This is a genomic window from Serratia sp. LS-1, from assembly GCF_003719595.1.
GTDB lineage: Bacteria > Pseudomonadota > Gammaproteobacteria > Enterobacterales > Enterobacteriaceae > Serratia > Serratia ureilytica.
The window spans coordinates 1869694-1985036 of the sequence record NZ_CP033504.1 but is presented as its reverse complement, the minus strand read 5'-3'; the positions used below and the strand labels follow the sequence as shown (position 1 = coordinate 1985036).

General features: G+C 60.6%; 96 protein-coding genes and 1 riboswitch (2 of these 97 only partly in view). Of the genes, 47 read left to right on the top strand and 49 right to left on the bottom strand.

Annotated features, from left to right (window positions below):
* Together fusA and EDY99_RS09585 are read right to left on the bottom strand one after the other, a co-directional pair.
* Window positions 1-1526 carry the 5' portion of an elongation factor G gene (gene fusA, locus EDY99_RS09590; RefSeq protein ID WP_033643170.1) on the bottom strand. 580 nt of this gene lie to the left of the window's left edge, so the window shows 1526 of its 2106 coding nt (coding positions 1-1526); its start codon is at window positions 1524-1526; its stop codon lies beyond the left edge, outside the window.
* A 249-nt stretch (window positions 1527-1775) separates the two neighbouring features.
* Window positions 1776-2024, bottom strand: a complete 249-nt coding sequence (locus EDY99_RS09585) for a DUF883 family protein (RefSeq protein ID WP_004938127.1) — start codon at window positions 2022-2024, stop codon at window positions 1776-1778.
* 221 nt (window positions 2025-2245) lie between these two features.
* Between EDY99_RS09585 and EDY99_RS09580 the strand changes: the two genes are divergently transcribed.
* A complete protein-coding gene (locus EDY99_RS09580) occupies window positions 2246-3742 on the top strand; it encodes an alpha/beta hydrolase (RefSeq protein WP_046687097.1) in 1497 nt (498 codons plus the stop codon).
* A 45-nt stretch (window positions 3743-3787) separates the two neighbouring features.
* Here EDY99_RS09580 and EDY99_RS09575 read toward each other — a convergent pair whose 3' ends face one another.
* The 5 genes from EDY99_RS09575 to EDY99_RS09555 all read right to left on the bottom strand — a co-directional run bounded on the left by EDY99_RS09575 (window position 3788) and on the right by EDY99_RS09555 (window position 9066).
* Entirely contained in the window at window positions 3788-4333 is a 546-nt protein-coding gene (locus EDY99_RS09575; RefSeq protein ID WP_033643168.1) for a cysteine hydrolase family protein, read from the bottom strand.
* Between the two features lie 216 nt (window positions 4334-4549).
* Window positions 4550-5587, bottom strand: coding sequence for an ABC transporter ATP-binding protein (locus tag EDY99_RS09570; protein WP_089197090.1), 1038 nt, complete (start codon window positions 5585-5587; stop codon window positions 4550-4552).
* Window positions 5584-7167 carry an iron ABC transporter permease gene (locus tag EDY99_RS09565; RefSeq protein ID WP_123061718.1) on the bottom strand — a complete coding sequence of 528 codons (1584 nt, stop codon included), beginning with the start codon at window positions 7165-7167 and terminating at the stop codon, window positions 5584-5586. Before EDY99_RS09565 ends, EDY99_RS09570 begins: the two co-directional genes overlap by 4 nt.
* 33 nt (window positions 7168-7200) lie before the next feature.
* Window positions 7201-8217 (bottom strand): iron ABC transporter substrate-binding protein, encoded by a 1017-nt coding sequence (locus EDY99_RS09560; RefSeq protein ID WP_089197089.1) that lies wholly within the window; start codon window positions 8215-8217, stop codon window positions 7201-7203.
* A gap of 273 nt (window positions 8218-8490) precedes the next feature.
* Window positions 8491-9066, bottom strand: a complete 576-nt coding sequence (locus EDY99_RS09555; protein ID WP_033643163.1) for a hypothetical protein — start codon at window positions 9064-9066, stop codon at window positions 8491-8493.
* 708 nt (window positions 9067-9774) lie between these two features.
* Here EDY99_RS09555 and EDY99_RS09550 point away from each other — a divergent pair.
* From EDY99_RS09550 to EDY99_RS09530, 6 genes are all read left to right on the top strand, one after another.
* Complete coding sequence (locus EDY99_RS09550; protein ID WP_033643162.1) at window positions 9775-10044, top strand: hypothetical protein; 270 nt, start codon at window positions 9775-9777, stop codon at window positions 10042-10044.
* A 174-nt stretch (window positions 10045-10218) separates the two neighbouring features.
* Window positions 10219-11838, top strand: coding sequence for an ABC transporter substrate-binding protein (locus tag EDY99_RS09545; RefSeq protein WP_123061717.1), 1620 nt, complete (start codon window positions 10219-10221; stop codon window positions 11836-11838).
* Window positions 11839-11980: 142 nt separating this feature from the next.
* A riboswitch (M-box (ykoK) riboswitch) is annotated at window positions 11981-12154 on the top strand.
* Window positions 12155-12229: 75 nt separating this feature from the next.
* Window positions 12230-13252: a magnesium transporter gene (locus EDY99_RS09540; RefSeq protein ID WP_033643160.1), complete on the top strand. Its 1023-nt coding sequence runs from the start codon at window positions 12230-12232 to the stop codon at window positions 13250-13252.
* 132 nt (window positions 13253-13384) lie between these two features.
* A complete protein-coding gene (gene mgtS / locus EDY99_RS24585) occupies window positions 13385-13477 on the top strand; it encodes a protein MgtS (protein WP_004938109.1) in 93 nt (30 codons plus the stop codon).
* A gap of 107 nt (window positions 13478-13584) precedes the next feature.
* Window positions 13585-13764 carry a hypothetical protein gene (locus EDY99_RS09535; RefSeq protein WP_004938106.1) on the top strand — a complete coding sequence of 60 codons (180 nt, stop codon included), beginning with the start codon at window positions 13585-13587 and terminating at the stop codon, window positions 13762-13764.
* Window positions 13765-13790: 26 nt separating this feature from the next.
* Window positions 13791-15167, top strand: coding sequence for a cation diffusion facilitator family transporter (locus EDY99_RS09530; RefSeq protein WP_033643159.1), 1377 nt, complete (start codon window positions 13791-13793; stop codon window positions 15165-15167).
* On the opposite strand, the gene EDY99_RS09525 is transcribed toward EDY99_RS09530, so the two are convergent.
* The 3 genes from EDY99_RS09525 to EDY99_RS09515 all read right to left on the bottom strand — a co-directional run bounded on the left by EDY99_RS09525 (window position 15110) and on the right by EDY99_RS09515 (window position 18240).
* Entirely contained in the window at window positions 15110-15955 is an 846-nt protein-coding gene (locus tag EDY99_RS09525) for an inositol monophosphatase family protein (RefSeq protein ID WP_123061716.1), read from the bottom strand. The two genes, EDY99_RS09530 and EDY99_RS09525, sit on opposite strands and share 58 nt — an antisense overlap.
* Before the next feature lie 66 nt (window positions 15956-16021).
* Window positions 16022-16462: a GNAT family N-acetyltransferase gene (locus tag EDY99_RS09520; protein ID WP_047026074.1), complete on the bottom strand. Its 441-nt coding sequence runs from the start codon at window positions 16460-16462 to the stop codon at window positions 16022-16024.
* Between the two features lie 47 nt (window positions 16463-16509).
* Window positions 16510-18240 (bottom strand): ABC-F family ATP-binding cassette domain-containing protein, encoded by a 1731-nt coding sequence (locus tag EDY99_RS09515; RefSeq protein ID WP_123061715.1) that lies wholly within the window; start codon window positions 18238-18240, stop codon window positions 16510-16512.
* 450 nt (window positions 18241-18690) lie between these two features.
* Here EDY99_RS09515 and EDY99_RS09510 point away from each other — a divergent pair, with 450 nt between their 5' ends.
* Window positions 18691-21120 (top strand): DUF3772 domain-containing protein, encoded by a 2430-nt coding sequence (locus EDY99_RS09510; protein WP_169539598.1) that lies wholly within the window; start codon window positions 18691-18693, stop codon window positions 21118-21120.
* Window positions 21121-21168: 48 nt separating this feature from the next.
* Here EDY99_RS09510 and EDY99_RS09505 read toward each other — a convergent pair whose 3' ends face one another.
* A complete protein-coding gene (locus tag EDY99_RS09505; RefSeq protein ID WP_176445936.1) occupies window positions 21169-21333 on the bottom strand; it encodes a hypothetical protein in 165 nt (54 codons plus the stop codon).
* A gap of 129 nt (window positions 21334-21462) precedes the next feature.
* On the opposite strand from EDY99_RS09505, the gene EDY99_RS09500 reads away from it, so the two are divergent.
* Window positions 21463-22311, top strand: coding sequence for an alpha/beta fold hydrolase (locus tag EDY99_RS09500; protein ID WP_123062168.1), 849 nt, complete (start codon window positions 21463-21465; stop codon window positions 22309-22311).
* Window positions 22312-22315: 4 nt separating this feature from the next.
* Here the strand turns inward: EDY99_RS09500 and EDY99_RS09495 are convergent, their stop codons facing one another.
* A complete protein-coding gene (locus EDY99_RS09495) occupies window positions 22316-24454 on the bottom strand; it encodes a TonB-dependent siderophore receptor (protein WP_370453968.1) in 2139 nt (712 codons plus the stop codon).
* A 388-nt stretch (window positions 24455-24842) separates the two neighbouring features.
* Between EDY99_RS09495 and EDY99_RS09490 the strand changes: the two genes are divergently transcribed.
* The 7 genes from EDY99_RS09490 to EDY99_RS09460 all read left to right on the top strand — a co-directional run bounded on the left by EDY99_RS09490 (window position 24843) and on the right by EDY99_RS09460 (window position 32330).
* Window positions 24843-26285 (top strand): diguanylate cyclase, encoded by a 1443-nt coding sequence (locus EDY99_RS09490; protein WP_123061714.1) that lies wholly within the window; start codon window positions 24843-24845, stop codon window positions 26283-26285.
* A gap of 104 nt (window positions 26286-26389) precedes the next feature.
* Entirely contained in the window at window positions 26390-26740 is a 351-nt protein-coding gene (locus tag EDY99_RS09485; protein WP_025302905.1) for a DUF1428 domain-containing protein, read from the top strand.
* Window positions 26741-26751: 11 nt separating this feature from the next.
* Window positions 26752-27225 (top strand): VOC family protein, encoded by a 474-nt coding sequence (locus tag EDY99_RS09480; RefSeq protein ID WP_060439899.1) that lies wholly within the window; start codon window positions 26752-26754, stop codon window positions 27223-27225.
* A 26-nt stretch (window positions 27226-27251) separates the two neighbouring features.
* Window positions 27252-27941 carry a VIT family protein gene (locus EDY99_RS09475; RefSeq protein WP_046687088.1) on the top strand — a complete coding sequence of 230 codons (690 nt, stop codon included), beginning with the start codon at window positions 27252-27254 and terminating at the stop codon, window positions 27939-27941.
* Window positions 27942-28050: 109 nt separating this feature from the next.
* A complete protein-coding gene (locus tag EDY99_RS09470) occupies window positions 28051-29388 on the top strand; it encodes a D-serine ammonia-lyase (RefSeq protein ID WP_046687087.1) in 1338 nt (445 codons plus the stop codon).
* A gap of 395 nt (window positions 29389-29783) precedes the next feature.
* Window positions 29784-31139: an MFS transporter gene (locus EDY99_RS09465; protein WP_123061713.1), complete on the top strand. Its 1356-nt coding sequence runs from the start codon at window positions 29784-29786 to the stop codon at window positions 31137-31139.
* Between the two features lie 12 nt (window positions 31140-31151).
* A complete protein-coding gene (locus tag EDY99_RS09460; protein ID WP_103101490.1) occupies window positions 31152-32330 on the top strand; it encodes a 4-hydroxybenzoate 3-monooxygenase in 1179 nt (392 codons plus the stop codon).
* A 64-nt stretch (window positions 32331-32394) separates the two neighbouring features.
* Here the strand turns inward: EDY99_RS09460 and EDY99_RS09455 are convergent, their stop codons facing one another.
* The 4 genes from EDY99_RS09455 to tet(41) form a co-directional block, all read right to left on the bottom strand.
* Window positions 32395-33831: a 6-phospho-beta-glucosidase gene (locus EDY99_RS09455; protein ID WP_089194780.1), complete on the bottom strand. Its 1437-nt coding sequence runs from the start codon at window positions 33829-33831 to the stop codon at window positions 32395-32397.
* Between the two features lie 128 nt (window positions 33832-33959).
* Entirely contained in the window at window positions 33960-34694 is a 735-nt protein-coding gene (locus tag EDY99_RS09450; RefSeq protein ID WP_033643147.1) for a MurR/RpiR family transcriptional regulator, read from the bottom strand.
* A 258-nt stretch (window positions 34695-34952) separates the two neighbouring features.
* The gene (locus EDY99_RS09445; protein ID WP_033643146.1) at window positions 34953-35909 is read right to left on the bottom strand and encodes a sulfonate ABC transporter substrate-binding protein; all 957 of its coding nucleotides are present in this window, start codon (window positions 35907-35909) and stop codon (window positions 34953-34955) included.
* Window positions 35910-36107: 198 nt separating this feature from the next.
* Window positions 36108-37286 (bottom strand): tetracycline efflux MFS transporter Tet(41), encoded by a 1179-nt coding sequence (gene tet(41) / locus EDY99_RS09440; protein ID WP_072055821.1) that lies wholly within the window; start codon window positions 37284-37286, stop codon window positions 36108-36110.
* A 64-nt stretch (window positions 37287-37350) separates the two neighbouring features.
* Between tet(41) and tetR the strand changes: the two genes are divergently transcribed.
* The 5 genes from tetR to EDY99_RS09415 all read left to right on the top strand — a co-directional run bounded on the left by tetR (window position 37351) and on the right by EDY99_RS09415 (window position 42898).
* Window positions 37351-37992 carry a tetracycline resistance transcriptional repressor TetR gene (tetR, locus tag EDY99_RS09435; RefSeq protein WP_047575142.1) on the top strand — a complete coding sequence of 214 codons (642 nt, stop codon included), beginning with the start codon at window positions 37351-37353 and terminating at the stop codon, window positions 37990-37992.
* A gap of 175 nt (window positions 37993-38167) precedes the next feature.
* Complete coding sequence (locus EDY99_RS09430; protein WP_033643143.1) at window positions 38168-38641, top strand: (2Fe-2S)-binding protein; 474 nt, start codon at window positions 38168-38170, stop codon at window positions 38639-38641.
* Window positions 38638-40896 (top strand): molybdopterin cofactor-binding domain-containing protein, encoded by a 2259-nt coding sequence (locus EDY99_RS09425; RefSeq protein ID WP_123061712.1) that lies wholly within the window; start codon window positions 38638-38640, stop codon window positions 40894-40896. Before EDY99_RS09430 ends, EDY99_RS09425 begins: the two co-directional genes overlap by 4 nt.
* A 28-nt stretch (window positions 40897-40924) precedes the next feature.
* Entirely contained in the window at window positions 40925-42223 is a 1299-nt protein-coding gene (locus EDY99_RS09420; RefSeq protein WP_123061711.1) for a cytochrome c, read from the top strand.
* 69 nt (window positions 42224-42292) lie between these two features.
* Window positions 42293-42898, top strand: coding sequence for a nitroreductase family protein (locus EDY99_RS09415; RefSeq protein ID WP_033650353.1), 606 nt, complete (start codon window positions 42293-42295; stop codon window positions 42896-42898).
* A gap of 209 nt (window positions 42899-43107) precedes the next feature.
* On the opposite strand, the gene EDY99_RS09410 is transcribed toward EDY99_RS09415, so the two are convergent.
* Both EDY99_RS09410 and EDY99_RS09405 read right to left on the bottom strand, forming a co-directional pair.
* Complete coding sequence (locus EDY99_RS09410; RefSeq protein WP_060418809.1) at window positions 43108-43680, bottom strand: hypothetical protein; 573 nt, start codon at window positions 43678-43680, stop codon at window positions 43108-43110.
* Between the two features lie 133 nt (window positions 43681-43813).
* Entirely contained in the window at window positions 43814-44725 is a 912-nt protein-coding gene (locus tag EDY99_RS09405) for a DMT family transporter (protein ID WP_050594421.1), read from the bottom strand.
* Window positions 44726-44854: 129 nt separating this feature from the next.
* Here EDY99_RS09405 and EDY99_RS09400 point away from each other — a divergent pair, with 129 nt between their 5' ends.
* Window positions 44855-45424 carry a helix-turn-helix domain-containing protein gene (locus EDY99_RS09400; protein ID WP_241157695.1) on the top strand — a complete coding sequence of 190 codons (570 nt, stop codon included), beginning with the start codon at window positions 44855-44857 and terminating at the stop codon, window positions 45422-45424.
* Between the two features lie 122 nt (window positions 45425-45546).
* Window positions 45547-47472, top strand: a complete 1926-nt coding sequence (locus EDY99_RS09395; protein WP_123061709.1) for a DUF3857 domain-containing protein — start codon at window positions 45547-45549, stop codon at window positions 47470-47472.
* Window positions 47473-47510: 38 nt separating this feature from the next.
* Here the strand turns inward: EDY99_RS09395 and EDY99_RS09390 are convergent, their stop codons facing one another.
* The 3 genes from EDY99_RS09390 to EDY99_RS09380 all read right to left on the bottom strand — a co-directional run bounded on the left by EDY99_RS09390 (window position 47511) and on the right by EDY99_RS09380 (window position 50652).
* The gene (locus EDY99_RS09390) at window positions 47511-47867 is read right to left on the bottom strand and encodes a DUF1937 family protein (RefSeq protein WP_033650357.1); all 357 of its coding nucleotides are present in this window, start codon (window positions 47865-47867) and stop codon (window positions 47511-47513) included.
* Between the two features lie 99 nt (window positions 47868-47966).
* On the bottom strand, window positions 47967-49199 hold the full coding sequence (gene eutH, locus EDY99_RS09385) for an ethanolamine utilization protein EutH (protein WP_033643135.1): 1233 nt from the start codon (window positions 49197-49199) through the stop codon (window positions 47967-47969).
* Window positions 49192-50652, bottom strand: a complete 1461-nt coding sequence (locus tag EDY99_RS09380) for a glycerol kinase (RefSeq protein WP_123061708.1) — start codon at window positions 50650-50652, stop codon at window positions 49192-49194. The genes eutH and EDY99_RS09380 overlap by 8 nt, the downstream gene beginning before the upstream one ends.
* A 258-nt stretch (window positions 50653-50910) precedes the next feature.
* Between EDY99_RS09380 and EDY99_RS09375 the strand changes: the two genes are divergently transcribed.
* The 3 genes from EDY99_RS09375 (at window position 50911) to EDY99_RS09365 (ending at window position 54411) form a co-directional block, all read left to right on the top strand.
* Window positions 50911-52314: an NAD(P)/FAD-dependent oxidoreductase gene (locus EDY99_RS09375; RefSeq protein ID WP_123061707.1), complete on the top strand. Its 1404-nt coding sequence runs from the start codon at window positions 50911-50913 to the stop codon at window positions 52312-52314.
* A complete protein-coding gene (locus tag EDY99_RS09370; protein ID WP_123061706.1) occupies window positions 52304-53527 on the top strand; it encodes an FAD-dependent oxidoreductase in 1224 nt (407 codons plus the stop codon). The genes EDY99_RS09375 and EDY99_RS09370 overlap by 11 nt, the downstream gene beginning before the upstream one ends.
* Before the next feature lie 113 nt (window positions 53528-53640).
* Window positions 53641-54411, top strand: a complete 771-nt coding sequence (locus EDY99_RS09365) for a DeoR/GlpR family DNA-binding transcription regulator (protein WP_033643131.1) — start codon at window positions 53641-53643, stop codon at window positions 54409-54411.
* 48 nt (window positions 54412-54459) lie between these two features.
* On the opposite strand, the gene EDY99_RS09360 is transcribed toward EDY99_RS09365, so the two are convergent.
* The 3 genes from EDY99_RS09360 to EDY99_RS09350 all read right to left on the bottom strand — a co-directional run bounded on the left by EDY99_RS09360 (window position 54460) and on the right by EDY99_RS09350 (window position 59660).
* Window positions 54460-56757, bottom strand: coding sequence for an FdhF/YdeP family oxidoreductase (locus tag EDY99_RS09360; protein ID WP_103681816.1), 2298 nt, complete (start codon window positions 56755-56757; stop codon window positions 54460-54462).
* Window positions 56758-56960: 203 nt separating this feature from the next.
* Complete coding sequence (gene ggt, locus EDY99_RS09355) at window positions 56961-58634, bottom strand: gamma-glutamyltransferase (RefSeq protein ID WP_123061705.1); 1674 nt, start codon at window positions 58632-58634, stop codon at window positions 56961-56963.
* 162 nt (window positions 58635-58796) lie between these two features.
* A complete protein-coding gene (locus EDY99_RS09350) occupies window positions 58797-59660 on the bottom strand; it encodes a LysR substrate-binding domain-containing protein (RefSeq protein WP_060660698.1) in 864 nt (287 codons plus the stop codon).
* Window positions 59661-59803: 143 nt separating this feature from the next.
* On the opposite strand from EDY99_RS09350, the gene EDY99_RS09345 reads away from it, so the two are divergent.
* From EDY99_RS09345 to EDY99_RS09315, 7 genes are all read left to right on the top strand, one after another.
* The gene (locus EDY99_RS09345) at window positions 59804-60940 is read left to right on the top strand and encodes an agmatine/peptidylarginine deiminase (RefSeq protein WP_123061704.1); all 1137 of its coding nucleotides are present in this window, start codon (window positions 59804-59806) and stop codon (window positions 60938-60940) included.
* A gap of 79 nt (window positions 60941-61019) precedes the next feature.
* Window positions 61020-61700, top strand: a complete 681-nt coding sequence (locus EDY99_RS09340; RefSeq protein ID WP_123061703.1) for a bifunctional 2-polyprenyl-6-hydroxyphenol methylase/3-demethylubiquinol 3-O-methyltransferase UbiG — start codon at window positions 61020-61022, stop codon at window positions 61698-61700.
* 43 nt (window positions 61701-61743) lie between these two features.
* Window positions 61744-62406: a hypothetical protein gene (locus EDY99_RS09335; RefSeq protein ID WP_152682233.1), complete on the top strand. Its 663-nt coding sequence runs from the start codon at window positions 61744-61746 to the stop codon at window positions 62404-62406.
* A 124-nt stretch (window positions 62407-62530) separates the two neighbouring features.
* Window positions 62531-63673, top strand: coding sequence for an efflux RND transporter periplasmic adaptor subunit (locus EDY99_RS09330; RefSeq protein ID WP_042784536.1), 1143 nt, complete (start codon window positions 62531-62533; stop codon window positions 63671-63673).
* 1 nt (window position 63674) lies between these two features.
* Window positions 63675-66812, top strand: coding sequence for an efflux RND transporter permease subunit (locus EDY99_RS09325; protein ID WP_123061702.1), 3138 nt, complete (start codon window positions 63675-63677; stop codon window positions 66810-66812).
* Window position 66813: 1 nt separating this feature from the next.
* Window positions 66814-68256: an efflux transporter outer membrane subunit gene (locus tag EDY99_RS09320; RefSeq protein ID WP_033643123.1), complete on the top strand. Its 1443-nt coding sequence runs from the start codon at window positions 66814-66816 to the stop codon at window positions 68254-68256.
* A 157-nt stretch (window positions 68257-68413) separates the two neighbouring features.
* Window positions 68414-68767, top strand: coding sequence for a DUF1493 family protein (locus EDY99_RS09315; protein WP_033643122.1), 354 nt, complete (start codon window positions 68414-68416; stop codon window positions 68765-68767).
* A gap of 7 nt (window positions 68768-68774) precedes the next feature.
* Here the strand turns inward: EDY99_RS09315 and EDY99_RS09310 are convergent, their stop codons facing one another.
* Window positions 68775-69344 carry a DJ-1/PfpI family protein gene (locus EDY99_RS09310; RefSeq protein WP_123061701.1) on the bottom strand — a complete coding sequence of 190 codons (570 nt, stop codon included), beginning with the start codon at window positions 69342-69344 and terminating at the stop codon, window positions 68775-68777.
* A gap of 133 nt (window positions 69345-69477) precedes the next feature.
* Here EDY99_RS09310 and EDY99_RS09305 point away from each other — a divergent pair, with 133 nt between their 5' ends.
* Entirely contained in the window at window positions 69478-71016 is a 1539-nt protein-coding gene (locus tag EDY99_RS09305; RefSeq protein ID WP_123061700.1) for a long-chain fatty acid--CoA ligase, read from the top strand.
* Between the two features lie 39 nt (window positions 71017-71055).
* Here EDY99_RS09305 and EDY99_RS09300 read toward each other — a convergent pair whose 3' ends face one another.
* Together EDY99_RS09300 and EDY99_RS09295 are read right to left on the bottom strand one after the other, a co-directional pair.
* Window positions 71056-72330 carry a Glu/Leu/Phe/Val dehydrogenase gene (locus tag EDY99_RS09300; RefSeq protein ID WP_033643119.1) on the bottom strand — a complete coding sequence of 425 codons (1275 nt, stop codon included), beginning with the start codon at window positions 72328-72330 and terminating at the stop codon, window positions 71056-71058.
* A 542-nt stretch (window positions 72331-72872) separates the two neighbouring features.
* A complete protein-coding gene (locus tag EDY99_RS09295) occupies window positions 72873-73220 on the bottom strand; it encodes an antibiotic biosynthesis monooxygenase (RefSeq protein WP_047575172.1) in 348 nt (115 codons plus the stop codon).
* Window positions 73221-73732: 512 nt separating this feature from the next.
* Here EDY99_RS09295 and EDY99_RS09290 point away from each other — a divergent pair.
* The gene (locus tag EDY99_RS09290) at window positions 73733-74353 is read left to right on the top strand and encodes a transcriptional regulator (protein ID WP_033643117.1); all 621 of its coding nucleotides are present in this window, start codon (window positions 73733-73735) and stop codon (window positions 74351-74353) included.
* A gap of 50 nt (window positions 74354-74403) precedes the next feature.
* Here EDY99_RS09290 and EDY99_RS09285 read toward each other — a convergent pair whose 3' ends face one another.
* Window positions 74404-76593, bottom strand: a complete 2190-nt coding sequence (locus EDY99_RS09285) for a TonB-dependent siderophore receptor (protein WP_089197068.1) — start codon at window positions 76591-76593, stop codon at window positions 74404-74406.
* Window positions 76594-76795: 202 nt separating this feature from the next.
* On the opposite strand from EDY99_RS09285, the gene fes reads away from it, so the two are divergent.
* Genes fes through entS form a run of 4 tightly spaced genes read left to right on the top strand, consistent with a single transcriptional unit; the run spans window position 76796 to window position 88261 of the window.
* Window positions 76796-78103 (top strand): enterochelin esterase, encoded by a 1308-nt coding sequence (gene fes / locus EDY99_RS09280; RefSeq protein ID WP_232092963.1) that lies wholly within the window; start codon window positions 76796-76798, stop codon window positions 78101-78103.
* A 29-nt stretch (window positions 78104-78132) separates the two neighbouring features.
* Window positions 78133-78357 (top strand): MbtH family protein, encoded by a 225-nt coding sequence (locus tag EDY99_RS09275; RefSeq protein ID WP_033643114.1) that lies wholly within the window; start codon window positions 78133-78135, stop codon window positions 78355-78357.
* A gap of 51 nt (window positions 78358-78408) precedes the next feature.
* The gene (locus EDY99_RS09270) at window positions 78409-86919 is read left to right on the top strand and encodes a non-ribosomal peptide synthetase (RefSeq protein ID WP_123061699.1); all 8511 of its coding nucleotides are present in this window, start codon (window positions 78409-78411) and stop codon (window positions 86917-86919) included.
* A 58-nt stretch (window positions 86920-86977) separates the two neighbouring features.
* Window positions 86978-88261 carry an enterobactin transporter EntS gene (gene entS, locus EDY99_RS09265; protein WP_033650373.1) on the top strand — a complete coding sequence of 428 codons (1284 nt, stop codon included), beginning with the start codon at window positions 86978-86980 and terminating at the stop codon, window positions 88259-88261.
* Window positions 88262-88265: 4 nt separating this feature from the next.
* Here entS and EDY99_RS09260 read toward each other — a convergent pair whose 3' ends face one another.
* Complete coding sequence (locus EDY99_RS09260) at window positions 88266-88625, bottom strand: helix-turn-helix domain-containing protein (RefSeq protein ID WP_033643111.1); 360 nt, start codon at window positions 88623-88625, stop codon at window positions 88266-88268.
* Window positions 88626-88726: 101 nt separating this feature from the next.
* Here EDY99_RS09260 and EDY99_RS09255 point away from each other — a divergent pair, with 101 nt between their 5' ends.
* Window positions 88727-89281 (top strand): NAD(P)H-dependent oxidoreductase, encoded by a 555-nt coding sequence (locus EDY99_RS09255; protein ID WP_033643110.1) that lies wholly within the window; start codon window positions 88727-88729, stop codon window positions 89279-89281.
* Between the two features lie 37 nt (window positions 89282-89318).
* Here the strand turns inward: EDY99_RS09255 and EDY99_RS09250 are convergent, their stop codons facing one another.
* Entirely contained in the window at window positions 89319-90095 is a 777-nt protein-coding gene (locus tag EDY99_RS09250; protein WP_033643109.1) for an NAD(P)H-dependent oxidoreductase, read from the bottom strand.
* An 84-nt stretch (window positions 90096-90179) separates the two neighbouring features.
* On the opposite strand from EDY99_RS09250, the gene EDY99_RS09245 reads away from it, so the two are divergent.
* A complete protein-coding gene (locus EDY99_RS09245; RefSeq protein WP_033643108.1) occupies window positions 90180-91073 on the top strand; it encodes a LysR family transcriptional regulator in 894 nt (297 codons plus the stop codon).
* Window positions 91074-91086: 13 nt separating this feature from the next.
* Here EDY99_RS09245 and EDY99_RS09240 read toward each other — a convergent pair whose 3' ends face one another.
* The 6 genes from EDY99_RS09240 to EDY99_RS09220 form a co-directional block, all read right to left on the bottom strand.
* The gene (locus EDY99_RS09240) at window positions 91087-91566 is read right to left on the bottom strand and encodes a GNAT family N-acetyltransferase (protein WP_033643107.1); all 480 of its coding nucleotides are present in this window, start codon (window positions 91564-91566) and stop codon (window positions 91087-91089) included.
* 110 nt (window positions 91567-91676) lie between these two features.
* Entirely contained in the window at window positions 91677-91838 is a 162-nt protein-coding gene (locus EDY99_RS24580) for a hypothetical protein (RefSeq protein ID WP_162997437.1), read from the bottom strand.
* Between the two features lie 141 nt (window positions 91839-91979).
* The gene (locus EDY99_RS09235) at window positions 91980-94046 is read right to left on the bottom strand and encodes a TonB-dependent copper receptor (RefSeq protein WP_060660706.1); all 2067 of its coding nucleotides are present in this window, start codon (window positions 94044-94046) and stop codon (window positions 91980-91982) included.
* A 223-nt stretch (window positions 94047-94269) separates the two neighbouring features.
* The gene (locus EDY99_RS09230) at window positions 94270-94677 is read right to left on the bottom strand and encodes a DUF2946 domain-containing protein (RefSeq protein ID WP_071991645.1); all 408 of its coding nucleotides are present in this window, start codon (window positions 94675-94677) and stop codon (window positions 94270-94272) included.
* Window positions 94678-95014: 337 nt separating this feature from the next.
* Complete coding sequence (locus EDY99_RS09225) at window positions 95015-96316, bottom strand: sorbosone dehydrogenase family protein (protein ID WP_089194769.1); 1302 nt, start codon at window positions 96314-96316, stop codon at window positions 95015-95017.
* A gap of 10 nt (window positions 96317-96326) precedes the next feature.
* Window positions 96327-96752, bottom strand: coding sequence for a DUF2231 domain-containing protein (locus EDY99_RS09220; RefSeq protein WP_033650381.1), 426 nt, complete (start codon window positions 96750-96752; stop codon window positions 96327-96329).
* A gap of 168 nt (window positions 96753-96920) precedes the next feature.
* Between EDY99_RS09220 and EDY99_RS09215 the strand changes: the two genes are divergently transcribed.
* Window positions 96921-97379 carry a YbaK/EbsC family protein gene (locus EDY99_RS09215; RefSeq protein ID WP_042784516.1) on the top strand — a complete coding sequence of 153 codons (459 nt, stop codon included), beginning with the start codon at window positions 96921-96923 and terminating at the stop codon, window positions 97377-97379.
* Between the two features lie 79 nt (window positions 97380-97458).
* Here EDY99_RS09215 and EDY99_RS09210 read toward each other — a convergent pair whose 3' ends face one another.
* On the bottom strand, window positions 97459-97836 hold the full coding sequence (locus tag EDY99_RS09210; RefSeq protein WP_033643102.1) for a VOC family protein: 378 nt from the start codon (window positions 97834-97836) through the stop codon (window positions 97459-97461).
* Between the two features lie 24 nt (window positions 97837-97860).
* Between EDY99_RS09210 and EDY99_RS09205 the strand changes: the two genes are divergently transcribed.
* Window positions 97861-98076, top strand: coding sequence for a hypothetical protein (locus tag EDY99_RS09205; protein ID WP_123061698.1), 216 nt, complete (start codon window positions 97861-97863; stop codon window positions 98074-98076).
* 240 nt (window positions 98077-98316) lie between these two features.
* On the opposite strand, the gene EDY99_RS09200 is transcribed toward EDY99_RS09205, so the two are convergent.
* The 3 genes from EDY99_RS09200 to EDY99_RS09190 form a co-directional block, all read right to left on the bottom strand.
* Entirely contained in the window at window positions 98317-98706 is a 390-nt protein-coding gene (locus tag EDY99_RS09200) for a hypothetical protein (RefSeq protein WP_164489275.1), read from the bottom strand.
* A gap of 6 nt (window positions 98707-98712) precedes the next feature.
* Window positions 98713-99093, bottom strand: coding sequence for a DUF4440 domain-containing protein (locus tag EDY99_RS09195; protein ID WP_069100157.1), 381 nt, complete (start codon window positions 99091-99093; stop codon window positions 98713-98715).
* A 229-nt stretch (window positions 99094-99322) separates the two neighbouring features.
* Window positions 99323-100333, bottom strand: a complete 1011-nt coding sequence (locus tag EDY99_RS09190) for a LacI family DNA-binding transcriptional regulator (RefSeq protein WP_069100158.1) — start codon at window positions 100331-100333, stop codon at window positions 99323-99325.
* Between the two features lie 316 nt (window positions 100334-100649).
* On the opposite strand from EDY99_RS09190, the gene EDY99_RS09185 reads away from it, so the two are divergent.
* From EDY99_RS09185 to EDY99_RS09175, 3 genes are all read left to right on the top strand, one after another.
* Window positions 100650-101573 (top strand): substrate-binding domain-containing protein, encoded by a 924-nt coding sequence (locus EDY99_RS09185; RefSeq protein ID WP_033650386.1) that lies wholly within the window; start codon window positions 100650-100652, stop codon window positions 101571-101573.
* Window positions 101574-101640: 67 nt separating this feature from the next.
* A complete protein-coding gene (locus EDY99_RS09180) occupies window positions 101641-102816 on the top strand; it encodes a Gfo/Idh/MocA family protein (protein ID WP_089197060.1) in 1176 nt (391 codons plus the stop codon).
* A gap of 10 nt (window positions 102817-102826) precedes the next feature.
* Window positions 102827-103768 (top strand): sugar phosphate isomerase/epimerase, encoded by a 942-nt coding sequence (locus EDY99_RS09175; RefSeq protein WP_122016594.1) that lies wholly within the window; start codon window positions 102827-102829, stop codon window positions 103766-103768.
* A 53-nt stretch (window positions 103769-103821) separates the two neighbouring features.
* Here the strand turns inward: EDY99_RS09175 and EDY99_RS09170 are convergent, their stop codons facing one another.
* From EDY99_RS09170 to EDY99_RS09130, 9 genes are all read right to left on the bottom strand, one after another.
* Window positions 103822-104919, bottom strand: coding sequence for a hypothetical protein (locus tag EDY99_RS09170; RefSeq protein WP_060660711.1), 1098 nt, complete (start codon window positions 104917-104919; stop codon window positions 103822-103824).
* 61 nt (window positions 104920-104980) lie between these two features.
* Window positions 104981-106018, bottom strand: coding sequence for a Glu/Leu/Phe/Val dehydrogenase dimerization domain-containing protein (locus EDY99_RS09165; protein ID WP_033643093.1), 1038 nt, complete (start codon window positions 106016-106018; stop codon window positions 104981-104983).
* Window positions 106019-106034: 16 nt separating this feature from the next.
* Window positions 106035-108914 (bottom strand): type I polyketide synthase, encoded by a 2880-nt coding sequence (locus tag EDY99_RS09160; protein ID WP_123061696.1) that lies wholly within the window; start codon window positions 108912-108914, stop codon window positions 106035-106037.
* 13 nt (window positions 108915-108927) lie between these two features.
* A complete protein-coding gene (locus tag EDY99_RS09155; protein ID WP_033643091.1) occupies window positions 108928-110103 on the bottom strand; it encodes an FAD-binding oxidoreductase in 1176 nt (391 codons plus the stop codon).
* A 40-nt stretch (window positions 110104-110143) separates the two neighbouring features.
* Complete coding sequence (locus EDY99_RS09150) at window positions 110144-110701, bottom strand: hypothetical protein (RefSeq protein WP_050440105.1); 558 nt, start codon at window positions 110699-110701, stop codon at window positions 110144-110146.
* Between the two features lie 22 nt (window positions 110702-110723).
* Window positions 110724-111752, bottom strand: coding sequence for a PLP-dependent cysteine synthase family protein (locus EDY99_RS09145; protein ID WP_033643090.1), 1029 nt, complete (start codon window positions 111750-111752; stop codon window positions 110724-110726).
* A gap of 42 nt (window positions 111753-111794) precedes the next feature.
* On the bottom strand, window positions 111795-112523 hold the full coding sequence (locus tag EDY99_RS09140) for a thioesterase II family protein (protein ID WP_033643089.1): 729 nt from the start codon (window positions 112521-112523) through the stop codon (window positions 111795-111797).
* Window positions 112520-114124 (bottom strand): AMP-binding protein, encoded by a 1605-nt coding sequence (locus EDY99_RS09135; protein WP_123061695.1) that lies wholly within the window; start codon window positions 114122-114124, stop codon window positions 112520-112522. The genes EDY99_RS09140 and EDY99_RS09135 overlap by 4 nt, the downstream gene beginning before the upstream one ends.
* A 300-nt stretch (window positions 114125-114424) precedes the next feature.
* Window positions 114425-114649, bottom strand: a complete 225-nt coding sequence (locus tag EDY99_RS09130; RefSeq protein ID WP_033643087.1) for a hypothetical protein — start codon at window positions 114647-114649, stop codon at window positions 114425-114427.
* Window positions 114650-114786: 137 nt separating this feature from the next.
* On the opposite strand from EDY99_RS09130, the gene EDY99_RS09125 reads away from it, so the two are divergent.
* A protein-coding gene (locus tag EDY99_RS09125; protein WP_123061694.1) for a TonB-dependent siderophore receptor crosses the window boundary here: on the top strand, window positions 114787-115343 show its beginning. The gene runs 1585 nt beyond the window's last position; only the first 557 of its 2142 coding nucleotides appear in the window; it begins with the start codon at window positions 114787-114789; its stop codon lies off the right edge, out of view.

Below are 115343 nucleotides of genomic sequence, written 5' to 3'. Positions count from 1 at the left end.
CCGCCGGATTGGCGCACGAACTTGCCTTCCACGTCGGCCACCCGTTTGCGGATGGTTTCGCGGTAAGACACCTGCGGTTTGCCGGTGGTGGTCTCCACCCCGAACTCGCGGCGCATGCGATCGACGATAATCTCCAGGTGCAGCTCGCCCATGCCGTAGATAATGGTTTGGCCGGATTCTTCATCGGTGCGCACGCGGAACGACGGATCTTCCGAAGAGAGCCGCTGCAGCGCGATGCCCATTTTCTCCTGATCGCCCTTGGTCTTCGGCTCGATCGCCTGGGCGATCACCGGTTCGGGGAAGGTCATGCGCTCCAGCGTAATGATGGCGCCGGGATCGCACAGCGTATCGCCGGTGGTGACGTCCTTCAGGCCGACGCAGGCGGCAATGTCGCCGGCGTGCAGTTCGTCGATGTCCTTACGATCGTTGGCGTGCATCTGCACGATGCGGCCGATACGCTCCTTTTTGCCCTTGATTGGGTTATAAACGCTGCTGCCTTTGGCCAGCACCCCGGAATAGACGCGCACGAAGGTGAGTTGGCCGACGAACGGGTCGGTCATCAGCTTAAACGCCAGCGCCGAGAATTTTTCGTTGTCGTCGGCTTTGCGAGTGATGATTTCATCGTGTTCGCCGTGGCCCTCCATCGGCGGCACGTCGAGCGGCGAGGGCATCAGCTCGATCACCGCGTCCAGCATGCGCTGCACGCCTTTGTTGCGGAACGCCGATCCGCACAGCATCGGTTGGATTTCGCCGGCGACGGTGCGCACCCGCAGCCCGTGAACGATCTCCTCTTCGCTCAGCGGCACCTGATTGAGGTATTTCTCCATCAGTTCTTCCGACGCTTCGGCGGCCGCTTCAATCATGTTTTCACGCCACTCCTGCGCCGATTCGCGCAGGTCGGCCGGGATCTCTTCGAAGCTGAAGTTCATGCCCTGCGAGGCTTCGTCCCACAGAATGGCTTTCATCCGCACCAGATCCACCACGCCGCTGAAGCGGTCTTCGGCGCCGATAGGAATAACGATCGGCACCGGGTTGGCTTTGAGGCGTTCGATCATCATTTTGCGCACGCGGAAAAAGTCCGCGCCGATGCGGTCCATCTTGTTGACGAACGCCAGCCGCGGCACTTTGTATTTGTTGGCCTGGCGCCAGACGGTTTCCGACTGCGGCTGGACGCCGCCCACCGAGTCATAGACCATGACGGCGCCGTCCAGCACGCGCATTGAGCGCTCCACTTCAATGGTGAAATCGACGTGCCCGGGGGTGTCGATGATATTGATGCGGTGCTGCGGATAATTATGCTGCATGCCGTTCCAGAAGCAGGTAGTGGCCGCCGAGGTGATGGTGATGCCGCGCTCTTGTTCCTGCGCCATCCAGTCCATGGTCGCCGCGCCGTCATGCACTTCGCCCAGCTTGTGGCTGACCCCGGTGTAAAACAGAATCCGCTCGGTGGTGGTGGTTTTGCCGGCATCGATATGCGCGGAGATGCCGATATTGCGGTAACGTTCGATAGGGGTGGTGCGAGCCATAATCAACCTTTCTTAGCCGCGTGAAGGAGAGCGGCTTAAACAGCATGGATAATGATGATAATCCTCATAGGGTTATCCGCCGGATCGCAGAGCCTTGCTCTGGTCACAAACTAATCGTAGTTGAAGGCGTTGGTTTTTTTAAGCGATGGTTGTGATAGATGAAAGTTTGCACGCACAACGGCGCCGGCGCAGAAAAGGGCGAAAAAAAAGGCCCGTAACGGGCCTATTGTCGTAGGGCGCATTCGCCGCTTATTTGCGTCCCAGCAGGAAGCCGAAAACGATGCCGACTGCCGCCGCAACGGCCACGCCGGCCAGCGGGTTGGCTTCCACCTGCGTTCTTACGCTGTCCGCTGCGTCACGGGCGGCATAGCTGGCCTGGGAGGCGTACTTGCGCGCCGCGCCGCGCACCTGATGCTCCGGCGAATCGACGGCTTTACCGAACGCTTCTTCTACCGCGCCTGCGGCTTCATTGGCTTTGTCTTCCGCTTTACCAAACATGCTGCTCTCCTGTTCCTTGTGGGTTAACGAACTCTAAGCCTAGCAGGTGAACGGCGTTTTTTGCAGCATTCTGTGCGTTATAAGATCAATCCGAGCAAAGAAAAGTCTTTCCATACGCACGGCGTCGGCTTCACCCGCGCGTTTTTTTATGTTCTATTGGCTAGCGGTTTAACCGAGTATCGTTACCCTTTGACCGATTCGTTGAGTTGAAAGGACTCCCCATGTCAGTACTGCGTATTCTGGCGCTGCTCGCCGCGACCGCCGCCGCGTTGCCCGCCCAGGCCAAACCTGCGGCTCACGGCGCGGCGCCCGAGAACGGCGTTCGTTGGCAATCTTGTCTCAACAGCGGCTTTCAGCGTTGGTTCGATGAAGCGCCGCAGGCGGGGCTGCGCTGCGGCTACCTCGACGTGCCGTTGGTTTACGCTACGCCTCCCGCCCATTCGGCGCAGGCGGGGGAACCGACCGTGCGTCTGGCGCTGACCCTGCTGCCCGCCACCGGGCCGAAAAAGGGCAGCGTCGTGGTGATCAGCGGCGGGCCGGGCCTGCCGGGGATCAATCCTTATCTCGGCAACGACGCCCACGTCGCCAAACTGCGTAAATCCTACGACATCATCGGTTACGATCCGCGCGGCGTCGGTCAATCGACGCCAAAAATTTCCTGCCAGGTGGCCGAAGGTGACGAACTCCCTGAACCGGACGACAACGACGTGGCCGGCGCGGAGAACCAGACGCGCACCCTGATCGCCGCCTGCATCAAACAGACCGGCGCGGACGTGCTGCAACACATCGGCACTGACGAGGCGGTCAACGATCTGAACGCGATCCGCCATGCGCTGGGCGAACCGGGGCTGACGGCGGTGGCGTACTCTTACGGCACCAAGGTGGCGGCGCTGTATGCCGAACGTTTTCCGAAGAAAACGCGCGCGCTGGTGCTGGACGGGGTGGTGGATCTGGCGGAGGACGATTTCACCCAGCGCCTGAATCAGGAGCGAGGCTTCCAGCAAAGCTTCCTGCGTTTCGCCGCCTATTGCGGAAAAACCGACAGCTGCCAGCTTGGCGGCGGCGCCAATCAGGCGCTTCAGCGTTATCACGCTTTGCTGCGCAAGCTGCATGAGCAGCCGTTCGTCACTGCGGCGGGCTATGAGATCTCCGCCGACGATGTGCTGACGGTGACGCGTTCGCTGCTGTTGTGGCCGGAGCGCTGGCATGAACTGGCCACCGTACTGCGCCAGCTCGATGCCGGCATCGCCGGGCAACAGGTTTCCGATCTGATCGACGAAAGCTATTCTCCGGATGCCGATGATGCCCTGAACGTCATCACCTGCGCCGACGTCGCCAACCCAACGGCCGATCCGCAGCTGTTGCGCAGGCAGCGGCAGGAGATTAATACCGCCGCTTTATATGCCCACTATCTGCCGCTGCACGAGTATCCGCTGGAAATGTGCGATCTGTGGCCGTACCGCGGCAAAGATCGGCCGCACATGCCGGTGGCGTCCGCCGCGCTGCCGCCGCTGCTGTTCGTCGCCCAGCGCTACGATCCAACCACGCCGTACCGCAATGCCCAGGTGATGGCCTCGGCCTTTAAAAGCCCACTGATCACCCGCGAACGCGACGGACATACGTTGGCGCTGAACGGCATCGACAGCTGCGTCGACGAAAGCGTGGTGGAGTATCTGCTGGCGCCGAAAAAGCCGCGCCGCGACAAGGTTTGCCGCTGAGGAGGCCGGGCGTTGGCCCGGCCTGACAGGCAAATCGCGCGTGTTTTAGAATTTCACCTCTTCCGCCAGCGCCAGCGTCACGAACGGCCCCGACAGGGTCTGGTTATGGTGACGGATAATGGCGTCGGCGCCGAGCGCCGCCGTGTCCGAACAGCTATGGGCATCGGCGGCCAACACCAGGTCAAATCCCAACTCCGCGCCGCGCCGACACGCGGTGTCTACGCAGTATTGCGTTTTCATTCCCGAAATCACCAACCGACCGATGCCGGCTTGCTTAAGCCGCTCCGCCAGGCCAGTCCGGTAAAAACAGCTGGGATGGGTTTTATCGATGAACCAGTCGGCTTGCGCATCGGTGTCGAGATCGGGGTGAACTTGCCACAGTGGACTGTTTGCGGCGATAGGTGAACCTGCCGGGCCGGTGTGGCGAATAAACACCACGAGCGCATTCGCCACGCGTGCGGCGCGTATCAACGCATGGGTCTTCGCCAGAAGGGTTTCGGCGGCGAACGGGGGATGGTCCGGCGAGGCGAACAGGCCGACTTGCATGTCGATAACCAGCAGGGCGCTGCGCGGTGCGGGGATAGTTGGCATAGGTCTTCTCCGTAATGAAATTGCCGGCGGGCACGGAGAAATAAAAAACCCCGGCCATGGCTGGCGGGGCTTGGGGATACGTCGTTAGCTGTTGCGCACCCGTGCAGCCCACCATTGCGTGGCGGTTGCGGTGGTGGTGAGGGCGTGCGCGATGCGATTCATGCCATTGATAATGCGCGGTGGTGAGGGGAACGTCAAGGGTCGCTCCCCACACTTTCAGCCGGTGAAAATATGCGCTTGCCCCATCACGTTGAGACTGACCTGCGCCCCGGGCCGCAGGCCTTCGCGGCTGACGGTTTTGATCTCGAGCTGCGCGCCGTCGGCGGCCATTTGCAGATTGAGGGTGGAGACGAAGCCGGCGAAATCGATGCCGGTGATCACCGCCTGGCCGCGCTGCGCCGGATCGGACAAACCGATTTGAATCTGCTCCGGACGCAGCATGATGCGCGCCGAGCCGCTGCGTTGGCGATCGTCGACGGCGATGCGCCCCAATGCGCAGTCGGCCCAGCCGTGCGCCAGCTCGGCGGTCAGCACCAGCGTTTCGCCAAGGAAACTGGCGGTCGGTTCATCGACCGGGCGCAGATAAAGATCCTGCGGCGCGCCCACCTGCGCCAGCCGACCGTTGCGCATGACCGCCACCTGATCGGCGAACGACAGCGCCTCGCTCTGATCGTGGGTGACCAGGATCGACGCGACTTTGGCCTCCGTCAGCAGTTCGGCCACCGCTTTGCGGGTGGCGGCGCGCAGGCCGGTATCCAGTGCCGAGAACGGCTCATCCAGTAACATCAGCCGCGGTTGCTGCGACAAGGCGCGCGCCAATGCGACCCGCTGTTGCTGTCCGCCGGACAGCTCGTGCGGCCACAGGGCGGCCAGGCGACGATCCAGCGCCACCATCTCCATCAGCGCCTCGATGCGACGCTGTTTCTCGCGCTTGCTGCCTTTGAGGCCAAAACCGATGTTGCCGGCGACGGTAAAGTGCGGGAACAGCGCGCCATCCTGCGGGACGAAGCCGATGCCGCGCAGGTGCGCCGGCACCCAGCCGCCGCCGTTGCCCATCGCTTGCCCCTGCAGCAGAATTTGTCCGCCGTCGGGGATTTCAAAACCGGCGATGATGCGCAGCAGGGTGGTTTTGCCGGAGCCGGAAGGGCCGACGATCGCCGTGCGGCTGCCGGCGGCAACCTGCAGGTCGATGTGTTCCAGCACCCTGATGGCATTGTAAGATTTTTCGATACCGTGCAGTTCGAGCGTGCTCATAGTCCCGCCGTACGTTTAGATTGAGAGTAAAGAAGCCAGGTGAGCGGCAGCGACAGCGCCACCATAATCAGCGCATAAGGCGCGGCGGCGACATAGTCTATCTCGCTGGTCAGCGCCCAAAATCCGGTGGCCAGCGTGCGGGTGCCGTTCGGCGCCAGCAACAGCGTGGCGGTCAGTTCATTGGCGATCGCCAGGAACACCAGCGCCGCGCCCGCCGCGGCGCCCGGTGCCGCCAGCCGCAACGTGGTGCTCCACAGCGCCTGCGCCGGCGATTTGCCCAGGCTGCGCGCCACGTTTTCCAACTCCACCGGCGCCTGCGCGATGCCGGCGCGCAGGTTGATCAATGCTCGCGGCATAAACATCAGCAGATACGCCAGCAGCAGGGTGATCTCGGTTTGGTAAATCGGCCGGAAGCTGTGAATGGTGATGGTCACCAGCGCCAGCGCCACCACGATGCCGGGCAGCGAACTGGTCACGTAGTTGCAGCCTTCCAGCACCCGGTACAGGCGGGCCGGATAGCGCACCGACAGCCAGGCCATCGGAATGGCGCACAGCGTAATCAGCAGCGCGCCAGAGGCGGACAGCGACAGCGTTTGCCACAGCGCGGGCCACAGATCGGCGTTGCGCCATACGTCGAGGCCGCCCAGCCATAGCCAGCGGGCCAGGGTGATGAAAGGCACGCCCAGCGCCAGCGCGGTCAGCGCGATCGGCAGCAGCAGCGCCAGCGCGGCGAGCGGCGCTGACAGGCGACGCGGCGTTTGGCTGCGGGCGCTGCCGGAGCCGACGCGGGCATAGCGCGCGCGGCCGCGGCTGAGAGCCTCAAGCAGCAGTAACCCGAGGCAGCACAATACCAATACGCCGGCCAGCATGTTGGCCGCCGGGCCGTTGAAGGTCGACTGGAACTGATCGAAGATCGCGGTGGTGAAGGTATCGAAGCGGATCATGGCATACAGGCCATACTCCGCCAGCAGGTGCAGCGCGATCAGCAGCGAACCGCCCCAGACCGCCAGCTTCAGCTGCGGCAACACCACGCGGAAAAACACCGCCGGCGGCCGGGAGCCGAGCGAGGTGGCGACGTCTTCGATACCGGGATCCAGACGGCGCAAGACCGCGGCGGCCGGCAGGTAGATAAACGGAAAATAGGCGAGCACCGAGATGAAAACGCCGGCGCCCAGGCCGTGCATCGACGGCACCAGACTGATCCAGGCATAGCTTTGCACAAAGGCCGGCACCGCCAGCGGCGCGGTCGCCAATACCGCCCAGAGACGGCGGCCCGGCAGCGTGGTGCGTTCGGTCAACCAGGCCAGGGCCACCCCCAGCACGGCACAGATCGGCAGCGTCAGCACTACCAACAGCAGGGTATTCAACAGCAGCTCTGCCACGCGCGGGCGGAAAACCAGAGCTTTGACCGTTTGCCAGCCGGTTTCAAACGCCACGCCGATAACGAATCCCAGCGGCAGCAGCGCCAGCAACGACAGCAACACGGCGCAGGCCACCACGATCGGCCCCGGCCGCGGGTGACGAGGGATAGCGGAATAACGCCGCGCGGTCTGCGCGGCGTGGGTACTCAGGTTTGACATAACGATCAAAAACTCTCGGTTTGCCGGCGGGCCTTACAGCAGGCCGGCCTCGGTCATCAGTTCGACAACTTTCTTACTGTTCAACTGCGCGGCGTCTACCTTCGGCGCGTCCAGATCTTTCAGTGGCACCAGTTTCGGGTTGGAGGCCGCACCGACGCCGACGGCGTATTCGAAGGCATTGTTGGTGCGCAGGATCTCCTGGCCCTGTTTGCCGGTGATCCACTTGATGAACGCCTGCGCCTGCTGCTGATGCTTGCTGGAAGCCAGCACGCCGCCGCCGGAGATGCTGACGAATGCGCCCGGATCCTGATGTTTGAAGTAGTACAGCTTGATGTTTTTGCTGTTCTCGCCGGTTTTAGCGCCGTCGACGAACGGGTAGTAATGATAGATCACGCCGCTGTCGATCTGGCCGGCATTGACCGCTTTCATCACCGTGCTGTTGCCTTTATAGGCGGTAAAGTTGGTTTTCATCGCTTTCAGCCAGTCCAGCGTTGCTTTCTCGCCTTTCAGCGCCAGCAGCGCGCTGACGATCGCCTGGAAATCGGCGCCCGATGGCGAAGCGGCCCAGCGGCCTTTCCATTCCGGCTTGGCCAGATCCAGCAGCGACTTCGGCAGCTGCGCGTCGGTCAGCTTGGCCGGGTTATAGACGAATACGGTAGAGCGGGCGGCGATGCCGATCCAGCGGCCGTGGCTTGGGCGATATTGCGGCTCTACCTGGGCCAGCGTGGCGGCGTCGAGCGGGGCGAACAGCTTGGCGTTATCCACCAACACCATCGCCGGGGAGTTTTCCGTCAGGAACACGTCGGCAGGCGAGGCGCTGCCTTCCTGCACCAGCTGATTGCCCAGTTCGCTGTCGCCGCCGTTGCGCAGCGTGACCTTGATGCCGGTGTCTTTGGTAAACCCGTCGACCCAGGATTTGACCAGGTTTTCATGTTGGGCGTTGTAAATGACGATGCCCTGATCGGCCGAGGCCGCCTGAGCGCCGAAGGCCAGCATCATCGAGGAGGCGAGCAGGGCGACGGGGCCGAGAGATGAAATACGCAGCTTCATGCAGTTATCCTTTTAGCGTTCGAATGAGGAAAACGAATATCGCCTGGCAAGCGCAAGCAGGCCGATTTTAGCCAAGAACATCAATAATGATAGTGAAAACGATTCGTATTAAATTATTTTTGACGATCGCTCACAAAATGAATTGCCCTAAGGATAAGTTAAGTTTCGGCTGGAATAATCTGTTTTGATTGTCTGAATAGAATTGGGGCGCGTTACCTCACAGTGAGCGGCCACCTGCCATCGCAGGCAGCCGCCCGTCAGGCTTGCTTCTTGTCACGCCAGCACAAACTCACCGTTGCCAACGCCGAAGAACTGCCCGTTGATGCTGCTCGCCCACTGCGGCGGATGAACCAAAGAGGCCAGCACCCGGCCATTCTCCAGCAGCGTCAGGACGATCGAACCGGGGTTGATGGCCAATTGTAGGGTTAACGGAACGCCGATCAGATTTTCGGCATCGGGTACGGTGCCTTGCAAATAAATCGTCGGGATGTTGATGTTACCGTCTGAGCCAGTGCCGGTGGCCTGGCCGACAAAACGCACCGATGTACCGTTTGATGGGGCATTGGGACCAATATTGGCAGGCTGCGCGGAAATTTGCACGGTCTCCGCATGTGGCGCGCAGCCACACCCACAGCCACAGCCCTGGAAGCTGAAGTAGCCGCAGATATTTTGTTGGCACCCGCATCCACACAAGGATTGCGGATGCACTTGCTGGTTGAACGCCGGTTTCAATTGCGGATGTTGGTTGAGCAGCGCCTGACGGCTCTGCACTTCCGCGTTATAAGCGTCACGTGATTGTTTATTCAATGCGTTAGCCTGTTCAGGCGTAATATCTTGCAGTGAAGGCATATGTAAACCCCTATGATTTTTGCTGAGTTAGTCTGAAATGCATATCACGCTGAATCCGGTTAGCCACCAGACAGGTAATTGCATCTGAATGGAAATAGTTATTGCCGTCGGCAGAAGAACGGTATGGCAACCAAACCGTTACATCCTATCCTTTCGGCACGCGTTTATATATTTGGATTTGTCTTCTGGTAATTATCTCTTATTAAATCATTCGCCAGTTATTGGTTTGATAACCAACGGCGGCCTCGTGTTAGTCTCGAAGCCATTTAAAGGTAGTTAGGTGTCACGGAGATATCAAGTGGGTTTCCTACTGTTATTTTTACATTGAAAAGCAACTTATTTGGCATGTCCATTATTTTGATTTTAACCTTTTTCGTAACCGATTAATTAATATAGGGTAAGTGAGGGTGTTTTTTAATTAATTGATTTTTATGAAGTTAAACTGTAGTTATCTTTTTTTGTGAATATTCTTAATATATTCATTGAGGTAACGGGTAAACGCGGGTTTGCATTTGACTTATATCAGTTCTTTGTCGAATCTGTAATGGTTATTAACCTGTTTCAATATTGACGACTTGTTATCCACTGGCGATCTTTTTCTTCAGTCTTTTCATGTCGTTCTTCAGCGTTTCGCACAGGCATTAATAACACGGGCCGCCAACGCGAATTAAGAATTATATTCACCAAAAAATAGTGAGAGAGGTGTCTATGTCTAATGGACCGTTTTATACCAATCCGATCGTGGTTATCGATGTAGCTAATGATTGCGTGCATGTGGAGATGGCGATCGATGGAGGACTATACGAAAACGTATTTCCGTTATCGGTAGCGGCTAATGAACCCTATCCGAAATTGCTGGTGAATCTGGCGATCCAGGCGCAAGCGAGCGGTAAATCATTAATGGTGTGGGGGGAGCCCGGCCCAGAACCGGTTAAAGGCCTGCCGCTGTTTGGTATCACGACCGTGAACATCAAGTAGGGGACGGCAACGCGCATTGTGTTGAAAGCGGGAAGCGCGGTGAGGGATATTCCTTTGATAATGAAAGAAATTCAACACCGCTTTTGGTTATGACTCATAGCGATTAATGATTTAATTTATTCCACTGCCACATTGCATATTGAACGCGATAAAACACTAATCAGGGATATCGACGTGAAATATTCATTTAATGGCAAGAAATTGGCTGGTTTAATCCTCCTGGCTTTAAACGCAACGATCGCTCAGGCGGCGGAGGTGCCAACGGGCGCTAAACTGGCGCCGGTACAGGAATTGGTGCGCGCCAACGGGTATGAACCGGCGACGCTGGATCCGAACCTGGCCGAGAGCAATGTGGAGTTCTACATCTTCAACGATCTGTTCGAAGGTCTGCTGCGAGTTGGAAAAGAGGGCGAAGTGATCCCGGCGCTGGCGCAGAAATGGGAGCACCAGGGCAACGTCTGGACTTTCCATCTGCGGCCGCAGGCCAAATGGTCGAACGGCGATCCAGTGACCGCCGACGATTTCGTTTACAGCTGGCGGCGCCTCACCGATCCGAAAACCGCGTCGCCTTACGGCAGCTATCTGGCCTCGGCCTATGTGCTGAATGCGGCGGCGATCAACGCCGGCAGCAAACCGCCGAGCGAGCTGGGCGTTAAAGCGCTGGACGCGCACACCTTGCAGGTGACGCTGTCTGAGCCCAACGCCTACCTGCTCAAACAACTGGTGCATTTTCCGGTTCTGCCGGTCAACCGTAAGGTGGTTGAGCAATACGGCAAAAACTGGACTCAACCGGCGCATTTTGTCGGCAACGGCGCGTTTCGTCTCAGCGAGTGGGTGGTGAACGAAAAAGTGGTGGTGGAACGCAATCCGCTGTATTGGGATAACGCCAACACCGTGCTCAACAAGGTGACCTTCCTGCCGATCCAGGGGTTCCCGGAGGTGGCGCGTTTCCGCGCCGGCGAGGTGGAGTTGGGCTATACCACGCCGCCGGAACTGTATCAGCAGCTGAAAAAAACGCTCGGGGATCAACAGCTGGTGACCTATCCGCTGCTCTCCACCAGCTATTTCGCCTTCAACAACCGCCAGACGCCGTTTAACGACGTGCGGGTGCGCCAGGCGCTGAACCTGGCGCTGGACAAAGAGATCATCGCCGGCAAGGTGCTGGGATACGGCCAGCAGCCGGCCTGGACCTTTACCCCAACGGGGGCGGGCGGCTATCGCCTGCAGGCCGGCGCCGCGGCCGGTTTGACGCCGGAACAACGCCACGCCCAGGCGAAACAGTTGTTGGCGGAGGCCGGTTTCAACGCCGAGCATCCGCTGCGCTTTACCGTGTTGTACAGCAATGACGCCACCATCAAGAAGATCGTCATCGCCGCCGCCGCCATGTGGAAAAAGAACCTCGGGGTGGAGGCCGGCTTGCAAAGCCAGGAGCGCAAAGTGACGCTGGATAATATCAACCGCGGCCAGTACAGCGTAGCCTTTACCCGCTGGCTGGCGGATTACGACGATCCTTCTACCTTCCTGAATGTGTTCCGCGCCGACAGCAGCGAGAACAGCCCCAAATACCGTAACCCGGAATACGATCGCATTCTGCATCAGGCGACGGCGGCGCCGACACCGCAGCAGGTGCAGCAGTATTTTCAGCAGGCCGAGGCGGTGCTGGCCGTCGATACGCCGGTCGCGCCGGTGTACTACGAAGCCAACGCCACGCTCATCAAACCCTACGTCAAGGGGATCGACTTCACCCGACAGGGCGCCCTATACGATAAAAACGTCTACATTCTCACGCACTGATAAATAAAAAAACGGCTGATTTATATCAGCCGTTTTTATAGATTCGCGTTTAATAAAAATATCCTAAATACTCCATAAACGACGGGCAATCTTTTCTTCCCGCCGGATAAAACAACGCCTATACTGCGCCGGTAGTTTATATGCAGTATCTCGTTTGGCGAGGCTCCTATACAAACACAGGTTACTGATCTGACGACATCGAGAGATGCCCAAGGTTAAGACAGGCTTTATCGGATTAAGGTTCAGCCCAAAGTAACTTCCGAGCAACAATTCGGATACGTTGTATAGTGCTAAAACCTGGACGCGGAGATAGGCAGTCTGCACTCCCTCTGTGGTTACGCCCCTATGCGATTCGCTGTTGAAGTTCACAACAGAAATAGGGACTGACAAAATGATCAAGTCACATCAATACTCTTCTTCTCCGGCGCTGCGCGCGACTGAAACTCTCGATGAAACTTCGGTCGCCGGTTATATGAACGCCGATTTTATTACCGTTCCCGCGACGATGACGGTCACGCATGCCCGGGAATATTTACTTTCACAGCTAAAAACGGACGAAATTCCCACCCGGGTCTTTATTACCGCAGACGATTATCATTTGCGCGGCACGCTGTCGGTGAAAAAACTGCTGCAGTGCGAAGAACAGGATAAAGCGGTCGGCGTAATGATGGATTACAGCTATTTCCAGGTTTCACCCGACGACGATCGCAACGACGTGGCGCATTTGCTGGGCAAAGGCGGTTTGGACGTGGTGCCGGTCGTGGCGAACAACACGCTGGTCGGCGTGCTGGGCGAGCGCGAGATCGCTCGGCTGGTTGAAGATGAAAACACCGAAGACGCGCAGCGTCAGGGCGCGAGCCTGCCGCTGGACAAGCCTTATCTGGAGACCAGCCCGTGGGCGCTGTGGCGCAAACGCTCGGTGTGGCTGCTGATGCTGTTCGTGGCCGAAGCTTACACCGGCAACGTGCTGAAAGCGTTTGAAGATCAGCTCGAAGCGGCGATTGCGCTGGCGTTCTTCATCCCGCTGCTGATCGGCACCGGCGGCAACAGCGGTACCCAGATCACCTCGACGCTGGTGCGCGCCATGGCGCTGGGCGAGGTCAGCCTGCGCAATCTGGGCGCGGTGATCCGCAAAGAGGTCACGACCTCGCTGCTGATCGCCGTCACCATTGGTCTGGCGGCCTGGGTGCGCGCCTGGATCATGGGCGTCGGCATGGAGGTGACGCTGGTGGTCAGCCTGTCGCTGGTGGCGATCACCGTATGGAGCGCCATTGTTTCGTCGATCATCCCGATGCTGCTGAAACGGCTCGGTATCGATCCGGCGGTGGTGTCGGCGCCGTTTATCGCCACCTTTATCGACGGCACCGGCCTGATTATCTATTTCAAAATTGCCCAGCACGTCCTGGGAATTTAAACGGGTCCCGCGCTTGAAAGTGCGGGAATGTTGAAAAAAAGAGGAGGACGTTAAAAAACCATGGACACCGACCAACCCCGATATTTAACGCAAGGGGATTTTATCGATAACATTTAACCTGAGGACAAAACAATGGGAAACATGACTATTTTTATGGGATTCCTGGCAATGATCAGCTCACTGGGCCTGTTGGCGGCCTATATGAGCACCAAATGGGATGATTGATGAACGCTAAAGATCCGCCTAGATGCATCCTCCCCGTAACCGCTATTTATTATGGGGAGGATTTAGCGGCGCGCTGAACGCGCGGCCTGATACGGGAGTTGATAATAATGACGATTCTTATTCTGGGATTGCTCTATGCCATTTTAATGATTTCGGTGGGGGTGAATGAGATTTATTTTTATTCCACCGGAAAATCCAATTTTCTTACTAGCCTCATGCTGACTTTCTCTGGCAGTATGCTGCTGATCGCCTTTGTCTGGCAATTATCCTCTAAAGTAAAAAAATAAATCACCGTCCGAATGTGAGCAGCATAATGCAAAATGAAAAACAGGCCGTGGCCAGAAACTCGATGATCGCCAGCGGGTTGCTGGCCACGGGCAAATTCGTCGCCGGCATTTTTACCGGCAGTATTGGCCTGATATCCGAAGGGATCCACTCTTTCACCGATTTTATCGCCACCAGCATCACCTGGCTGGCGGTGCGCATCAGCGATAAACCCGCCGATGACGATCACCACTTCGGCCACGGCAAGGTGGAAAACCTGGCGGCGCTGTTCGAGGTGTTGCTGTTGCTCGGCGCCGCCGGTTGGATCGTCTACGAGGCGGGCGGCAGCCTGCTTGGACAACCGCATGAGATAGTCGCGGCGCCGGTGGTGATCGCGGTGCTGCTGATTTCCATCTGCGTCGATTTTTTCCGCGTGCGGGCGCTCAGCCGCGTCGCCAAGGCGACCGACAGCGCGGCGCTGGAGGCGGATGCGCTGCATTTCTTCTCCGACATGCTTTCGTCCGGCGTGGTGCTGCTGGGCATGGTGTTTGTGCTGCTGGGCTTTGGCCGTGCGGACGCCATCGCCGCGCTGATCGTCGCCGGTTTTATCTTTGTCGCGGCAATCAAACTGGGTAAACGTTCCTTCGACTCGCTGATGGATGCCGCGCCCGCCGGGGCCACCGAGGCGATTCGCGCCACGCTGGACAGCTTCCCGGCGGTGCTGGCCTGCGACAGCGTGCGTATTCGCAACGCCGGCGCCGTACTGTTTGTCGAGATCACGGTGGCGGTGTGCCGCACCTTGCCGCTGGAGCGCATCGATGCGTTGAAGCGAGAAATCGTCGAACGGCTGCGGCAGCAGTATGCCAAGGCGGAGTTTACCGTCATCGCGGTGCCGCAGACCCGCAGCGACGAAGACATGGCGACGCGCATTCGGGCGATCGCCGCCAATCACGGCGCGCAGGTGCAGAACGTCACCTTGCAGCAGTTGCCGACGCACATGGCGATCGGCATGGATCTGGCGGTGCCGGCCAACGCCAGCGTGGCGCAGGCGCATGATATTGCCACGGAGATAGAAGGGATCCTGCGTCAGGCGATCGGCGAGGACACCGAGATAGAGACCCATCTGGAGCCGCAGACGCCGCACTGGCTGGCCAGCGAGGATGTTTCCGCCGCCGAGCTGGCCGATATCCGGCTGATTTTGCAGTCGGCGCTGGAGCAGGGGGATAAGGTGCAAGACGTGCACAACATCCGGGCGCGCAGAACCGACGGTGGCATCATCGTCAACTTCCACTGCCGGGTGTCGCCGGCGGTAACCATCGCCGCCGCGCACGATGCGGTCGATCGGGTCGAGCGGCGGCTGCGCGCACTTTATCCGGCCATCTCACGCGCGATAGGGCACGTCGAGCCGATCAAGCCCGGCGTTTGAATCAGCTCGGCCAATTGCGGATAGAGCGCCGCGTTGGCCAGCAGCAGCGGGTTGCCGCGTCGCAGCCCGTTGTGGTGCATAAAGTCATTCGCCACGCCGCCGGCTTCGCGCGTCAGCACCAGCCCAGGCAGGCTGTCCCAGGCATTCATGTGCGGTTCGTAATAGCCCAGCAGCCGACCGGCGGCCACCTGGGCGGTCATCAACGCGCCGGAGCCGCTGCGCACGAACATGCCGCCCGCCTGCAGCAGGCGACAGAGAAAACCGCTGAATTCCGCCGCCGAGGCGCGAGGTGATATCCCGACGCCCATCACGCCATCCGCGACGCTGCGCCCGGCATGCACGCCGATCGGTTCCCCGTTGAGGAAAGCGCCTTGGCCGCGGCAGGCGCGGAACATCTCGCGGTGATTGGGATCGTAAACCACGCCGATCGTCGGCTCACCGTCGATCACCACGCTTATCGCGATACACCAGGTATGCAGCCCGTTCAGGAAGCAGGCGGTGCCGTCGATCGGATCGACGACCCAAAGGCAGGCCGCGCTATTGTTGGTGCCGCCGCTCTCTTCGCCGAGAAACCCATCCAGGGGAAACCGCCGGTTAATCATGCGGCGGATCAGCGCCTCGACGCGGCGGTCGGCCTCGCTGACCACGTCCTGCAGGCCCCGTTTAAACTCGACGGCCAGGCTTTGCCGGCGTTGGTAAAAGCTGAAGGCGAGATCGGCGGCGGCGCGGGCGATCTCACGCGCGAAGCGGTAGCGCGCCTCGATGTCCCGTGGGGAAAGTAACGTCATGGCAGGCTCGATAACAAAGAACGAATCGATTTACTCTGCCATAAAAGAATGAACGTAATATGTCGTTCAACGCGGCGGATAATAAAAACGTAGCAGTATCAGGGCGTCGTGGGCTGAAAGCGGTTCGGTCTTGGCCCCGGCCGGTATTACCGAGCGCCAAAACGCCAGCCCGCGCGGATTATCCTGGCTGACTGACAGCGACCAACCGCCGGGATGCCGCGCGAACAAGGCGCGGGCAGCCCGTTGCCCCATCCCGTTGCGTCGCCATTCGGGCTTGATGTAGAACTCCGCCATTTCGACGGTGGCGCTATCGAGACGCCTGACCAACGCGAACCCGGCCGTTTGCCGATCGCTCAACATCAAATAGGGGTAGCGGCCGGCCTCGCGCCAGTAGAGCGGCAAATAGGGGTAATCCCCATCGACGCCCAGCTCGCGAAGGCAATCGGACAGCATGGCCGCCAGCAGCGGCCGCTGCGCGAGTGAGGCTTGCTCAAGGGAAAATGCCATGTCGCACTCCGTCAAAAAACAGGCCGCCGGATGGCGGCCTGTCAAGGTTAGCCCAGATGCAACCGGGCGGTGATGTCGGCAATCTCGCGGCGCCAGCGCGCCTGAAGCTCCGGTTTTTGATGCTTCGGTTTACGCGCCAGGTCGGCCTCCAGTTTGCTTTCGAGGGCAAACAGGGCGGTCAGCAACGCCTCTTCGCCTTCCAACTGCGGGTTTGGCGTCGGGGCGTCTGCGTTGGCCTCGTGCGCCGTCGGCAGCGCCGGCGTTTCACCCGCCAGACGCTGGTACACCGGCGCCAGATCGTGCCACTCCTCCAGTTTTTGTTGGTCTATCAGCCAAAAGCGGTTGCAGCTCTGTTCGATCAGCATCCGATCGTGGGTGACCAGCATGACGGCGCCAGGGAACTGACGCAGCGTTTCCGCCAGCTCCTCTTTGCCCGCCATATCCAGGTGGTTGGTGGGCTCGTCCAGCAGCAGCAACGAATGGTTGGCCAGCGTCAGGCCGACAAACAGCAGCCGTGAACGCTCGCCGCCGCTCAACGAACGGATCTGCTGATGGTGGCGCAGGTAAGGGAACCCGGCGCCGATCAGCGCCATTTTCCGCTGTTCCTCGGTCAGCGGCGCAAACTGCGCCAGCGCTTCGCTCAACGTGTCTTCATCGCGCAGCTGTTGCAGGCTCTGATCGTAATAGCCGATACGCACGCGCGGATGGAACAGCGCCGGGCGCTGCGTTTGTTGCTGATACTCGCGCCACAGCAGGCGCAACAGCGACGATTTTCCGCAGCCGTTGCGCCCGACGATGGCGATGCGATCGCCGCTTTTCACGCGCAGATGTTCCAGGCTGAACAGCACCGGCGCATCCGGCGCCGGGCGCACCGCCCAGTGCGGCAGCGCCAGCAGGCGATCGGCGTCCAGCGCTTCTCCCTGCAGCCGCAGCCGCCATGGACTGCCGGCGGTCAGGGTGGTCTGTTCTTCCTTCAACCGATCGACGCGCTTCTCCATTTGCTTGGCCTTGCGCGCCAGATCTTCGTTGTCGTAGACCTTGCCCCAGGTCGCCAGGCGCTTGGCGCTTTTTTCCACCCGGTCGATTTCCTTTTGCTCGGCGTGGCGCCGCTGTTCGTCCGCGGCGTCCTGTTCCGCCAGCGCGGTGCGCGCCGCAGAGCAGGGCAAACGGAAGAACTGCAGCGTTTTGTCGCGCAGGATCCAGGTGCAGTTGGTTACCTGGTCGAGCAGGTAGCGATCGTGCGACACCAGCACGAAGCTGCCGGTCCAGTTACGCAAGAACTGCTCCAGCCACAGCAGCGTGGGCAGGTCCAGGTGGTTGCTGGGTTCGTCGAGCAGCAGCAGATCGGGCTGGCGGATCAGCGCGCGCGCCAACAGCAGCCGCGTATGCTGGCCGCCGCTGAGGGTGCCGGCGGTCAGCATCCAGCTCGCCGGTTCAAACCCCAGCTCGGCCAGTAGCGCTTCGCAGCGCCAGCGTTCGCTGAGGTGTTGGCCCGCAGGCAGCCGCGCCAGAACCGCATCCAGCAGGGTGCTGGCGTGCAGTTCCGGCGGCAGGTGCTGCTCGATGCGCGCCATCAGACATTGATGTGACAATGTCACCGTTCCGGTGTGCGCAGGCAGGTCGCCGCTGAGAATTTGCAGCAGGGTGCTTTTGCCGCAGCCGTTATCGCCGATCAAACCGATGCGGTCGCCTTTTTTCAGGCTGAAGGAAATCTCGCTCAGCAGGACGCCGAACGCGTTGTCGTAACCGACAGATTGTGCAGACAGTAATGTGCTCATTGCTTACTCAAGAGTTACAGGCATAACAATGCCTATCGTCAAACATTGCTGACGATAACCCGGTAAGCCGGAGGGAAGATCCTGGATTTTAGTAAGCTTCGCTCAAGCTGGGTTATCGCAGCGCGATACCGGTAATGCTTGAGCGGCGACGATTACCAAAGAAGTGTGAGTGAAAAACCAATTCACACGTCAGCATAGTAAGTCTCCTTTTATTGGTTGCAGGTTAATCGGTGGCTGGATTATAGAGCGCTTCATGCCGTATCGCCAGTGTAAAAGCGCCTGAGTAATCAGCAAGCTAAGGCGAGCGCGGGCGCGTGGCACACAATGGGAATAATTACTGTATTTCGGCCGACATTAAGCAGCTATTATAATTAGCGTTTATGGTTAAGCGACGGTTCATCCGCCGCCTGTTCGTCTGTCTATCAGATAATGATGCTGAGCACTGAATTTATGTTAAAGCCTCGCCCGTTCCTGCTGTTGTTATTATTGCTGTTGGGTATGCAACTGACGCCGTTCGCCGCCGTCGCCGCCACCCAGGATGATCCCGCCGCCGAAAGCGCGCCCGATCCCGCTACGCAGTTGAAAGCCGCGCAAAAGCAGTTGGACAGCATGAAGCAGCTGGTTTCCAAAGCGACGACCGACACCCAGCTCAGCAAGCTGCGGTTGGCGACGGACGATCTGGTCGCCAGCATGGATAAATTGTCCGCCGATCTGCAGCCGGTGCAGGAAAAACTGCAGGCGCAGCTGGACGTGCTGGGGCCGGCCCCGGCGGCCGGCGCGCTGCCGGAAACCCCGGCCGTCGCCCAGCAGCGCAATGCGCTGAACAGCAGCAAGAAGCAGTTGGACGATGCGGTAAAACGCGCGCAGGCCATCAAGACCAGCGCCTTCGACCTGGGCCAGCAGATCAGCGATCTGCGTCGGGTGGCGTTCAAAACCCAGCTGGCGCTGAACACCGGCAGCATTTTGGGCGTCAAATTCTGGACGCCGGTCGTGCAGCCGTCAGCGGATGACGTGCAGCGGCTGGACCAGTTCAACGCCGAGATGAAAGCGGCCTGGGACGCCAGTTGGCAGGACGAATGGCGGTACGGCACGCTGGCGTTGCTGGCGCTGGCGGTGATCGTCTGGTCCTGGGGGCGCTATTTGTCCGAGCGTTTCCTCGCCTGGGTCAGCATTCGCTTCCTGCCGGACGGGCGCCTGCGCCGCAGCTTTATGGCCATCATCACCGTGGCGGTGACGGTGATCACCACCTCGATTGCGCTGAACCTGCTGTATTACGTCTTTATCCGCGTGCAGCCGCTGCCGGTCATGCTGGAAGACTTCGCCGAAGGCTTTAACCGTCTGGGGATTTTCTGCGCGCTGATCGCCGGGCTGGGGCGTGCGGCGCTGTCGCTGAATCGCCCGTCCTGGCGTTTGGCTTCGCTGGACAATGAAGTGGCCGCCGGGCTGCGTTACTTCTCGCCGCTGCTGGCCGGTCTGGCGCTGGCGTTCGGCACCGTGGAGCTGATCAACAACGTCGTCAGCGCCTCATTGGCCACCACCATCTTCGGCAACGGCCTGGTGGCGGGGCTGATCGGCATGGTGCTGCTGGCGGCGCCGCTGCGCGGCCAGCGCATTCGTCGCCGTCTGGAGCAGCAGGGCGCGCACCTGGAAAAACGCACGCTGGTCGGCGGGCTGGTGCATATCGTCACCCTGGTGTGTTCGGTGGTGATCCTGCTTTCACTGCTCGTGGGCTATATCGCTTTCGCCCGCTTCCTGACCTACCAGCTCATCTGGGTGGTGCTGGTGCTGATGGCGTTCTACTTCATGGTGCTGTTCGCCACTGACCTGTGCGCCGCGCTGTTTTCGCCGCAGACCGTCAGCGGCAAGATGCTGAAGAAAACGCTCAGCTTCAAGGATCGCCATCTGGAGCAGGTGGCGATCATCACCACCGCGCTGGCCAAATGTTCACTGTTGCTGTTGATGATCGTCGCGTTGTTCAACGGTTCGTTCGGCAGCACCACGCCGGGCTCGCTGATGGAGAAAATCGTCTCGATCCTGACCGGCGAAGGGTTGCAGCGTTTCAACATCGTGCCAGGCAACCTGCTCAACGCCGTGATCTGCCTGGCGATCGGCATCTACATCCTGCGCGCGGTGCGGCGCTGGCTGGGCTCTGAGCTGCTGCCGAAGACCATTTCGGACGTCGGCATTCGCGCCTCGCTGGTGACGCTGTTCAGCAATATCGGCTATGTGCTGGTCATTCTGATCACCCTGGCGGCGCTGGGCATCCAGTGGAGCAACCTGGCGTGGATCGTCAGCGCCCTGTCGGTCGGTATCGGTTTCGGTTTGCAGGAGATTGTGAAGAACTTTATTTCCGGCCTGATCCTGCTGACCGAACGCCCGGTGAAGGTCGGGGATATGATAGGCATCGGCGGCGTGGAAGGCGACGTGCGGCGCATCAACGTACGCGCCACCGAAATTCAGCTCAGCGACCGCTCCACCATGATCGTACCGAACTCGCAGCTGATCTCACAGAACGTACGTAACGCCACCATGGGCAACGCGCAAGGCGTGGTGACCATTGCGCTGACGTTCCCGACCTCGATCGATCCGGAGCAGGTGCGCAATATCCTGCTGAGCGCTTACAACGAGTACGAAACCATTCTGGAGACGCCGGCACCTTACGTGCGCTTCAGCCAGTTGGGGCCGGACGGCATTATCCTGAGCGTGACTGGCTATGTGCCGAGCCCGCGCATGGTCGGCGCCACCAAGAGTGAACTGCTGTTTAACATCCTCAAGCTGTTGCGCGCTCAGGAAGTGAGCCTGTCCAGCCCGCAGGAGGTGGTGTTCATGAAGCAGCAGGCGACGCGATATCAGGCTAACGAAGAGGAACACTCTTCCTAGTTCTGCCATGAGGCGGCGGGTCGTTCATCAACGGCCCGCCGAACGCGGCTAGTACATCGACGGCTCCACGGACTGCGAACAGTCGCTGTTGGCGCCGGAGTTGCTGCAGGTGTAGGGCTCATTCGGCGACGCCGGCGGCGCATTCGACGGGCCGCCGCCGCCGATACAGCCGCTCAGCAACAACGTCAAAAGCACCAGCGTTATCTTTTTCATCTCTCCGTCCTCCATTGCGATTCCTCCTTTAAGTATATGTCGGGAAAGCGAACGCTACCGCCCGCCAGTGCGATCTATACTCCTTGGATGCCGTTTCGCCGCACCGCGCCGGCGAACGAGGGGGGAAAGATGCACATCGACGACGATTTGACGCGTTTTGCCGCGTTAGGGGCGCCGCCCTTACCGCCGGGAGCCCGGCAGGGTTATATTGACCACGACGGCGCGCGTATTTGGTATGCCGCCTATGGCGACGGACCGGCGGTGATCCTGTTGCACGGCGGCCTGGGCCACAGCGGCAACTGGGGGTATCAGCTGCCGGCATTGCGGGCCGCCGGGTACGGGGTGTTGCTCATCGATAGCCGCGGGCACGGGCGCAGCACGCGCGACGCCCGGCCGTATCGTTACGATCGGATGGCCGATGATCTGTTGGCGGTGATGGCGGCGCTGCAAATACCCCACGCCGCGCTGGCGGGCTGGAGCGACGGCGCTTGCGTCGCGCTCATCGCCGCCCATCAGGCGCCCGGGCAGGTGGACGGCGTTTTTTTCTTCGGCTGCAATATGGACGCCAGCGGCGTTAAACCGTTGGCGCCCAGCCCGATCGTCGAGCGCTGTTTTGTGCGCCATGCGCAGGACTATGCCGCCTTGTCGCCGACGCCGGACGATTTCGAGGCGTTCGTCGCCGCCGTGAGCCTGATGATGAGCAGCCAGCCGGACTACCGCGCACAGGATTTGGCGGCCATTCGCGTGCCGGTGACGATCGTTCACAGCGAACACGATGAATTTATCCGCGCCGAACATGCCGCCTATCTTAGCCGCAGCATTCCCGGCGCCCGTTTGACGACGCTGCCGGGCGTCAGCCATTTCGCGCCGCTGCAGCGGCCCGCGCTGTTCAACCGCGCGTTGCTGGATTTTCTCGCCGATGTGATGTGCCGCGGCCGGCGCAAAGAAAACGGGCGCCAAACGGCGCCCAAGGCATGACAGGTTAGAAATCGACCGTCGCCTGCAGGCTCAGGCTGCGCGGTTCACCCTCAATCACGCGTAAATTACCGGCGCTGGAGGCATAGTACTCGCGGTTGAACAGGTTTTTCACATTCAGTTTCAGCTGGGTATGTTTCCCAAGCAGCTTGCTGTCCCAGGCGACAAAGGCATCCGCCACGGTATAGGCCGGCATGGTGAAACTGTTCTCCGGATCGCCGGCTCGGCGGCCGACGTAGCGCGCGCCGCCGCCAATGCGCACCTCGCCGGGCACCACCGGCAATGTCATGCGGCGGCTGAGGTACAGGCCGCCCATGTTGGTTGGGGCGTTGACCAGCCGATTGCCGACGTTGTCCGGGTTGAGGTTGTCTTCGACAATTTCGGTCTTGTCGTAGCTGTAGTTGGCGGTGAGATCCCAGTTGCGCGCCACTTCCCCGTTCAACTCCAGTTCGACGCCGGTGGAGCGCGCTTTGGGGATACTGCGGGTCACGCCGTTGATAAAGATCGACATGTTGCTTTCATCAATGCGATAGAGCGCCAGCGTGGCGTCAAACGCCGGGGTGATCTGCCATTTTCCGCCCACCTCATAGGTGGTGCCGGTTTCCGGCGTGGCGACGTTGCCATTGTCGTCGATGGCGGTGGACGGCGTGAACGAACGGCTGTAATTGCCGTACAGCGACAGGCTCGGCGTCAGCTTATACACCAACCCCGCCTGCGGCAAAAACTGGTCGTCTTTGTCATTGAGCGTATTTTTTGGTTTCTGGAAACCGTTGCTGTTGTTCTGGTAATACGACTGATAGCGCGCGCCCAGCACCGCGATCCATTGATCGGTAAGATGAATGCTGTCCTTGGCGTACAGCGAACGGCTGAACAGCGTGGCGCGCAGGTTGCTTGACGCGTCGCTGTAGGTGGTGCTGTCGGTGATCGGCGTTTCGCCATACACCGGGTCGTACATGTTGAAGGTCTTCGAGACCTTGCCGCGGTAGGAATAGGCCTTGTAGGTCTGATTTTTCTCGTAGTCCACGCCCAGCAGCAGATCGTGCTGCATGCCGAACAGCTGGGGCGAACCGGTCAGATCCCAGGAGTAATAGTGGGTTTGATGATTGAAACCGCGGTTGGCGTCGGCGCGGCGCGAGACGATGCCGGTCGTGGTGTCGACCGCGGTGGCGCGCACTTCGTTGCTGTCGTAACGGCGTTGCAGCCAGGCGTAGTTGAACCGGGTCGTCCAGATCGGATCGAGCGCGTACTCATAATGGGCGTTCAGACGTTTGTTCTTGCCCCAGGCATGGTTCGCGTAGTCATCCAAGCGGCGGTTATAGGGCACATCGACCGGTTTGCCGTCGATAAATGCGGTGCCGCGATCGTAAGGAATGTCGTACTTGTATTCGCTGTAGGCGATGTTAAAGGAAGCCTGGTCGCCGAACCAACTGAGCGAGGGGGCGATCAGCGTGTGTTCGTCGCTGCCGAAATTGCGCCAGTAATCTGCGTGCTGGCGTTCGGCGATCAGGCGAAAGGCGAAGCCGCCGCCCAGCGGGCCGGTCACATCGACGCTGCCGCTGCCGCCGCCAAAACTGTTGGTGGCGCCGCTGATGCGGGTGTTCCAGTCATACTGCGGTTTTTTGCTGATCAGATTGATGACGCCGCCGGGGCTGAGGATGCCATACAGCAGCGACGCGGAACCTTTCAGGACCTCGACGCGATCGGTGGTGGCGTCCATGCTCAGCCCTTGGTTGCTGCGCACGCCGTCGATGAAGACCGAGCCGTCGGAGTTAACCCCGAACCCGCGTTTGACGAAGCCATCCTCGGTGCCGCCGAGCGTGTTGCCCTGGGTGACGCCGCTGACGAATTTCATCGCGTCATTGACGCTTTTGACCTGGAAGTCGTCAATCACCTGTGAGGTGACGACGCTGACCGATTGCGGCAGTTCACCGATTGGCGTGGCGGTTTTGCTGCCGGTTGAGGCGGTATCGGCGCTATAGCTGCCGGCAGGCAGGGCGGTGGCGGTCACCGTGATGGCGTCTTCCTTTTTTGCGTCGGGCGCGGCGGCGATCGTCAGGGCGGGAAACAGGCCGGCGATCAGGGGCAGCGTGCGGAAAACGTGATTTTTTTTGTTTTTGTTGGGGCGGCGAAGAACTGACTGGTGCATATAATTCCATGAAAAAATAATAAATAGTAACAATTATCATTATAATTATCATTTATAGGTTTTGAATAGAGAGGAATACCGGTATCCCTTCATTGCACGATTTAATTTTGTCATTAGGGAAAAAGACGGCGATTTTGCCGGTAAAAATTCGGATGGATGGCAATAACGATCGCAGTGACGGGAGGGACGCGGCAGTTTGTTCGTCGGAAGGGTGATTCCTGTCAATATATTGATACACAAATATATTTTCCCTTGATGAATAAACAGGTGTCCGGGCAGGAAAAACTGGCAATAATAGGCGGGTCGGCCGTTTATCTTCTCCTCATCGTCGACGGTTGTGACACGCAAAGACTGTCACCTTACGCTAGCGGAAGTCTCTGGATCCAAGATGCAAACCACCTCGTTGTCCGATACCCGGAAAATCTGGCCCGCGCTCAGCTTTTTTTTGCTGGTGTTCGCGCTGTGTCTGCTGGGCATCGTGAGCCGGCCCGGCAGTTTTCTGGCGATATTCTGGCCGGCTAACGCCGTGCTGCTGGCCGTTTTGGTGCGCCGCTCACGGTGGGCGACGCGCGCCGGCTGGGGGATGGCGGTGTTGGGGTATCTGGCGGCGGATCTGCTGACCGGCAGCTCGCTGGAAAAGGCGCTGTTGTTGAACGCCGCCAATCTGGCCGGCGTGGTGGTAGGGTATCTGTTGTTCATGCGCCTGCCGCCGCCGGCGCGCACGCTGCAGCGTGGCGCTTCCAGCATGTATTTGTTCGGTATCTGCCTGGCCGCTGCCGCCGTTACCGGCGTTGTGGGCGCGGCGGCCTCGCAGTGGCTGTTCGGCCGACCCTATCTGACCTCGCTGGTGCTATGGTTCTCGTCTGAATTCACCAACTACGTCACGCTGATGCCATTCATTCTGGCGTTTCCCGTCGATTGGCGGCATCGGCTGCGCGCGGCCTGCAGTATGCTCTCGCAGCGCAGCCAGTGGCCAATTGCGGGGCGAAAACTGGCCGTGTTGGCACTGCTGGTGTTGGCGGCGGTGTGCAGCGTGCTGATTGGCGGCCCCGGCGCGGTGATCTTCCCGATGCCGGTGCTGCTGTGGCTGGCGATGTCCTTCTCACTGTTCTGCACCATGATCGCGGTGCTGGTTTACGTGCTGTGGTGCCATCTGGCGATCGATTTCGGGTTGCTTAGCACCACGCTCGACATGAAGGTGCTGCAGAACGCGGTATCCATGCGCCTGGGCATCGCGCTGCTGGCGTTGGGGCCGATCGCCGTCGCCAGCATGAACTATGCGCGCAACGCGTTGTTACGCACGCTGGAGCACGTGGCGAATCACGATGCGTTGACCCACGTGCTGACGCGCAATGCGTTTATGCAGCGCGGCGAGCGGGTGATCGATCAGAAAGGCGAGCTGGTGTGCGTCATGATGCTCGACATCGACTATTTCAAATCGATCAATGACCGTTTCGGCCACGCCGGTGGCGATCAGGCGCTGATGGCGTTTACCCGTGCGATCGCCGCCGATCTGAGCGTCGGTGACCTGTTCGGCCGCATGGGGGGCGAAGAGTTCGCCATCGTTTCGACGCTCGGCCAGCCGCAGCAGGGATGGCAATTGGCCGAACGCCTGCGGCAACGCATCGAAACGGAGTCTATCCTCATGCCGGCCGGGCATCCGCTGCAGATCACCGTCAGCATCGGCATGGTGACCTGCCCGGGTGGTTCCGGCCAAAGCCTGGCGGATCTGCTGAAGCTGGCGGATCTGGCGGTGTACAAAGCGAAAAACGCCGGCCGCAACCGGGTCGCCACACCGGAATCGTCTCCGCCGGCCTGTCACGGCCGCTGAACTTCCGATCCGCGCTGCGTGCCTGCGGTCTAAACTGGTAAGGGACGCGGGCATTTCCGCCTGCGCCGAACCGACTGTCCTTAATCAGACAAGAGGATGCCAGAATGAAATACGTAGACGGGTTTGTGGTGGCGGTGCCGGCCGCCAATAAGGAGGCTTATCACCGGTTGGCGGCGGCGGCAGCGCCGCTGTTCAAAGAGTTTGGCGCCACGCGCATCGTGGAGTGCTGGGGCGATGACGTGCCCGATGGCAAGCTCACCGACTTTCGCGGCGCGGTGAAAGCCCAGGAAGACGAAGTGGTGGTGTTCAGCTGGATAGAGTACCCCTCCAAAGCGGTGCGCGACGCCGCCAATGAGAAAATGATGAACGATCCGCGCATGAAAGCGCTGGGCGAGATGCCGTTCGACGGCAAACGCATGATCTTCGGCGGTTTCGCGCCGATCCTCGATGCGTAAAGGAGGCGCAGATGGCCAGAATTACGCAACATCTGTGGTTTGAAAAAGACATGGAAGCGGCGCTGAATTGCTATGTCGCGCTGATCCCCGGATCATCCGTGAACTGGTTTTCCGACCTGCCGGCGGATACGCCGAGCGGCCCGGCCGGCAGCGTGAAGCTGGCCTCCTTCACTCTGGGTGACCAGCGCTATGCGGCGATCGAGGCCGGGCCGTTGGATCCGTTCAATCACAGCTTTTCCGTGATGGTGGAATGCGACGATCAGGCGGAGGTTGACCGGCTGTGGGATGCGTTGAGCGAGGGCGGCGAAGCGGAGCAGTGCGGCTGGCTGCGCGATCGCTGGGGGCTGTGCTGGCAGATCGTGCCGCGGCGCCTGACCGAGCTGATGAACGACCCCGACGCCGCGCGCGTGCGGCGGGTCACGGAAGCGATGCTGCTGATGGGCAAAATCGACATCGCCGGCCTGGAAGCGGCGGCGCGGGACTAGCGGAAAGAGAACGTGGGAGAGAAAGGATGCATCGAGAGCGGCACAGTATTGAACGCATCGGCTGGCTGCGGGCGGCGGTGCTCGGCGCCAACGACGGCATCGTCTCAACGGCCAGTCTGCTGCTGGGCGTCGCGGCGGCCAGCGCCTCGCATTCCACGCTGATGATCGCCGGCGTCGCCGGGTGGGTGGCGGGCGCGATGTCGATGGCCACCGGCGAGTATGTGTCGGTCTCGTCGCAGGCGGATACCGAAAAGGCCGCGCTGGCGGAAGAGCAGGCGGAGCTGCTTGAAGACTACCCGGGGGAGTTTCGCGAACTGACGTCAATCTACGTGCATCGCGGTCTGGATCCGGCGCTGGCCCGGCAGGTGGCGGAAAAGCTGATGGCGCATGATGCGCTGGAGGCGCACGCGCGCGACGAACTGGGTATTTCCTCCGCCACCCGCGCCCGGCCGCTGCAGGCTGCGTTGGCGTCGGCCCTGAGTTTCTCCCTCGGCGCGCTGTTGCCGCTGCTGGTGGCGATGTGGGTACCGGTCGCCTGGACGCGGCCGGCGCTGGTGGCGTCGGCGCTGATTTCCCTCGGCGTTCTCGGCGGCATCGCCGCGAAAACCGGCGGGGCGCCGATCTTGCCGGGCGTGGCGCGCATCCTCGTCTGGAGCGCACTGGCGATGGCGGTTTCTTCCGGCGTCGGCCTGCTGTTTGGCGTGACGGCCGGCTAACGTCGCGCTTGCATCAATCTAGTGCACCTCAAGCTCAGAATTTATCATTTGTCAGCCGCCGGCGTTCGCGGCAAGGTGACGGCAACGCCAACATCAGTCAGGGACACTTATGCAGAAATCACAGATCCTATCGTGGGTCGCCCAGCATCCGCTGTTGCAACGCATGGTTGCGCTAGAGCCGATCACCTGGTTCAATCCGCGCGCGACAACGCTGGCCGCAGGGTTGCCCCACGTCGGGTTGACCGCCGCCGACGTCGCCGACGCGGAGCAGCGCCTGGCGCGTTTCGCGCCTTATCTTGCCGCGGCCTTCCCGGAAACCCAACCGACAAAGGGGATCATCGAATCCGAGCTGGTGGCGATCCCGGCCATGCAGCTCGCGTTGGATCGGCGCTATGGGCAGACGTTGGGCGGGCGCCTGCTGTTGAAAAAGGACAGCCATCTGCCGATTTCCGGCTCAATCAAGGCGCGCGGCGGCATCTATGAGGTGCTGACGCATGCGGAGAAACTGGCGCTGGAGGCGGGGCTGCTGCAGATCGGCGACGACTACGCCCGGCTGTTTTCCGACGAGTTCCGTCAATTCTTCAGCCAGTACCGCATCGCCGTCGGATCGACCGGCAATCTGGGATTATCCATCGGCATCATCAGCGCCCGGCTGGGGTTTGACGTCAGCGTGCACATGTCGGCGGATGCGCGGGCGTGGAAAAAACAGAAGCTGCGCGACAATGGCGTGACGGTGGTGGAATACGCCGACGATTACGGCGTGGCGGTCGAACAAGGGCGCAAACAGGCGGCGGACGATCCGAGTTGCTTCTTTATCGATGATGAAAACTCGCAAACCCTGTTCCTCGGCTACGCGGTGGCTGGCGGCCGCCTGAAGCGGCAGTTTGCCGAACAGGGTATCGTGGTGGACGCGCAGCATCCGCTGTTCGTTTATCTGCCGTGCGGCGTCGGCGGCGGGCCGGGCGGAGTCGCCTTTGGCCTCAAGCTGGCGTTCGGCGATCATGTTCACTGCATTTTCGCCGAACCGACCCATTCCCCTTGCATGCTGCTCGGCGTCTACAGCGGGTTGCATGACGGCATTGCGGTGCAAGATCTCGGCATCGACAACCGCACGGCGGCGGACGGACTGGCGGTGGGGCGCGCCTCCGGTTTTGTCGGCCGGGCGATGGAGCGCCTGCTGAGCGCGTTTTACACCCTGAGCGACGAAGAGATGTTCGCGCTGCTCGGGCTGTTGGACAGGCACGAGCATATCCAGCTGGAACCCTCCGCCCTGGCCGGCATGCCCGGGCCGTGGCGCGTTGCCGCTCACGCGCGGCAGCTCAGCGAGCAGGGCGTGAGCGCGGAGAGCCTGGCCCAGGCGACGCATCTGGTATGGGCGACCGGCGGCGGCATGGTGCCGACGGCGGAAATGGCGAAATACCTCGCCGCCGCGCAAACGGCGCCGTGAGTCAATAGCGCCGAGGCTTGCGCTCGTTTCCTGTTTTTAGGCGGCGAGCGCGGTTTGACAGGCGCCGGTTCCCTCCGGCCCAGGGTCAACGTCAGACCGGGCGCTCATGATGTTTTTAAAATGTTAACAAAATCACAACTCCCCACGCCGCAGTCACAGCTTAAATCTCCATATCCAATTAATAGTAAATAAAATTATTTTATTTACCGCTTTCTGATGTTCGTTTATCGCACGCTTATTTTTTTAACAATATTGAAGCATTCGCCGTGGGGTGGTTTGATTTGATTGTCGATTAACGAACTATATTCCGATAATCGCACAAATTAACCCTCTCGCCGGCTCGCAGCCGGCTGTTCCGTGCGGCGAGGTTTGCCGCACTCTCTGAGGAGCAAGCCATGCCGCATGATAACAACGTAGAAATTCGAGGGTTTATCGATAACCAGCCATTTTCTCGCTACCAGTGGTTGATACTGGCTTTGTGTTTTTTGGCGGTCGCGCTGGACGGTTTCGATACCGCCATTATCGGCTTCATCGCCACGTCGCTGGTGCAGGAGTGGGGAATAGACAAAACCGCGCTGGGGCCGGTAATGAGCGCCGCGCTGGTCGGTCTGGCGGTAGGCGCGTTGGCCGCCGGCCCGTTGGCGGATCGCATCGGCCGTAAGAAAGTGCTGGTGATTTCGCTGCTGCTGTTCGGCGGCTTCAGCCTGCTGACCGCCTTCGCCGGCTCGCTTTCGACGCTGACGCTGCTGCGTTTTTTGACCGGGCTGGGACTGGGGGCGGCCATGCCGAACGCCGCCACGCTGATGTCGGAATATGCCCCTCAGCGCTGCCGAGCCCTGATGGTGAATCTGATGTTTTGCGGTTTCCCTCTCGGTTCGTCGCTGGGCGGTTTTTCTTCCGCCTGGCTGATCCCGCATTTCGGCTGGCAGAGCGTGCTGGTGCTGGGCGGCGTTATGCCGTTGCTGCTGGCGCTGGTCCTGATCGCCACCTTGCCTGAATCCGTGCGCTTCATGGTCGCGCGTGGCTATGCCGCAGAGCGCATCGCCAAGGTGCTGAAGCGCATTGCGCCGATCCGAATGACGCCGTCGCCGCACTTCATGTTGCAGGAAGAGGGGCTGGTAAAGGCAGCGTCGCCGCTGGGCATGATCTTTTCGCGTCGCTATCTGCTGGGCACGTTGATGCTGTGTCTGACTTACTTCATGGGATTGATGATCTTCTATCTGCTGACCAGTTGGCTGCCGCTGCTGATCCGTGAAACCGGCGCCTCCGTTACGCAGGCGTCGCTGATCACCGCGCTGTTTCCGCTCGGCGGGGGGCTCGGCGTATTGATTATCGGTTGGTTGATGGATCGCATGAACCCGCACAAGGTGGTGGCCGTCGGCTATTTGCTGACCGGTTTGTTCGTCGGCATCATCGGCTATGTCTATACCTCTCCGCTGCTGATGGCGCTCACGGTGTTCATCGCCGGCACCTGCATGAACGGCGCCCAGTCATCCATGCCGGCCCTGGCGGCCGGGTTCTATCCCACCCAGAGCCGGGCGACCGGCGTGGCCTGGATGCTCGGTCTCGGGCGTTTTGGCGGCATTCTGGGGGCGATGAGCGGTGGCGTGCTGATGCAGATGCAGCTGTCGTTCAGCACCATTTTCACGCTGTTGGCCATCCCGGCGCTGATCGCGGCGCTGGCGCTGCTCGCCAAACACCTTTCCGGCGGCTACCCGGCGCTGCCGGCGCCGCTCAACAAAATGCTATGAGGGAGTCATGCTATGCGCACACAGGTTGTGATCATCGGCGCCGGTCCGGCCGGTTTGATGTTGTCCCATCTGCTGCACCTGCAAGGTGTGGAATCGGTGGTGTTGGAAACGCGCAGCCGGGAGGCGGTGGAATCGACCATTCGCGCCGGGGTGCTCGAACAGGGGACCGTCGATCTGCTCGAGCAGACCGGATTGGGGGAGCGGATGCGGCGGGAAGGGGCGCGGCATCAGGGGATCCGCTTGGCGTTCGGCGGCCGGCAGCACCGCATCGATCTGGCCGGATTGACCGAGCGCGCCGTCACCGTTTATGCCCAGCATGAAGTCTTGAAAGACCTGATCGCCGCGCGTCTGGCGGCGCAGGGGCATCTGTTTTTCGAGGTGGAGCAGGTTGAATTGAAGGCGCTGGACAGTGCGCAGCCCGAGGTTCACTACCGTCATGGCGACCAGCCGCGCCGGCTGCGCTGCGACTTTGTCATCGGATGCGACGGATTCCACGGCATCAGCCGCGCGGCGATGCCCGGCGGGCTGCGGCAGGATTACACCCGCACCTATCCGTTCGGCTGGTTCGGCATTCTGGTCGAAGCGCCGCCGTCCAGCGAAGAGCTGATCTACGCCTGCCATCCGCGCGGTTTTGCGTTGATCAGCACCCGTTCGCCCGGCGTGCAGCGCATGTATTTTCAGTGCGATCCTGCGGAACAGGTCGATCAATGGTCGGACGATCGTATCTGGCGCGAGTTGGAGCAGCGGCTGGAAAACCATGAAGGCTGGACGCTGAAAAAGGGCCGCATATTTCAGAAAAACGTGGTGGGCATGCGCAGCTTCGTTACCGAACCGATGCGCTACCGGCGCCTGCTGTTGGCGGGCGACGCGGCGCATATCGTGCCGCCGACCGGCGCCAAAGGGTTGAATCTGGCCATGGCCGATGTTTGCCTGTTGTCCCAGGCGCTGGAGACGTTTTACCGGCGAGGCGACTGGCAACGGCTGGACGATTACAGCGACACCGCCTTGCAGCGGGTCTGGCGCGCCGAGCATTTTTCCTGGTGGATGACCCACATGCTGCACACCCGGCGGGAAGACACGCCTTTCGAACACCGGCTGCAACTCTCAGAGCTGCAGTACACGGTGAAATCGCGCAGCGCCATGACGATGCTGGCGGAAAATTATGTCGGGGCGCCATTCCCGTCGATATAAGCGAAAACGCCCATGCCGGACGGCATGGGCGAGAAGGGGCGTCACCGCCCCTGAGCTGCGGCGGTTACAGCTGTTCGCCGTTGCTGGCGATCACCCGACGATACCAGTCGAAGCTTTTCTTGCGCGACCGTTCCAGCGTGCCGGTGCCGTCGTCGTGTTTATCGACGTAGATGAAGCCGTAACGCTTGCTGTACTCGCCGGTAGTGAACGACACGCAGTCGATGCAGCCCCACGGCGTATAGCCGATCAGGTCTACGCCGTCTTCAATCACCGCTTTTTTCATCTCTTCGATATGGGCGCGCAGATAGTCGATGCGATAGTCATCGTTGATCTGGCCATCCGCTTCCACCTTGTCGAAGGCGCCGAAGCCGTTTTCCACGATAAACAGCGGCTTCTGGTAACGTTCATACAGCACGTTCAGCGAATAGCGCAGCCCGATCGGATCGATCTGCCAGCCCCAGTCGGAGGCTTTGACGTGCGGGTTCGGCACGTTGCCCGGGAAGCCGAACATGCCGTCGCTGCCGTCCACCGCGTTGGCCTGCAGCGCATTGCTCATGTAATAGCTGAAGCCGATGTAATCGGTGCAGCCCTCGCGCAGGATCTGCGCATCCTGCGGCTGCATCTCGATCTTCAGCCCTTTGCGTTCCCAGTCACGCAGCAGGTAGCTGGGGTAGTAGCCGCGCATCTGCACGTCGGTATACAGATAGCGCTGGTGCATCGCTTCCACGGCGTACATCACGTCGTCCGGCTTGCAGGAATAAGGGTAGAACGGCACGCAGGCCAGCATGCAGCCGATCTTGAATTCCGGGTTGATCTGATGGCCGAGTTTGACCACCTGCGCGCTGGCGACGAATTGGTGGTGCAACACCTGGTACAGCGTCTGCTCGGGGTTGTCTTCCTGGGTATAGTCCACGCCGGAACAGCAGTAGCCGAACAGCGGGTAGCGGTAGTTGCTCTGGTTGTTGATTTCGTTGAAGGTCATCCAGTACTTCACTTTTTCGCGGTAGCGGCGCATCACCACTTCGCTAAAGCGCACGAAGAACTCCACCACCCGGCGATTTTTCCAGCCGCCGTAGGCTTTTACCAAATGGTAAGGCATTTCGAAGTGGGACAGGGTGATCACCGGCTGGATGCCGTATTTCAGCAATTCGTCGAACAGGTCGTCGTAAAACTGCAGGCCGGCTTCGTTCGGCGTTGCTTCGTCGCCGTTCGGGAAAATGCGCGTCCAGGCGATCGAGGTACGAAAACACTTGAAGCCCATCTCGGCGAACAGCGCCACGTCCTGCTTGTAGCGGCCGTAGAAGTCCACCGCTTCGTGGTTGGGGTAGCGATAGCCGTCGAGCACGCCGTCGGTCATCACGCGATCCACGCCGTGCGAACCGCCGGACAGCACGTCGGCGATGCTTGGCCCTTTGCCGCCCTGATCCCAACCGCCTTCAACCTGGTGCGCGGCGACCGCGCCTCCCCACAGAAAATCTTTCGGCAACTGTTTCATCGTCAATGTCTCATCTTATTTAATGAAGGGTAATAACGTTCGCGTTGCCAATAGAGTAACAAGACCGAAAGAAATGTCACGATATAACAAATCGCCGTAAAACGTGATTTGTCACAATAAAAAAACAGCCTGTTTTATTTTATCGCGTTCATTCTTCCCAGGCGCTTGCCGATGGTTTCAATAATATAAAGCACGGGAATTTGCGTAGTAATATTATGATGATCGCCGATCAAGTGTTGCGGGACGTGATAAGACAGATTGAAGTCCGCCAGCCGCGCCAGCGAAGAGGTTTCGTTGTTGGTGATGCTGATGATTTTACAGTGGTGCAGGCTGAACTGGCTGGCCAGCCGCAGGATTTCTTCGGTTTCGCCGGAAACCGACAACATGATCGCCACCGCGCTTTTATACATATCGCTGTTGACGGGATAATAAGGATCGTCGATATGAGTGCTGAATTTTCCGACGTTGGAAAAGAAACGCGCGCCATATTTCCCCAGGGCGCCGGAGGTGCTGATGCCGACGAAAATAATTCGCTCGGCGGCGGCGATATGCCGCACCGCTTCATCGAGCAGCTGATTAAATTCATCGTTGCTGACGCTTTTAAAAAAACTGAGAATTTCGCCGATGCCGGAATCGACCGGCGGCGCATCGGTTTGCTCCAGGTACAGTTTGAAACGGATGCGAAATTCCGAATAGCCGTCACACCCCATTTTTTTGCAAAATCGCAGCACGGTGGTGGTGGACACGCCGGCGGCCTCGGCCAGTTCGCGGATGGTCATGTACATCACTTGATTCTTGTGTTTGCTGACGTAGTTATAAACCATCAGCTCCAGGGCGTTGAGCGCGGCGATTGCTTTGTGGGTAAACATGAGTCGATCCGGCGGCTGAAAACGGGAAGCGTATCTGCGGGTTAACATAGCAAAATTCCCCGCCGCTGGCACTGCCGAACAAAAAAGAAAAGCCGCACCAGTCAGGGGCGGCCCAGGGTTCACGACGAACAAATAAAGCAAAACGTTCCGGAAGACATGCCATGAAAACGCGTTTCATCACACAGGGTTAGCATAGGTCAGCTTACTCCGGCGGCAAAATGCCGGTTTCTGCTTTCTAAAGCCAAAGCGCGGCAAAGGCTACGGCGCCTCGGGCTTATCTTCGGACCAGCGGGCGGCGTTGACGTCCACCTTACCCGGCAGCAGTCCGATGGCGGTGAATTTATCCGCCAACTGCTGCTGCTGTCTGAACACCTCCGGCGACATGCGCTGGCTGCCGAACGGCATGCGGGCGATGGCTCTGGCCCAAATCGCCTGATCCAGGCCGGTGCTCTGAGCGAGGATCGCCGCCGCTTCCTGCGGATGGCCGTTGGCCCAGTCGCTCAGCGCGCCGAGCTGTTGAATCACCTGCTTGGCGCTGTCCGGGTAGGTTTCGGCAAAGCGGCGGCTGGCGAGATAGAAGGTGTAGTGCGGCACCAGGCCTTCCGCGTCTTTCAGCCGGCGGGCGTTGGCATGGGTTTCCACCTCGGCGTAGTAGGGATCCCAAATCACCCAGGCGTCGACGCTGCCGCGCTGGAAGGCGGCGCGGGCATCGCTCGGCGGCAGATAGACCGGCGTGATGTCCTTGTAGCTCAAGCCGGCCTGTTCCAGCGCGCTCACCAGCAGGTAATTGACGTCCGACCCTTTGTTCAACGCCACGCGTTTGCCTTTCAGATCTGCCACGGAGCGGATCGCCGAATCCTGCGGCACCACGATGGCTTCGGTTTTCGGGCTGGGCGGCGAATGCGCCAAATAAACCAGATCGGCCTTGGCGGCTTGCGCGAAGGCCGGCGGGGCGTCGCCGGTCGCCGCCAGATCGATGCTGCCGACGTTCAACCCTTCCAACATCTGCGGGCCGGCGGGGAATTCTATCCAGCGAACCTTGACGCCCTGCGGCTCCAGGGTTTTCTCCAGCGTGCCGCGGTATTTCAGCAGCGCAAAAATGTTGGCTTTCTGGTAACCGATGGTGATTTGTTGCGGTTTCTCCTGCGCGCCGGCCGGCAGGCTAAACAGGCCGAGCAGCAGGGCGGCGATCAGCGGCGTTGTGAGTTTTCTCATCCTGATTTTCCGATAGGCGAAGTGAACGGTAGCGATGACGCGCTGGGCGTAACGCCATGAAACGGCATTTAAATTTTCCTGCGGCGGGATAAGGGCGATGATAATGAGCGGCGCAGTGGCGTGTAAAGCGCCCGCTTATGCTGAATAATGCCTTGCTTAGCCATAAATCAGCTTAAGCGGGAGAGGGTGAGCTCGACGTTATGCCGCGTCACGCTCGCGCGAACGCGCCAGCAACAGCGGAACCAACAGATAGAGGGCGGCGGCCAACGCCCAGACCAGGCCCGGCCAGACATCGCGCGTGGCAGCGTACAGCGCCGTCGCCACCAGTGGCCCCGCGACGCCGATCAGGCTGCCCATGCTGGCCAGCGTCCCTTGCAGCTCGCCCTGATGATCGTCGTCCACCTTTTGCGCCATTAACGCCTGCAGCGCGGGCAGCGCCATACCGCCCGCCGCGAAGAACGGCAGCAAGGCGAAAGGTGCCCAGCCGCGCGTGGCGATCGACAGCAGCGCCAGGCCCATTGCGTCGGCGGCCAGGCCGATCAGCAGCGCCTTGCGTTCGCCGAGCCGCGCGACCAGCGGGCCGATGGCGAAGGCCTGCGACAGCGCATGGCAGGCGCCGTAACCGGCCAGCGACAGGCCCGCCACCATCATGCTCCAGCCGAAACGATCCTGACCGTATAAAATCCACAATGTGGCCGGCGCCTGCGAAACCAGCGCCATGATCAGGTAAATGCCGACCAGCGGCAGCAGGCCAGGCTTGCCGTGCAGCCGTCGCAATGACGAAAAGGGATTGAGGCGGATTTTCTCGGCGGCGCGGGCGCGCGGTTTACGCGATTCCGGCAGCAGGAAAAACGCCATCGCCAGGTTGACGGCGTTCATCGCCGCCGCCGCCAGGAAGGGCGCATGCAGATGCCACTCGCCCAGCGAACCGCCGAGCAGCGGGCCGACGATAAAACCGACGCCGAATACCGCGCCCACCAGGCCGAAACGCCGCGCGCGTTGACCGGCCGGCGTAATGTCGGTGACGTAAGCGGTGGCGACCGCCATGTTGGCGCCGGTGATGCCCGCCAGCAACCGGCCCAGATAGAGCCAGGCCAGCGTCGGCGCGAACGCCATCAGCAGATAGTCGGCCGCCGCGCCGGCGAGCGAGATGAGCAGCACCGGCCGCCGGCCGAAACGATCGCTCAGCGCGCCGAGGATCGGCGAGAACAGAAATTGCATTAACGCATAGGCTGCCAGCAGGGCGCCGTAGTGCAGGCTGCCGGCGTCAAGACCGCCCAGCGAACGTAACAACGCCGGCAGAATCGGCATGATCAGACCGATGCCCACCGCATCCAGCAACACCGTCAACAAAATAACCAGCATGGGTTTTTTCAAAATTGTGACTCTAACAGTGATAGAGTATTGAGTATTCCACAGTTACCCTATCAGTGATAGAGAGATGAGCGAAAAAAATACTGCGACACGTTTAACGCGAGAAACCGTCCTGCGCGGGGCGCTGGCGTTGCTGAATGACATCGGCATCGATGCCCTGAGCACCCGCCGCCTGGCGCAACATTTGGGCGTGCAATCTCCCACGCTCTATTGGCATTTCAAGAACAAGGCCGAGCTGCTGAAGGCGATGGCGGAAACCATCATGCTGGATCACCGTGAAGAGGTGCCCGCCGACATGCCCTGGCAGGATTGGGTTGTCACCAATGCCGGCAACTTCCGTCGGGCGCTGCTGGCTTACCGCGACGGCGCGCGTCTGCACGCCGGCACCCGGCCGCAGGAGCCGCAATTCGCCGTCATTGAGGCCAAGGTGGCGCTGCTGTGCCGGGCGGGGTTGACGCCGGAGCGCGCGGTAAACCTGCTGTTCGCCGTCGGGCGTTTCGTGGTGGGCTGGGTGCTGGAGGAACAGCAAATGCAGCCTGACGATCCGCTCAATGACGCCGACCGCCGCCGTTATCCGCTGCTGTGCCAAGGCTGGGAAACATTGCAGGAGAAGGGCGCGGATGCGCTGTTCGAAGCCGGCGTGCGGCTGTTGGTCGACGGCGCCGAGGCCGGACTGGCGATCGACAATAATCACGGGTGGCAATCATAAAAATACGCTTATCTATCGGAAATTTATAGAAAATACCCACTTTTCGTTAAAGCCATGGCGGCTACATTCCCTTAACATCGTCAAGTCTTTTGATGATAATTATTAGCACGCTGCGCAATTATTCACCGCAGTGATGTTACGGATTAAATCCGTTTGTTTAAGGGATAGTTTCACCATGGAAATCAACGTTAATGGCCGGGTGGTTCCACTCGGCAATCTCGCGCCCGACACGCCGCTGCTGTACGTTTTACGCAACGATCTGCACTTGAATGGCCCCAAATATGGCTGCGGCCTGGGGGAGTGCGGCGCCTGCACGGTGCTGATCGACGGCGTCGCCGCGCGTTCTTGCTCAATGCCGCTGGCCGCCGTAGGAAGCAAGTCCGTCACCACGCTGGAAGGCCTGGGCACGCCGGAGGCGCTGCATCCGGTTCAGCAGGGGTTTATCGATGAGCAGGCGGCGCAGTGCGGTTACTGCGCCAACGGCATGATCATGACGCTGGTCGCGTTGTTCGAACGCGAGCCGGATGCAGATGAACAAACCATCAAGAAAGAGCTGGCCTACAACCTGTGCCGCTGCGGCACCCACCTTGAGATCTTGCGCGCCGCCGAGCGCGCCCGCGATCTGCTGGCTGCGCGGAGGCAAGCATGAGCCGCCTCGAACTGACCCGCCGACAGTTGTTGCAAGCCGGCGGTGTGGTGATGGTCAGCAGTCTGCTGTCCGCGCCGTTTAACGCCTTCGCCGCCGAGACGGTTGCATCGCCTGCCGATCTGCCGCTGGATCGGGTGGACAGCTTTATCAGCCTCACCGCCGACGGCCGGGTGACGGCCTTCAATGGCCATGTCGATCTCGGCACCGGCATTCGCACCGCGCTGGCGCAGATCGTCGCCGACGAAATTTGCGTGCCGTTCGAGCACGTCACGATGATCCTCGGCGATACGCAACGCACGCCGGATCAGGGGCCGACCATCGCCAGCGCCACCATACAGGTCACGTCGGTGCCGCTGCGGCAGGCGGCGGCGCAGGTGCGACATATGCTGACGGCGCTGGCGGCCAAAGCCTTCGAACTGCCGGCCGACCAGCTGACGGCGGCGGCGGGACAGGTGTTTGTGACCAAGCACCCGGGGCGTTCCTTGAGCTATGCGCAACTGGCGAGCGGGCAAAATCTGCATGTGACGCTGGATAAAAACGTGCCGCTGAACGGTGAACAGCAGGGCCGCTATGTCGGCCGCGCCGTCGCCCGGGTCGATATTCCGGCCAAGGTCAGCGGGGGGCTAACCTACGTGCACGACCTGCGCTTGCCCGGCATGCTGCATGGCCGGGTGGTGCGCCCGCCTTACGCAGGCGCCGACAGCAGCGCGCCGCTGGGCGGTGGCCTGTTGTCGGTGGATGAAAGTTCGATCGCGCACCTGCCGGGCATCGTGAAACTGGTGGTGATCAATGATTTCATCGGCATTGTGGCCGAGCGCGAAGAGCAGGCGATCGCCGCCATGCGCCGGCTGAAAACCGAATGGAAACCCTGGGCCGGCCTGCCGGACCTGTCGCCGGAGGCGCTGCCCGCCGCGCTGGAAGCCAACCCGAAAACCGACCGCGTGCTGCGCGATGATGCGGGCACGGACGAGGCGTTGGCATTGCTGCATACCGAAGTGCAGGCGGACTATGTCTGGCCTTACCATCAGCACGCCTCAATCGGCCCCTCCTGCGCGGTAGCGGAGGTCAAAGACGGGCGGGCGCAGGTGTGGTCCGGCACGCAAAACCCGCACGATCTGCGCAAAGATATCGCCAGGCTGCTCGAGCTGCCGTCTGAGCAGGTGCACATCACCCGCATGGAAGCCTCCGGCTGCTATGGCCGCAACTGCGCCGACGACGTCTCGGCGGACGCGGCACTGTTGGCGCGGGCCACCGGCCGCCCGGTGCGGGTGCAGCTGATGCGTGAACAGGAATCCGGCTGGGAGCCTAAGGGCACCGGCCAACTGATCCGGGTGCGCGGCGGCCTCGACGCGCAAAATCGGGTGGCGGCTTACGAGTTGAAAACCAGCTATCCCTCCAACAATGCGGTGACCTTGCCGCTGGTGTTGACCGGCAAGGTGGCCAACCGGGCCGACGTGCAACAAATGGGCGATCGCACCGCCATTCCGCAATACGCGTATCCGCACATGCGGGTGATCTGTCAGGACGCCGCGCCGATCGTGCGGGCGTCGTGGATGCGCGGCGTTTCGGCGCTGCCCAACGTGTTCGCCCATGAATCCTGGATCGACGAGCTGGCCTGGCGCGCCGGCGAGGATCCGATCGCGTTTCGCCTGCGTTACCTGAACGATCCGCGCGCGGTGGCCTTGATTGAGGCCCTGAAGCGCCAGGCTAACTGGCAAGACGGCCCGGCGCACCGCTCGCGCGCCGCCGGGGCCGAAGTGGTGAGTGGCCGCGGCTTCGCCTATGCGCGCTATTTCCACAGCAAATTCCCCGGCTTCGGCGCCGCCTGGGCGGCCTGGGTGTGCGATCTCAGCGTCAATCGCCTTTCCGGGCAGATCACGCTCAATAAAATCTTCGTGGCGCATGACTGCGGTCGCATGATCAACCCGGCCGGGGTGCGCCATCAGGTGCACGGCAACATTATTCAGTCCGCCAGCCGGGTGCTGAAAGAGTTTGTGACCTTTAACGAGACGGGGGTGACGTCATTGGACTGGGGAGGCTATCCGATCCTGCGCTTCGACGAATTGCCGCAGATCGATATCCAGCTGATTGACCGCCCGGACGAAGCGCCGATGGGCGCCGGAGAGTCCGCCTCGGTGCCGAGTGCGGCGGCGATCGGCAACGCGCTGTTTGACGCGCTCGGCGTGCGTCTGCGCGAGGTGCCGTTTACGCCGGCGCGGGTGCTCGCCGCGCTGCGCGCTCAGGCCGGCCATTAACCCCCCGTAACGAACAAGGACAGCAAAGATGAGTAAGATGAAAAAAATCGTCGGGTGGGGCGGCGTCACGGTGATCGCCGTTGCGGTCGCCGGCGTGGTCGCCAGTTGGCAGCCGGAAATCGCGCCGCTCGCCGCCGATGCGACCCACCGTTTCAGCGAGGCGCAGATCGCGCGTGGCAAAACGTTGGCCGATCTCGGCGACTGCGCCGTGTGCCACACCCGTGCGAGCGGCGAGCGCAACACCGGCGGGTTGGCGATGGAGATCCCCTTCGGCACCATTTACACCACCAACATCACGCCGGACGTGGAAACCGGCATCGGCAGCTGGAGCTACGCGGCGTTTGAACGCGCCATGCGGCACGGCGTTGATCGGCAGGGGCGCTACCTTTATCCGGCGTTTCCTTATACCGCCTTTACCCGCACGAGTGACGACGATCTGCAGGCGCTGTACGCCTACCTGATGTCGCAGCCGCCGGTCAAGTACCGGCCGCCGGCCACCGATCTGCACTTTCCGTTCAACATTCGCCAGGGCATCTTTGCCTGGAACCTGCTGTTCCTGACGCAGGGCGCGATGCCGGAACAGGCGACCCAAAGCGCCGACTGGAACCGCGGCGCGTACCTGGTCGAAGGGCTGGGGCACTGCAGCGCCTGCCACTCGCCGCGCAACGTGTTGTTCGGCGAGAAAACCGGCGGCGAGCACCTGGCCGGCGGCGTGGCGGAGGGATGGACGGCGCCGGCGTTGACCGGCCGCTCGCCCGCGCCGCTCGCGTGGACGCAGCAGGATCTGGTCGATTTCATGCGCACCGGCTACTCGGCCAACCACGGCGTCGCCGCCGGCCCGATGGCGCCGGTGATCGAAGAAGGGCTGTCGCGCTTGCCGCAGGCCGATCTGCAGGCGATCGCCGTCTATCTGCGCAGCTATCATCCTGAAACGGCGGCGGGCGCTACGGCGACAACGTTAAACGCTCAGGCGGAGCGCCAGGTGGAGCCTCTGAGTTCGGCAGGGGCGCGGCTGTTTTCCGGCGCCTGCATGGCTTGCCATGCGCAGGAAAAAGGCGCGCAGATGGCGGGGGTGCGGCCGTCTCTGGCGCTGAACACCAACCTGTTCGCCGACGCGCCGGACAACGCCATTCGCGTGGTGCTGGACGGCATACAGCGGCCGGCGAACGCCGAGCTGGGCTATATGCCGGGCTTTCGCCATAACCTGAATGACGCGCAGATCGCCATCCTGCTCAACTACCTGCGGCAGCATTACGCCGGTCAGGCGCCGTGGCCGGAATTGGCGGCGCAGGTCAGCCGTTTGCGCGCCGAAACCGCGCAGAAATAGCCGCCTGGGGCTGGACAGCCGCGCCGCGTTGACGACAATAGACCTTTTCACATGGACAGAGGCAGTAAAATGAATACGTTAGACGCGATCCGCCAACGCCGCGCCACCAAGCAGTTCGATACGCAGCACGTGATGACGCTCGAAGAGAAAAAAGCGCTGTTGAACATTGCGCTGCAGGGCGCTCCTAGCGCGTTTAACCTGCAGCACTGGCGCCCGCTGCTGATCGAAGATCGCTCGCAGCGCGAGAAAATTCGCGAGGCGGCGTGGGGGCAGGCGCAGGTGACCGACGCGTCGATGCTGGTCGTGCTGTGCGGCGATCTGTCGAGTTGGGAATCGAAGGTAAAAACCGTTTGGGCCGACGCGGCGGAGCCGGTGCAGCAGTTCATGATTCCGGCCGTCGATCAGTATTATCGCGGTAAACCGCAGGTGCAGCGCGACGAAGTGATGCGCAGCAGCGGCATCTTCGCCCAGACGTTGATGCTGGCGGCCAAGGCGCAGGGCTACGACTCTTGCCCGATGGACGGTTTTGATTTCGACGCGGTGGGAGAGATTATCAATAAGCCGGCGCATTATCAGATCGCGCTGATGGTCGCTATCGGCAAGGCGGCGGGGCAACCTTACCCGCGCATCGGCAAGCTGCCGTTCGACGAGGTGGTGAAAACCGATCGCTTCTGAGCTGAACGGTGAATGACAAAAGGGAAGGCTTGCGCCTTCCCTTATTTTTTTATGACGCACAGTTCGTTCCAGTAACTGAAACGGATGCGCCGTTGCAGGCGGTGATGCCACATAGAACACTCCTTCTACCCTACACGGTTTAAATAAATAGCACCGCGCCGAACACAAGGCGAATGCCTTATTGTGCATAGCTTGCCCGCCGGATGGGATTAGCGGTATTTATTGACGTTGGCCACGGCGGAATCTAAAGACGTTACCTTATATTTCCAATAGGTTATTTTATTGGCCTGCGCTGCGCCCACCGCACCGAAATAGGTTTGCCACGCCGTGGCGCTGGTCAACAAATCGCTAAACATCTGCCCCAGGTCGGTCACGCTCCAGACGGTACGGTAGCCTTTCACCGCAGAAGGCGCCGGCGGCGTATGTTGAACATAGCCGCCAACCGAATACCGGTTCTCGTAGGCCATAAATACGGTGTAAACCCGTCCGTGCGGCGCCGTATGCTGGTACCAGGGGATCACCACAAAATGGTGGACGGGCGGGCCAATCATGAAATGCCAAACGGCGGTTTCCGAGTTCGCCCCAGAGAACCCCAGCGCGATATTGATATTCTTTTGCATGTCACGGTTATTTTCGATCGTGGTTCCGGCCCCGCTATCGTCCTGCGTTTTGCCATAAACGGCCCGGCTCATTTGGGCGGGAACGCCAGGGCAATTATTTATTGCCATCAGAGAATTATTGCTGACGATGGCATTGATTAATGTCTCACCGGTATTGCTCATATTGATATTTCTCCACACGCAAGGTAAATATTCTAATTATTTTCATGCTTAATAATTAGAATGGATTAAATAGGCTGAGTGGCGGCATCGATAATAAGGTTAGACATAAAACGCCTTCGGCATTCGTTTATGCTCATTTATTTTTCTGTCTCACGACGGCAGGCTCGGCTGCTGTTGAGATTGAATGGCGTTTATAAAACATCATGCCCGCCGCGGCGCCCAGGATCGCCAGCGTGCCCAGCAGCTGCAACAGGCTGAGACGGTGCCCGAACGCCGCCCAGTCCACCACGATCGCCACTGCCGGGTAGATAAACGACAGCGCGCCAACCAGAGCGGTGGGGATTTTCTGGATAGCGCCATAGAGCAACGTGGACATCACCCCGGTATGCACCAGGCCGAGGGTCGCCAGCAGCAGCCAGTCGAGCGGTTCTGCGGGAAGGTGGGCCAGACCGGCGAACGGCGCCATCGCCACCGCGCCAACGGTCAGTTGAATCAACACGATGAGCTGCGGCGGCAACGCGGCCAGCTGTTTGACGATCGCTGCCGCCAGGGCGTACATCAGGGCCGCACCGAGCGCCAGCGCCACGCCCAGCAGATAGTCGCCATCGCCGCCACCGCTCTGCCGGCCGGTGACGATCAACACCATCCCGGCGAACGCCAGCAGAAGCCAGCCCAGCCGATTAGCCGTCAGTTTTTCGCCGAACAGCAGCGCTCCCAGCGCCACCAACATAAACGGTTGAACATGGTAGGTCACGGTGGCGACAGCGATCGAGGCATGCGCATAGGCGGCAAACAATAGCGTCCAGTTGAGCACCAGCGCGAGGCCCCCCAGGACGGCGAAAGCCAGCTGCCGCCGGTTGATGGCGCCTGATTTCAGTTGCCCAAGCGCGGCGCAGGTGGCCAGCATCGCCAGCGCGCCGAACGCGCAGCGCCAAAACACCACCGTGGCGGGCGGCTGCCCTAACACGATCACCGGCCAACCGACGGTGCCGGAGATCGTCATGGCGAGGATCATTTGCACTGCGCCGCGCGTTTTCGTTTTCATGTCGTTTCCCTCGCGGCCTGACCGTGCTTGTGGTGAAGTCGCTTAATCATTAAAATGAACAATCGAACATTATGATGAACATGGTTGACGGTGTTCGTCAAGTCGAACAAATGAATGGTATAACGAACAATGAGCGAGAGCCTAATGCAGAACATCACGCCGATCGGCCTCTTGTCGGCGGCAATCCGCCGTGAGCGGGAGCGATTGAACCTGTCCGTCACCGAACTGGCGAAGCGCGCGGGTATCGCCAAGTCCACGTTGTCGCAGCTCGAAGCCGGCAGCGGTAATCCCAGTCTGGAAACGCTGTGGGCGTTGGCGATGGCGCTGGATGTGCCGGTCAGCCGACTGATTTCGCAACCCAGCAGGCAGGTGCAAGTGATCCGCGCTCATGAGGGGACCGCGGCGGTGTCAGAGCAGGGCAACTACGCCGCCACGTTGCTGGCCACTTGTCCACCGGGCGCGCAGCGCGACATTTACCGGCTGCGGGTGCAGCCCGGCGAAGTCAAACTTTCCCGGCCGCATCCGCCGGGCACCGTCGAGCATGTGATCATCAGCAGTGGACGGGCGTGCCTTGGCCCGGCGGATCAGCCGCAGGTGCTGAGCGCCGGGGATTACATCAGTTACTCCGCCGATCGCGAGCACGTTTTCGAGGCCCTGGAGCCGGAGACCACCGCTGTGATGCTGATCGAGCAGGGCTAGCACGGCGTTGACGGTTCGTTTATTGAAAATGATTCTCAATTATATTAGTGTGCCCGCCTGTTTTGACGCCGGGGCAGACGCGTAGCCCGGCGTCGCCGTTTGTTGCCCTTCAAGGACCGAAGATGAAAATCGCTATTCCTTCCATACTGTTACTCGCCGGTTTGACGGCGACGCACCCGGCCACCGTGTTGGCCGCTGCACCGCCCGCCGCGGCGGATCAGGGCCAGAACGACACGGCCAACAACGATTTCAGCTTCGTGCGCTATCGCGCGGATTACCGCGTTAACGCCAACGCCACCAACGTGAAGACGGAAAGCTACGAAGTGCTGCTGAAAACCAAGGCGGCGGTCGAAAAATTCAGCCAGATCCGCCTGAGCTACAGCGAGAAAATGGAAACGCTGGAGGTGGTCGCCGCCTATACGCTGACCGCCGACGGCCAGCGCCACGATGTGGCGCCCGATCGCATTTATACCCAGGAAAGCTATTCCAGCGCCACGGCGCCGCTGTATGCCGATCGCAAGGTGCGCGTCATCGTGTTCTCCAACCTGGCGCCGGGCTCGCGCGTGGTGTACGAACTGCGCCGCACGCAGAACACCCCGTATTTCCCTGACTATTTCGGCCTGTGGGAGACGTTCAGCGTTTTCGATCAGTTCGACGACGCCGAAGTGACCCTGCAGGCGCCGGCCAAGCTGCCGATGCATATCTTCACGCGCGGCGTCGAGGGCGGGTACCAACCGCAAATCCGCAACGGCCAGGCGCACTGGCGCTGGCATTATTCGCGCAGCGCCCCGATGAAGGCGCAAAACTGGGCGGCGGACAGCTGGACCTTCAGCCCGACCATCATGGCCAGTACCTACCGCGAGTGGCCGCAGTTGGCCAAGGCCTACCAGCTGAAGGCCGGCGCGGCGGCGAAGGTGACGCCGGGCATTCAGGCGCTGGCGGACAATATCACCGCCGGTATCAGCGATCGGCGCGAGCAGGCGGAGGCCCTCTATCGCTGGGTGGCGCAAAACATTCGCTACGTGGCGGTGTACCTGGGCAACGGCGGGCTGGAGCCGAATTCGGCGCAGAGCATTCTCGATAACCATTACGGCGACTGTAAGGATCACGTGGTGATCCTGGAGGCGCTGCTCGCCGCCAAAGGCATTGAAAGCTCGCCGGTGCTGATCGGCATGGATGAAGGCCCGATCCTGCCTAAAGTGCCGCTGCTTGGCCGCTTCAATCACGCCATCACCTACGTGCCGGAATTCAAACTGTACCTCGATTCCACCAATCCCTGGGCGCGTTTCGGGCAACTGCCGGAGGGCGATTTGGGCGCGCCGGTGCTGCTGACGCGCGACGCCAGGCTGGCGCGCACGCCGGGCAGCGATGAGCAGCCGGTCAAGAGCGCGCTGAACGTCGATTTCGTGTTCGACAAGGCGGGCAATCTGCGCGGACAGACCGAGCGCCGGCTGAGCGAAGTGGAAGAAATTGACCTGCGGGGCTACTTCTCGCAGATCAACCGTCAGAATCGGGCGCAGGCCGAAGCGACGATCATGTCCGCTTCCGGCATCGACGGCAACGGCGAAGTGGCGATGAACAGCGATCCGCTGGATCTCAAAAAGCAGTTCGGCTATCGCTTCCGCTTCAAGGCGGACGACTACGTCGATTTCGGCGTGGTGGGCGGCATGACGTTGCCCAACCCGCCCGGCGGCAAATCGTTCCGCACGCTGTATACCACCACGGCGGCGCCGGGCAACGAAACACCGTTCTACTGCACCGCACAGCGCTACGACGAAACCTACCGTCTGCAGCTGCCGGCCAACGTGCCGATCATCGCCATTCCGAAAGATCGGCAATTCCGCAATGCGGCGGGCGACTATCGCGTCGAGTGGCGGCGCGACGGGCAGCAGGTGACCGTCAATCACCGCCTGCAGGTGAACGCCATTCGCGGCAAGGAAGCGCTGTGCCAGGCGCAGGATTACCCGGCATTCCGCGAGCTGTTCCAGCAGGTGCGGCGCGGTTTCCGCGGCCAGGTGGTGTACGGTGAATTGGCCAACGGCAAATAGGCCGCTGCCCCGCTGCGTCAAGCGGCGGGGCGCACGCCTCAGTTGAACTCGCTCGCGACCTCGGACCACAGGCTGACGCGGCAGCCGCGCGCCGCGAAAGCGTCCATCTCGCGTTTGATGCCGCCGCTCTCTTGCCAACCCGGCAAGTCGAGCACGATCAACTCATCCATCGCCGCCATGAACAGGGCGTCGATCGGCGCCCACAGCTTGCCGATGGCGGTTTTGTCTAGCTCTTGCAAACACTGGTTGATCGGATGCGACATGCTGACCTGACTAAAAACGGCGTTGCCGGCTCGCACGATAGCGGCGGCGACGTCGTTGCAGGCGATAAAGCGTTGCTGCACGACGTTGGCGTCGGTGTGGCTGTAGGGGCAGGCTAAAAATATTTTTCTCATTAGCGTTTGTTCTCTCAATAATTGTTGTCAGGGACGAAAAAAGGGCGCAGCTTCCCCGTGAGGCGGCGCCCCGTTTATTTTTATGGCTTAGGGGTAAATTTAACGAGCGGCGGCGGCGATGGCCGTCGATTGCCTTTGCGTCTGTTCTTTTTCCAGCAATTCAGCCTCCGGCACCGAAATTTTTATGGCGATCAGCACGGCGATCATGCCACCGAGGAATTTGCCCATCATGATCGGCAACACCAGCGAAGGTTGGAAGTTGGCGGTAAACGCCAGGTGATCGCCCAACGTGGCCTGTGCGCAGATGCCGAAGGCCACGCACAGCACCTTATCGCGGGCGCGCATGCCTTTGAACAGGTGATAAACGGCGATGATATTGGCCAATACCATAATAAAGCCCAGCGCGCCAGTATCCGATAAACCGAGCTTTTTACCGATGAAATGCATCGGCTTGCGGCAATAGCGCTGGAATAAATAACAAATGGGGAATGTGCCCGCCAACATAATGCCGATATAACCGGCGATCTCGATAGCGCGGAATAATTCGTCTTTGTCGGCAAATAACGGATCGAATACCCAGCCGCCGAACACCTTTTTAAACACGCCGGTGAAATGCTCGATGATGCACAGCGCCAACACCAGCTTGATAAAGGCATCCGCCGCCTTGCCGAAGATCAGGAATCCTTTCACCATCGCCGCCGGCCGCAGCTTCAGCCCCAACGCCAGCAGGAAGCACAGGGCGAACAGCGGGGACAGCAGCCGCAGCGCCTGCAGCAAGTCCAGCTGCAGATAGTGCGCGGCAGGTGACGTGGTGGAGATAATCTCCCTGACCGGCAGGTTATTGAAGGTGATGGTCACCAGGGCGATCAGCACGGCGAACGGAATGCTGATCAGGCCTGCCATGGCACCCAGCGCCAGATATTTATGGTCGTCGCGGTTCAGCATGATAAGCCCGACCGGGATCAGGTACACGATGCTGGCACCCGAGGTGTAGCCCACCAACATGGCGACGATCCACATATCGCGGTTGGCGGCAATGGCGTCGGCCAGCTGATAGCCGCCCATGTCCACGGCGATCACCGCCAGCGCCGCGATCGAGGCGTCGGAGCCGAGCGCCGAGAAGAAGGGGCCGATGCTGTACATGATCAGGTAAGAGATGATCGGGATTGCGGCCATGATGCCAGCCTGGGCGAGAAACACTGGGCCGATGGCGTGAATGCCGTTGACGAATTCGCGTCCCAGCTCGCCTTCCGGTTTGACGATCGACGCCAGCGCACCGATCAGAGTGCCGGCCATGATGATATAGATGATGAAATTACCGAACTCAGCCATGGTGTTCCTCCTGCGATGAACGTAAGCCGCGCGAGCGCGCGATGATTTCCTGATAGCGGGCAAACCAGACCGCCATATCGACCTCGGCGGGTTCCGTCACTTCATAGCGGTTGAGCACCTTGAGCGGATGTTCCACCCCCAGTCCTTTACGCGCCAACAGCGCAACGCCTTGGGCGGTGATCTCCTTATTGGTGGGAGAGACGATGCGCTTTTGGATCAGGTTGGCGAGAAACTGCGTGAAATAGCGGTTGGCGGACAGGCCGCCGTCCACCGAAATGCTGTCGCCGATCGGTTTCAGTTTATCCATGGCGTTGATCACCTCGGCGGAACGCATGGCGATGCCTTCGAGGATCGACTGCAGCAGATCCTTGCGCTCGGTCTCCAGCGACAGCCCGGCCCACATCCCGGCAGCGGAGCGGTCCCAGTACGGGCAGGCCAGTCCGGAGAGCGCGGGCACAAAGGCCAGGCCGCGCGCGATGGCCGGCTGAGAGGGGAAGTCGCCGAATTCATCGAAATCGTTGAACAGGCCGATCTTTCTCGCCCAGTTAATGGCGGAGGCGGCGTTATAAACGCCGCCGTCCAGGCCATACACCGGCTCGCTGTCGGGCAGCTTCCAGCACAGCGTGGGCAACAGGCCGGACTCGCCGGCATCGATCGGGCGCGGCCCGGTTATCGCCTGTAAAAAGGCGCCGGTACCGAAGGTGATCTTCATCTGCCCCGGTTGATGGCAGCCGTGGCCGTATGTACCGGCAAACTGGTCGACGATGCAGGCCGTCAGCGGCACCGGTTTGCCGTTGAGCGCGACGTCGCCGAAGTGGCCGATGTTGTCTCTGACCTCGGGCAGGCTGTCGATCGGCACGCCGAACAAACGGCACAGCTCCTCATCCCACTGCAGGGTATGAATGTTGAACAACGAGGTGCGCGAGGCCGAGTTATAGTCGGTAAGATGCCGGCCGCACAGGTGGAACAGGAAGAAGGCGTCCATGGTGCCGAGCCGCAGGCGGCCGCGTTGCGCCAATTGCCTGGCGCCCGGGGCGTTGTTCATCAGCCAGCCCATCTTGCTGGCTGAGAAGTAGGTATCGAGCGGCAGACCGGTTTTCGCCGTCACCAGCGGCTCAACGCCTTCGCGTTTCAGCCGCTGGATCTCCGGCTCGGTGCGCTGATCTTGCCAAACGATGGCGTTGTACAGCGGCAGGCCGCTGTCGACGTCCCAGGCCAGCAGGCTTTCGCCCTGATGCCCTAAACCGATGGCATCCACCATGTCGCACTGGCTGAGACAGCGGCGGATATTCGCCAAAATCTCCAGGGCGTCGTGTTCCACCCAGCCCGGATTGGGGGTGATCTGCTTGTGCGGCATGCTGGCCGGTGAATGGTGCCTGCCGTCTTCGCCGAACACCACGACCCGGGTGCCGGTGGTCCCCTGATCAATCGCGGCATAACGTTGATTCATCATTGCTTCGCTCTCTTATAGGTTTTGTTTTTTTATTGTGCCTGGTGTTGGTTGTATGACTGTTTTAATAATCTATCTTCAATTTCACACACAAAAGCAACATAAATCACAAGATAAAATAACCCCGCGTGATCGACCTCATACTTTTTGCTTATCACCGCCTTTTGCGGCTTTTTTTTGGGAGTTATGTTGTTTTTGTCATTTCAAATGCGGTTATTGTGTGGTTTTATTGTGGTTATCACATCAAAACGGGACATCAGCATGATGGAAGAACAAACGGGTTGGGACATTGTCGTGATTGGCGGCGGTGTGGTCGGGTGTGCGGTATTCCGCAAATTCTGCCTGATGGGCGCCCGTACGCTGCTGTTGGAAAAAGGGGGCGATATCCTGTCCGGCGCCAGCAAAGCCAACAGCGCGCTGCTGCATACCGGCTTCGATGCGCCCAGCGGCAGCCTGGAACTGCATTGCATGCAGGCCGGGTACCGGGAATTTATCGCCATCCGTGAACGAATGAATCTGCCGCTGTTGCCCACCGGCGCGCTGGTCGTGGCCTGGGACGAGCAGCAGTTGGCGGCGCTGCCCGCGATTGTGCAACAGGCGCACGACAACGGCGTGCTGGACGTGGCGCAGATCGACGCCGCCGAGCTGTATCGCCGTGAGCCGCAGCTGGCGCCCGGCGCGTTGGCGGCGGTAGAGGTGCCGGGCGAGAGCGTGATCGATCCCTGGAGCACGCCGCTGGCTTACCTGACGCAGGGCGTTAAACACGGCGGCGACTATCGCTTCAATACCGAGGTGACCGGCGCCGAACACTTGCCGACCGGCTGGCGGCTAACCAGCAACCGGGGCGAGTTTCACGGCAAAATCGTCATCAACTGCGCCGGTAATCAGGGCGACCGGGTAGAAAGTTTCTGCCACCAGCCCGAGTTTGAAATTCGCCCGCGCAAAGGGCAGTTCCTGGTGTTCGACAAGGCCGCCGCCGGGCAGGTCAACGCCATTATCTTGCCGGTACCGACGGCGATCACCAAAGGGGTGCTGCTGTCGAAAACCATCTTCGGCAATTTGCTGCTCGGGCCGACCGCCGAAGAACAGCAGGATCGCGAGACGGCGACGGTGGACGAAACCAAAATGCGCGAGCTGATCGAACAGGGGACGCGATTGCTGCCCACGCTGGCGAATTACAGCGTCACCGCCAGCTATGCCGGATTACGCCCGGCGACTGAACAGAAACACTACCGCATTCAGCACTATCCCGACCGGCAGTGGATCTGCGTGGCGGGCATTCGCTCCACCGGCCTGACGGCGGCGCTGGGCATCGCGCAATATGTGGAACAGCTCTATCACGACCACTTTACACCGTGCTTCACGCCAAAAACGCCGCAGACCGTGTATTGGCCGCAAATGCCGATGCTTGCCGACTACGCGCTGCGCGATTACGCGCGCCCGGACAACGGCGGCATCGTTTGCCACTGCGAGCTGGTGACCCAGCGGGAGATCGAGGCGGCGTTCGATTCCGCCGTGCCGCCAGAGTGCATCGGCGGGCTGCGGCGCCGCACGCGCGTGATGATGGGGCGCTGCAACGGTTTTTATTGCAGCAGCCGGGTGGCGGAAATGGTAGGCGATCGTTTTGGCCAGACGCTGGCCGTAGGGAGCATTGATGAAAACTGAGTATCAGGTGGCGATTGTCGGTGCCGGGCCGGCCGGGATCGCAGCGGCGACCGCGTTGCGGCAGGCGGGGATCGAGAATGTGGTGCTCCTGGAACGGGAACGGCAGGCGGGCGGTGTGCCCAGACACTGTCGGCACCCCACCTTTGGGCTGCAAACGTTTTATAGGCCGATGCTGGGATCCACCTATGTCGATAAAATACTGGCGCGCGCCGGGCAGGTGGAGATCCGTACCGGCGTGACGGTGCTCGCCATCAAGCCGGACGGCGAGCTGACCATCACGGACTGCCGCGGCGTCAGCACCTTGAAAGCGCAGCGGGTGATCCTGGCGACCGGCGTGCGCGAGACGCCGCGCCATCCGCGTCTGGTGAGCGGGCTGCGGCCGCAGGGCGTACTCACCGCCGGTGCACTGCAGCAGTTCGTCTATCTGCGCGGGCTGCAGCCGGGCAAGGCGCCGGTGGTGATCGGCACCGAGCTGGTCAGTTTCTCCGCGCTGTGGACGCTGCGTAACGCCGGCGTGCGCGCCGTCGCCATGATTGAAAGCGGCGGCAGACCCGTCGCCTGGCGTCTGAGCGCGCTCTATGCGCGTCTGATGGGAGTGCCGATCCACTACTATTCGCGTGTGACCGATATTGCCGGCCGCGATCGGGTTGAATCTATAGAAGTGGAAAATCGCCAGGGGGAGAAACGGCGCATCGCCTGCGACAGCCTGATCTTCACCGGCCGCTTCACTGGGGAGTATACGCTGATCCGCCAGAGCCACCTGGCGCAGCGGCCGGACAGCGGCTGTCCGTTGACCGATCAGTTCGGCCGCTGTTCCGACGCCGCCTATTTCGCCGTCGGCAACATGTTGCACCCGGCGGACATGGGCGACCAGTGTTATCAGGAAGGGCTGCGCGTCGGCGAGGCCGTTGCCCATTCGCTGCAGCGCACGCTGCCGCCGGCGCGGCAAATCCTGCCGGTGCGGCACGACGAACGGATACGTCTGACTGCGCCCGCCCGTGTGGCGCTGATCGGCAATCCCGCCACGGTCACGATCAATATGCGCGTGGAACAGGCGGTGTCCGGTTCGGTGGTGGTGCGGTTGGGGGAGAAAGTGCTGTACCGCAAAACGCATCGTTGCCTGCCTGAACGGCGGATCCTGCTGCGCAATATCGTCTTGCCAGCCGAGGCTGAGCGTGATGCGCTGCACATCAGCATAGAATCCGCCGGGTGAACGACGGCAACGGCTTGCGTCTAACGCCCTGAAACCCGTAGTATTCCGTCAGTTAACGCCGCAAGTCTCGGCGGAGGCAGTCACTCTTACTAAAGGCAGCGAGTGTAATGTGAATGGATATCTCTAATTCCGTGGAAAGGCGCAATGAAATACTGGCGCTGATCCAGGCCAACGGCCGGGTTTACGTGAATGAGCTGGCGGATAAATTCCAGGTTTCGCAGGAAACCATTCGGCGCGACCTGAACAAGCTGGAAGACTATCGGCTGATCAAGAAGATCCACGGCGGCGCGGTGAGCAGCCAGTTTAAATTCGAGCATGAATTCAACGAGCGGGCCAAAATCGCCGAGGCCGAGAAGCGCGCCATCGCGGAGAAAGCGGCGACGCTGCTCCAACCGGGCGATACGGTGTTCGTGGATTTCGGCTCCACCACGCTGGAGTTTGCCCGGCAGTTGGCGACGATCGATCAACTGACGGTCATCACCAACTCGCCGCTTATCGCCAACGTCTGTCTGGAAAATGACTCCATTGACGTGGTGCTGATCGGCGGGCAGTTCATCGACTCCAAAATGGCGTGCCTGGGCGCGATCGCATTGAATAATATCGAGGCGTTTTTCGCCGACTACGCCATCATCGGCGCCGGCGCGGTCAATCTGCAGACCGGCGTGATGGATCAGAACGTCAATGAAGCGGCCATCGCGCGCAAAATGATTGCCCAGAGCCGCAAGTGCATCGTGCTGGCCGACGAAAATAAGCTGCGCGGGCATGCGATGACGCTGGTGGCCAAATGGCCCGAGGTCGATTATCTGGTGACCTCCGACAGCGGTAACGCATTAGAAGGCTTGGTTTTCCCCGCCAACGTTAATGTGTTGGTGGCGCAGGTCTAAAGGGGGAGAAGCCTTTCTCCATGCGGAGAAAGGCTCAAACCGCTTCCGTCAGGCGATATCGACCGCGCGCACCTCTTTGGATCTCAACTTCACGCGGATCGGCACCGATTTATACGAAGGCGTGCCGCTCTCCTCATCGATGTAATGCAGCGGCACCAGCACGTTGGCCTCCGGGTAGTAGGCGCCGACCGAACCGGCTGAGATGTTGTAGGCGATCACCGTGATGCCTTCCAGGCGCTGGGTGCTGCCGGGCAGCGCCGTTTCCAGATCGACCACGTCGCCATGTTCCAGCCCCAAACGTTGCAGATCGCTGTCATTCATGAACAGCACGTCGCGCCGGCCGAAGACCCCGCGGTAGCGATCGTCCAGAGCATAGATGGTGGTGTTGTACTGATCGTGGCTGCGCAGCGTGATCAGCCGCAGCGTGTCTTTGTCTGCTGTTGTCTCGTCCTCATGCAGCCCGCTGAATACGGAAAACATCGCCTTGCCCGTCGCCGTCGGCCACTGGCGCTCAGTCGGCGGCAGCGGCATGCGGAAACCGCCGGGTTGGCGAATGCGCGCGTTGTAATCGTCGAAGCCGGGGATGGTTTTTTCGATCAAATCGCGGATCACGTCGTAATCTTCGATCAGTTCATCCCAGGGCACCTTGCTGGCGGGCATCACCGCTTTGGCCATGCCGGCCACAATGGCGGGTTCCGAACGCAACAGCTCCGACGCCGGTTTTAATTTGCCGGACGAGGCGTGAACCATCGACATCGAATCCTCCACCGTCACCGATTGTCGCCCGCCGGCCTGCATGTCCAGTTCGGTACGGCCCAGGCAGGGCAGAATGAGGGTTTCTTTCGCCACCAACAAATGGCTGCGGTTGAGTTTGGTGCCGATATGCACGCTTAATTCCAGCGCTTTCATCGCCGGGAAACTCTGCTCGGGGTCCGGCAGCGCCACGGCGAAGTTGCCGCCCAGGCAGATCAACGCCTTCGAGGCGCCGTCGATCATCGCCTGCATGCATTTCACGGCATCGTGACCGTGGGCTTTGGGCGGCGTGAAGCCAAACACCGTTTCCAGCTTCGCCAAAAAATCGGCCGAGGGTTTTTCGGTGATGCCGACGGTGCGGTTGCCCTGCACGTTGGAGTGGCCGCGCAGCGGGCAGATGCCGGCGCCCGGTTTGCCGATGTTGCCGCGCAGCAACAACAGATCGGCAATCAGGCGTACGTTGGCGGTGCCTTTATTGTGCTGCGTAATGCCCATGCCGTAGGTCACGATGGTGGCGTTGGATTTCGCGTAAGCGGCGGCGACCTGTTCCAGATCCCGGCGCGCCAGGCCACTCTCCGCCTCAATCGCATCCCAACCGGTGGTCTTCAGATCGGCGGCAAAATCCGCAAAACCTTCCGTGTGCTCGGCAATAAAGGCGTGGTCCAGCGCATTGCCATGTTCGTCATCCAACTGCAGCAGCGCTTTGGCGATGCCTTTGAGCGCTGCGGCGTCGCCGCCGGCTTTGACCTGATAGTAGGTGGAGGCGATAGGGGTCGAACTGTAGGTCGCCATTTCGATGACGTTTTGCGGATCGGTGAAACGCTCGAGCGCCCGCTCGCGCAGCGGATTGAACACGATAATCGGCACTTTTTTGCGCGCCAGTTCATGCAGCGTGCCCATCATGCGCGGGTGATTGGTGCCCGGATTGTGCCCGATGGAGATAATCAGCTCCGCGCTGTCAAAGTCGTCCAGCGACACGGTGCCTTTGCCGATGCCGATCGACTGAGGCAGGCCAACGCTGGTCGGCTCATGGCACATATTGGAACAGTCGGGGAAGTTATTGCTGCCAAATTCCCGCGCAAACAGCTGGAACAGATAGGCAGCCTCATTGGACGCCCGGCCGGAGGTATAAAACTCCACCTGCTCCGGCGGCAGCGTCTGCAAAACGGCGGCAATGCGTTGAAACGCCTCATCCCAGGCCAGCGGGCGCAGCGTGTCGGTCCCGGCGTCATAGAACAGGGGCGTGGTCAGGCGACCATAGTCCTCCAGTTCATAGTCGGTTTTCCGCAGCAGTGAGGTCACGGTATTTTGCGCCAGGAATTCGGCCGTCACGCGTTTGCTGGTCGCTTCCCAGGTCACGGCTTTGGCGCCGTTTTCGCAAAACTGGAAGGTGGATCGATGTTCTTTATCCGGCCATGCGCATCCCGGGCAATCAAACCCGTCGGGCTGATTGGTGCGCATCAGCGTTACCGGCGCCTCCAGGGTATCCATCTGTGTGCGCACGGCGATGGCCGTCGCTTTCAGCGCGCCCCAACCGCCGGCGGGCCCATCGTAGGGATGAACACCGGGCACTGCTCGTCTTTTCGCCATTATTGATTGCCTCCGACACCCCTTACGATAAATACAGGTGATTGATTTACTATGAATATTATCCTTATCGTCCAAGGCGGGCCGCAGGCGTCGCCGTCGTTGAACGCAGGCCTGTCGATTCAGTATAGATGAGTGAAAAAGGAGACAGCGGTCATCTGTGCGGGGAGAGCGGCGGCCCGTCTAATCGGAGGCGGGCCGCCGGAGGGTTACTTTTTCACCACCAGCCCCACGCCGCGGCCGCGCGGATCGGACGCGGTTTCCGGCGTGCGGCCATCGATGCGGATAGCCTGAATATCCCCCATGTTCCAGCCCTGGTCTTCGAGGGTGTAGCCCATGGCTTTCAGCTCGTCCGCCGGTTTGCCGGTCAGCGGCGCGAAGCTGTCGTAATAAACGGTGTCCTTCGGCAACAGTTGGTGATGCACGCGCTGGGCGGCCACCGCCTGCGCCAGCGGCAGATGGTAATCGTAGAGATTGTTGATCACCTGAAAGATCGAGGTGAAGATGCGCGATCCGCCCGGCGTGCCGATCACCAGGGTGACGTCGCCGTCGCGGGTGATGATGGTCGGGCTCATCGAGGAGAGCATGCGTTTGCCCGGCTCGATGGCGTTGGCGTCGCTGCCCACCACGCCGAAGGCGTTGGCGACGCCGGGTTTGGCGCTGAAGTCGTCCATCTCGTCGTTGAGCAGGAAGCCGGCGCCTTTGACCACCACGCCGCTGCCGAAGTCCCAGTTGAGCGTATAGGTGTTGCTGACCGCGTTGCCGGCCGCATCGACGATCGAGAAGTGGGTGGTTTGGTGGCTTTCCAGCCCCGGCCGCACCTGCTCGGTCGGTGAGATCGCCGTCGGGTTGATCTCGGCGGCGCGTTTTTGCAGGTAGTCGGGGGCGATCAGCTGCGCTTCCGGCACGTTAGTGAAATCCGGGTCGCCGAGGTAGTCGGCGCGATCGGCGAACACGCGTTTTTCGATTTCCGCCAGCAGGTGGATATAGCGCGCCGAGTTCAGCGGCACGCCCTTGAAGTCGGCGGCGCGATCTTCTTTTATCCCCAGCAGCTGCGCCAGCGCGATGCCGCCGGAGCTGGGCAGCGGGGCGGTATACACGGTGTTGCCGCGCCAGCTGATGCGCATCGGTTCACGCCATTTCACCCGATAGTCGGCCAAATCCGCCGCGCCGATCAGCCCGTTATCGCGCTGCATTTGCGCCACCAGCAGGCGGGCGGTTTCGCCGTGATAAAAATCGTCGGCGCCCGATTTGGCGATGCGCTCAAGGGTGGCGGCCAGCTCCGGCTGTTTGAACACCGTGCCGGGCTTCATGGCGCCGAAATAGTCGCCGAAGTTGGTTTTACCGGCAAACAGCTTGTTGGCGTCTTCGCGGTACTGATACTGCTGATCCGCCACGGTGAAACCTTGCCGGGCGTAGCCGATCGCCGGCGTCAGCAGCTCGGCCCAGGGCAGCTTGCCGAAGCGTTTATGGGCTTCCCACAATCCCAGCACGGTGCCCGGCACGCCGGCGGCGCGACTGCCCACCAGGCTGAGATTTTCGATCACTTCGCCTTTCTCGTTCAGGTACATAGTTTTGCCGGCGGCCTTGGGCGCCACTTCGCGGTAGTCGAGGAAATAGGGTTTGCCGTCGACGTACAGCGTCATAAAGCCGCCGCCGCCGATATTGCCGGCTTCAGGGTAGGTGACCGCCAGGGTAAAGGCGGTGGCGACCGCCGCATCAACCGCGTTGCCGCCGGCCTGCAGAATGTGCGCGGCGACTTTTGCGCCATACTGATCCGGAGCGGCGGCCGCGCCGGCGGTCAGATCGGCGGCAAAGGCGGCGGGAACGGTGCAGGCCAGGGTCACGCTCAGAGCTATCGTTTTCAATAAACCGGCAGACATAGAAGATCCTTTTAGCGATGTTCAGTTATCAGGTGAATTCAACTAATTATTTTTGAAACAGCGGGTTAGCGCGTTTTATTCGGGCTGTTGCGGCGCTTTATTGAAAGTAGCAGCGGCCAGGCGGGGCCGCCTGACCAGAGTAGCAAATCGTGATGTGGCGCGTTATGCGTCGGCCGGCAGCGTCGATTGCAGCCATTGGCAGAAGTGCCGGGCGAGCGGATTGTGTTCGCTGTCGCGATGCAGCAGCCACGCCCAGTTGGCGCCGCGCACGCGTTGCTCGGTTAACGGATGCAGCAACCCGGCGTCACGCGCTTGCTGCGCCAACAGCTGACTGACCAACGCGATGCCCAGCCCCTGGCAGGCGGCATCCAGCAGCAGGCCGGGATCGGAGAAATTCAGCCCGCTGTCGCGCTGGCCGACGTGCGCGCCGCCCGCCACCGTCCAGTGGCTCCAGTCCATTTCGCGTTCGCCGTGCAGCGTGACGCGCTGCTCCGCCGCCAGCGCCAATAGGCTGGGGTGGCAGGCGGGATAAAGCCGGTCGGTGCAGAGAACCTTAAAGGTGCAGTCCGCCTGCGCGCTGAGATCGTCGCGGATCGCCAAGTCGATGCTGTCCGTCGTCATATCCGGCGGTTCAAAGCTGGTGAAGAGCCACAGATCTATCTGCGGATGCCGTTGGTTGAACTCGCCCAGCCGCGGCGTCAGCCAGTGGCGGGCAAAGGCCGGCGTCGTGTTGACGATCAACTGATTGGGTTTGCGGTACTGGTCCAGACGACGAATGCCGACGGCCAATTGTTGCAGCATCACCTGCGCGGTGCTGAACAGATCGTGGCCGGCGTCGGTCAGCGTTACGCTGCGGCCGGTGCGGAAAAACAGCGGCTGTTCCAGAAAAGCCTCGAGGCTGCGGATCTGCTGGCTGATTGCCGACTGGGTAAGGTGCAGCTCTTCGGCGGCCTGATGAAAACTGCCCAGACGCGCCGCCGCTTCAAAACCGCGCAATGCGCTTAACGGGGGCCAGTGTTTTAACATTATCAATAAGCCTGTCTAATCAGATATCCACTAAATATATCGTTTGTCGCAGCGGCAGGGGAAGACTAGCATGAGATTCAATTTCCGGAGAGCGAAAAAACCGGTTAACCAGTTGAATTTAAATTAATTAAAAGAGGGCGTTTATGTCAACGCGTCGCACCTTTATCAAGCAGCTTTCGGCGGTGGCCGGCGTCGGCTTGACGGCATCATTGGGTATTTCGTTACGCGGTCACGCAAAAGCTGTGCTTAATCCGGCCTGGCGCTTGCCGGATGAAGGGGAACTGCAACAGCGGGCGTTTATCGCGTTCGGCGCGCAGCGCGCGATTTGGGGCGACTTCACGGCGGACGTGCGGGCGGCACAGGGGCATATCGCCCGCGCCATCGCCGAATTTCAGCCGTTGACGGTTTTTTGCCGCGAGCGTGAACGGCAATTGGCCGAGGCCATCTGCGGCAGTCACAACGTCAGCTATGTCGTCACCGAGCTGGATGATATCTGGATGCGCGACATCGGCGCTAATTTCGTCGTCAATGATGCCGGCGAACTGGGCGCGGTGGATTTCAACTTCAACGGCTGGGGCGATAAGCAGCAGCATGCCAGGGATGCGCGTCTGGCAGGGTTTGCCGCCAGGCGATACGGCATCGCTCAACCGCGCCGCAGCGCACTGGTAGGCGAAGGCGGTGGCATTGAAGTGGATGGGCGCGGCACCGGCATCATGACCGAGAGCAGTTGGGTGAATGCGAACCGCAACCCGGGCTGGAGCAGGGATCGGGTTGAGCAGGAGCTGAAGGCGATGCTCGGCCTGCGTAAAATTATCTGGCTGCCGGGCATTAAAGGCCGGGACATCACCGATGCCCACGTCGATTTTTACGCCCGTTTCGTGCGGCCGGGCGTGGTGGTGGCCAATCTGGACACCGACCCGGCCTCTTACGATCATGCGGTCACCCAGACGCATCTGGCGATCCTCAAGACGGCGACCGACGCCGACGGCCGCACGCTGCAGGTGCATACGCTCTCGCCGCCGCGGGCACCGCGCGACAGCCGTTTCAGCCGCCGCAATCCCGATTTCGCGGCGGGCTACATCAACTATTTCGTTATCAACGGCGCGGTGATCGCCCCGGAGTTTGGCGACCCGCAGGCGGACAAGGCGGCGTTTGAACTGCTGTCGGCGCTCTATCCGCAGCGCAAGGTGGTGCAGTTGGAGATCGACGCGATCGCCGCCGGCGGCGGCGGCATTCACTGCGTGACCAGCCAACTGCCGGCGCCTGGCAAACCAGACTAGTGAATGTTCAAAAAATGCGCACGCGGTTGTTTGTCGCCATAGGCTGTGGTTGGCTGAGTGGAAACAGAAGGAGGCCATAATGAACGACTCATCCTTGAGCATTCCCACCTGGTATCGCGATCCGCACGCAGAGCAGGCCATGGCCGAAGGCCATGCGCCCATCTGGCGGCATCTGCTGAGCCTGGTGCCGGAACGCGAACTGTCCGGCGTCAGGGTGCTGGACTTCGGCTGCAATCAGGGCGGTTTTTTGCGCCTGTTGCATCAAATTCGGCCATTTAGTGAGGGGATCGGCGTTGATATCGCCCGCCAATCCGTCGAACAAGCCAACCGCCTGAAAGGAAACCTGCCGATCGTTTATCAGACCGAAACGCGGTTGACGGGTTATGAGAACCACTTCGATATCGCCTTCAGTCATGAAGTCATCTACCTGATTGAAGATATCGCGCAGCATGCCGCCGATATGCTGCGGGTGCTGAAGCCGGGCGGCGTTTATTATGCGGTGACCGGTTGCCACACCGACAACCCGCTGTGGCCGCAATGGCGCGAAAGGGTGGCTGAACAGACGCATACCGTGGTGCAGGATCGTTCTCTGGAGGATTATGCGCGTATTTTCTCCGCCGCGGGGTTCCAGGTCTCTGCCCGCAGGCTGGGTTTTTCCGGCTTCGTTCCCTATGAGCCGGACGGCTGGATGCCGACTGTTTCGGCAGCGATCGACTACTATTGGCACACCAAAACGGTGTTTAGACTGGTTAAACCCTAAAAATCCCACGCGGCGCTCGGTACGCCGCCGCTGACGAGATAAGATGACGAAATTTATGATGGACCAAGACGCTAAAACAATGGACTTTCGTTTAATCAAACGGTTGTCCCTGCTTATGGGGGCGCTCTTGACGCCTGTTGGAGGGGCCACTGCGGCCATGCTTACGCTCGAGAATCAGGATCCGGCGGCGGTGTACCTTATTCAGGATGCGAAGCTGATTCAGGAGCGTGAGGGGGTGAAGATCGCCGAGCGCTCATACCGTTATTTCGAACTTAAGCTCGCCGACAATCTCCAGTATGAAGGTTATATCACCCGCTGCGCCGACGACTATGCCGATAAATTGAATGAACAAGATCGGCGTGAATTAAACCGCTGCACTGAGCAGGTGATCGACGACCTGGATCGGTTGATGGAAAAGACCGCCAACGTGACGTTCTACGATGGCGGCACGCAAAACGTTTATCGGGGCGAAGAACATTCAACGCCTTATTATTACTATTCGTTCGCCCGCGTGGCCAATTATTATCAAACCGACGATGGGCGCCATCCCCTGTATGGCCTGGTTTATCGCTGCAAGCAGCCGGCGAGCGATGCTCATCGGGAGCAAGAGCCTGATACAACTGAAGCGGCGCCGCCCCCGGCTGAAGTGGAACGCTTTATTGCATTGGCTAAAAACCGCTGCGGCAATGTGCTGAAACCGCGCTGAACGAGATTGCGCCACCGTTTTCCGCTTCGAAAAGATTTTACGCAATCCTTACGCAACCCTTTCAGAAGCGCATTCCGGCATTCGATATATTGAGAATAGTCATTCTCAATAGGATCGTATTGCAATGCAGAGGAAAACGCTTTTGGCGCTGGGGCTTTCGCTGTCGCTGGCCGCCTGCGATGGGCAAAACGCCGGCGCGCCGACGGGCGCAGGCGGTGAACGGGAGGTCGGCGTCGTCACGTTGCGCGGCCAGTCTGTAACCCTGAGCAGCGAGTTGACCGGTCGGGTTAACGCCACCATGACCTCCGACGTGCGGCCGCAGGTCGACGGCATCATCAAGCAGCGGCTGTTTACCGAAGGGGCCGAGGTGAAAGCCGGGCAGGTCTTGTATCAAATTGACCCCGCCAGCTATCAGGCCAGCTACGATCAGGCCGCCGCCCAGCTGAAAAACGCTCAGGCCACGGTGCAATCCACCCGGCTCAAATCGCAGCGCTATGCGGCGCTGGTGAAAGAGAACGGCGTTTCCAAACAGGACGCAGACGACGCCAAAGCCGCGTATCTGCAGGCCGTGGCGTCGGTGGCGCAGTATCAGGCGGCGCTGGAAACGGCGCGCATCAATCTCGCCTATACCCAGGTGCGGGCGCCGATCGCCGGCCGCATCGGCATTTCGTCGGTGACGCCGGGCGCGCTGGTCACCGCCGGCCAGACTGATGCGTTGGCCACCATCCGCGCGTTGGATCCGATCTATGTCGATCTGACCCAGTCCAGCGCCCAGTTGCTTAAACTGCGCCGTCAGCAGGCCGCTTTGCAGCGCGGTGCGGTCACGCCGGTCGCCATCAAGCTGGAGGACGGCACGCCTTATGCCCACGCCGGCAAGCTGGAGTTGACCGAGGTGGCGGTGGATGAGGCCACCGGTTCGGTCACGCTGCGCGCGGTGTTCCCCAACCCCGAACATGAGCTGTTGCCCGGCATGTACGTCCATGCCACGGTGGATAACGGCGTCGATCCTAAAGCCATCCTGGCGCCGCAGCAGGGCATCACCCGCAACGCCAAAGGGGAAGCCACCGCGTTGGTGGTAAACGCGCAAAACAAAGTGGCGCAACGCACCGTCAGCGCCGAACGGGTGGTGGGCAGCAACTGGCTGATCGACAGCGGGCTGAACGACGGCGATCGCCTGATCGTCGAAGGCACCAGCAAGGTGACGATCGGCGCCGCGGTGAAGCCGGTAGACGTCTCGGTCGACAAAACCCAACGCGGGGAGCAATGATATGGCGCAGTTCTTTATCCGGCGTCCGGTATTCGCCTGGGTGATCGCCATCATCATCATGCTGTGCGGTCTGATGTCGATCAATTCATTGCCCGTCTCGCAGTACCCGGACGTCTCACCGCCGCAGATCGCCATCTCCGCCACCTACCCGGGCGCGGACGCGGAAACGCTGGAAAACAGCGTCACCCAGGTGATTGAGCAGCAGCTCACCGGCCTGGACGGCCTGCTGTATTTCTCGTCGACCAGCAGCGCCAGCGGCTCGGTCAGCATCAACGTCACCTTTGAGCAGGGCACCGATCCGGATATCGCTCAGGTGCAGGTGCAAAACAAGGTGCAGCAGGCGGAAAGTCGTCTGCCGAGCGCCGTCACCGCGCAGGGCGTGACGGTCAAAAAATCCCAGAGCAGCTTTCTGCTGATCGTCGGGCTGTATGACGAAAGCGACAAGGCGACGATGGCCGATATCTCCGACTATCTGGTCAGCAACCTGCAGGATCCGCTGTCGCGCATCGAGGGCGTCGGGGACGTACAGGTGTTCGGCTCGGAATACGCGATGCGCATCTGGCTGGATCCGACCAAACTGGCGAGCTTTTCGCTGATGCCTTCCGACGTGCAGACGGCGATCGAGGCGCAAAACACCCAGGTGTCCGCCGGCAAGATAGGCGATCTGCCGGCCGCCGCCGACCAGCAGCTGACCGCCACGGTGAAGGCGCAGTCGCGGCTGCAAACGCCGGAACAGTTCCGCAATATCATCCTGAAAAGCGACAGCAGCGGGGCGCTGGTGCGGCTGGGCGACGTGGCGCGGGTTGAGCTGGGCAACGAAGACTACTCCGCCAGCGCGCACCTCAACGGCCACCCGGCGGCGGGGATCGCGGTCAAGCTGGCGGCGGGCGCCAACGCCCTGAGCACCGCCAAGCTGGTGAAGGCCAAGGTGGCGGAATACCAAAGCGCTATGCCGCAGGGCTACAAGGTGGCCTACCCGAAAGACAGCACCGACTTCATCAACATCTCGATCGAAGAGGTGGTGAAAACGCTGTTTGAAGCGGTGGCGTTAGTGGTGGTGGTGATGTTCGTGTTCCTGCAAAACCTGCGCACCACGCTGATCCCGACCATTACCGTGCCGGTGGTGTTGCTGGGCACCTTCGGCGTGCTGGCGGCGTTCGGCTATTCGATCAATACCCTGACGCTGTTCGGCATGGTGTTGGCGATCGGGCTATTGGTGGATGACGCCATTGTGGTGGTGGAAAACGTCGAACGGGTGATGCGCGAGGATAAGCTGCCGCCGCGCGAGGCGACGGAGAAATCGATGCGCGAAATCACCGGCGCGCTGGTCGGCATCGCGCTGGTGCTGTCGGCGGTGTTTCTGCCGATGGCGTTCTTCGGCGGCTCCACCGGGGTGATCTACCGCCAGTTTTCGATCACCGTCGTCTCCTCGATGGTGTTGTCGGTGGTGCTGGCGTTGACGCTGGCGCCGGCCTTGTGCGCCACGTTGCTGAAACCCGCGCACGACGCGCAGACTGACACCGGGCTGCTGGGCAAATTCAACCGCGGTTATGACCGGTTGCAGGCGAAGTACGCCGACAAGGTCGGCGCAGTGATCCACCGGCCAACGCGCTATCTGCTGCTGTACGGCCTGCTGTTGATCGCCGCCGCCGTAATGTATCTGCGTTTGCCGACCGGCTTCCTGCCCAACGAGGATCAGGGCTCGGTGATGGTGCAGTACACCTTGCCGGCCGGCGCTACCAACGCGCGCACCTCGGCGGTGAGCGAGGCGGTGACCGCCTATTTTCTCGACCAGGAAAAGGCCAACGTCAGCACCATTTTCACCATCAACGGTTTCGGCTTCAGCGGCAGCGGTCAAAACGCCGGCATGGCGTTCGTCAGCCTCAAAGACTGGAGCCAACGCCGCGGCAGCGAAAACACCGCCGACGCCATCGCCAAACGCGCCATGGCGCACTTCGCCTCGCTGCGCGACGCCCAGGTGTTCTCCATGAGCCCGCCGGCGATCGACGGCTTTGGTCAGTCCGACGGCTTCACCTTCGAGCTGCAGGCCAAAGGGGCGACCACACGCGCCGAGCTGCAGGCGATGCGCGACCAGATCGTCGCCGCCGCCGGCAACAATCCGGCATTGCTGGCGGTGCGCGCCAACACCTTGCCGGACACCCCGCAGCTGCAGGTGGCGATCGACAACGGCAAACTGCAGGCACTCGGCCTGAGCGCCGCGGACGTCAACAGCACCCTCAGCAGCGCGTTCGGCAGCACCTACATCAACGACTTTATCGATCGCAACCGGGTAAAAAAAGTCTATATGCAGGGCGACGTGCAGTACCGCGCCAAGCCGGAAGACCTCGACCGCTGGTTTGTGCGCGGCACCAATGCATCGGGCGCCAGCAGCATGACGCCGTTCTCCGCCTTTGCGTCTTCGCACTGGATCTACGGGCCGGAGAACCTGTCGCGCTATAACGGGCTGTCGTCGTTCGAGATCACCGGGCAGGGCGCCGCCGGTGTCAGTTCCGGTACGGCAATGAGCGAGATGGAGAAACTGGCGGCGAAATACTCCGCCGGCAGCAGCTACTCCTGGAGCGGGCTGTCCTATCAGGAACGGCTGACCAGCGGCCAGGCGTCGTCGCTGTACGCCATTTCGCTCATCGTGGTGTTCCTGTGCCTGGCGGCGCTGTATGAGAGCTGGTCGATTCCGTTCGCGGTGATGTTGGTGGTGCCGATGGGCGTGGTGGGCTCACTGCTGGCGATCACGCTGCGCGGGCTGGAAAACGACATCTACTTCCAGGTGGCGCTGCTCACCATCATCGGGCTGTCGGCAAAGAATGCCATTTTGATCGTCGAGTTCGCCGAGGAGATGCACCAGCGGGGGGAAACGCTGATTGGCGCGGCGGTCCACGCGGCGCGCATGCGCCTGCGGCCGATCCTGATGACCTCGCTGGCGTTCACCGCCGGGGTGCTGCCTCTGGCGGTATCCAGCGGCGCCGGCGCCAACAGCCGAATCGCCATCGGCACCGGCATTATCGGCGGCACGATCACCGCTACCGCCTTGGCGATCTTTTTCGTACCGCTGTTTTATGTGTTGGTGCGCCGCATGTTTACCCGTCGGCCCACCAACTCGCCGTCGCAGGCAGGAGAATAACGTGTTGCAACGAGTCATGATGTTAACTTTACCGCTGCTGCTGAGCGGGTGTCTGTCGCTGGATCCGCACTACCAGCGCCCGGCGGCGCCGGTGCCCGCCAACCTGCCGCAGGGCGAGGCCGCCGGCAAGCAGGCGTTGAGCTACCCGGACGTCGCCTGGCGCGACTATGTGCAGGACGCCAGGCTGCGGCAGGTGGTGGCGATGGGGCTGAACAGCAGCCGCGATCTTCGTGAGGCGATCGCCAATATCGCCTCGGCGCGCGCCCTGTACGGTGAGCAGCGCTCGGCGCTGTTCCCGACGATCAACGCCACCGCCGACGGCAGCCGCGGGCGTTCGCTGAGCGGCAACGGCAATGCCACCGCCATCAGCCAGAGCTACGAAGCGCAGGGCGGCGTCAGCGCGTTCGAGCTGGATCTGTTCGGCAAGAACGCCAGCCTGTCGCGGGCGGCGTTCGAAACCTATCTGGCCAACTCGGAAGCGGCGAAAAGCACCCGTCTGACGCTGATCGCCGATATCGTCACCGACTGGGTGGCGGTGGCGGCCGAGCGCAGCAATCTGGCGGTGGCGCAGCAGACGATGGAAAGCGCCAAACGTTCGCTGGACGTGACGCGCAACAATCAACAGCACGGCATTTCGTCGCTGGTCGACGTGGCATCGGCGGAAACCGTTTATCAACAGGCGCGTTCGGACGCCGCCAGCTACGCCACCCTCGCCGCGCAGGCGAAAAACGCGCTGGATTTGGCGGTGGGGCAAAGCGTGCCGGAAAACCTGCTGCCCGGCGGTATCGATGCGCTCGGCGAAATCATGCGCAATCTGCCGGCCGGGGTGTCTTCGCAGGTGCTGCTGACGCGGCCGGATGTGCTGCAGGCCGAGCATAACCTCAAATCCGCCAATGCCAACATCGGCTCGGCGCGTGCGGCATTCTTCCCGTCGATCAGCCTGACCGCCAGCGGCGGCGTGGGCAGCGGTGAACTCTCGTCGCTGTTCAGCCACGGCGCCGGCGTCTGGTCGTTCGCCCCGAGCATCAGCCTGCCGATCTTCAGCGGCGGCTACAACACGGCTCAGCTCAACTACACCCAGGCGCAGAAAGACCTGTATGTCGCCACCTATGAGAAAGCGGTGCAGACGGCATTTCAGGAAACCGCCGACGCGCTGGCGCGCAAAGCCACGCTGCAGGAACAGCTGGCGGCACAGACCGGCTATGTGGCGGCGGCGCAGCAATATTATCGCCTGGCCGAACTGCGTTACCGCCAGGGCGTGGACAGCTACCTGACGCTGCTGGACGCGCAGCGCACGCTGTATACGGCGCAGCAGTCGCTGATCGCCGCACAGCAGACCGCGTACGACAATCAGGCGACCCTGTATAAAGTGTTGGGCGGCGGGGTTGCCGCCGAGCGGCAGGGGGACGGCGTCATCGCCGATAAGGCGGCGCTCAGCCGCTAACCGTCGACCGCGCGCGCCAGAAGTGTGGCTGCGCGCGGTTTACTTATGGAAAGTGTAAAGAAACGGAAAACCCGCGCGGCGGCCCGAACTCGCCGCGGCGGGCAGAGTCAGACAGATAATTGCATTCACCTTTTCTTCATATCGGCTCGAGGTCGTCATGGCAGAAGACATTCAGCAACAGGTCATCGCGCTTATCGCCGCATTCAACGCACCAGGGCGGCAGAAGAAGGGGGCGGTCATCACCCCGGAAACCGAGATTAACACCGCGCTCAACCTGTCGTTCAGCGACTCCAACACGCTGATGCGCCGCTACTTCGATACCTTCGGCGTCGACAGCAGCAACTACAACCACGAGCTGTATTTCCAGCCGCCGAGCAATACCGGGCGCTGGTTTTCTCCCTCCGCCTGTAAAGAACACACCCGGCCGCTGTGCGTATCGATGCTGGTGCGCTCGGCGCGCGCCAAACGCTGGCTGTACGACATCCATTTTCTTATCGAGCAATTGCGCTAGCGCCAGGTTACTGCTCCAGCAGCTCGGCGAATTTCGCCAGCCACTGCGGATGCGCCGGCCAGGCCGGGGCGGTGACCAGATTGCCGTCGACATGCGCCTGATCGATGCCGATCTCCGCATAATGGCCGCCGCCGAGCCGCACCTCCGGGGCGCAAGCCGGGTAGGCGCTGCAGGTGCGGCCCTTCAACACCCCAGCCGCCGCCAGCAGCTGCGGGCCGTGGCAAACGGCAGCGATCGGTTTTTTGGCGGCGTCGAACGCCTGCACCAGCGCGATCACGTCGGGATTCAGCCGCAGGTATTCGGGCGCCCGACCGCCGGGGATCAACAACGCGTCATAGTGCTCTTCCTTGGCGGCGGCAAAGTCGGCGTTCAGGGTGAAACGATGACCGGGTTTCTCGCTGTAGGTCTGCGCGCCGTCAAAGTCGTGGATCGCGGTCTGGATGTAGTCGCCGACGGCTTTGTCGGGGCACACGGCATCCACCCAATGGCCAAGCATTTGCAATGCCTGAAACGGCACCATGGTTTCGTAATCTTCGGCGTAGTCGCCGATCAGCATCAGGATTTTTTTCTTGCTCATGATCACAACTCCAGCAGGAGGGGGAATGCCTAAGGTATAGCCCAGCGCCCCTGGGAATGCGAACCGCAAAGCGCCTATCTATACTCGTGATACTGCGGCGCTTTCTCGCCGCTCAACCCAGGGAGGATCCCCGATGCTGAATCTGGCTACCTTGCTTGAAGAAAGTGCGCGCACCTGGCCGGAACGGCCGGCGGTGATACAGGACGATATACCGCTCAGCTATCGGGCGCTGAATGAAATGGCCAACCGGGTGGCGAATTTACTGGTCGCGCGCGGCGTGCAGCCCGGTGAGCGAGTGGCGCTGGCCTGCCCCAATCGGCCGGAGTTTCCGGCTATCTATTACGGCATTCTCAAAAGCGGCGCGGTGGTGGTGCCGCTCAATATTCTGCTTAAGCGCGCAGAGTTCGACTATTACCTGGCGGACTCGGCGGCGGTGGCGTTGTTTTGCTTCGAAGGCAGCAACGGCCTGCCGTTGGGGGAAGAGGCGCTGCGGGCGGCGGCGAAGGCGGAGCAATGCCGTGAGGTGTTTATCATCGGCGATCGGCTGCCGCTCGAAGGCGAACGTTTCAGCACGGCGATAGCCGCACAGGCCACCGAGTTCGCTTCGGCCGCGACGCTCGAAAGCGACACGGCGGTGGTGCTGTATACCAGCGGCACCACCGGCCGGGCCAAAGGGGCTGAGTTGACCCACGCCAACCTGGTGCTTAACGCGCTGGGATCGGTGAGGCTGTTCGACGGCTCGGAAACGGATCCCGATCGCCATCTGGTGACGTTGCCGCTGTTCCACACGTTTGGTTCGACGGTGCAGATGAATGCCGGATTTTCCGCCGCCGCCACCCTGGTGCTGGTCGAACGCTTCGACGCCGCGCAGGCCATCGCGCTGATGCAGCGGCACGGCATTACCTTTTTTGCCGGCGTGCCGACCATGTATTGGGCGTTGTTGAATGCGCTGGATGAGCATACGGATATCGAGCGCCTGCGCAGCACGCTGCGTATGGCGGTGTCCGGCGGGGCCAGCCTGCCGGTGCAGATCCTGGAGGATTTCTCGCGCCGCTTCGGCGTCAACATTCTCGAAGGGTATGGGCTGTCGGAAACCAGCCCGGTCGCCACCTTTAACCATCCGCACCGCGTGACCAAACCCGGCTCTATCGGCCAACCGATCTGGGGCGTGGAGGTTCGCTTGCTCGACGTCACCGGGCAACCGATCGACGGTGTCGATCAGGTGGGAGAGATCGCGGTGCGCGGCTACAACATCATGAAAGGCTATCTGAACCGTCCCGAGGCGACGGCGGAAGTGCTGGAAAACGGCTGGTTCCGCACCGGCGATCTGGCGCGCCGCGATGCCGACGGCTTCTATTTCATCGTCGATCGGGCCAAGGACATGATCATTCGCGGCGGGTTCAACGTCTATCCGCGCGAGATTGAAGAGGCACTGATTCGCCATCCGGCGGTGTCGTTGGTGGCGGTGATCGGTGTCGAGCATCCTTCGCTGGGTGAAGAGATCAAAGCGGTGGTGGTGTTGAAAGAGACGGAGGAGCCGATCGAGGAAGAGGCGCTGATCGCCTGGAGCCGGGAGAGGCTGGCGGCGTTCAAGTATCCGCGTATCGTCGAGTTTGTCGAACGCTTGCCGATGACCAGTACCGGTAAGGTGTTGAAACGCTGTTTGCGCTGAGGAAAATCCGGCCTGCCGGGGCAGGCCGGGAAACGGGTATCAACCTGGGTAGATGCCACGCTCTTTACGTGCGGTCAGGATGCGCTCACAAGCCACGATATAAGCGGCGGTGCGCAGGCTGCACTCTTTCTCTGCGGCCTTGTTCCAGACGTGGACCATCGCGTCGGTCATGATCTTGTCCATACGCTCGTTGATCTCGGACTCGCTCCAGAAGTAACTCGCCATGTCCTGCACCCACTCGAAGTAACTGACCGTTACGCCGCCGGCGTTACAGATAACGTCCGGAACCACGGTGATGTTACGGGAACGCAGAATGTCGTCCGCTTCTGGGAAGGTTGGGCCGTTAGCCCCTTCCAACACCAGCTTGGCGCTGAGGATTTCGGCGCGCTGACGGGTGATCTGGCCTTCCAGCGCCGCAGGGATCAGGATGTCCATGTCAACCGACCAGAACGCTTCGCTTTCGATCTCGCTGGCGCCTGGGAAACCGGCGATCTGCTTGTGCTTGGCCTGGTATTCGGTCAGCGCGGCCAGATCGATGCCGTTGGCGTTGAACAGGGTTGCGGAGTGGTCCTGGATGGTGACGACGCGAGCGCCGACGCCGACGAACAGGCGAGCCGCTTCGCTGCCCACGTTACCGAAGCCTTGCACCGCCACTTTGGCGCCTTCGATCTGCACGCCCAGACGCTTGGCCACTTCGCTGCCGGTCACGAACACGCCGCGGCCGGTCGCTTTCTCACGGCCCAGGGAGCCGCCGAGGTGAATTGGCTTACCGGTTACCACGCCGGTGATGGTGGTGCCGTGGTTCATGGAGTAGGTATCCATCATCCAGGCCATCACTTTGGCGTTGGTGCCGACGTCCGGCGCAGGAATGTCTTTCTGTGGCCCGATGATGAAGCCGATTTCGCTGGTGTAGCGGCGGGTCAGTCGCTCCAGTTCACCTTCAGACAGTTTGAACGGATCGACGCGGATGCCGCCCTTGGCGCCGCCGTACGGCAGGTTGACCGCGGCGCACTTGATGGTCATCCAGGCGGACAGGGCCATCACTTCGTTCAGATCGACGTCAGGGTGGAAGCGGATACCGCCTTTACCCGGCCCGCGCGACAGGTTGTGCTGTACGCGGAAGCCTTCGAAGTGACGGATGGTGCCATCGTCCATCTGCAGCGGGATATCGACAATCAAAGCGCGTTTAGGGTGACGCAGCGTATCAACCCAGCGTGAGAGGTCGCCGAGGTAAGGGGCGACGCGATCGATTTGTTGCAGATATGTAGCCCAAGCGGTGGTGCTGCTGTCTGAAGCGTAGGATAGCTTTTCCATAACCAACCTTTATATTTTAGAGGTATTTATTTCGTTTAACCGTGGATTAGCAAGCGCATAACACTTTGCGCCGCTAAATTTACCACTAATTATGCCGGTTGTTAGCCCCCCGCTCATCGGGCCAGCGGACGGTTTTTCGCCGCCTGCAGGGCGGTAAATGAATAGTTAATTACTTTTCGCCGGCCGTTAGCGGGCGCATGCATACTTTATGCATATAAAACGCATAAAAACCCTTTATATCTATTTTTCAGAAGCTTGAATGTGATCAAAAAGTTTCATTTTATTTAACTGCTATGTTGACAATGGCGTTTCCCCTCGGCAGCGTTAAAATCCTGTTAAAACGCCGTCTGCCGCCGCGTTTTGCCTGGGCAGCGAGAAGCATGATTCGGGGTTGTTTTACGGTATTGCGGCAGAAGAGTGGGCTGAAAAGCGTGTTCACCTGAAACGGACGGGTGACCGCGAGCGGCCGGCCACCCGTTCTGGTTTGGCGAATCAGCGTTTAAAGAAGACCGCGCCGCGGTGGCGTGGTCATCCGATACGCATTAGGCGCCGGTATGCTGATAGCGTTGTAATTCCACCGGTTCAGCGCCGATACTCGCCAGATATTCTTTGACGGACGCCGGCGCGGAAGCTTGCGTAAATTGGTAGATGTTTTCATCCGCATCCAACAGCGTCTCCCATTTTACAATGTTCACCCAACGAGGCTCATTGTCTACGCTGATGCCCGAGTCACGCGAAATAAACCCGTTTTGGTTCGAGATAAATTCCTCTTCAACGCGCTTGTCCAATACGGCAAACGCTTCAGGGCTGAGTGAGGCCGGCAGTTTAAAACTTGAAATTTCAATAATGTAGCTGTTGGCGAAACAGTCCGCCTTGGATTCATAATTCATAATAAAAGTCCTTTAAATTAAATTGCTTATACAACTCAAATTAAGCTGCATCCTTATTGCAGTACTGCAGGTTAAATTTATTCCTGATGTCTGAAACAAATAATTAGGAATAATCTGAATTGGCGCTTTGCTTTATGCAAAACATGATGATTTGTATGAGATTTTTCTTGCATAAGGGAGTTTGCTAATCAACTCACCAACGGCCTGAAGCAATAATTCAATAACGGTGGTGCGGTTATTAATGTCATTGGCAAGGGGGCGGTTTTTAAATAAAAAACGGTAGGTGAACGGCGTGGTTAACCTATTTCCGTTTTCTCTTTGAAGGGGCGGGCGTTATTTCGCCGGCGACCGGCAATGGCCAATCATGCCCCCCCGTCGGGATAAAAGGTCACTTGCGGCGCAGCCGGTAGTGAGGGGGGAACCAACGCCATCCGCTCGGCAAGCGGCGGCAACTGCGGTATGCTAAGCGGCTGAACAACAAACCAAACCGGGCTATACGGAGACACCCCAGCGTGGCGAATTCTTCTTCTCAACTTGAACTGTTGCGGTCGGTCGCCGACGGCATCGCGGCCCTGTTTTTCCCGAATGCGGAAGTGGTGATCCACGATTTGGCCGCCAACAAGATAGCCTACCTGGCGAACAACCTGTCGAAGCGCAAACCGGGCGACGACGCGGGGCTGGAAGATTTCACGTTTGATGGCGGCGCCAACGTGACCGGCCCCTACGAAAAGCTGAACTGGGACGGCAAAAAGATGCGCTCGGTGAGCATCGCCGCGCGCAACGAGCAGGGTAACCCCAGCTATCTGCTGTGCATCAACCTGAGCACCGCGATGTTCGAGGACGCCCGCAACGCGCTGGATATGTTCCTGTCGGTCACGCGATTGCAGCCGCAGCCGCAACAGCTGTTCAAAGACGACTGGCAAGAGAAGATCAATACCTTCCTGCATGACTGGCTGCGGCGCGAGAACGCTGCGCTCGGCGCGCTGAGCCGCGAACAGAAACGGCGACTGGTCAGCGATCTCTATCATCAGGGGGCGTTCAAGGCCAAAAGCGCGGCGGACTATATCGCCAACGTGCTGTCGATGGGGCGCGCTACGGTGTACAAGCATCTGCGGGAATTGAAGCAAGAGTAAACGCGGCGGGAAAGGTGGAAGAAAGGGGCGGCGCTGGCCGCCCCTTTTCGTTACCAGCGGTAGTTCACCGAAGCGATGACGCTGCGGCCGCTGCCGTAGAAGCAGGCGTACTCGCCGCTGCAGGATGAAACGTATTTCTTGTCCGTCAGGTTCTGCACGTTGAGCTGCAGCGCCGCACCGCGCAGCGCCGGCGAGGCCTGGCCGAGATCATATTTCACCATGGCGTCGTACAGCGTGTAGTGCGGCACATCGTACTGGCCGGTGGCGTCGGCCGGCGCATCGCCGATGTAACGCACGCCGCTGCCGACGGTCAGGCCGTTGAGCGCGCCGCTCAGGAAGCTGTAGCTGCCCCAGGCGGACGCCGCGTGGCGCGGAATGCCCGCCGGGCTGTGGCCGATTTCGTCCGCCGAGTTGGAGTCTTTGGTCACCACGTCGGTGTAGGTGTAGGCGGCGATCAGCTTGATCTCCGGCGTCGGCTGAGCGTGCACTTCCGCCTCAATCCCTTTGGATTTCACCTCACCGATCTGCTCGTAGGCGGAGGTGAGACGGTTGTAAGACGCCACATTGCGTTGGGTGATGTCGAACCAGGAAAGGGTCAGCAGGGTGTTGCCGCCCGGGATCTGGTACTTCACGCCCACCTCGGTTTGTTTGCCGGTGGTCGGCTTGAGCGGGTCGGCGCCCGGCGCGCTCGGGTACAGGTTAGGATCGAACGAGGTGCTGTAGCTGACGTACGGCGAAATGCCGTTGTCGAAGGCGTAGAGCAGGCCCGCACGGCCGGTGAACTGGGCATCGTTGTAGGTCTGCTCTTTGCCGCCGCTGGTGCGATCGCGGGTGTTGACCTGCGACCAGTCCTGACGGCCGGACAGCAACAGATTCCAGTTATTCCACGCCAGCTGGTCCTGCAGATACACCCCGACCTGATTCAGCGTCTTCAAGTCGCTGGAAGCCAGCGCCAGCGTGCTGCCATCGATGCTGGGGCGAACCGGGTTGGCCCAGTCGATCGGGTAATCGTTGCCGCGATCGCGATACATCTTCGAATCGATATGGCTGTAGCGGTAATCCAATCCGCCCAGCACCGTGTGCTTCACCTCGCCGGTGTCGAACAGGCCCTTCAGCTGGTTATCCACACCAAACTCGTTGGTCATCTGCGTTTCATGTTGCGCCATGCGGGTGACGGTGTGGTCGTTGACCTTCGAGTTTACGTTATAAACCAGATATTTATAGTCCTCATCACGGTGGGTGAAACGCAGGTTCTGGGTAAACGACAGCGCATCGCTGAAGTTGTGCTCGAGGCTGTAGCCGATCGACGCCTGCTCGCGCCGCGACTTGTTGAAGCTGGGTTCGCTGATGTTGAAGTCATAGGGCACATAGCCCGCGCTGGTCGGGAACAGCGTGCCGGCGCGCGGCAGGAAGTTGCGCGATCCGGCTTTCGGATCGTTCTGGTAGCTGGTCAGCAGCGTAAAGCTGGTGTCTTCGTTCGGCAGCCAGGTGAAGGCCGGGGCAATGGCCACCCGTTGCTGCTTGCTGTCTTTGACAAACTCATGTTCGGTTCTGGCGATACCGTTCAGGCGATAGAACAGGGTGTTGTCGTCGTTGAGTTTGCCGCCGAAGTCGAACGCCGTTTCCGCCAGATGACGGTTGCCGGTGCTGAATTTAACTTCGTGAATGCTCTGGGCAGTAGGGCGTTTGCTGGTCATCACCACCACGCCGCCGGGGCTGACCTGGCCGTAAAGCACGCCGGCCGGGCCGTGCACCATTTCCACACGCTCCAGCAACCAGGGATCGATCTGCCCGGCGCCGCCGTTTTGGCTAGAGAGGCCAAAGTGCAGGCCGTCGAGCAGCTTGGGCGCGTAGCGGAAGCCGCGGCTGATCACTTCGTCATTGCGGTTGGAATTGCCGCGATAGGTGGTGACCACCCCGCTGGTGTAGTTCAAGGCGTCGGCGACCGACGCCGGTTCCTGGTCGTTCATTTGCTCGCGCGTCACCACCGAGATGGACTGCGGGGTTTTGCTCAGCGGGGCGGCGGTTTTGGTGCCGGCGGCGCTCTCTTTGGCGACGATCCCTTTGACGGGCGCGGTCACGCTGCTCTGCGCGTCGGCGGTCACCACCATCGTCTCGTCCGCCGCGGCAAAAGCGTTTTGCGCGAAGGGCAGTAGCGCCAGCGTCGCCCCCAGCAACAGCCGGTTGGCGGACATCGCCTCTGCGCTATCGTTTTCTATCCCTTTGTTTCTAATATTCATTATCTCTCCTGCATGCCTACTTTTGTGTGTAATGCCACCCTGATAAACCCCGCAATGCCGATGAATACGCTTTCCCTCGTCGACGCGGAGACGTCGCGTTTGCACGACGGCAAAAATCCGACAAATAGTATTGAAAATGATAATGAGTATCAATACGATTGTCAGGTTTTGTAAAAGTCACGCACGTTATGTAAGGGGCGCTATGGAGTTTTTGCCGGAAAAGAGGCCAGAACACGGCCATGAGGGATTGGCGGCGCACTGGCTGCGTGAGGCGGCGGCGGGGCAACCCGCATGGTGGCAGAAGGTTGCCGCTCATGGCACGCCTGTCGTCGACGCGCACGATGAACAGCACGTCAGAATGACCTGGCTATGGCGCGATCCTGCCGGCGACGAGCGGCTCTCGCCGATATGCCGCGTCTATGCCGATATCAACGGCATTACCGACCATCACAGCACGTCCCCCAGCAGCCTGAAAAGGCTCCCCGGCACCGACGTTTGGTACGGCGCGGCCGTTGTCGATCGCCGCTGGCGCGGCAGTTACAGCCTGATCCCGATTACGGCGCGAGATCTTCCTCCCGTCTTCAGCGACGACGAAACGTTGCGCGATCGCCAGCAGCGCGCCTGGTGGGTATCGCTGTTCCCGTTGGCGATCGCCGATCCGCTGAATCGCACCTCACTGGGGCCGGCTTATCGCCCGCGCGCCGTTTCCCTGGCTCAGGGGCCGGACGCGGACGACCAAAGCGCCTGGCAGGCCGCCGATCGGCCGTTGGATGAAGCGCGGCTACAGCTTTTTCACTGGCACAGCGAACGGCTGGGCACCCGGCGGCGCGTGTGGCTGTATGCCGGCGGCGAGGCGGCGGACAACGCGAACCGCCCGCTGGTGCTGCTGCTCGACGGCCAGAACTGGATCGAAAGGCACGCATTGCTGCCGGTGATTGAGAACGAGACCGCAAAAGGGCATCTGCCGCCCGCGTGCTGGCTGCTGATCGATGCGATCGATGGCGAACACCGGGAAAACGAACTTCCTTGCAACGCCGCCTTTTGGCAGGCGGTGATCGACGAACTGCTGCCGCAGGCGCAGCGGCGCGAACCGTTCAGCGAAGAGGGGGCGCGCACCGTGGTCGCCGGCCAGAGCTACGGCGGGCTGGCGGCGTTATACGCCGGCCTGCACTGGCCCGAGCGCTTCGGCCATGTGCTGAGCCAGTCCGGCTCCTTCTGGTGGCCTACGGTGCAATTCGTTACCCAGTTCGAAAAACGCCACGAGTTGGAGGAAGGCTGGTTGATACGCCAGGTTCGGCAGCGCGGCGCGACCGCGCCGACGCTCACCGTGATTCAGCAAGCCGGCGATCGGGAGGCGGACATCGAATTCGTCAATCGCCAGATGCACCAGGCGCTGACGGCGGCCGGGCATCGTGCCGACTACCGCGTGTATTCCGGCGGACATGACGCGCTCTGCTGGCGCGGCGGTCTGGTGGACGGCGTGCGCCGGCTGCTTTCCGCAATGAAGTAATCCCACATTTTGACAGACAGGTAAGGCAAATGACTCAGGAACAACAAAACCCGTTCGATGACGAAAGTCTCCGTTTCTCCGTGTTGGTCAACGCGCAACAGCAGTACTCGCTGTGGCCGCAGTTTGCCGATACGCCGCCGGGATGGCGCGTGTTGATGGGGCCGGCGTCGCGCGGTGAATGTATCGACTATATCGAAGCGCACTGGCAGGACATGCGGCCGGCGTCGTTGAAAGCGGCGGATGCGCCGCGTTAATCGCCGCACAGCCACATCGCTACATTCCGTTTGAGGAAAAGGACAGACACCATGTCAGAAACGCTTTCTTTGCCGGATACTCAGGTCGAGTATCGGGATTATCCGCTGGTTGCGGCGCAACCGGGGATCTGGATTGCCGACCAAATCGCGCTGCGGCGCAACAGCTTCGCCGTGGCGCACTACACCGAACTGCACGGTGATATCGATCGTTCGGCGCTGGAGCGCGCGATTCGCCAGGGACTGGCGGAGGCGGATACGGTTCAGGCGCGCTTCTTTGAGGCACAGGACGGCCAGCCGGTGCAACGTTTACCGCTGAACGCGGATCCCGCGCGGGTGCTGGCGCCGGAGTGGTTTGACTTCAGCGCGCGGCCAGACGCCGAGCAGGCGGCGCTGGCGCTGATGCACGACGATCTGGCGCAGGATCTGCCCGCGGACGACGAGCGCCCGCTCTATCGCCATGCGGTGATCCGCATCAGCGCCGATCGCTGGTTCTGGTACCAGCGCTTTCATCATCTGACCCTGGACGGCTTCAGCTTCGAGGCCATCACCCGCCGGATCGCCGATATCTACCGCGCGCTGCGCCACGGGCTGTCGCCGGCGGCCTCGCCGTTTACCCCGTTCGGCAAGGTGGTGGAAGAGTTTCAGCAATGGCAAACGTCGCCCGCACGCCAGCGGGCGGCCGAATTCTGGCGGCAGCATCTGCGCGATCTGCCGTCGCCGCTGTCATTGGCGACGGAAAACCGCGAGGTCGAACCGGGCGCTCGGCCGCTCAAACAGGCGCTGGTGCTGCCGGAGTCGCTGTTTGACGAAGCGCTGCGCGATGCAGCGCTGCAGTCGTTGCAACCGGCCGATATCGTCACGGCGGCGCTGGCGATGTATCTGGCGCGCATGAGCGGCGAAACCCGGCTCTCCATCGGTTTTCCTTTCATGCGCCGCATGGGCTCGCAGGCGCTGGCGGCGATCGGCCCGGTGGTTAACGTGCTGCCGCTGCTGCTGAACGTGACGCCGGAGATGTCGCTGGCGGACGTCTGCCAGGCCACCGCGGCGGAAATCAAACAGGTGCGGCGCCATCAACGCTATGAGGCGGAGCAGATCAAACGCGATCTCGGCCTGGTCGGCGGCCATCAGGAGCTGTACGGCCCGGTGGTCAACGTCAAGGTTTACCACAGCGCCTTGTCCTTCGACGGTCAAGCGGCCGTTACCCATACGCTGGCGATGGGGCCGGTCGACGACCTCGAGTTTGAGATCGGTTTTCGAAGCGGCGTGCTGACGCTGTCGTTGGTGGCCAACCCGGCCAAATACGCGCCGCGCACCTTGCAAGGCCATGCGGAGCGCATTGGCCATTGGCTGCAGCAACTGGCGCGGCGGCCGCATCAGCCGAACGGTCAACTGGCGCTGGTCAGCGAAGGGGAGCTGCGCCAACTCGCGGCCTGGGGGCGCGGCGCTGAGCTGACGCCGCCGGCGGGCATGGTGTCGATCATGGACGCTTTCCAGCGTCAGGTTGAGCGACAGCCCGAGGCGTTGGCGGTGACCTGCGGCGATGTGCGCCTCAGCTACCGTCAACTCAGTGAACGGGTGATGCAACTGGGGCGCGTGCTGATCGAAAGCGGCATCGGCGCCGAAGACGTGGTCGCCATCGGCATTCCGCGCTCGGTGGACACGCTGGTCGCGCTGTTTGGCGTGTTGGCCAGCGGCGCGGCCTATATGCCGCTCGATCTGGATTATCCGCGTGAACGTCTGGCGCTGATGTGCGACGACGCGCGGCCGGTGATGCTGCTGACCCACAGCGACACGCGGGCCAACATGCCGGATCTGCCGCAGATCATGTGCCTCGATGAGGCGCAATGCCGGGCGCGCTGCGCGGCCGCCGAGGCCGCGCCGATATCGGACGAAGAGCGGCGCGCGCCGCTGAACGAGGCGCATCTGGCCTACATGATTTACACCTCCGGTTCGACCGGCAAACCCAAAGGCGTGATGTCCACGCACCGCGGGCTGCTGAACCTGTTCTTGTCGCATCAGGCCTCGCTGTTCGGCCCGGCGATTGAAAAATTCCAGGCTCGCCGCGGGCGGCGTCTGCGCGCCGGGCATACCGCTTCGTTCTCTTTCGACTCCTCCTGGGAGCCGCTGTTCTGCATGATGATGGGCAGCGAACTGGTTATCTTCGATGAAGAGCTGCGCCGCGACCCCTGGGCGTTGCTCGAACAGACCCAACAGACCCCGATCGATCTGCTGGACATCACGCCGTCGTTCCTCTCGCAGTTGGTGGATTGCGGCCTGCTGAAGGGACAGTTTCCGCTGCCGGCGTTTGTGATGATCGGCGGCGAGGCGGCGACACCGACGCTGTGGAACCTGATGCGGCAGCATCCGGAAGTCGAGATCCATAACTATTACGGCCCGTCCGAATACACCGTCGATACCCTCGGCGCGCCGGTCACGGCCGCAGACCAGCCGGTGATCGGGCGCCCCCTGGCCAATACCGAAGTCTGGCTGCTCGACAGTCGCCTGCAGCCGGTGCCGATCGGCGCGGCGGGGGAACTGTACATTTCAGGCAAGGGCATCGCGCGCGGTTACCTGCGCCGCCCGGATCTGACGGCGGCGCGCTTTGTCGCCAATCCGTTCGCCGACGGCGAGGTGATGTACCGCAGCGGCGATCTGATGCGTTGGAGCGCGGACGGCCAGCTGGTGTTCATTGGCCGTACCGATCACCAAATCAAGGTGCGCGGCTTCCGCGTCGAGCTGGGTGAAGTGGAGAGCGCGCTGGCTGCCTTGCCGGACGTGGGGCGGGCGGTGGTGATCGCCGAGCCGATCGGCGCTACCTATCGCCTGATCGGTTACTGCTCGGTGCAGGATGACGCGCGGCGCGCCTCACCCGCGCTGCAGAGCGAGCTGCTGGGGCAGTTGGCGCAGCGTCTGCCGGATTACATGGTGCCGGCGATCCTGGTGGTGATGCCGGAGCTGCCGCTTAACGTTAACGGCAAGATTGACCGTCAGGCGCTGCCCAAACCGCAGGAGACGCTGGCGCAAAGCCTGCGCGAGCCGGCCACCGAGCAGGAAAGGCTGATTTGCCGCGCCATGGCGCAGCTGTTGGGGATGGAGCGCGTCGGTGCCGACGACGATTTCTTCGCGCTCGGCGGCGACAGCATCTCGGCGATGGGGCTGGGCACCGCCCTGCGGCGCAACGGGTATCTGCTGCGGCCGCGTGAGATCTTCGCGCTGCACACCCCCGCGCGCATGGCGCAGGCGATGCAGCCGCTGGCCGTTGGATCTCAGGCCGCGCGCAGCGTGCAGCAAGGCCCGATCGACGGGCTGCCGATCCTGCACTGGTTTGCCGAGACGGGCGACATGCATCGTCTCTTCGCGCACGGCGTTTTCCTGCGCGTGCCTGCCGAATTGCAACCGGCACAGCTGCGTTATGCGTTGGAACAGCTGCGTACGGCACACCCGGCGCTGGGCGCGCGGATCCGCGACGGCCAGTTGGTGGTTGAAACCGCCGCCGCCGGTGAATTGATGCAGCGTCATCCCGTATCCGGCGATCTGGAAACCGCGGCGGAACAGGCGTTTGATGCCGCGCTGGCGCGCCTCAATCCGGCCGAGGGCAGCATGATGCAGGCCATCTTGTTACAGCGTGACGGGCAGAGCCTCGGGCTGGTGCTGGCGATCCACCACCTGGTGGTTGACGGCGTTTCCTGGCGCATCCTGCTCGACGAACTGCGGCAAGCGGCCGACAGCGCCATGCAGGGGCAGCCGATCGCGCTGCCGCCGGAGGAAACCTCGCTCTATGAGTGGTCCGCGCGTTTACGGGCCGACGCCGAACGCCGGGAAACCGAGCTGCCGTTCTGGCGGCAGATGCTGGCGGACGGCGTGCCGCGCTTGGGGCGACGCGCGCTGGATCCGCAGACCGATCGTCTCGCTTCGGTGAGCGAACGGCGCACGCTGCTCGACAGCCGGCTGACCGCCGCGCTGCTGGGCGCCTTGCCGCAGGGATACCGCGCTCAGGTCGAAGAGATCATGCTGTGCGCGCTGGCGCTGGCCTGCCGGCGTCATTTCCAGGCCGCTTCGCTGCGTTTTTCGCTGGAGTCGCACGGCCGCGCCGAACTGGACGATAGCCTCGATCTGGCGCGCACCGTCGGGTGGCTGACGGCGGAGTACCCGCTGTGCATCGAACTGCATGACGCCGAACACCACGAGGCCGTGCGCGCGGTGAAACGGGTGACGCGCGCGGTGGCCGATCGCGGCATCGGCTATGGTCAACTGCGCTATTTGCATCCGCAGCGTGACGAACTGGCCGCGCTGGCGCAGCGCAATGCGCCGGAGATTTTGTTCAACTACCTCGGGCGCTTCGGCCAGGATGAGGGACACTGGACGCCGCAGCGCAGCCGGACCCGTTTCCGCGACGCCTTCGCAGTGGCGCAGGATACGCAGCAGGCGCTGTGTTACGGGCTGGAAGTGAACATCTTTGTCGAAGAGCGGCGCGACGGCGCGTGTCTGGCGATCAACTGGAGCTGGCTGGAGGCCATCTTCAGCGCGAGCGACATCGAGGCGCTGCATAGGGGCATCGAGCAGGCCGTGCGTGCGCTGTGCGAGTTTGCTGAACGGCATCCCGAACGCGCAGCGGCAACGTTGACGGCGGCCGAGATCGCCCAACCGAACGTCGACGATGAAACGCTGCGCGCCTGGGAGCGGGAGTATGGGCCGTTGGCCGATGCGCTACCGCTGTTGCCCTTGCAGCACGGCTTGCTGTTCCATGCCCAGACGGCGCAGCAGGGCGGCAGTTATAACTCGCTGACGCGCCTGAGCCTCTGCGGCGAACTGGACGCGCCACGGCTCCAGCAGGCGCTGGATGCGGTGATCCGCCGCCATCCGCAGCTGGCCGCCCGGTTCAACCGCGAGGGCGAACCGCTGCAGCTGATACCGCAGGAAAGCCATTGGCCGCTGGACAGCCACAGGCTGCCGCCGCTGTCCGCCGAACAAGAAATGCAGGCGCTGAATGAGCTGGAGCAGGAAGAACTGCGGCGCGATCTGTTTAATCAGCCGGGCGCAATGCTGCACGCGCGGCTGGTCAAACACGGCGACAGTGAACGCTACACGCTGTTCCTCAATGCCCACCACCTGATCGTCGATGGCTGGTCGACGCCGGTGGTGCTCAACGATCTGATGCTCGCATTGCGTGAAGGGATAACGGCGTTGCCGCCGCTGCGTTCGAACTATGCCGATATCGTGCGCCGCCTGGCCGCGCGGGATGCCGACGCCTCGCGCCGCATCTGGCGCGAGACGCTGCAGGACGTGCGGCCAACGCTGCTGTTTGGCGAGGCTCAGGACGACCGCGTGTTTGAGCTGGAAATGACGCTGCCGCCGGCGGAGGAACAGCGTTTGCTGACCCTGTGCCGCGAACGCGGGCTGACGCTCAATACCGTGATGCAGGGCATCTGGGCGCTGCAGCTGGCCGGCTGTTGCGGCCATCAGGACGTGGTGTTCGGCTCGCCGGTTTCCGGGCGGTTTGGCCAGATCGACGGCGTGGAAGAGCACGTTGGCCTGTTCAGCAACACGCTGCCGGTACGCGTACGGCTGGAAAACGGCCGGCCGTTGACGGAACAGCTGACCGCTCTGCAACACCGGCAGATTGAACTGCTGGAGCACGACGATTTGGGATTGGGTGAGATCCAGCACCTGGCCGGCGCGGGCACGCTGTTCGATACGCTGTTGGTGGTGGAGAACTACCCGGACAACGATGCCTTGCTCGGCGGCACAGGTTCCCTGCGCTGCGACGCCATCCGCAACAAAGGCTATACCCACTATCCGCTGACGTTGCTGGTGCTGCCTGGCGAGCGTCTGCGTCTGCTGATGGAGTACCGTGACTCGGTGCCGCAGCCTGAACGCTTCGCCGCGCGGCTGATGGCGCTGCTGCAACAATGGATTGCGCAACCGGATCTGCCGTTGCCGCGCTGGCAATTGCAAACCCCGCAGGAACAGGCGTTGATCGCGGCGGTCAACCGCACCGCACAGGCGGTAGCGGACACCACCTTGCATCAGGCGATCGCCGATCAAGCTCGGCGCACGCCGGAACGCATCGCGTTGCAGGATGCCGGGCACACCCTCAGCTACCGTGACATGCAGCGCCAGGCCGCGCTGTTGGCCGAACAGCTGACGGCGGCGGGCATTCAGCCGGGCGATATCGTCGCGGTGGCGTTGCCGCGTTCCGTGCGCCTCAGCCTGGCGCTGACGGCGATTGTGCAAACCGGCGCCGCCTGGCTGCCGCTGGATACCGGTTACCCGGATGAGCGTCTGGCCTACATGGTGGCAGACGCCAAGCCACGGCTGATTATCACCGAGAGCGCCTTGGATGCCCGTTTTGCCGCGCTGGCGCCGACGTTGCGGTTCGATGCGCTGGACGACAGCGGGCGCGAACCGATGCAGCGCGCACCGGCGGGGAACGGCGATTATCCCGCCTACGTCCTGTATACCTCGGGCTCTACCGGGCGGCCGAAAGGGGTGGTGGTGAACCACCGGGCGATCGTCAACCGTCTGTTCTGGATGCAGCATGAGTATTCGCTCGATGCGCAGGACGTGGTATTGCAGAAAACGCCGTGCAGCTTCGACGTTTCCGTCTGGGAGTTCTTCTGGCCGCTGATGGTCGGCGCGCGCCTGGTGATGGCGCCGCCGGAGGCGCACCGCGATCCGCAGGCGCTGACGACGTTGATCGACGACTATGGCGTAACCACGCTGCATTTCGTTCCGTCCATGTTGGCTATCTGGGTTGAGGCGCTGAACGAACGTGCGCCGCAGCGCGCCGCCGCCAGCCTGAAACGCGTGTTCTGCAGCGGTGAGGCGTTGTCGTGTGAACTGGCATCCCGCTACCAGGCGTTGGTCGCCGCGCCGCTGCATAACCTGTATGGCCCGACGGAGGCGGCGGTTGATGTCACCTATCAACCGGCGTCCGGCGAGGCATTGGCGGCGGTGAGCGGCGCCGGCGTGCCGATCGGCAAACCGGTCTGGAATACCCAACTGAGCATTCTCGACGCCATGCTGCGGCCGGTGCCCGTCGGCTGCGCCGGCGATCTCTACCTGCGCGGCATTCAGCTGGCCGACGGCTATCTGCATCGGCCGGGATTGACGGCGCAGCGGTTTGTCGCCGATCCCGCCGGCAACGGGGCGCGCATGTATCGCACCGGCGATATCGCCCGCTGGCTGGAAGACGGCAGCGTCGAGTATTTGGGGCGCAGCGACGATCAGCTGAAGATCCGCGGCCAGCGCATCGAACTGGGCGAAATCGAACAGGCGCTGCTGGCGCAGCCGGGAGTAGCGCAGGCGGCGGTGCACGCCATCGAACTGGGTGAGGGCGCGACGGGGCTGGGCGGCGCCGATATGCGGCAGTTGGTCGCCTGGCTGATCGCCCAGCCGGGCGTGACGCTGGATACCGCCGTCCTGCATCAGGCGCTGGAGGCGCGTTTGCCGGCGCACATGATGCCGGTCAGCTATGTCATGACCGACAGCTTCCCGCTCAGCGCCAGCGGCAAGCTGGATCGCAAAGCGTTGCCTCGGCCGCAGCTGAGCCCGCAGAGCGGCCGCGTGCCGCACGGCGACAGCGAGCGCCTGCTGGCGGCGCTGTTCAGCGAACTGCTGGGGCGCGAGACGGTGTATGCCGACGACGACTTCTTCGCGTTGGGCGGCCACTCGCTGCTGGCGATGCGCCTGGCGGCGGAGCTGCGTCGGCGCGTCACCCGGCCGTTGAGCGTCGGGCAGATCATGTTCGCCCGCAGTCTGGAGAAAATGGCGCACCTGCTCGATGATGCGCAGGCCGCCGGCTCGGCCGAGAGCCGCGGCGTCGGCGAGTGCCTGCAGCTGCGGGCGGGCCAAGGCCCGGCGCTGTTCTGCCTGCATCCGGCTTCCGGTTTCGCCTGGCAGTACTCGGGGCTGAGCCGGTATCTGCCGGGGAGTTACCCGATCATCGGTCTGCAGTCGCCAAGACCGGACGGCGTCATCGCCACCTGTGAGGACATTGAGCAGATGGTCGATCGTCATCTCGCCACTCTGCGCCGCCTGCAGCCGCAGGGGCCTTACTACCTGCTGGGCTATTCGCTCGGCGGCACGCTGGCGCATTCGATGGCCGCGCGTCTGCAGCAGCAGGGTGAAGAGGTGGCGTTCCTCGGCATGCTGGATACCTATCCGCCGGAAGGCCAGGACTGGACCGGCCCCACCGAGGAAGAGGCGCAGAAGGAGGTGGCGCAGGAACAGGCCGAGTTTATGGCGGAAGATCATGGCGATCCGACGCTGATGGCGGAGAAGGCGGCGATGTTCGACAGCATCGTCGCCAACTATCGTGACGCGGTGCGCCTTCTTTCTCAGGCGCGCAGTCAGCGTTTCCACGGCACGGCGACGCTGTTTGTCGCCGATCGGACGCTGCCGCCATTGATGGACATCAACGCCGTGTGGGCGCCGTATCTGGATCGGCTGATCTGTCATCACCAAGGTTGCGAGCACGCGGACATTCTGTCGCCGGCCTCGCTGGAGACGCTAGGGCCGCTATTGCATTCGCTGCTGACGCGGCAATACGGGTTGGTATAACGCAACCGGGCCGGGGCGTGCGCCACGGCCCGTACTAAAACATGATATGCAGGACACTATGGCCAGACCTTCTTTTTTTCTTGATTTCAGTTTGCTGAGAAGCAATGCGCATTTTCGTGCGATTTTCTGCGCCCGCATGCTGTCGGTGTTTTCACTCGGCATGCTGGCGGTGGGGGTGCCGATTCAGATCCAGGCGATGACCGGCTCCACGTTGCAGGTGGGCGTGGCGGTGGCGCTGGACGGCGTAGGCATGTTTATCGGCCTGATGTTGGGCGGGGTGCTCGCCGATCGCTACGATCGCCGCAAGCTGATCCTGTTCGCGCGCGGCACCTGCGGGCTGGGCTTTGTCGCCCTGAGTCTGAATGCCTTCGCGCCGGCCCCGTCGCTGTGGGCGCTCTATCTGCTGGCGGCGTGGGACGGGTTCTTCGGCGCGCTCGGCATGACGGCGCTGATGGCGGTGATCCCGCTGCTGGTCGGGCGCGAAAACCTGGCGGCGGCGGGGGCCTTGAGCATGGTGACGGTGCGCATCGGCGCGATCCTGGCGCCGGCGCTGGGGGGGATCATCATCGTGTTCGGCGGCGTCGGTCTCGCTTTCGCCGTCGCGGCGGCAGGGACGCTGGGCACCCTGGTCCCGCTGGTGCGCCTGCCGACGCTGCTGCCGCAGCAGCAGGAGCCGGAACACCCGCTGCGCGCGCTCGCCAGCGGCTTCCAGTTTGTCTGGCGCAATAAGGTGGTCGGCTCGGTGGTGTTGCTGGGGATGTTGATGAGCATCGTCGGCGCCGTCAGGGTACTGTTTCCGGCGCTGGCGCAGGACGCTTACCACGTCGGCGCGTCCTCTATTGGCCTGATGTACTCCGCAGTGCCGCTCGGTGCGATGCTGGGCGCGCTGACCAGCGGCTGGGTGGGGCGTTTCCCTCGCCCTGGGGTGCTGATCCTGATCGCCGCTATCGTCGCGTTCACCGCCATCGCGTCACTGGGGCTGTTCAGCCATCTGGCGCCGGCGCTGCTGGCGCTGGTGTGCTACGGCTACGCGAATGCCATCGCCTCGCTCTTGCAGTTCATGCTGATCCAGAGCAATACGCCGGATCATCTGCTGGGGCGGGTGAATAGCCTCGGCACCGCGCAGGACGTGACCGGCGATTCGATCGGCGCGCTGGGGCTCGGCGTACTGGGCAGGGTATTTACCCCGTTGATGAGCGTGCTGTCGTTTGGCGCATTCGCCGCCTTGCTGGGCGTGCTGGTGGCCTTCAGCGTGCGCACGCTGCGCCAGTGCCGGCCGGCGGACGCGTTGGTTGAGCACGATGAGCCGGCTCCGGCAACCTCAGCAGCGGCGGACAACTGACCCCTCACGGCGCCGGCTGTTCCGGCCGGTGCCGCTCCCCCCAGTCGCACATCATGTCGATCACCGGGATCAGCGAACGCCCGCGCTCGGACAGGCTGTACTCCACCTTGGGCGGGATCTGCGGATACTCCTTTCTCACCACCAGACGGTCTTTTTCCAGCTCTTTCAACGTCGAGCTCAGCGTCTTATACGAAATGGTGCCGATGCAGCGCTGCAGTTCGTTGAAGCGCAATACCGGCTTATACAACGCCAGCCAGTAGAGAATAATCATTTTGTATTTACCGTTGATCACCGACAGGGTGTAGCCATAACCGGTGTCTTCAAGGCTGATGCCCGTAGGGCTGCAGTGGGATTCGGCGGTCATTTACACTTTCTCCAGGGTAAGTATGTGTCGTGAGTGTGCGTATTTTACATTCTGTCAGCATACCCTAAGATGCGTCGAAACACCTGACTGGAGAGATCAGTATGAAAACGTTGGTGGTAGTGACACATCCCGATATGGCGAACTCGGTGGTCAACAAACGTTGGCTGGAGGAACTGCGGCGCTATCCGGCGCTGTATACCGTGCACGAACTGCATCAGGCCTATCCGGACTGGCAGATCGACGTCGCCAAAGAACAGCAGTTGATTGAAGCGCATGACAACATCGTGCTGCAGTTCCCGATTTACTGGTTCAGCAGCCCGCCGCTGCTGAAAAAATGGCTGGACGACGTGCTCACCTACGGCTGGGCCTACGGTTCTCGCAGTGGCTATAAGATGCAGAACAAGAAACTGGCGCTGGCGGTCACGGCGGGCGTGCGCGCAGAAGATTACGCGCGTGAAGGGCGTTATCGCTACTCGCTGGAGGAGATCTTCCGGCCGTTTGAAGTGACCGCCGATTATGTGCGGGCCGACTATGCTTCGTTCTTTGCCTTTTACGGCAAGGAAGCCGCTTCGGACGGGACGGCAGAGCAGGTTCAGCAACACGAGTTGGACAGCAGCGCGCAGGGCTATCGGGCATTTCTCGCCGCCCTGAATTAAGGGCACGCCCCGGATGCGCCCGGGCGTGCGCATCCGGCTACTCGATGTGAACGCCGAAACCGTCTTGCCCCGGCGCGAGATGCGCTTTCAGCGTCAGCTGCGGGATCAGATAGTCACCGGCGTTCTGCCGCCGGAAGCGGATTGGCTCGGCGTTCCACAGATTATCCAGCCGCTGCCCGAGCTGCTCGCACAGGGCGGCAAAGCGTGCCTCATCGGTTTTGCCGGCGCGGTAGGTGACGAACGGCGGCAGCACCTCGAACCCTGGGTAGTGCAGCATGCCGTGCTGGATCGGGAACAGGATATCGTCGATCGGCCCGTTGATGCCGCGCGGGGCGTAATGGGACTCCCAGCCGCCGGCGGTGACGATCAGCATCGCCCGTTTGCCCGCCAGCGTCCCCTCGCCGTAACGGTCACCCCAATGGGTGTCGGAATGCTCACCGACGCCGTAGGCAAAACCATAGGCATAGACACGCTCGAACCAGCCTTTGAGGATCGCCGGCATCGAGAACCACCACAGCGGAAACTGCAGCAGCACCACGTCCGCCCAGCGCAATTTTTGCTGCTCCCGTTCGATATCGGCGCTCTGCACGCCGTTAGCAAACGCGCGCTGCGAATCCAGCGAAGGATCGAAACGGGGCCCTGATGCGCCTTCCAGGCTGTCGTCGGCGTCAAGCGCCGCTTTCCACTTCATGGCGTACAGATCGGACACCTGTACCTGATGGCCGGCCTGCGCCAGGCGATCAACGGCGAAGTTTTTCAGTGAGCCGGTCAGCGACAGCGGCTCCGGGTGGGCGTAAACAATCAGCACATTCATAACAGCTCTCCTTGGTGTGAGAGCTGCAGGTTAGGGCGTTAGTCGGTATATTAGAAATGAATTACCGTTATCCCAGGTATAACCATGAATAATTTAAGGCGGCTGGATCTCAACCTGCTGGTGACGCTCGACGCGCTGCTGGCGGAGCACAACGTCACGCGCGCGGCGCAGCGGCTCAATTTCTCCCAGCCGGCGGTCAGCGTGCACCTCGCCAAACTGCGGGCGATCTTTGACGATCCGCTGCTGTTGCCCGGCCCGCGCGGCATGCGCCCGACCGCCAGAGCGGAGCAGCTGCGGGAACCGTTACGTCAGGCATTGGCGGCGCTCGAGTTGGCGGTGACGCCGGCGACGCCGTTCGATCCCGCCGTGGCGACCGATACCTGGCGCGTGGCCGCCTTCGACTACGGCGAATCCACCATCGTGCTGCCGGCGCTGAACGGTTTGCGCACGGCGGCGCCGGGCACCCGGCTGGCGGTGCTGGAAATCCCGCCGTCACGCATCGCCAAACGGGCGGAACAGGGGGAGATCGATCTGGCGTTTCACACCCGCGAAGGGGCGCCGCCCGGTCTGCGTCAGCGCACGCTGTTCAGTGAACGCTATGTGCTGGTGGGCCGGGTCGGCCACCCCAAGCTGCATGCCAGGCTGACGCCGGCGCAATTTTGCCAATTGGAGCAGGTGATGGTCTCGCCGGACGGCGGCGGGTTCTATGGCATGACCGACAGGGCGTTGGCGGACGTGGGGCTGACGCGGCGGGTGGTGCTTTCCGTGCCACATTTTCTGTTCGTTATCTCGGTGCTGACGCAGTCCGATTTGGTGGCGATGCTGCCGGAGCGGCTGGTGCGCAACCAGCCTTTATTACAACGGCTCGAGCCGCCGCTGGCGGTGCCGGGCTTTGAAATGACCATGCTGTGGCACGAACGATCGCACCGGGATCCCGCTCACCGGTGGCTGCGCGAACATATCGTGCGTTCAGTGTGAGCGGGTTGGCGGGTTAAAGGGAGAAGCGTTTTTTGACTCTGTCGATCGGCGTGCCATCGCTGAGCGGCACCTGCGGCAAACGGTCGTAATCGCGAAAGCCCATTTTGTGATAGTAGGCGAGGCCACCGACGTTATCCGCCCGAATGGTGGCGTTGATGTGCTTGAAACCGTGCGACTTCGCCGCCGCTAATGTGGCAGGGAACAACGCACTGCCGACGCCGCGCACCTTCGGCGACAGGCGGGAGAAGGTGGCAATATCTGCGGTATCGGGCGGCAGGGCATCATCTGCGCTCAGCGCCTGGAAGCCCACCAACAGCCCATCCACCTCCGCGACCTGGCAGCTCAGCGCATTGCTGCCGCTGATGAACCATTCGCTGAATTCGGCGGGGGTGAGGGGCGTTTCTATCGCCGTCGTGCCGCCGGCGCCGATCACGTCATTCAATAACTGCGTCAGGGCTTCAGCGTCTTGCGGGGTTACCGTTCTGATCTTCATTGCGTTGCTATCTCCTATGATGAATCGGCTGGAACCATCGAAAGAAGATAGACGCAGGCGTCCGATAATGAAATATCAGAACGTGCCGGACCAAAAGACAGTGAGAGGAATTACATGAACAGGAAGCGGTCGGCCAGCGGAACCCCACGTTCGAGGCGCGGCGGCAACGCGTCGTCGCGATCGTCAGGCCGAGCAGCCTGCGGCGCGGCGTCTTCGGCTTTTTCAATCATCAGCTCGCCGAGCAGGGCCAGAAAACGAGTGAGCTTTTGCATATTCCCTCCGGATCCTTGATTACATTGAGAGTGATACTAATCGCCGCTCAACCGAATGGGAAAAACTTAAAACTCATATCCTAAGAACCGGATCGCATATCGCCTGACCGGGCGACGGTTGCCCATCGCCCGGTGTACGGTTTAGAAGGTGACGTTAACCTTGGCCCACAGGGTGCGGCCCGGCTCATTCACCGCGCTGTTGGCCGAATACCCGAAGGCGCTGTTGCCCGCCAGGTTGAGGTGTTCGCTGTAGGTCTTGTTCAGGATGTTATCCAGACCGGCGCTCAGCTTGACGTTTTTATTCACCTTGTAGGCGGCGTTAGCGGAAAGCACGCCGAAGCCGGCGCTTTCGGCAAAGTCTTTGCCTACCACGTTGCCTTCGTTGATCGCCACGCGGTGTTGGCTGCTGACCAAACGCCACAGGCCGGTGCCGCTCCAGTCGCCGTACTCATAGGTGAGCCCCAGACGCGCCTCCAGCGGCGGGATCTGCGGCAGCGGCCGGCCGTCGCTGGTGTTTTTGCCCCAGGAGTAGGCCAGGCTGGCGTCGGTTTTCCAGTGCTCGCTCAGTTGATAACCCATGCCCATTTCGCCGCCCATGATGTTGGCGTTGACGTTATCGGCCTGGCTGAGACGCGCATTGTGCGGATCGTATTTGAACAGGATGAAATCATCGACGCGGCCCACATAAGCGGAGACCCAACCGTTGAAGCGCTTGCCGTTGTATTGCGCGCCGATGTCGAGCTGCGTGGTTTTCTCGCTCTTGACGTTGGAGAACGGATCCTTGCTGCCGTTCGGGCCTAGCTTCGGCGAGAACAGCTCCCAGTAATCCGGGAAGCGTTCGGTATAACCGACGCCGGCATATAGCATCAGCGGTAGCTCGGCCAGCGTATGCTCCAGGCGCATAAAGCCGCTCGGCAGGGTATCTGAACGTTCCACATCGCGGCCGCTGCGGAAGTTCTCCACCAGGGTGCGATCGAGACGCGCGCCGCCGATCAGCTTATCCTGATCGCTGGTGGACCACGTCAGCTCACCGAAGGCGCCGTAGCTGTTGAACTGGGCGTCTTTTTCCCAGCTACCGCGGCTCATGCTGCGGTGGGTATTGGTCTGCGTGTCCAGGCCGCTTTCAAGCTTCACGTCCTGCCACTGCCAGGTGCCCATCACGCGGCCGCCGACGGTGCGGCGATCGAGCTGCATCGTCATGCCGGAAGACATCATGTGCCCGCCGTGGCCCCCCATGTTCATGCCGCCATGCCCACCATGGCCGCCCATGCCGCCGCTGCCCGGCGAGCGCAGGGTCACGTTGTCCATCACGTGGTTGGCGTAGTTGTAGTAGACCTGCGCTTCCAACTTATCCAGCACCTCGCCGATGTTGGATTTCTCCACCCGCATGCCCAGGCTTTCGCGTTTGAACTGCGAACCGTCCATGCTGCGGCCGGCATAGCGCGCTTCGCCGTTGCCGCGCCCCATCGTCACTTCCAGCAGCGTGTCGGCATCCGGCGTCCAGCCGAGCGCCAGATCGCCGTTCCATTTGTCCCAGCGCGATGGCACGCGCGTATTCGTTCCGTCCTGGTAATCGTTGGCGCGCGACTTGTTGGCCATCACCCGCAGGTAACCTTGTTCGGCGCCGAGGCTGGCGTCGATATTCTCGTCCCAGCGGCCATTGGAGCCGGTCAGCACGCTGGCGTTGCCCTTGATGCCCGGCTTGTCGAAGCGCGGACGTTCACGTTCGAAACGCACCGTGCCCGCCGACGAACCCGGCCCCCACAGCACCGTCTGCGGCCCTTTGGTGATGGTCAGCAGATCGAAGCTTTCCGGCGAGATGTAAGAGGTGGGCGCATCCATTCTCGATGGGCAGGCGCCGAGCATCTCCGAACCGTCAGTGAGAATTTTCAGCCGCGAACCGAACATGCCGCGAAATACCGGATCGCCGTTGGTGCCGCCGTTGCGGATCTGCGAAAAACCGGGAATGGTTTTCAGATAGTCCGAACCATCGCTGGCGGGCACCGGCTGACGCGGGGTTTTCGGTGATGTCACGATGGTCAGCGGAGAGTAGAGCGGTGCGGTGACGGTGATCACGTCGCCATCATTAACCTGTGCGTCGGTAGGGTGCTGATGCGCCTGCGCCGCGTGGCCGGCCAGCAGGAACAGCGGCATGGCGGTGGTGATTGCGCGGGTGACGGCGTTCTTTTTATAAGCGGGTTTAAACATCATCTTTCCTTAAGCTAACTTTTTTCCATTATTCTCCGGCGATTTATTCAGGCGTGGGGATGCCTGGCGAAAATCACCATCGGAAAATACGGGGGTTAATTCCCTCAACGTGGAAATAACCGGGCTAATAATGTCGTCTCAATGCATAACCATTGGGCGTATTAATTCCGCCATGTTGAAACGATCAACGGCAATACAGAAACGGCAATGGGGTATTGTTAAATCAGAGGAAAGAGACGGGTGGCGCGCGCGGCTGTAATTCGGTATGAACGACGTGGGCAAACAGGGGAACGAGATAATGAGTCGGCGGCGGGCGCGAGGCCAGAGATTGAGACCAGAACAGCGGGGCGTGGCTCACGTCCAGCAGCGGCGCGTGCAGCAACAGCACGCAGTAGCCGCAGGCGCTGTCGTCCATCATCATCGCCATGTTGTGGTGGCCGCCGCCGTGCTGCATCATCGGCGATGCGGCCTTTTCCGGCGCGGCCGGCGGCGAATGCATATCATGATGCATCGGCTTCGGCATCGCCATGCCGCAGTCCGCCATGACGGTCGTTTCAGCACTTCCGGCGCGCGCATGCTCCAGGGATCGCGAGACCACCGGCGCAATGAACAACATCAGAATGGCGAACATCCCTAACCAGGCGGCGGCCCGGTTACGTGATGCAGGGGGCTGAATTAACGACACAATCAACCTAAAAAAGGGTTAACACAGGGGAAGGAATTGTACTGGTTTATGTCGAAATGTTAAAACCTTTTATTTCTGGTCAACGCTCTGTTGATGAATATATTATCGAATGAGCGCTTTAATTCTGACCAACGGCTATTTTTTTGCGCCAATAACGTGACGGGGACAATATTAATGACGGAAAAACTGGCGAGCACGATTATTCCGCTTTATGACGATCTGGCTGGCGCTGAGGAGTGAGTGACAATGTCACGGGCGAGTTCACCGGAACCCGCCCGTAACCTTACTTCGCGCTGACGCGCCAGACAGTGTTACCGACGTCATCCGCAACCAGCAAAGCGCCGGTCTTATCGATAGCCAACCCCACAGGGGCGCCATAGAGTTCCTTCTCATTATCGGAGACAAAACCTGTCACCACGGCCTTGAGCTTGCCGACCGGTTTGCCTTGCTCAAACGCCACATAGCTGACCCGATAGCCGTTCAGCGGCGAGCGATCCCAACTGCCGTGTTCGCTGATAAAGGCGCCGCCGTGATAGTCGGCCGGCAGAGCGCTCGCGGTGTAGAACAGCAGCCCCAGCGGCGCGACGTGCGAGCTGAGCGCGTAATCCGGCTTGATGGCTTTCGCCACCAGGTCCGGCCGCGGCGGCTGTACCCGCCGATCGACGTGCTGGCCGAAATAGCTGTAAGGCCAGCCGTAGAAACCGCCGTCTTGCACCGAGGTCAGGTAATCCGGCACCAGATCGGCGCCGATTTCGTCACGCTCGTTGACAATCGCCCACAGCTTGCCGCTTTGCGGCTCCCACTGCAGCCCGGTCGGGTTGCGCAGGCCGCTGGCGAAGATGCGGCTGGCGCCGGAGGCGGTGTCCACTTCCAGCACGGCGGCGCGCCGGTACTCTACGGCCAGGCCGTTTTCGGTGATGTTGCTGTTGGAACCGACGCCGACATACAGCTTTTTCCCGTCAGGGCTGGCCAGCAGGGCCTTGGTCCAGTGATGGTTGATGGTGTCCGGCAGGTCGGCCAGTTCTTTGCCCGGATCGCTGATGCGCGTTTCGCCTGGCTGATAGGCGTACTGCATGATATTGCCGGTATTGGCCACGTACAGCGTATTGCCAATCAACTGGACGCCGAACGGGGAATCGAGCCCCTCGAGGAAGACGTGCTTTTCCCAGTTGCCGCCGGCGGTCGGGCGCAGCAGGGTGATGCGATTGCCCCCTTTGCCGCCTTTACCGGATTGGCCTTTCACCAGGCCGGCGATCAGCTGCTTGGGCGTGCTCACCGCTTCCGTGCCCGGCCCGTTGGCCTCCACGACCAACACATCGCCATTGGGCAGCGTGAGCAACTGACGCGGATGAAGCAAATCGTCTGCCACCTTATCGATTTTCAAGCCTTCCGCCACTTTCGGCGTCTGATCTTGTTGCCAGCCAACGCCCTTAGGCACCTGCATCGGCGGCATCAGAAAGTCTTGCGCCGCCGGCAACGTCGGATCCGGGCCCATTTGTTGCTCTGGCGAAATGACGGCGCTGTTATCGCAGCCGGCCAAGGCCAAAACGGCGGAAAGGGTGAGCGCCAGAGATGAGAGCTTCATGAAAACCTCCTTATTTTGCGCGGGCGCCAAGGGCCAGCAGAATATTCGCCAGGCTGAGCAGCGCGACCACGATCGCAGACAGCACCAGGCCTTGGGGCACCACGGCATACGCATCCCGGCTATGCACGAAAGCGTTGATAATGGCGAGAACGATGGCCAGCAAATTCAGCCAGAAATGGAGTTTGACCGACGATCCCCGCAGCCGAGCGCTGCCGAACCATACCTGTACCAGGTTAATCAGGCGGGGAATGATGGCAAAAATCAGGCCGATGGCAATTAGCCAACTTGCGCCATTGACCCACTGAATATTAGCGGTACAGGCATAAATGATGTCGAAAATCAGCGCCGCGGTGAAAAATCCGTAAGGTATCGGGTTGAGCCATTCATAGACGGCCACTGCGGCCGCTGAGGGCCTTGCTGTCGTTTGCGTGGTCATGCAGGCATCTCCATGAAAAATGATGGGTAAAAAGGCCATTGGCCCCTTAAAGCTTTGTTCAGATCCAGCGATTTGAACAATTTTGATTCTCATTTTTAGCATGCGATGTTAAAACCGAAACCATCACTTCGGCATTATCAATGGTTTAGCAATATCAGGAGGCAGGGCATGAGCATAGAACGCGTTCAGCGTTTTCTGGCCGAGCACGCACCGGAGACGACGGTGACGGTGCTGGCAAAGAACACCGCAACGGTGGCGCTGGCGGCAGAAGCCTTTGGCGTGGAGAGCGGGCAGATCGCCAAGACGCTTTCGTTTCGCGTTAACGGCGATGTGGTGCTGCTGGTGATGGCGGGAACTGCCAGAATCGACAACAAGAAGTATAAGCAATTCTTCGGCGTGAAGGCGCGTATGCTGCCGGCGGAAGAGGTTGAAGCATTAACCGGCTATCCGCCCGGCGGCGTTTGTCCCTTTGCCGCACCGGAGGCGGTGAGGATCTACTGCGATCATAGCCTGCGCGCTTTCGATGAAGTGCTTCCGGCAGGCGGCAGCGATAACTCTGGCGTGAGAATTGCGCCACAGCGGCTGGCCGGCATCACGGGAGCGGAGTGGATTGACGTGACGGGGTAACCAATAGTGACGTTGTCACAATACGTTATGTTAAATACAGAATCTTTTCTCTGTATAATTATTTGTTTTAAATGGAAAACTAGGCTATCGCATTGTGGCAAACCGCCTCGATATTATGACCATCCGGACCAATGACAAACGCCGCATAGTAGTGGGCATGATAATTGGGGCGTAAACCGGGCGCGCCATTGTCTTTGCCGCCGGCGCTTAACGCGGCGTGATAGAACGCATCGACCTGTTCACGGCTGCTTGCGGTAAATGCCAGGTGCAGATGCGCCGGTTTTTCATCGGTCTGAAACAGGCATAATGACACGTTACCCCGATCGGGACACAGCTCAACGCCATAATCGGGTTCACCTTCGGCAACGATCTTTACGCCCAGTGGCGCCAGCGCATTAAGGAAAAACGCTTTGCTCAGAGCAAAGTCGCTGACGCCAAATTTCACATGGTCAAACATGGGGATGTCCTGGAGTGTGGAAGAATGTTCCCATTCAGTATAGCCAACGCCATGAAGGCCACCGGAAACGGTGAAGACGAACGCCAGTACGCATTTGGCAGGCAGAAGTTGTTCATTTTTATGGCGCGTTTTGGTGAAATCTGCAGTATCGCAGTAGCCATGTTTTATCAGATTTCACGTAGCGCGATCAAAAAAGCGGGGAGATTTTGCCTCAATATCCGCAGAGATGTGTCGCTATAAGCATGCCCGGTCATCATTAATGGCAGAACGCATTTATCTATGATCCTCAGTGGGTGGAACGTGATAAAGCTGAAACTTCGCGAGATATTGGCTGGCGTGTTAACGGCAGTCCATCACATCGGCAGAGTTGGCTGACGGCCAAACCAACGATTGATAATTTTGCTGGGAGGTTAAGCGGCGTTGGAATGCCAAGTGCCGAAATCCTGGGAAGCGGCAAGCGCACGCCTCACATGCATGCATTTACTGCAGGAAGTGAACAGGCGACAGGCATTGGGTGTTCAGAGATTTTTGCGCAAACATCATGGTGTCGCTCAGCAATAAGCGGCAATGGCAATGAAGCCTGCAGCGAAAACTCGACGGCTTAAGACCAGCTGAAAAACGAATTCGTTCAACGGCATGAGCAACGGGCGTTGAAATGGTTGGCCACAGGAGAAAACCCATGATCAAGCCAGGACGCCAGAATCCACGTATAACCACATGGGTGCGCATAATGTATATTATGTTAAATTGTATTATTGGATACGCACCGCCGTTAGCCTGGCCGTCCTTTCTCACCTCACCTTCAAGCCTTATCAGGCTGCTAACCTTTTTTATGTTTAAGCCCATCATCAGCCCGTTCAGTTTCAGCACCTCAGTTTAATCCTCGGTCGGTGTGCCCTGATGAAACCGCATCTGCCAACCGGCCTTTTCCGTCAGCATCCAAATCGACGACCGTTCTGTGCAACGAATGGTGTTGCCCTGCGCGTTGCGTTGAAAACTCTTATACGTCAGCAACACGGCGCCTTCACTGATTTTCGCCAGCGTAAAACCTTCGGCAACAATCTGCGGATGCTCAGTTTCCATTTCCAGCGCCGCAACGGTCTGGCGTTTGTCATAACGCAGACCTGAGCGACCAATCTCTTCAAAGTCTTCATGCAACAATGCCGCGACGCGCTGCGGATCGCGGCGCACCGATGGCTGATGCAGTTCAACCTCAAGCGTCTGGATTTGGCTAAACAACTTTGCAGAATGCGTCAAAATGCCCTCCTTTTTGATCGCGCTACGTGAAATCTGGCAAACTTCGGCAGTCAATCTACACCAGAATGACTCTCGTGAAACCTGACTTTGCCATGGCGCCCCCAGCGGTACTCGCCACCGCTGGCTATGGGGCATCTGAAGGTAACACTTTCTCTTCTATAGAGTTTTTTTTATCGCGACGAGTTCTCATTAAACCTCCAAAGTGACGCCGTCACCAAAAGGAAAAACCTCACGCCTGTTTCTCTCCCAGGTGCGACCGCCGAACCCGCAATTCCCCATGCCGCCAGGCACCGTCTGCCGTGGTGCGATTATCGAGCAGGCGATTCAAGGCTTCTTCGACCAGCCGGTCGATGCGTTGGCTGTAGCTGGTCAGCGCCCAGTTGGCTGATCCGGCCTCGTCGATATCGTCGAAACCTACCACGGCCATTGCAGACGACGGTGCCACTTGCCTGAGCGCTTCGAGCGCCCCCAGCGCCAACACGTCGTTCTCGCAGAACAGCGCCTCAACCCGCTCGCTTTCCGGCGTTGCCTGCAGGTATTCGCTCATCAGCTGGAAACCGCGTTGGCGATCGTAGTGGCCAGCCGTGAGCACCCGATCCAGCTGAAAGCCAGAGGTTATCAGCCTATCGCGGTAGCCTTCCATGCGCAGCAAATGGCTACTTTGCGTGTCTGGCCCCTTCATGTAGCCAAAGCGCCGATGCCCTTGTTCTATCAGCAACCCAGCGATCTCTTCGCCGGCGCGGTAGCCGTCGATATTGACCACATCAATGTGTTCGCTTTCCGTATTGCGGCACACCTGCACCAGCGGGATCTGATGCAGATCTTGCGCGATCGCCGCCCACTCTTGGGTTAACACCGTCGCCAGGAACAAAATGCCATCGACCTGCAGCTGATCGGCCATCGCCATCACCGCCCGGTAGTTTTCCCCCGCGGTGATGTTCAACAGCAGCGCCATATAGCCGCGGGTTTGCAGTTGTTTGGTGACCATATCGAGCATCATCATCGAATGCGGGTTCTTCATTTCGTCGATGGCCACGCCGATGATGTGCGTGCGTTTTTGCGACAGGCTGCGCGCCAGCAGATTGGGTCGATAGCCCAGCTCGGCCGCCGCCGCCAGTACGCTTTCACGCGCGCTGTCTGAGATCGACGCACCGGGCGTAAAGGCGCGCGATACCGTCCATTTAGAGACGCCGGCCTTTTCGGCGACGTCGCTGGCGGTGGCTTTGTGGTGTTTCGTCATGGTTGCGTCGATCCCTGCTTCGGTGAAGTCACACTATACCCTGCTCGCTCAGATCCCCTAAGCGCCTGCCGGCATACCTGCTGCGATTATGTCCCGTTTTTGCACCCGATTGCAATTTGTTATGCAACCGGGTGCAAAACATAAAGAGTTTGTGATCGTCCGCGCTGTTTTCACCTTTCCCCTGTTGACCAAATTTTATCCATGGCCGACATTCACGGTGGCATTCAGAGACTCATCGCCGTTTTGTCTCCTGCTTTGCACCCGGTTGCAAAACACTGTTTTTACATAACACCTCTCTTCTCAACAGGATACCGTAATGAAAAAAACCAGACTGTTGTTGATGTTAGCCTGCTCGCTGTTTGTCGTGACCGCCCAGGCCAAGACCTACCAGGTCGGCGTGGCGCTGGCCAACTTCGATCTCAACTTCGTCTCTATCCTGCGCAGCCAAATGGCGCGGGAACTGGTTGCGCAGCAGCTGCAAGGCCAGTTCGTTGATGCCAAAGGCGATGTCGCCCTGCAGGTGCAGCAGGTAGACGATCTGATTAATCAGGGCGTGGACGCCATTATCCTCAACCCGGTCGATACGCAAGGCGTTCAGCCGATGATAGCGGCCGCCCAACGCGCCGCTATCCCCCTTATCTTCGTCAACCGCAAACCCGAAGTGCCGCTGAGCGGCGCGACGGCCTACGTCGGCTCCGATTCGGCGCTCAGCGGTCGCCTGCAGATGGAGGCTCTGGCGAAAAAAATGAATTACCGCGGCAACGTGGCGATCCTGATGGGCGCCCTCTCCAACGAAGAAACCCGCGAGCGCACCCGCGCGGTGGAGGCGGTGATCGCCAAACACAAAGAGCTGAAAGTGGTAGAGAAACAGACTGCGAAATGGCAACGCAATGAAGCGGTCGACGTGGTCTCCGGCTGGTTGCTGAACGGCGTACCGATCGATGCGATCGCCGCCAACAACGATGAGATGGCCATCGGCGCGATCATGGCGCTGAAGCAGGCCAAAAAGAACGGCGTACTGGTTGCCGGTATCGATGGCACGCCCGACGGCCTGCAATTTATCAAAAACGGCGACCTGGCGGTGACCATTTTCCAGGATGCCAAAGCCCAGGCGATCGGCGCGGTGCAAGTGACCCGAGCGATGTTGGATCACGCCAAAACCGAGTCTTACAACTGGGTGCCTTATGCCACCGTGACGCGAGAAAACTACCCGCAATTTGCGCAAATGAACCAGAAATAAACCGTTGCCACTCTCTTTTTCAACCCACTTTGCACTCGAGTGCAAAACCACAGTATCAGGAGTCAGCATGTTAAATGGTGAAAGAAGCATCCCTCGCCCGCTGCGTTGGGCGATGATCGGCGGCGGCCGCCTCAGTCAGGTGGGCTACAAGCACCGTTCCGGCGCACTGCGCGACAATACCGCCTATCGGCTGGTTGCCGGCGCTTTTGATATCGACGCGGCGCGCGGGCGTGAGTTTGGCGTCAATCTCGGCGTGCCCGCTGAACGCTGCTATGACGACTATCAGCAGTTGCTGAAACAAGAGGCCAACCGCGAAGATGGTGTTGAGGTGGTGACCATCGCCACCCCTAACGGCACCCACTATGAAATCACGCGCGCCGCGCTGAATGCCGGCCTGCATGTCATCTGCGAAAAACCGCTGTTCTTCACTACGGCGGAGGCGAGAGAAATCAAGGCGCTGGCGGCGGAGAAAGGCCTGATCGTCGGCGTAACCTACGGCTTCTCCGGGCATCCGCTGCTGATGCAGATGCGCGCCATGATCGCGAACGGCGACATCGGCGAAATACGCATGGTCGAATTGCAGTACACCCATGGCTTCAACGCCAACGAAAGCGCGGACACGTTCGAGGCGCAAAAGTGGCGCGTCGATCCGAAAATCGCCGGCCCCTCCTTTGTTCTGGGCGATATTTCTACCCACACCTTCTACATCTCACAGCTGGTGATGCCCGACATGAAAATTGCCTCCCTGCTGTGCGATCGCCAGAGCTTTATCCCTTCCCGCGCCCCGCTGGAAGACAATGCCATGGTGCTGATGCACTACGAAAACGGCGCCGTCGGCCGCATGTGGGCCTCCGCCATCAACGCGGGCGCGATGGACAGCCAAAGCATTCGCGTGGTGGGCGCACGCGCCAGCCTGCAATGGAGCGATTCCACGCCCGGCGAATTGCGCTATGAGATCCAGGGGCGGCCCAACCAAACGCTGCACCACGGCATGCCCTATCTGGACGACAGCGCGCTGGCCGAAGAGCGGCTCGGCGCGCTGCATACCGAAGGGCTGGCCGAATCCTGGGCCAATATTTACCTCAAGTTCGCCATCGCCATCAGCGCCAGCCAGCACGGCGATCGGCAAACGCTGGCCACGCTGATCTATCCGGATATCGATGCCGGGTTAGAAGGCGTGCGCTGGATTGAAAACTGCGTTCGTTCCGCCGACAACGGCGCCACCTGGGTCAATTACCGATAAGGAAAGCATCATGAAACTTTCATTCTGTACCGACAGCCTGGGCCATTTGCCCTTCGAGCCGATGCTGGATCGGTTGCTGGAGCTGGGGGTGCGCGGCGTGGAAATGACCACCGGCGGCTGGTCTCCGGCGCCCCATCTGGATACCGACGATCTGCTGGCCAACCCGGCCAAACGCCGGCAGCTGCAGCAGGCCCTGGCCAGCCGCGGCATGGAGATCGCCGCGCTCAATGTCTCCGGCAATCCGCTCGATCCGGGCGAGCTGGGGCAGCGCCATCTGCGCCAAACCGACAATACGCTGGAGCTGGCCGGCCTGCTGGGGGTGAAGAAGATCGTCATGATGAGCGGCCTGCCCCCGGCCAGCCCGCATGACACCATCCCCAACTGGATCACCTATACCGTCAGCTGGCCCCCTACGGTGAAAAACTGTCTGGACTATCAATGGAATGAGGTGGCGATCCCCTATTGGCAGGCGCTGGTCGCCCGAGCCAAAGCGTGCGGCGTCGAGCGCTTTGCGCTGGAAAACTTCAGCGCCATGCTGGTGTGGAACCCGGAAACGCTGTTCCGGCTGCGAGAGGCCGTTGGCCCGATGGTGGGTCTGAACCTCGATCCCAGCCACTTGATCTGGATGGGCGCAGATCCCATCGCGGTGGCCCGCGCCCTTGGGCCCGCCATTCACCATGTGCACGGCAAAGACGTACGCCTTGAGCGCGGCGTCGTCGAGGTTAACGGGCTGCTGGAGACCAAACCGATCGACGAGGTGGCCGGCCGGGCCTGGAACTATGTCGCCGTCGGCTGCGGCCGGGATCTGCAGTGGTGGAAGGAATTCTTCTCGGTGGTGCGCATGATGGGTTACAACGACTGGGTGTCACTGGAAATGGAAGACTTGACCATGTCGGTCGATGCCGGCATCACCTCTTCCGTTCAGGCGCTGCAGCAAACCCTCAGCCAATAAATATCCTGCGCAGCGGCCACGGCCGCTGCGCCACCCAGTGAATTGCCAACCGCTTACAAACACCATACCGGCCGGGCGCCCACCGTCGCACTGGCATGCCCAGCGCCATGGCTCAGGCACAGCGTTCTCAGCCCGGCACCCGCACCGGAATACCAGGCGCCGCCTCGCATCAGCATGCGTTCGCCGTAGTTGCGCAGATAAACCTGATCGCCGTCCGCACACCGGTGATGCGGTACAACGCCGAGGATTTTCAATATATCCGGCACCGACTCTCCACTTGCCGCACCAATACGCCCGAACTCATCATCCATCAAACCTGGCGGATACCCATTGTCATGCGGATCGCCGTTGAAATGCCGGATACGGTCCGAAATGCGCGGCGTGCCGGCATTGCCGGTAAGACTCGGCGATGAAGCATCGAATTTTGCGGTTCCCGGGCTGCCGGGAGGTAGCCACTCGCCTGTTGCCAGGTCGACCGCGCGCCAGCGTTCGTCTTCATTATCGGTCATCGGCATCGCGGCGTCATTGTCCGGTAAAAGCAGGATTTCCCCCGCGACCAATTTCAGCCCGTGTTGCCATTCCCAAAGGTTGCCGCAGAGATCGCCAATACCGTGCGGCGTACCGTCATGATACCAGGCAGCCGGACCGGATGCGGTAAACGTTGTCGGATCGCCCTGCTCATCGCCCACGACACCGCCGTCACATCGCTTGCCATACTGGCGTCGATCGCGATGCGATCGCCCACTCTCGGTATTGCCTAACTCCGGCCAGCCATGATGACGGCACCAGAACATCAACGCGGCCCATTCGGCGTTGGTGCCAATGTGCCAGCCGCGTCCATTGCGAGCCGCCGCCTGTCGAAATGCGGCCAGGTCATGCCAGCTGGCCGGGGCCGTCTCAGGTTGACTGACCAGTTCGCCATGGATCAGCGTGCCGGGGTAACAGCCGTAGAAGAAAGCCTCTTTTCGCTGACCGTTGACGATAAACGCAGGATGAACCGCCTCGCCTAACCCTGATGTGACCTCTTGCAGCGTAAAACGAGGTATCACATGCATATAGCTGGGCTGCCCACTTGCGGTGTAAAGCACGGTGCGACGCCCTTGCGATTCGGCCTCTACTTTGCAACGCAAAGCGTCTTTTACAATAATCATGGAGTTATGTGCCCGTTAAAAATGCCGAGGCCGGGAAAGCGCAGGCTCCCCGGCCCATTTCTTACGCCACCATGGCGGCGGATTTGATCGGTTGCAACAATTGTCCAATATCGCAATTGAGCAGTTGAGCGCGCTGCAGCAACTCCTCCGTCTTGGCGCCAATCACGGAGTGAACATAGGCGTTGACCTGCTCCTGGTTCATTTGGTTATAACGGTCGGTAAACGCCATTTCGATGCTGTCGCAGATCACTGCGCCGGCGTTGCTGACGTAGTCCGGCAGATAGTGAATACCGCGCGCCAACAGCCGCTGTTCAGCCTGTGGCGTATTAAACGGTGAGTTGGCGCTGCTCACCACCCAGCGGGTATTCAGCTGTTCAATATTCTGTGCATTCAATACGTTGGACATCGACGCGATGCACAGCACCTCGCTGGGTTGCGCCCAAAGTTCCTCTTCGCTCACGCGGCGCACCCCCGCAGGAAATTGCGCTGCGGGGTTGATGTCATAGGCCGTCACCTCACAACCGAACAGCAGGCTTTGTTTCGCCACTTCAGTGCCGACCTTGCCCATACCGTGAATGGCAATGCGCGCGCGAGGCAAATGATTGAGCCTCAGCGTCAACACTTTTTTCATCGAACTCCAGACGCCGTAGCCGGTTGCCACCGATGTATCGACTTGTGGGCTGTCCATGGCATTCAGGATCCACGGCGTAAACTGCCGCAGATAGTCCATCTCTCGATTGCCGGTATTGATATCGCATCCCGTAAACATGGTGCCGCCATAGCGATTGAGCAGAGCGCCTATCGCTTCAAGCACTGCCGGTTGCTCTTGGGGAGAACGTTTGCTGTTCACCACGATTTTGCCGCCGCTGAAGCCGGTATTGTACAGCCCGTGCTTCAGCGACATGCGCTGCGCCAGCATGATCGCCTCCTCTTCCTGCTGCTGCCGGGACGCATAGTTTCGCCAACGGATACCGCCATTGGCCGGTAGCAGCTTGATCTGCGACGAGTAAGCCAGGGTGAATGACGTTTCGTCATCGATTACGACCGTTTCTATCTGGTATTGGTTATGTGTATTCAGCAATTCATTGTTAACTGACATAATTTGCCATCCTGTTTTAATGAGAATCTTGCTCGAATGCTCCAGCCTGGTCCAACTGTTGTTTAATGCCCCACGGCGTAGGCCGCTTAAGAAAATCGGCCATCCCTATTGCCTTGCCAAACTCTTGCTCCAACATCGCCAGCAGGCGCAGCGCCATCAGCGACTGCCCGCCGGCGTCAAAAAAGTCACAGTGGTTAGAATCGGGGTTCACGCCGGTCACATCCCCCCAAACGCGCCAGATACGCGCCATCTGGGGATCTGACTGGCTTGTTGCCGCCGGCGTTCGCTCGGCTTGCGGCCCCTGCCTGTCCCGTTCGCCCAACCACCAGTGCGCCGGATCGAAGGGATACATCGGCAATGCGATGCGCGAAGGCGGCAGTTGCCACAGGCGGCGCCAGTTAACGTTGACGCTGGCGCGCCAGATTTTTTGCAGCGCCTGGATCCATACGGCACCTTCATTCTGCGCTTCGTCGCGACGCGGCAAGGTTCGCACCGCGGTCACAGAACCGGCGGATTTCAGCTGTGCAACCAACGCCGTGAGCGTCGAACCCGGCCCAACTTCGATAAACAACGTCTTGCCGCGCTGCGGTAGCTGCTGCAAGGCGCGGTGGTAATTGACCGGTTCACGGGCATGACGCGCCCAATAGCGGCCGTCAAGCGCCGAACATTCGACTTCGGTCGCCAGCAAGGCGGAGACGTAACGTACCCCCGTCGCCGATTCACCCGGCGGCGGCGCAATATCGGCCAGCTCGTCAAGAATGGGATCCATCAGGGTCGAATGAAACGCATGTGAAACATTCAAGGCTTTGCATCGCACGCCTCGGTCTCGCATCTGGCGTTCGCAAGCGCGAATGGCTTCAGCGGTGCCGGACAGCACGCAGCCGTCATCACTGTTTTCTGCCGCCAGCGATAGCTGATGACTCAACCAGGGCTGAACCTGTTGAACGCTCAGCTCTACCGCCAACATCATCCCGGACGGCAACCCGGCCATCAGACGCCCACGATGAGCGGCGAAAACCAGCGCCTCTTGCACCGAGAACACCCCAGCGGCCCAGGCCGCCGCAATTTCGCCGAGGCTGTGCCCAATGACCCAATCCGGCTCGACGCCGTAATGCATCAGCAGTTCGGCCACGGAGATTTCGACGGCGATCAGCGCGGGCTGCGTCAACGCGGTATCGTTAATCGACTCGGGTGCGGCCTCTCCGGTAAATAACGCCGAGAGATCCAGTGCGGCTTGCGTTTGCACTATCTGCAGTTTGTCGTTCATCAGTTTTCTGAAGGTCGCATCCTGTGCCATCAAATCGCTGGCCATACCGATAAACTGGCTTCCCTGGCCAGGGAATTGGAAAACTACCGACAAGCGCCCTTTCCCCGTATCCATCATGTTTTCTTTCACGCTCAACGCGCCCCGATCGTCTATCTGCAAGGTGCCGCGATAGCGCAGCGACTTTCTTCCGCTTTGCGCGCTCCAGGCCAAGCGTTCGTCGTTTTCGCCGTGCGGTCGCTGCAGATAGCGTTTTACCAGCCGATGCCAGGCCTGTTCTGACTGTGCGCTGATCGGTACGACGGTGGAGGACAATGAGGCCGCTGTTCGCGCCGGCGGCATGACAGGCGGCCTCGCCAGTACGACATGCGCATTCGTACCGCCAATACCGAATGCGCTGACGCCGATGGCCTGGCGCGGATCCTCGCGATCCCACCGTTGAGCGGAACAGATAAACTCAAACGGACTCTCCGCCAATGCCATTTCCGGATTCGGTGAGCCAACGTTGATCTGCGGCGTGAGCCAGCCATGCTGAATTTGCAGGGCGGCCTTAATCAATCCCGCCATGCCGGCGCAGGTTTCCAGGTGCCCGACGTTAGCCTTGACTGCGCCGATGGCGCAGAACCCCCGTCGTGTCGTATGCTCTCGGAAAACACCGTTCAGCGCCTCGAATTCGATGGGATCGCCGGCCAGAGTGCCCGTACCGTGGGCTTCGATGGCGCGAAAATCCTCAGGCGTCAACCGGGCATCGTCCATCGCCTGGCGCAGCAGGCGTTGCTGGCCATGTAAACTGGTGGTGGTAAAACTGACTTTGCGCGCGCCGTCATTATTCATCGCCACGCCTTTGATCACCGCGACGACGTTATCGCCGGCCGCCAGCGCATCACTCAGGCGCTTCAACACCACCACACCGACGCCGCTGCCGAATACCGTACCGCTGGCATCTGCGGAAAATGGCCGGCAGTGCCCATCGGTGGAAAACACCATGCCTTGCTGCGCAAAATAGCCGTCGTTTTGCGGGATCCTTAGGGTACAAGCGCCTGCTAACGCCAGGTTGCAACGGCCGCTGCGCAAGGCGTGGACCGCTTCGTATACCGCCACCAGCGAAGTGGCGCAGGCGGCTTGCACGTTGCACACCGGCCCCCCGATGCCCAGATGCCAGGCCACCCTGCTGGTGAGGTAATCTTTATCGCTCATTATTTGCCGCTCGAACGGCGAAGGATTGAGTTTATCGAGTAGCTCGGATCCTTGCGCCTGACGTAAATAGTCAGAGCTGCTACAGCCGGCGAACAGCCCGGTATCCTCAAGTTCCCCCGGTGTCACACCGGCGCTTTCCAGCGCGTGCCAGGCGCATTCCAAAAAGAGCCGCTGCTGGGGATCCATCAGCAGCGCATCGCGCGCGCTAATACCGAAGAATCCTGCATCAAAGCGAGATATGTCGCCGGCCACAGGCGCGGCGACGGGAATATATCCCTTGTCGACGGCATCATCCCGATCGTTATCGACGCGAACCAGGGATTCGACACCGTTGATCAAATTATGCCACCAGCTTTCGATGTCCTCGGCACCCGGGAAACGGCAGGCCATGCCAACCAGGGCGATATCCCGTTCATTGCTGTTCACCTGCTGCATGAAGGTTCTCCGCTCAGAAACGCAATGCGCTGATGTCCCAACGGGGCTCTCGTTCCGCCAGCAGATCGGCGCAAATTTGCCCCATCAGAGGCGTAAATTTGAACGCCCATCCCCCTGCCGAGACCACCAGATGTTCGCCGCCGTGGCAGCGGCCCTTGGCGCTGTCGAGATAGAATTGGCGCGCCGGATCGGTGGGCAACACGGCCAGACAGCTTGCAGCGGAATGCTGTTTATCCGGTTCGAGGAACGGCATATGCCGGCGGGCAAACTCCAACGCGCGCTCCACGTGCTGCGGGTTTGCCCTATAGCCAGGCGCATTGGCTTCGGTGATCGGATCCACTTCGAAATCGGTCCCCAGCCGATCAAACCCATTGACGGACCAAGGGTTAGGCGGGAAGCCATAAAACAGGTTGCTGTCGCTCTCCACCGGCGGTTGGAAAGCAAACCAGAAGGGATCGTTGGCTCCCAGGCGCTGGCTGCGCAGCATGCTGATGCAGGCCATCTCATAGGTAGAAAGCGCAAGTTCAATATCCAACTGGCGCAGCAGTTTCTTGCTGCCCGGCCCACTGGCAACCAGGACTTTACGGGCGCGATAACGGTTTTGCGTCGTCAGCACCGTTGCGCCCCGAGCATCGGGCTCCACGGCCTTCACGCATTGCTGGAACTGGAACTCCACGCCGGCTTCGCTGGCCAGCGAGTAAAGCGACGCCAGGGTGCCTTTAACGTCGATCACGCCGCCGTCTTGCTGCAAGAAACCTTCATAGTTGCTGTCCAAGCCGGTGAAACCATAGCGCCGTTCGATTTCACGCATCGTCAGACGTTCATAAGGCAACCTCATTTCATCCATTGAAAGCATGGTTTGGCGGATTTGCCCCTCATTGGTCCAGACATCCGCATCGCCGAACCATAGGCTGCCAATGCGGTGGATCAGTTTTCTGTCCGCCTGTTGTTCCAGCTGCCGCCACAATTTGTCGGCCTCCAGGGTAAGGCGGAATATTTCCAGCTCCGAATATTGCAAACGCCAATGGCGCTCCTCCCCGCTGGTGCCGGCCAGTTGCGTAAATAACGCATGTTGTTCCAGGACCAAAACCTTATGGTCGCGATGCTCTCGCGCATAATTCCATGCGGCGGCCAGCCCGATGGGGCCAGCGCCGATAATAATGACATCCCAGTGTACCGACGTGTGCATACCTATCCCTCGTAATGGATATTGTGTGTGTTTGATAAAATTATTTTTTAATTAAGCTTTTAATTTGATCCAGCGGCAACAGGACGATCAGCGTCAGATATTTTTCTCGCGGAATATCCTGATAGAGCTGACGAACGCCGATCTTCCCCATGACATCCCCGCTAACGCCGGCGGCGAACAACGATTGCCATTGCCCCGCCCAAATCGCACTGGAATTCCAAATGCCGGCGGTTTCGATTCGCCCCAGCGGCGTCTCGGCCGTCTCGTGGTACCAGGAAACCACGCTGTCGTCCGGCAGTGAGGCGATTTTCCACCCCTGGCCCTTCATCGTGCCGATATCATGCCCCTGCTTATCCACCAACCGATCGATATGTGAATTGGCATCGCCAACGTTAGGGACATTATCTGCTTTTGCTTTAAAGGTAATATTTGCCATTTCGATAACGGAAAGCACGGTGGCATTGTTATAGCCGTCTTTCGTCGCCAAAATATGCTCAATATCGTTGGCCTCTTTACCTGAACTTATTAACTGGCGAACATAATCGCCAAGCGCGATCAGCTCAGACAATACATTATTATTGCCCTGTATAATTTCCATGAAATATTCCTTTTAGACGTTATTAAACGGTCAAGGCTTCAGATTGTTTGAACCACTCGCGCCCTTTTTCTCGATCGATATCGGAACCGGCGTCGGCAAAGAGTGTGACAACCCGTTGATCCGCACTCAGCGTTTCTGCCAGCTTACAGGCCGTTTTCCAGTTGGCGGCGGAAGATGCGCCGATTTTAACGCCGGTCAACTGATGGAATTCGTGCATCGCGCTGAGCGCTTCCCGATAGGAAACCGGATTGAAAGGCGGTTCCTGCGGCATCAACTTACTGATGAAAGGCTGACGGAAACCGAAGCCCAGCCCGCCGGCTCCGGCAAATTTAGGTTCACCGTTCGGCGCAGACAGCGTACCGTAAGGCAATTCGCGCGGCGTGCTGCCCCATACGATCAGTTGTGGGTTATCCTGACGCAACGCGGCGGCCACCCCCGACAAGGTCCCGCCGGTCCCTACCGCCGATACCCAACCGTCGATGCGCTCACCCTCCAGCTGCCGGCGAATCTCTGCGCCCGTCGCATGCTGATGTACGGCGGTGTTGACCAGGTTAAGATGCTGAGAAAGCAGCGTCCAACTGCCATCTTCATGCGCAATCTGCTGGCTGCGTGCAATGACGCCGAGCAGGAACTGATTGCGATCGACCAGAGTAACGATGGCTTTATCGGCTTTTAACGTGTCGATAAGCGGTTGCGGAGACGAATCCGGGATCACCACTTGCACCGCTATCCCGCACATATTGCCGAGTTTGGCCAGGGCTTTCGCCATATTGCCCCCCGAGGAATCGAGCAACTTCAATTCACCGGCGGCGAAGTCGTGTTGATTGATGGCATCGCAAAACAGACCGAACGCGGTGCGGTCTTTCACCGAGCCAAACGGATTCTCAAACTCAAACTTGGCGTAAATCGACGCCTTTCCCTTTGGCGACGGCACTTCAACCAGCGGGGTATTGCCTAACGTCGCATAGAATTTTTTCAACTGGGGGAACAGAGCGAAGGCTTTCTCCGTATCCGGTGCGCAATCCTGTGGGTTAAACAGCTCAAAATTCATCAGAGGTTCCTTTAAAGCCATACGTTGACAAATAAGCCAGCGTTACCGGAGCAGCTGGCGGAGAAACGCAGCGGTGTCCTGCGCGAAATAAAAGTGATCGCCCGCGAGGAATTGCACCCGGCTGCCGGGGAGTTCTTTTTCCCACAGCGACAGCGCGGCGCGGCTAACCAACGGATCGTTATCGCCGCCCAAAATGCGTGGCTGCATGTCGGGCAAAGGTTCTGCGCTGAGCGCGCCCAACAGCTGTAGATCTTGCTGTATCAAGCGGGTGACAAGCGGGCGAGTGATCTCATCCAGCGACAGTGCGCCGCTGCTTTCACTGAATGTCAGGATGTCGCCCAACACCTCTTGCCGCAGGCTTTCCTGTTGAAGTATTTTCAGTTCAGAGGGGGCGCGCTGGGCCGACAACACGGCGTCGATGTTAAAACGCGACGCTTGTAACGCCGCGGCAACCTGCAGGGCAAACAGCGCGCCCATGCTATGACCGAAAATCACCACCGGCGCGATGCCCAGAGAAGAATGCAGCGCATCAACGCAGCGCGTAATGGCTCGCTGCGCCGTTTCCCAAGCCGGCGCGTCTTGCGCGTCTTCTCGGCCGGGGTACTGCACGATGAACAGATCCACCTCGTCCGGCAGCAGATCACGCCAGTGCTGGTAGAACGCAACGCCGCCGCCGGCATGTGGAAATACGACCAATTGTTTGCTGACCGGTGAACTGCATGGGCGGCTGAGCCTCACCACGCAACCGAGAGACGTGCGCAATGGCGTCATGAGTTCAACCCCGCCGTATTTTTGACCGTCTGTTCCTGGCGCAGCATGTCGCGCAACGTCACGCGATCTATCTTGCCGATCCCTTTCATCGGAATGGTATCGATGACAATCAGCCGCTCCGGCGCCTTGAACGCCGCCAGCCCTTCTTTCTCAAAGAAGCGGCGCAATGCGCTGAGAGTCAGAGTGGTATCTGTGCTGGTGACAAACAGACAAGGCACCTCACCGTAGAGATCGTCCGGCATACCAACGCAGGCGGCTCGCACCACGGCAGGATGCTGTTCAGCCAACTCCTCTATCTCATTGGGACTGAATTTCTCTCCCCCGCGGTTGATCGAGTCGTTTACGCGGCCGTCGATGAAAATGTTGCCCGCGGCATCGACGTGCGCCAGGTCGCCGGTACGGTAGAAGCCGTCCGCCGTAAACGCGCTACGATTAGCCTGGGGATTTTGGTAATACTCGGTGAGCGTATAAGGGCCGCGGGTGATCAGTTCGCCTGATTTGCCCACGGGCAAAGGACGGCCGTTTTCGTCGACGATCAGCACTTCATCATGCGGGCTCAACGGCCGGCCCTGAGAGCTGAATCGCAGAGTGTCATCATCGTCAATCGAGTTAAAACACAGCAGCCCTTCGCTCATGCCATAGCACTGCTGCAGGGTAATGCCGAGGTTGCGGGAGGCGGAGGCCGCTAGCTCAGGCGTCACCCTGGCGCCACCCACCTGAACATGCCACAAAGACGTCAGGTCGCGCGGCGTTTGCCGCTGCAGTTCGCTCCATTGAGACAGCAACGCAGGCACCAGCGTGGTGTGCGTCACGCCGCATTGCTCGATCACGTCCAACGCCGTTTCCGCCGACGGGGCGTCGGCGAGCGCAACGGCGCCGCCGCGAGAAAGCGTACCGAGTATACCGGGGCAATTGATGACAAACCCATGCGAAACCGGCATCGCGGCGAAATAGACCGAATGGCTGTCTAAAGCAAACACGTCACAGCCGCACTCGATCATATAGCTGTAGCCGCCATTTTTACGGGCAATCGCTTTAGGTAAACCGGTGGTGCCGCTCGAGAGCAACATGACGGCGGTATCCGGCGGCGTCATGGTGGCGGCGTGAAGTGGCGGCGCGGGCGTCAAAGGCGAACAGAAATGTTGCAGGTTTAGGTAACGAGTGTCGTGCCCGGCGTCATCGTAGTCTTCGACCAATATCACATCGATATTGAGACCTTCGGCCAACAGCGTCTGCAAAGCGGCAAGTGGGTTATAGCGACGGGAACCTCGCTGCAGGGCAAATACTTTTGGCGCCGTCAGATGCAGAATGTGCCTCAGCTCTTTTTCTCGATAAGAGGGTAATATCGGCACCGGGATCGCACCGAGCATCAACGAAGAGAGCATGATGACAACCGCTTCACGGGTGTTGCGCAATTGATAGGCGATCCGATCGCCCTTCACCACGCCCAATTGACACAGCTTCAAAGCGGCTGAAGCCACCGCACCGTTCAGCCAGTCGTAAGTGTAAACCTCCCCGTGTTCAAAAAGCGCCGGGCGCTGTCCATGTTGTTGAAGGGCCAGCAATAAACGTTGGTTGATCGAATCCTCAACACTAACCATAGCGACTCCATAATGAGTTAACTCACTGTTTGACTGTTATCTTTCTCAATCACAATTCGTTAAACAAACAGCTTTCGGCACCTCGGTCAGGCGGCGCCATCACTTCTGTATTGGCTCAGAATGAAAAGCAAAACGGACTCAAAAACACTTCATTTTCTGGCCGACATCAAACACCATGACCGACCGTCAGTCAATTACCTTGGCGTTAATTATTTGTAGATCTTATGTTTCACCCCTATCATGTCGTTTTAATCTCCTTTATAAACAACACATTATAAATAATACTTTTTTTATACTTGCTTATGACATTTCAGAAATAAGCTGTTCTAATGAATAGTCTCGCCCTCCCCACAGCGATGGCGCGTTAACACAGCGGGCTTTCAGCAGGGCTTGCAATGCCACCGTTTCCGCCGAGCTGAGTGCTAAATCTTGACGCAACTGCCAGCTGCCATCCGCCTCTTGCAGCACATCTTCAGGTACCCCCACCTCAGCCAACAGCGCCAACAAATCATCCAGAGTCTTCATAATGTTATCCAATCGTTAAATGGTATTGATAATTATTCATATTGACCGTCAGTCGGTCAATGAGTATTTTAACGCTTGCCTGAGATGACCAGACTCCCGCCCTCGCAGCGAGACTCTTACTTAAAGAGGGATTTTTTTTGAATAAATTCAACGGACTTCGCCTGCGTAAGGCTTATCTTTGCCCGTTGTTGCTGGGCATGATGCCCTGCCTGACCCTGGCGGCCGATGAAGAGTCGATCTGGGTGGTCGCAGAGGGTTCATCCTCAGACAATGCCCCACAAGGTTATGCCGCACAGCAAGCGACTGTGGCGACCAAAACCCGGTCACCGTTGGTCGATGTGCCGCAATTTGTCTCGGTGGTCAATCGCCAGCAAATGGATGTGCAGTCGGCCGACACGGTTAGCCAGGCGTTGCGCTACAGCGCCGGCGTTGCCGTGGAACGTTTCGGCGCCTTTTCCAGCGGCGTGGACTTCGCCAAAGTGCGCGGTTTTGAGGCCGACTACTACCTGGATGGATTGCGCGTCATCGGCAATAGCGGCATTTGGGGACCGCAAATTGAAACCTGGGGAGTGCAAAGCGTTGAAGTCTTGCATGGCCCTTCATCCTCGTTATACGGCCAGGGGGGCGCCGGCGGCGTAATTAATATGATTTCCCGACGCCCTTCCACCGCCGAGTCGAATCAGCTTAAATGGGA

Coding starts and splice junctions, on each gene's coding strand:
- EDY99_RS09585 (WP_004938127.1), bottom strand. CDS start 2,024: ATGTTTGGTAAAGCGGAAGACAAAGCCAATGAAGCCGCAGGCGCGGTA.
- EDY99_RS09580 (WP_046687097.1), top strand. CDS start 2,246: ATGTCAGTACTGCGTATTCTGGCGCTGCTCGCCGCGACCGCCGCCGCG.
- EDY99_RS09575 (WP_033643168.1), bottom strand. CDS start 4,333: ATGCCAACTATCCCCGCACCGCGCAGCGCCCTGCTGGTTATCGACATG.
- EDY99_RS09570 (WP_089197090.1), bottom strand. CDS start 5,587: ATGAGCACGCTCGAACTGCACGGTATCGAAAAATCTTACAATGCCATC.
- EDY99_RS09565 (WP_123061718.1), bottom strand. CDS start 7,167: ATGTCAAACCTGAGTACCCACGCCGCGCAGACCGCGCGGCGTTATTCC.
- EDY99_RS09560 (WP_089197089.1), bottom strand. CDS start 8,217: ATGAAGCTGCGTATTTCATCTCTCGGCCCCGTCGCCCTGCTCGCCTCC.
- EDY99_RS09555 (WP_033643163.1), bottom strand. CDS start 9,066: ATGCCTTCACTGCAAGATATTACGCCTGAACAGGCTAACGCATTGAAT.
- EDY99_RS09550 (WP_033643162.1), top strand. CDS start 9,775: ATGTCTAATGGACCGTTTTATACCAATCCGATCGTGGTTATCGATGTA.
- EDY99_RS09540 (WP_033643160.1), top strand. CDS start 12,230: ATGATCAAGTCACATCAATACTCTTCTTCTCCGGCGCTGCGCGCGACT.
- mgtS (WP_004938109.1), top strand. CDS start 13,385: ATGGGAAACATGACTATTTTTATGGGATTCCTGGCAATGATCAGCTCA.
- EDY99_RS09535 (WP_004938106.1), top strand. CDS start 13,585: ATGACGATTCTTATTCTGGGATTGCTCTATGCCATTTTAATGATTTCG.
- EDY99_RS09530 (WP_033643159.1), top strand. CDS start 13,791: ATGCAAAATGAAAAACAGGCCGTGGCCAGAAACTCGATGATCGCCAGC.
- EDY99_RS09525 (WP_123061716.1), bottom strand. CDS start 15,955: ATGACGTTACTTTCCCCACGGGACATCGAGGCGCGCTACCGCTTCGCG.
- EDY99_RS09520 (WP_047026074.1), bottom strand. CDS start 16,462: ATGGCATTTTCCCTTGAGCAAGCCTCACTCGCGCAGCGGCCGCTGCTG.
- EDY99_RS09515 (WP_123061715.1), bottom strand. CDS start 18,240: ATGAGCACATTACTGTCTGCACAATCTGTCGGTTACGACAACGCGTTC.
- EDY99_RS09510 (WP_169539598.1), top strand. CDS start 18,691: ATGTTAAAGCCTCGCCCGTTCCTGCTGTTGTTATTATTGCTGTTGGGT.
- EDY99_RS09505 (WP_176445936.1), bottom strand. CDS start 21,333: ATGAAAAAGATAACGCTGGTGCTTTTGACGTTGTTGCTGAGCGGCTGT.
- EDY99_RS09500 (WP_123062168.1), top strand. CDS start 21,463: ATGCACATCGACGACGATTTGACGCGTTTTGCCGCGTTAGGGGCGCCG.
- EDY99_RS09495 (WP_370453968.1), bottom strand. CDS start 24,454: ATGCACCAGTCAGTTCTTCGCCGCCCCAACAAAAACAAAAAAAATCAC.
- EDY99_RS09490 (WP_123061714.1), top strand. CDS start 24,843: ATGCAAACCACCTCGTTGTCCGATACCCGGAAAATCTGGCCCGCGCTC.
- EDY99_RS09485 (WP_025302905.1), top strand. CDS start 26,390: ATGAAATACGTAGACGGGTTTGTGGTGGCGGTGCCGGCCGCCAATAAG.
- EDY99_RS09480 (WP_060439899.1), top strand. CDS start 26,752: ATGGCCAGAATTACGCAACATCTGTGGTTTGAAAAAGACATGGAAGCG.
- EDY99_RS09475 (WP_046687088.1), top strand. CDS start 27,252: ATGCATCGAGAGCGGCACAGTATTGAACGCATCGGCTGGCTGCGGGCG.
- EDY99_RS09470 (WP_046687087.1), top strand. CDS start 28,051: ATGCAGAAATCACAGATCCTATCGTGGGTCGCCCAGCATCCGCTGTTG.
- EDY99_RS09465 (WP_123061713.1), top strand. CDS start 29,784: ATGCCGCATGATAACAACGTAGAAATTCGAGGGTTTATCGATAACCAG.
- EDY99_RS09460 (WP_103101490.1), top strand. CDS start 31,152: ATGCGCACACAGGTTGTGATCATCGGCGCCGGTCCGGCCGGTTTGATG.
- EDY99_RS09450 (WP_033643147.1), bottom strand. CDS start 34,694: ATGTTTACCCACAAAGCAATCGCCGCGCTCAACGCCCTGGAGCTGATG.
- EDY99_RS09445 (WP_033643146.1), bottom strand. CDS start 35,909: ATGAGAAAACTCACAACGCCGCTGATCGCCGCCCTGCTGCTCGGCCTG.
- tetR (WP_047575142.1), top strand. CDS start 37,351: ATGAGCGAAAAAAATACTGCGACACGTTTAACGCGAGAAACCGTCCTG.
- EDY99_RS09430 (WP_033643143.1), top strand. CDS start 38,168: ATGGAAATCAACGTTAATGGCCGGGTGGTTCCACTCGGCAATCTCGCG.
- EDY99_RS09425 (WP_123061712.1), top strand. CDS start 38,638: ATGAGCCGCCTCGAACTGACCCGCCGACAGTTGTTGCAAGCCGGCGGT.
- EDY99_RS09420 (WP_123061711.1), top strand. CDS start 40,925: ATGAGTAAGATGAAAAAAATCGTCGGGTGGGGCGGCGTCACGGTGATC.
- EDY99_RS09415 (WP_033650353.1), top strand. CDS start 42,293: ATGAATACGTTAGACGCGATCCGCCAACGCCGCGCCACCAAGCAGTTC.
- EDY99_RS09410 (WP_060418809.1), bottom strand. CDS start 43,680: ATGAGCAATACCGGTGAGACATTAATCAATGCCATCGTCAGCAATAAT.
- EDY99_RS09405 (WP_050594421.1), bottom strand. CDS start 44,725: ATGAAAACGAAAACGCGCGGCGCAGTGCAAATGATCCTCGCCATGACG.
- EDY99_RS09400 (WP_241157695.1), top strand. CDS start 44,855: ATGAGCGAGAGCCTAATGCAGAACATCACGCCGATCGGCCTCTTGTCG.
- EDY99_RS09395 (WP_123061709.1), top strand. CDS start 45,547: ATGAAAATCGCTATTCCTTCCATACTGTTACTCGCCGGTTTGACGGCG.
- EDY99_RS09390 (WP_033650357.1), bottom strand. CDS start 47,867: ATGAGAAAAATATTTTTAGCCTGCCCCTACAGCCACACCGACGCCAAC.
- eutH (WP_033643135.1), bottom strand. CDS start 49,199: ATGGCTGAGTTCGGTAATTTCATCATCTATATCATCATGGCCGGCACT.
- EDY99_RS09380 (WP_123061708.1), bottom strand. CDS start 50,652: ATGATGAATCAACGTTATGCCGCGATTGATCAGGGGACCACCGGCACC.
- EDY99_RS09375 (WP_123061707.1), top strand. CDS start 50,911: ATGATGGAAGAACAAACGGGTTGGGACATTGTCGTGATTGGCGGCGGT.
- EDY99_RS09370 (WP_123061706.1), top strand. CDS start 52,304: ATGAAAACTGAGTATCAGGTGGCGATTGTCGGTGCCGGGCCGGCCGGG.
- EDY99_RS09365 (WP_033643131.1), top strand. CDS start 53,641: ATGGATATCTCTAATTCCGTGGAAAGGCGCAATGAAATACTGGCGCTG.
- ggt (WP_123061705.1), bottom strand. CDS start 58,634: ATGTCTGCCGGTTTATTGAAAACGATAGCTCTGAGCGTGACCCTGGCC.
- EDY99_RS09350 (WP_060660698.1), bottom strand. CDS start 59,660: ATGTTAAAACACTGGCCCCCGTTAAGCGCATTGCGCGGTTTTGAAGCG.
- EDY99_RS09345 (WP_123061704.1), top strand. CDS start 59,804: ATGTCAACGCGTCGCACCTTTATCAAGCAGCTTTCGGCGGTGGCCGGC.
- EDY99_RS09340 (WP_123061703.1), top strand. CDS start 61,020: ATGAACGACTCATCCTTGAGCATTCCCACCTGGTATCGCGATCCGCAC.
- EDY99_RS09335 (WP_152682233.1), top strand. CDS start 61,744: ATGACGAAATTTATGATGGACCAAGACGCTAAAACAATGGACTTTCGT.
- EDY99_RS09330 (WP_042784536.1), top strand. CDS start 62,531: ATGCAGAGGAAAACGCTTTTGGCGCTGGGGCTTTCGCTGTCGCTGGCC.
- EDY99_RS09325 (WP_123061702.1), top strand. CDS start 63,675: ATGGCGCAGTTCTTTATCCGGCGTCCGGTATTCGCCTGGGTGATCGCC.
- EDY99_RS09315 (WP_033643122.1), top strand. CDS start 68,414: ATGGCAGAAGACATTCAGCAACAGGTCATCGCGCTTATCGCCGCATTC.
- EDY99_RS09310 (WP_123061701.1), bottom strand. CDS start 69,344: ATGAGCAAGAAAAAAATCCTGATGCTGATCGGCGACTACGCCGAAGAT.
- EDY99_RS09305 (WP_123061700.1), top strand. CDS start 69,478: ATGCTGAATCTGGCTACCTTGCTTGAAGAAAGTGCGCGCACCTGGCCG.
- EDY99_RS09300 (WP_033643119.1), bottom strand. CDS start 72,330: ATGGAAAAGCTATCCTACGCTTCAGACAGCAGCACCACCGCTTGGGCT.
- EDY99_RS09295 (WP_047575172.1), bottom strand. CDS start 73,220: ATGAATTATGAATCCAAGGCGGACTGTTTCGCCAACAGCTACATTATT.
- EDY99_RS09285 (WP_089197068.1), bottom strand. CDS start 76,593: ATGAATATTAGAAACAAAGGGATAGAAAACGATAGCGCAGAGGCGATG.
- fes (WP_232092963.1), top strand. CDS start 76,796: ATGGAGTTTTTGCCGGAAAAGAGGCCAGAACACGGCCATGAGGGATTG.
- EDY99_RS09275 (WP_033643114.1), top strand. CDS start 78,133: ATGACTCAGGAACAACAAAACCCGTTCGATGACGAAAGTCTCCGTTTC.
- EDY99_RS09270 (WP_123061699.1), top strand. CDS start 78,409: ATGTCAGAAACGCTTTCTTTGCCGGATACTCAGGTCGAGTATCGGGAT.
- entS (WP_033650373.1), top strand. CDS start 86,978: ATGGCCAGACCTTCTTTTTTTCTTGATTTCAGTTTGCTGAGAAGCAAT.
- EDY99_RS09260 (WP_033643111.1), bottom strand. CDS start 88,625: ATGACCGCCGAATCCCACTGCAGCCCTACGGGCATCAGCCTTGAAGAC.
- EDY99_RS09255 (WP_033643110.1), top strand. CDS start 88,727: ATGAAAACGTTGGTGGTAGTGACACATCCCGATATGGCGAACTCGGTG.
- EDY99_RS09250 (WP_033643109.1), bottom strand. CDS start 90,095: ATGAATGTGCTGATTGTTTACGCCCACCCGGAGCCGCTGTCGCTGACC.
- EDY99_RS09245 (WP_033643108.1), top strand. CDS start 90,180: ATGAATAATTTAAGGCGGCTGGATCTCAACCTGCTGGTGACGCTCGAC.
- EDY99_RS09240 (WP_033643107.1), bottom strand. CDS start 91,566: ATGAAGATCAGAACGGTAACCCCGCAAGACGCTGAAGCCCTGACGCAG.
- EDY99_RS24580 (WP_162997437.1), bottom strand. CDS start 91,838: ATGCAAAAGCTCACTCGTTTTCTGGCCCTGCTCGGCGAGCTGATGATT.
- EDY99_RS09235 (WP_060660706.1), bottom strand. CDS start 94,046: ATGTTTAAACCCGCTTATAAAAAGAACGCCGTCACCCGCGCAATCACC.
- EDY99_RS09230 (WP_071991645.1), bottom strand. CDS start 94,677: ATGTTCGCCATTCTGATGTTGTTCATTGCGCCGGTGGTCTCGCGATCC.
- EDY99_RS09225 (WP_089194769.1), bottom strand. CDS start 96,316: ATGAAGCTCTCATCTCTGGCGCTCACCCTTTCCGCCGTTTTGGCCTTG.
- EDY99_RS09220 (WP_033650381.1), bottom strand. CDS start 96,752: ATGACCACGCAAACGACAGCAAGGCCCTCAGCGGCCGCAGTGGCCGTC.
- EDY99_RS09215 (WP_042784516.1), top strand. CDS start 96,921: ATGAGCATAGAACGCGTTCAGCGTTTTCTGGCCGAGCACGCACCGGAG.
- EDY99_RS09210 (WP_033643102.1), bottom strand. CDS start 97,836: ATGTTTGACCATGTGAAATTTGGCGTCAGCGACTTTGCTCTGAGCAAA.
- EDY99_RS09205 (WP_123061698.1), top strand. CDS start 97,861: ATGTTCCCATTCAGTATAGCCAACGCCATGAAGGCCACCGGAAACGGT.
- EDY99_RS09190 (WP_069100158.1), bottom strand. CDS start 100,333: ATGACGAAACACCACAAAGCCACCGCCAGCGACGTCGCCGAAAAGGCC.
- EDY99_RS09185 (WP_033650386.1), top strand. CDS start 100,650: ATGAAAAAAACCAGACTGTTGTTGATGTTAGCCTGCTCGCTGTTTGTC.
- EDY99_RS09180 (WP_089197060.1), top strand. CDS start 101,641: ATGTTAAATGGTGAAAGAAGCATCCCTCGCCCGCTGCGTTGGGCGATG.
- EDY99_RS09175 (WP_122016594.1), top strand. CDS start 102,827: ATGAAACTTTCATTCTGTACCGACAGCCTGGGCCATTTGCCCTTCGAG.
- EDY99_RS09170 (WP_060660711.1), bottom strand. CDS start 104,919: ATGATTATTGTAAAAGACGCTTTGCGTTGCAAAGTAGAGGCCGAATCG.
- EDY99_RS09165 (WP_033643093.1), bottom strand. CDS start 106,018: ATGTCAGTTAACAATGAATTGCTGAATACACATAACCAATACCAGATA.
- EDY99_RS09160 (WP_123061696.1), bottom strand. CDS start 108,914: ATGCAGCAGGTGAACAGCAATGAACGGGATATCGCCCTGGTTGGCATG.
- EDY99_RS09155 (WP_033643091.1), bottom strand. CDS start 110,103: ATGCACACGTCGGTACACTGGGATGTCATTATTATCGGCGCTGGCCCC.
- EDY99_RS09150 (WP_050440105.1), bottom strand. CDS start 110,701: ATGGAAATTATACAGGGCAATAATAATGTATTGTCTGAGCTGATCGCG.
- EDY99_RS09145 (WP_033643090.1), bottom strand. CDS start 111,752: ATGAATTTTGAGCTGTTTAACCCACAGGATTGCGCACCGGATACGGAG.
- EDY99_RS09140 (WP_033643089.1), bottom strand. CDS start 112,523: ATGACGCCATTGCGCACGTCTCTCGGTTGCGTGGTGAGGCTCAGCCGC.
- EDY99_RS09135 (WP_123061695.1), bottom strand. CDS start 114,124: ATGGTTAGTGTTGAGGATTCGATCAACCAACGTTTATTGCTGGCCCTT.
- EDY99_RS09130 (WP_033643087.1), bottom strand. CDS start 114,649: ATGAAGACTCTGGATGATTTGTTGGCGCTGTTGGCTGAGGTGGGGGTA.